Origin of the sequence: Paenibacillus rigui (assembly GCF_002234615.1) — a bacterium.
GTDB classification, from domain to species: Bacteria; Bacillota; Bacilli; order Paenibacillales; family NBRC-103111; genus Paenibacillus_S; species Paenibacillus_S rigui.
The window spans coordinates 1-115,343 of sequence record NZ_NMQW01000013.1 but is presented as its reverse complement, the minus strand read 5'-3'; the positions used below and the strand labels follow the sequence as shown (position 1 = coordinate 115,343).

Genomic DNA, 115,343 nt, shown 5'->3' with positions numbered 1-115,343 from the left:
ATCGATTGATCCCTGTCGCGAAGTCAAAGTCCGGAGCAGCAAACGAATAACGAACGTTGGGGATGAAGGTATATGCAGCAGAACAGAACGGTAAAGAAAAAGCCTTTTCAGTTCCGAAATATTAAGCGCTGGTTCAAATATAAATATCTGCTGCTGACTCGTGCTAAGGGAGGCCCTAGCATAGTTGCTATGGGATTCTCTATTGGTCTGGCTGTTGAGATGTTCACGCTTCCAACGGCTGGGTTGGCCTTCTTTCTTATTTTCCCGTTAATTTACCTTTTTCGTGCAAGCATGGCAGCCGCATTAATTGGATTCGTATTCGGTAAAATTATTTATCTTCCATTGACTATTGTTCATATGAGAGTGGGAGGTATGGTGCTTCCGCATGGAACGCGCAAATTTCTAGCTCATGCCAATCTGCCTGATTGGCTGGATGTGTTCCTTGGTTCCAATTTAAAGCTTCTGGTTGGCGGAATGGTCGTAGGTGTCGTGCTTGGCTTGCTTGTTTATTTCCCAATTAGGTGGGGGCTTGAGTTCTATGACGCCAAGCGCAAAGAAAAGCGAAAAAAAAGAAAAGCACAGCTTCTGATCCGTCCTGAGTCTACAACTTGATGTACAAAAATAGATTAAGTATTGACGAGAAGCTGCTTCTCGTTGTATATTTGCTTTAGTGATTAAAAGCTTAAAAGCGTATAAGCATTGAAGTGTGAAAGTGCTTGTGCTACATATTATAAAACTACATTCGGGAGCGTGGCCATTATGATCGTTATTATTTCCAACAAAGTTTCGGAAGAGCGTGTAAATGAAATTGTCCAGCATATTGAGAAGTATGAAGTACAGGCTCATGTATCCAAAGGTGTGGACCGGACAGTTATCGGTATTATTGGTAAAGCGGATCCGAAGCTGGCTGAGCAGCTTCGCCAGTTATCCGGGGTTGAGCAGGTTGTGAAAATTTCCAAGTCATACAAACTGGCAAGTCGTGACTTTCACCCGGCGGATACCGTAATTAAGATCAAGGACGTTGAAATCGGCGGAGAACAGCTTGTTATTATGGGCGGACCATGTGCAGTAGAGTCACCGGAGCAAATCGATGAGATTGCGCGTCTGGTGAAAGCATCGGGTGCTCAAGTGCTTCGCGGCGGTGCATTCAAACCGAGAACGGGCCCCTACAGCTTCCAGGGGGTTGGCGTTGAAGGTTTGGTCATGATGGCTGAAGCGGGTAAGAAGCACGGTTTGCTGACCATTACGGAAGTGATGACGCCTGAATACGTTGATGTATGTGCAGAGTATGCGGATATCCTGCAAGTTGGCACACGCAACATGCAAAATTTTGATTTGCTTCGCAAATTAGGCACCATTAAGACGCCTGTGCTGTTGAAGAGAGGATTTAGCTCCACATACGATGAATTCCTCAATGCAGCTGAGTATATCTTGGCTGGCGGAAATCCGAACGTTATGCTTTGTGAGCGCGGAATCCGAACATTTGAGCCATACACGAGAAATACGCTCGATTTGGCTGCCATACCTGCCCTTCAGACCCTCAGCCATTTGCCGGTTATTTCCGATCCGAGCCACGGTACAGGCCGCCGCGAGCTGGTAGAACCGATGTGTAAGGCGTCCGTTGCAGCCGGCGCTAACGGGCTCATTGTTGAAATGCATACCGATCCGGATAATTCCATGACAGGGGATGGCGTTCAGTCCTTATTCCCTGAGCAATTTGCTAAATTAATGGTTGATTTGGAGAAATTGGCACCATTGTGCGGCAAAAGTTTCGACACGCAAAAGTCTTTTGTGACAGCTTAAAGTTCATATTTTACCTGTCCTTTATAGACTTGGATATCCTCATTTTGGGGATCCAAGTCTATTTTTGTCGAAAGTGTGAACGGAACCTAATGAGTGTGTAAGCATACCTTACACTTCCGTAAAAAATACCTTACATAAGTATTGACGATACGGAATTAAAAGTTTTATAATATGACCATGATTAATAAAAAACTTGAACAATGTACGAACAAACAATGAAAAATGTTCGGAAATTAGGAGGTTAGCGATTCAATGTCAGTTCAAAACGTGTTAAATCTCATCAAAGAAAAAGGCATCGAGTGGGTTGATTTTCGTTTTGTAGATCTTTCCGGTAGAGCTCACCATATTTCCTTGCCAGCTGTAGAAGTAGACGAAGCAACTTTTGAAAATGGAGTAGCTTTCGACGGATCTTCCATCCCAGGTTTCAAAGGTATCGAAGAATCCGATATGGTTATGCTTCCAGATACAGAGTCTGTGTACGTTGATCCTTTCACTGCTCATCCTACACTGATCGTTATCTGTAACATCCATACGCCAGAAGGCGAACGTTATGATCGTGACCCACGCAGTATCGCTCACAAAGCAGAAGAGTACCTTCAATCTGCTGGTGTTGGTACAACAGCTTTCTTTGCTCCTGAATCCGAGTTTTTCATTTTTGACGAAGTTCGTTTCCAAAGCGGTCAAAACGAATCTTCCTATTTCGTTGATTCCGAAGAAGCTCACTGGAACTCCAACCGTAAAGAAGAAGGCGGTAACCTGGGCTTTAAAGTTGGACACAAAGGTGGTTATGTGCCTGTAGGTCCTACAGATACACAACAAGACATCCGTAGCGAAATGTGCCGTCTGCTTCAAGAAGCTGGCCTTCGCATCGAGCGTCATCACCATGAAGTGGCAACTGCGGGTCAAGGCGAAATCAACTTCCGTTTCGACACTTTGACTAAAACAGCTGACAACTTGATGAAATACAAATATATCGTTCAAAACACAGCTAGACAATACGGCAAAGTAGCAACTTTCATGCCTAAACCATTGTTTGGCGATAACGGTAGCGGTATGCACGTTCACCAATCCATCTTTGATGGCGACAAACCGTTGTTCTTCGAAAAAGGCGGCTACGCTAACCTGAGCGAGATGGCTTTGAACTACATCGGCGGTATCTTGTACCATGCGCCAGCTTTGATCGCTTTGACGAACCCATCCACGAACTCCTTTAAGCGTCTGGTTCCTGGTTATGAAGCACCGGTTAACCTGGTATTCTCCAAAGGTAACCGTTCTGCTGCAGTTCGTATCCCGGTTGCCGCTGTTACACCTAAAGGCTGCCGTATCGAGTTCCGTACTCCGGACTCCACAGCTAACCCTTACTTGGCATTCGCAGCTATGCTGATGGCTGGATTGGACGGCATCAAAAAGAAAATCGATCCTCGCGCTCTTGGCTACGGTCCGTTGGATAAAAACATCTACGACCTGTCCGATGCTGAAAAAGGCGAAATCCGCAGCGTACCTGGTACGTTGGATGAAGCTCTTAACGCTTTGGAAGCTGATTATGAGTTCTTGACTGAAGGCGGCGTATTTACTAAAGACTTCATCGACAACTACATCGGCTTGAAACGCAGCGAAGCAAAAGCAGTTTCGATCCGTATTCACCCGCACGAGTACTCCTTGTACTTCGATCTGTAAGATTTTCGGTCTTACCGAACTTATATATGCATGATTCCAAAGAACCTCGACTTTGTCGGGGTTCTTTCTTTGTGGTTGGGTATTTCTGACACCGAATTGTAACAAAGTCCATTTATACTGAAGCCAAAGGAAATAGGTATAGAACGCTGTGAGGGTGGTGCGGCAATTGGGAGTGGAGTGGACGGAAAGGGAAGCGGTGCATTTACTGAATCGGACGGGCTTTGGTGCAAGTGCAGGTGAGGTTGCCGCTTGTTTGGCTCTGGGAAGAGAAGAGAGCGTGCGACGCTTGATAGCAGGCGAGTCGTTGACGGACGAAACGAGTCAAATAAAGCCGCTCGAGGAGCTGAAGGCGGACGGCAAGGATCTGAAGTCAGATTCAATTGTCGATCAGCAAACCTACTGGCTGTACCGAATGACGCTAACGACATCGCCACTGATTGAAAAGATGACTTTATTTTGGCATGGTCACTTTGCGACCTCTTATCAGAAGGTGAGGGAAATTCCGCTTTTGCTTCGCCAAAATGAGCTGTTCCGTAAATATGCACTCGGTAATTTTCACGAGCTGGTGCTGGAGGTAGGCAAAGACCCGGCAATGATGCTCTATCTGGACTCGAACAATAACCGGAAAGGCAAACCGAACGAGAACTATGCACGTGAAGTGATGGAGCTTTTCACCTTGGGCATCGGTCATTATACGGAGCAGGATATTAAAGAGGCGGCCCGGGCATTTACAGGCTGGAATTATGATAAAAAGCAGGATGGATTGAAATTCAACCCGAAGCAGCATGATGCGGGGAGCAAGACGATTCTTGGTGAAACCGGTAACTTTGATGCGACCTCTGTTATCGATGTGTTATTTAAGCAGGACGCGCTGCCGCGCTTTATGGCGCAAAAGCTGCTCCGTTTTTTTGCGGTCAATGAACCATCGGAGGCATGGGTGGGGCAGGTGGCGTCTGATTTTGCCCAGTCGGCCTCTGTTGGCGAGGTGTTAGCGAAGCTGTTTAACTCTGATGCTTTCTATGCCCCGGAGGTGCAGGGCAGCTTGATTAAGACCCCGGTGGAATATGTGGCAGGGATGCTCAAGGCATTCCAGATTCCGCTTTCCAAAGGCTTTGCGCAAGCCTCCAGGAAAATGGGTCAGGAGCTGTATCTTCCTCCGGATGTAGCAGGCTGGAGAGGGGGAACGACCTGGCTTATGACGGCTAGCCTGTTGGCGAGGTATCAATTTGCAGAGTCGGTGGCTAAACGGATTAATATCAGTCTGCTGAGCAGCAAGGAATACTCGTTAGACAGTTCGGCCTCCTCCTCCGATTGGGTTGATTTATTCGCAAAGCACGCCGGCGTGTGGTACTTGGGAGACCAGTCAAAGCAGGTGCTGGCTAAATATGCGGAGGACACATTCGTTTATGTGAAGACGAAGACGACGGGGATGAAAGGGCTCCTGCACTTAATCATGGTCAGCCCGGAAGCACAGATGAAATGAGGAGGGGAGACGTTTCATGAGCAAACTGACAAGAAGGGAATTTATTATTAAAGGGACGGCTTTATTGGCCACGCTGGGCTTGGGCGGACCACTGTTATTTAGTGAGCATGGCTCTTTCTTAAGGAATGCTTCTGCAGCAAATGAAGAGGAGGTCGACGCCCCCGTACTCGTTGTCATCCAGCTTTCGGGGGGCAATGACGGGATGAACACGTTAATTCCGTATGGCATGGGGGGGTACTTTGACGCCAGACCTACACTCGGCATCCATCAAAGTGAGGTGCTGGCCATTAACAATGAAGTCGGCTTACATCCGAGCTTGACTCAGTTTAATGAGCTGTACCAGGCCGGTAAGCTTGCTATTGTGCAGGGGGTAGGCTATCCCAAGCCGGATCACTCGCACTTCCGCTCCATGGAAATATGGCAGACAGCGGAGCCGGAGAAATATATCCGGTCGGGTTGGCTGGCCCGGTACGTGGAATCGTCTCTGGCTCAGAGCAGCAATCCATTAAAGGCACTGCAGGTTGGGAATAATGCCAACAAATCCTTTGCTTCGGAAACCTTGAACGTGCCCGTCATCCAGTCTGTCGAGACGTATAATGTGTTCGATCCTAAGACGCCGAAGGCGGATCAGAACCGGCTGGCACAGGCCTTTTTGGATATGTATGATCCGGGGCGTCAAGGAACGCAGGTGAAAGTAACATGCGAGCATGGGCAGGATGCTTATAAAAGCGTTGAAGCCATTCATAGCCTGACAAATGCTTATGCCAATAAAGTGGAGTACCCGAAATCAGGCATCGCCCGCGATTTGCAGCTCGTATCCAAGATGCTGGCCGGTAAATCGGGAACAAGAGTTTTCTATGTGGAGCTGGGCGGGTTTGACGACCATGTTCAGGAGAAGGAACAGCATGCCAAGCTGTTAAAGCAGCTGGATGAAGCTGTAGGCACGTTCTATAAGGATTTGGAAGCCCAGGGGCTGCAGGATCGCGTAGTGACCTTAACCTTCTCGGAATTCGGCCGGAGGGTGAGGGAGAACGGCAATGGCGGAACGGATCACGGGACAGCGGCACCTGTCTTTGTTCTCGGAGGCAAGGTGAAGGGCGGGATGTACGGCGTTATGCCCAGCTTGACGAATCTGGACAACGGGGATTTGAAATACGAGGTTGATTTCCGTTCTGTTTATTATACGTTGGTTGATAATTGGTTAAAGGGCGACGCCCAAACCGTGCTTCAGAAAAGCTACGAGAAGCTGGCCTTTATTTAAAAGGAAAGGCGGCGACCGGCTCGTAGGATGGTTTCCGGCCAAGATGGGTACGATATAGTACCATGGAGCTTGCACTCCAGGAAGCTTCGGCAGCGGAGGCTAGTACATCGAGCGGCTCCAAGTCACCGGTGGTAAAGCTGGAACTTCCTTGATAGCGTCTGGCTAATGTAATATGCGGGTTATACCCTCTTTCCTCCGGTTTAAAGCCTAGAGGTTCAAGAGCGGATTCAACTGATTTCTGCAGTGCTTCCAGCGAAGGGAGTGCCCCCTGAACTCCAGCCCATAAAATGCTTGGGACAGCTGGCTTTCCGAACGTACCGAGTAAAGTCAGGTTAAACGCACACTGGGTTGAAGAGACACGCTCCAGGATAGCTGGAATTTGCTCCATCACTTGCTTAGGGGTTTCTCCTAGAAATTTCAAGGTGATATGCAGGTCCTGAGGATGCGTCCATTTTTGAAACGGAATGGATTTCTGAATCATTTGCTGCTGCCGCTCAAGCAGCTCGCGCTGTTTTTCCCCTAATGGGATCGCTACAAAAAGCCGTTCCATCACCATAGGAACACCTCACTCCTTCATGATCCATGAATTCTTATCGTTATGTTGTCTATTCCGCGCGGAAATATGTATCAATGCTGTGAAGAATGCGCATAACTACTTGATGGATAGGGACAATCTTTGCTATCATAGCCATATCATAACAAAGGTGAAGGTGTGAAAACATGACTAAACGAGCGTACAATTTTAACCCAGGTCCTGCAGCGCTTCCGTTGGAAGTACTTCAGCAAGCACAAGAGCAATTCGTAGAATATAACGGCATCGGCATGTCCTTGATGGAAATTTCCCACCGCAGCAAAGAATACGAAGCCATCAATGCGCAAACGCAAGAGTTGCTGCTTGAGCTGCTCGGTTTGAAGTCCGGATATAAAGTGTTGTTTATGGGCGGCGGAGCAAGCACGCAGTTTGCCACGATTCCTTTGAACTTCTTGAAGCCGGGTAAGGTCGGAAGCTATATTATTACCGGCAGCTTTTCCGAGAAGGCATATGAGGAAGGTAAAGTGGTTGGCGAAGCGGTTATCGCTGCATCGAACAAAGAAGGCAAGTGGAGAAGCCTGCCGAAAGCCGAAGATATTCAGATCGATCCGAACTCGGCTTATGTCCACATGACGACGAACAACACAATTGAGGGCTCCCAGTTCTCCTACATTCCGGAGACCGGCGATATTCCTTTGATCGGCGATATGACAAGCGGGATTTTGAGCCGTCCGCTTGATGCCAGCAAATATGCAATGATCTATGCGGGCGCTCAAAAAAATCTCGGGCCTGCAGGTGTGACCGTTGCGGTGATCCGTGATGATCTGTTGGCTGAAGAGCCGAAGCATCTTCCTGTGATGCTGCGTTACTCAACACACGCGAAAAACAGCTCGCTGTACAATACGCCTCCAGTGCACTCGATCTACATGGTGAATTTGATGCTGAATTGGGTGAAAAACAACGGCGGCGTAGCGGAGATGGAGAAGCGTAACGTTGAGAAGAGCAAGCTGGTGTACGATGTGATCGACGCAAGCGGCGGCTTCTACAACGGTAACATCGATCCGGACAGCCGTTCTATTATGAATATCACCTTCCGGCTGCCAAGTGAAGAGCTGGAGAAGAAATTCGTTAAGGAATCCGAGCAAAACAACTTTGTAGGCTTGGCCGGTCATCGCAGCGTTGGCGGGATCCGCGCTTCGGCGTACAACCCTGTACCTTATGAGGCTTGTAAAGCATTGGCTGAATTCATGGTCGATTTCCAGAAGCGTAACGGTTAATAATAGACATAAAAAGCAGCCCTAACGAAGTATAGGCGGGGCTGCTTTTTTATGATTACGTTACTCCTGCGTAAGAAAAAGACGAATACCGGCTTTGGTCAGCGGCACTCGTCTTTTATCGGATAGGCGGAATTTGCACTGTACTAAGCAAGGGATTCCTTCATGACAGGCTCTGTTAATTTGTAGCCTACATTGCGGATCGTTACGATGTATTCCGGGTTTCGGGCATTGCTCTCGATCTTATCGCGCAAATGGCTGATATGCACATCTACGATGCGGGTATCGCCAAGAAAGTGGTAGTCCCACACGCCATGGAGCAGCTGCTGACGGCTTAACACTTTGCCCCGGTGCTTGCACAGGAACAGCAGCAGATCGAATTCTTTGGGGGTCAGCTCAATAGACTGATCTCTTAGCTTGACTTCACGCTGATCCGGCTGGATGGTAATGGCGCCGACGATCATGGGAGGATTGTCGGTTGTGGAGGGCAGCGTCTGAATACGGCGCAGGATGGCTTGAATCCGGGAGATCAGCTCCTGCGGACTGAACGGCTTGGTCATGTAATCATCTGCACCATTATCCAAGCCGGCAATTTTATCGGATAAATCCTGCATGGCGGTCAGCATAATAATGGGGACCAAATTGTTCTGGGCACGCAGCTTACTGCACACCTGAATCCCATCCATTTTGGGCAGCATCAAATCAAGCACAATCAGATCAGGGCGAAAGTGCTGGATGGCTTGAAACACGGCTTCGCCGTCATAAACACATTGAACCTCGAAGCCTACGAGCTTCAGGTTGAACTCTATTAGCATCGAAATGGAAGGCTCGTCGTCAACGACAAGAATTTTCTTCTTCATCTTCGAATCTCCTTTGTAGTTACAGCTTAATAATCTTATTATCGCAGCTCACTATCATCCGCATATTAAGAAAAGGTAAAACGAATGTTAAAATTATGAGGTGACTATACGAATGGCTTTTCATATTGTGTTGGTTGAACCTGAAATTCCGGCAAATACGGGGAACATTGCAAGAACCTGTGCAGCGACCGGAACCTGGCTGCATCTGGTGCGACCGCTCGGTTTTCATACGGACGACCGGACGTTGAAGCGTGCGGGGCTGGATTATTGGCATGCGGTGAATATCGAATATCACGATTCGTTTCAGGAAGTGAAGGACAAGTATCCCGAGGGACGCTTCTTTCTGGCTACGACCAAGGCGTCCAAAGTTTACACTGATTTTACATTTCAGGATGGCGACTTTTTTGTATTCGGGAAGGAAACGAAGGGGCTGGCTCCGGAAATTTTGGCCGAGCATCCGGATACTTTGCTCAAAATGCCGATGACGGACGCCGTACGTTCATTGAACTTATCCAACTCGGCTGCCATCATGCTGTACGAAGGGCTTCGTCAAACCGGGTTTCAAGGCCTGAAATAGCAATCCGTTCACACAAAAACATCGAGGTATGGCAGGAATTTTCACCTAAGCCACGAATAGTATAGAGACAAGCTGAATGGATCGCGGATCCGGACGCAGTTTGCTCATACTGTTCTTTTTTTTGGAATGAAAGTGAGGTGAATTAATGATGAAACCTGCAGGTGTAGTAAGGAAAGTGGACCAGTTAGGGCGTATTGTTTTACCCAAATCCCTGCGCAAGCGTTATCAGATGAATGAAGGGGATCCTGTTGAAATATTGGTAAGCGGAGATCACATTATACTGGAGAGATATCGTCCACGGTGCGTATTTTGCAGCTCCATGGAGCAAGTCAGCGAATTTAAAGAACGGCATATATGCGCGGAATGCTTGAAGGAAATGAACGGATTAAAGCAGCGGGGCTAGATACGAAAAACTAAGAAAGCATCACGAACCTTTTCCAATCGGAAAGGAACGTGATGCTTTTTATCTTTGTCTGCTGCGAAGGGATGGTTACCTCTCTCGAAGACACCTTAAAGACCCTTAGTTTTGTCATCATTGTAAGCTGCAGTAAGCATAGCTACGATAAACATTAAGAACACCAAGTTCACGATCCAAAAAGTTGCTGACATTCGGCTGCACCCCCTGCCCTATATTATAACCAACCGTTTCCGAAAAGAAAACTTATAAAAATGTGAACATTTATTTAAAAAATAAGAAATTCGTGGGTAAAGATCTTAATTTGCCGTCTGACGGCCGGTTGATGATCTGCCCATCGAAAATCAGGCTCGACGAGCCGCCGCCATCGAGGTTGTATGCATCCTTGACGCCAAGGGCAACAAGCTTGTCCTGAAGCTCCGCCAAGGTGGCTCCGGAATTGCCTCGCTCATCATAGCCGTCGGTGACGAGAAAGAGCAGCTGGTCGTTCTTGAAGCTGCCAATGACTGTACGCGGCGCCCGTGCCGGCGACGTTTGCCATTGCGACGGAATGGCTTGCTTCTTGCCATTTTGCAGCAGCACAGGGACGAACGTAGCCCCGAAGCTAGGCTTCAGCTTGTCAAGATCCTCTTGCCTTGAAAATTTGCCGCCAATCAGCTTCCTGTCGCTGCTGAGGCCGATAAAGGCCAAGTCCTCGAAGGTCGGCTCAAAGCCGTACACATACTTACCGTTCAGCATGGTGGTGCTGAGCGGGTATCTTTTACCCGAACGGTCATCGTCGGCAAAGCCGCCTGCATTGACCCCAGCCACGGCCCCGTAACGACGTACCGCATCCAATGTCGTTTCGCTGCCACCAACCTTATCCTTGCCCAGCACCATCTTCATGGCGCTGTCCGACTTCATGTTCACCTTGAGTGCATAGCCCTTGTAATTGGATTCGGCCAAATAATACAGCTTCAGGTCGATATTGGCGCTGTTGGTCTGACGGGAAGCCTTGGCCCCGAGCTTAGTGCTGATGCGATTGTCAAAAATCGTTGTCGGCTTATCGGATGCCGCATCGGCGGTTTGTACCATTGTGACAACATCTTTGGCGCTTTGCTCATACAGCTGATAAAAGCGCTCAATCGTGGCGCGGGTCTGGGCTGCATCGGTCTTGGCCTTGTCCAGCTGATCGGCAGCATGCTGCAATTCTTTCTGGATCGTGAATTGGGTGGCGGCCAACCGGTGGAAATCCGGCAGCTGGACGGTTAGATGAGAACAGAGTAAGAACAAGATCATTCCGATAAATGGGGCGGACGCTAACAGTAAAGTTCGGTTAATGAATTGAACAGGATTCATAGATGATCACTTCCCTTATTGCAGCACATCAAGGTTTTTCTTCAAATCATCGAGCTTCTTCTTCACTTCGGCCAGCTGGGTGTACAGCTGATTGCTGTTATCCGTCTTGCTGTTGGCACTATCCTTCGTAAAAGCGAGCAGCTCATTCAGTGAATCGATTTTCCCCTGCATTTTGGTCAGGTCTCCGCTGACACTGTCCTTCAGCTGTGCAATCTGCTTCTGGTAATCCTCTTGGACGGTCTGCAGCTGCTGCTCCGTCTGGGCTGCAATCTCTGCGGCAATTTGCTTCTTTAGATGATCGGTGTACAGCTTGGCTCCAAGCACACCGCCCGCGATCAGAAGCGTCCAGGCCATTAGCAAAAACAAATAGGTTCTCCGTCTTCCCTTGTTCACCGGTTTGCCTGTCCGCACCATGGGCTGCGCTTGAGTAGCAGCAGGTTCTATGGGCGTATTCATGGTTGATTCACCTTCCTGTATTCATTGGGAGAGAAGCCAACAATCTTTTTGAACACTTTACTGAAATATTTTTCATCGTCGTAGCCGACCATTTCGGCCACCTGCGCAATGCGTAAATGTGGATTTAACAAGAGCAGCTTCGCTTTTTCTGCACGTATGCTGCTGAGATAGTCTGACAAATTGACTTTAAACTCTTGCTTGAATTTACGGGAAATATATTCACGGCTCAAATAGAAATGATTGGCAATCTCTTGCAGCGTAATATCCTGATGATAATGGTTTTGAATGTACTTTGCAATCTCGAATATGACATTGTTATCCTGGTGCTGATGCTTCAGCATCAGCTGTGAAAGCCCGGTTAAATCCGCATCCATTTGCTGCTGCCAGAGCGGGATGGACAAGGTGCCTGACTCCTCGAACGGGATCATGAAGGAAGACGGTTCGGTCATCGCATTCAACTCGTTCGCTTGGTCGCCGAACCATTCCAGCAGCCAGCGGCTTCGCTGCAAACGGTATTCGTTCCACCAAAGCTCGAGCTGCTCCTGAGTAATGCTTTCAAGCTTGTTCACAGCCTCGAACCAGAGCAGGACGGAACGATGGATTTGCTCGGGGCTGCCGCTGCGAACGGCAAGCCGGATCGGCTCCGCGTAGTCGCTAAAGGACAGCAGGAGCGGATTCGCAGGCGGCTTCTCCTGATAGATATGGACCTCCTTGCCCGCGGTCAGCAGATTGCGGCGCCGCAAAGCGGTACGCGCTTGTCCGTAGGCTTCCGGTAAGCCTGCAGGAAACGGGAGGATACTGCTGATACCGATATCCATACGGCTGCGCAGGGTCGCTTCAATGCCCTCCTGGATGGAAGCGACGAGCTTATAACCGGGAAGGGCGGGGCCAAAGAGCAGCAAAATAATCTCATTGTCGCTGTTCCAATAACGGTAAGCGACGCCCTGCCTTGGTTCACGCAGAAATTCGTTGCATATATTAGTAATGGAAAAGAAGAGCAAGTCTTGATCCGTACGGAACTTTTCCTTCAGCTTGCCGCTCAAAGTATGCATGTTCACGATAGCCAACTGGCATTCCTGGATATGGGGACCGATACCGAATTCCTTGGCCAGTGCCGAGGCTGCAGCTTCATAGCCGGTCGGTTCGTTGATTAAATTGGATAGCAGCTTGTCCCAATATACAGGGCGGATTTGGTTCATTTCAATATTGCGCTGGGTTTGTCCTTGGCGCTCGGTTTCTTCCCGGTTCCAGCAATCCACGGCTTTGGTCACGGCCGCATGAAGCTGCTCCGCATCGATCGGCTTTAATATGTAATCTACGCCTCCGTGCTGTACGGTATGGCGTACCAATTGAAAATCATCAAAGCCGCTGATGACGATGGTTTTGCCGGAAGGATAATTGGTTTGCAGCCATTCGAGCAGCTCCATACCGCCTACTAAAGGCATCATCATGTCGGTAAAAATAATTTGCGGGCGCTCCTCGAGAATGGTTTCGATCGCCTCCTGTCCGTCCTGCGCTTCCAATATTTCCTCTATATGAAACTCGTCCCACGGCACAAGCAGTTTAATGGCTTCGCGGACATGCTTCTCATCATCCACGATAATGGCTTTCATCATTTGGTTCCTCCCCCGGATGTGTAAGCGGAATCCAGAAGGTAATCCGGATCCCGTGAGGCGCAAGAGCGTCCAATTGCATTTTTGCGTCCCCATTATAATAAAGCCGCAGCCGGCTGCTGACGTTATATAAACCGATGTTCATACTGCGATTTTCCTCGGTCACCTCGAATGAGGAGGGCTCTTTGTTCAGCTGCTCACGCAGGTCAGAGAGCTGCTCTTCCGACAGGCCTTTGCCGTTATCCTCAACGACCAGACAAGCATACGTTCCCTCTGCATTCAAAAAGCTTCGGAATGACAGCAGATTATGGGGCTGCCGGGGGTCAAACGCATGTTTGAAATAATTTTCCGCCAGCGGCTGAAGGATCATTTTGGGTATGACAAGAGACAACGTTTTTTCATCTATATCATACTCCACCTCCAGCTCATTCTCAAAACGCTGCAGCTGAAGCTGCATATAAGCTTTGACGTGGTCGAGCTCCTGTTTCAAGGTCACTTCCGTTTCATTCGTATTCATGCTGTACCGCATCATTTTGGCGAGCGCGGACAGCAGCTGATATATTTTCGGAGCCCCGTGCTGGAGAGCCAGCGTTCCGATCGATTGAAGCGAATTATATAAGAAATGAGGATGAATCTGGGCTTGCAGCGCCTTGAGCTGATTTGTTTTGTTGGCCAGGTTCAGCTTGTACTCCTGCTTGATGAGATCGTTGATCGTCTGCATCATGATGCGGAAGCGTCTAGCCAGAATGCCAATCTCATCGTCGGTTTTCACTTGGATATCGACGTCCAGACGACCGGTTTGAATCTGATTGATATAACCGAGCAATTGTTTGATCGGGCGGGTAAAGCGTACCGTAATAAGCAAGGTCAGCAAAGTAACGACAAGCAGCAGGATACCGAGGATCACCATATGAATTTGCGTCAAATCCCGTGCACCTTGATACAAATGCTCGTAAGGGATTTGTTTGACCAGATACCAATCGAGATAAGGGGTAGTCAGCTTTTCATAAAGCTCAATGCTTTTATCTGCTTCCAGGCTGCCCCGTTCCTCCTTGCTTGCCAGCACCGTTTGGGTCCATGGCTTATTCAAGGCTACGCCCGGAACCGCTTCTTTATCGGTAGAGAGAAGCAAGGTTCCTTTGTCGTCCAATAAATACAGGTCTTCCCCTTTGTTGCCGAGCTGCGCAAGGAGCTGATTCAGCGTATCCAGCTTCAAATCGATCGAAAGGATCCCAAGCGCTTCTTTAGAGGGAATGCGGTAAATTACCCTATGCATAGTCATGACTGTTCGCTGGGCATAGTATGGAAACTGGGTCAGACCGTAATCGTCGCTCATGTGCGTAGGCTCCATCACCGCTTCATAGGAGTCGTTGGGCATGGGGATGACGTAATCTTGAGCCTGGGTATTCGTTTGAATTCCGCGTTTGAGAAATTCCTGAATCATCAAGAAAGAATTCAGGCTGTCCGTTGGGCGGTCGTTGATATGCATGTAGACTTGAAATACATCCTTTTGTCTGGAAATGGTTTGAAGGATACGAAAAATTTCCGCCTCGGTCTGGTAGCTGCTGAAGCCTGAGGTAATTAATCCGATAAAGGAAAGATCTTTATACATAGTTAGGGAAGTTTCATTCAACGAGTTCATGTAGTTGATCACATTTTGTTTACCTTGAAACAGCAAATTCGTATTTTCCCTTAACGCATTTTGCCTCACATTCTGCTTCGTATACGCATTGGTGACGAGGATAGAGGCAGTGATAGGGGCTATGGTGGCGATAAGCATCAGAACGATCAGTTTGAAGCGAAGGCTACTACGGGGCATGCTATGAAACCTCCCTTAGGGCGAAAAACTACCGGTTTTGGTCAATATTTTACACCAAAGGGTTCATGATCCTCGGTGTTGAGAGCGATAAAAACATTTTATACTCAGTACTATAGTTGAAAAATCGGCTGAAAGAAAGGTTTGGAGGAGGAATCTTGATGAAACGTAGAAATTCCGCAGAATGGGTCGAACAGCTTGTGTTCGTCGGTCCTGCCTTTGTGTGCTTTGCTGTAATTATGATCATTCCGTTCATTCTCGGTATGTACTATTCCTTTACAAGCTGGAATGGCGTCTCCGACCAAGTGACCTTTAACGGGCTTGATAATTTTAAGCAAATATTGTTCCATGACCAGGATTTTATGAAGGCTTTTTGGTTTACGATCCGGTTCTCGGTGTGTGCCGTTATTTTCTCGAACCTGGTCGCCTTTGCGATCGCATTTATTTTGACAAGACCGTTGAAGCTGAGAAATCCGCTGCGGACCGTGTTCTTTTTGCCGAACGTTATCGGTGGGTTGCTGTTGGGTTTCATTTGGCAGTTTATTTTTGTAAAAGGCTTCCCTGCCATTGGACAGCTGACGCATATCCCGCTGTTCAATCTTCCTTGGCTAGGGGATGAAACCACGTCCTTCTGGGCGTTGGTCATCGTGTTTACTTGGCAATCCGCCGGTTATTTCATGGTCATTTATATTGCGGCACTGATGAATGTACCGAAGGATGTGCTCGAAGCAGCCAAAATTGACGGTGCCAATGCATGGCAGCTGCTAAAAACCGTTACGGCACCGCTCATTATGCCGGCTGTGACCGTGTGCTTGTTCCTGGCTATTTCCAACTCGTTTAAAATGTTCGACCTGAACTTGTCCTTAACCAAAGGCGGACCGTTCAAATCGACGGAGTCCGTGGCTCTTAATATTTATACGGAGGCTTTTCAAAATAACCGCTTCGGTCTGGGAACGGCCAAGGCGCTGATCTTCTTCATCGTCGTTGCCGTCATCACAAGCCTTCAAGTGAAATTGACGAAAAGCAAGGAGGTTGAAGCCTAATGGATACGCAGCAGGGGTACTCCGGCAAAACCTTTGGTCTCGAAGTTATTGCCATACTGCTAGGTTTTTTGTTTCTTGTCCCGTTTTACTTTGTTATTGTGAATTCGCTAAAGACGTTTGCCGAGCTGCTTACGGATCCGACAAGCCTGCCGACCGTGCTGCAGTGGAACAATTTCAGCCGAGCGTGGAACATCATGAAATTCCCAACGGTACTGAAAAATTCTATCCTGGTTACGGTGATAAGTAACTTGGGCATCGCTTTGATTAGCGCTATGGCCGCTTACCGCATTGTGCGCAAACCGACGAGGCTGAACAATTTGCTGTTTGCCTTGTTTGTAGCGGCGATGGTTATTCCGTTCCAATCGATTATGATTCCGCTCGTAAAGGTAGCCAAATCGTTGGGCTTGTTCAACAGCATTTGGGGCTTGGTCGTTTGTTACCTTGGCTTCGGCGGTCCGATGTCCATTTTCCTGTTTCACGGTTTTATCAAATCCATTCCCATGGAAATTGAAGAGTCTGCGAGGGTGGACGGGACTTCAGCGTATGGGACGTTTTTCCGAATTGTGCTGCCCTTGCTGCAGCCGATTGCAGTCACCGTTATTTTGCTGAACTGCCTATGGATCTGGAATGATTTCCTGCTTCCGTTCCTGGTACTGCAAAGTCCGGAGCTGAAAACGATCCCGTTGGCCACAAACTCCTTCTTCGGGCAATATACGAAGCAGTGGGATTTAGCGCTGGCTGCACTGCTGCTTGGCGTGACGCCAATCATTATCTTCTTCTTGATCATGCAGCGCCATATTATTGAGGGGATAACTGCCGGATCGGTGAAGGGGTAAAATGAGAGCTTTATACTCTGGACTTCAAACAGCCTCAGTGTCTCATCTCGAACACTATCAAAAGCATTAAGAACCAAGGGAGCCTAAGCTTAAGGCTCCCTTTAGTCTTTCGATCCCTTAAAGATGAACAACGTGGAAGGCAGGCACCTCAGAGGCTGGCGGAGGAAAAGGGAGTGTGGCGCAGGAGCGAAGCGTCCGCCTTTGTCCTCGGGAAAACACCATCGTGGTCCAATAAAATTTCCCGAGGACAACAGCGGCCGGAGCCATACTCCCTTTTCCACAGCCCTCATCCGAAAGCAGCTCCATACTCTGGACTTCCACTTTCATTCTTCCTCCCTAGTCAATTTGTTCCACCCATTTGTTCAATATCCTCAGTGTCTACGGATTTTTATTGAATTTATAATAGGGGATAGAGACACAATAACTAAAGCACATATGAATAGGGAGGTTCGTTTCATGAAAAAAGGAATCAACAAAATCGTAGCCCTTTCTTTAAGCGCTGTCTTATTGGCGGGCGTAGCGACAGGCTGTGCCAAAAAAGATACAAGCAATCAAGGTGCTGGAGGTACAACAGCAGGAACCGGACAACCGGTAACGCTCAAAATATTTCAATTCAAAGTGGAAATTAACGAAGCCTTAACCCGTTTAAAGGATGAATACGAAAAGACCCATCCAAACGTAAAGCTGCAAATTGAAACGGTTGGGGGCGGTGCGGATTACGGTGCTGCACTTAAAACCAAATTTGCTTCCGGCGATCAGCCAGATATTTTCAACAACGGCGGATTTAACGAAATGAATACGTGGATGGAGCATCTGGAGGATATGTCCGATCAGCCTTGGGTGAAGGATGTACTCCCTGTTGCCAAAACGCCAATCACGAAGGACGGCAAAGTGTACGGCCAACCGATGAGCATCGAAGGCTACGGCTTCTTGTACAACAAAGATTTGTTTGATAAAGCCGGCATTAAAGAGCTGCCAAAAACATTGACTCAGCTGGAGGATGCTGCGAAAAAGCTGCAAGCGGCAGGAATCACGCCTTTCTCAAACGGCTATCAAGAGTGGTGGATTCTCGGGATTCACAATCTGAACGTAGGGGTTGCGCGTCAACCGGATCCGGATAAATTCATCTCGGGCTTGAATGCAGGCACGGAGAAATTCAAAGGCAATGCCACTATGAACGACTGGTCCAATCTACTGGATGTGACTTTGAAATACAGCCAGCCGAACCCGCTGACAACGGATTACAATACGCAAGTCACGAATTTCGCGACAGGCAAAGCGGCTATGATGCAGCAAGGGAACTGGACGGAAGTTCAAATTATGAAAACGAACCCGAACATTAAAGTGGGCGTAATGCCAATGCCGATTAATGAAGATGCAGCGGCAAACGATAAAATTTTTGTTGGCGTACCGAACTATTGGGTTGTGAACAAAGATTCCAAGGTTAAAGCGGAAGCAAAAGAGTTCTTGAACTGGCTTGTCACTTCGGATACAGGAAAAACGTACATGACCAAAGAATTCAAGTTTATCCCGGCTTTCTCCAATATTACGGCGAACGCAGCAGATTTGGGACAAACTGGGGCTGAGGTTCAAAAGTACAGCACAGAAGGCAAGGTGTTGAGCTGGAACTGGCCTAAATATCCGGAAGGTGCTACACAGGAGTTCGGCGCAACTATCCAAGCTTATGTAGCAGGGAAAAAGACAAAGGATCAAATGTTCGATGATTTCCAAAAAACATGGGATAATCTTAAAGCGAAGAAATAACGACTATGCTTTAGCATAACGGTACAACCTGGGGCCTCAGCTACTATGCTGGGGCTTTTTCTTGCTTAACAGGAAACGTCTTCCTTGCTACAATAGGAAAAGTCTTGTATTTCGACGATACGAAGTCAGGAAAAAGGGGAGCAGGTATGCAGTTACAGCATTGGCGGGACAAATGGTCGGATTGGCAGGAGGCAAGGAGGCTCGCGGTACCGGCTGACAGGAGGCTTTCCAAGGATGCGATCGTTTCCCAATTCATCCACTTTTGCTTTCAGTTTGGGGCTTCGATGTCGGGTGTCTTTTTATCCTTGTACTTGTGGCGGCTGACGCACAGCTTATGGATCAACGGGATGTTTAATATATTGAACTATGGGATTGCCCCTTTTGCTTATGCCCTCGGAGGGCTGATCATTAAACGCAAGGACCGGATGGTAACTTATCGTCTCGGGATCGCATTCATTGCCTTATATTATTTGGTTGTCGTCTTTGCGCAGGAGCGGGTCGTCGATTACTATGTCCTGTTCGGTCTTTTTGCCGGGATTACAGGCTCCTTTTACTGGGCGGGCTACCTGACGTTAATGTACGATGTATCGACCGAGAGCAACCGGATCCGTTACTTGGCGATCAACATGATCGTGTTTACTTTGGCGGGGCTGATCGGACCTGCATTGGCAGGCTATATCATCTCGCAGCAAGATGGCTTAAAAGGGTATACCATTGTTTTCGCCATTGCCTTCTTCATGTTTCTGCTTGCCACCTTGGGCAGCTTTAAGATAAAAACGAAGGAATCGCACCACAAAGCCTATTACTTGAAGTTCATGGGCTTGCTGATGAACAAAAATAAACGGTGGGTCAAATCCCTATTCGGCTTCAGTGCAATGGGGCTGCTGCAGGGGATTATGCTGTTTTTGCCGAGCATTTTGCTGTTTCAGATTGTCGGAAGGGAGGATTTGGTCGGTTATTTGGGGGTGCTGTATGCGAGCTTAAGCATCCTGACCGGTCTGTTCATTTCCCGATACGGCCGGGAGGAGCGCGCTCAGCTGTTTCTTGTGATTTCAACGATCGGGTATATTGCGGGGACCCTGTTTCTCGTTTGGAAAATGTCACTGGCAACAGTTGTTGGCTTTATGATTATTTACTCGATTTGCGCGCCGCTGCAGGGAAATACGGTGACTTCCTTTTATTTCAGGCTGATTGGCACCTTGCCGTTGAAAGGGCAGCTGCGGGTAGAATCCGTAGTCATGCGGGAGACCTTCCTGAATTGGGGGCGGGTTCTCTCGATCCTGCTTCTGATCCTGACTTACCAATATATTGGGAGCGAATCACTGCCATGGGTGTTGCTCAGTGCGTCGGTGTTCCAGTTTATTCTCGCCTGGCTGCTGGGTAGAAGTCCTGAGGAAAAAGAAACCAAACGTGCAGAGGAAGCCGTTTAATTCAATCCCAATCAATGGTTTCAGATCCTGAAGCATACTCGCATCAGGCAGCACTGCCACGGAGGCATGCGCCGCCAGGAAGGTGCTGCGAGGCGGCGATTTGTTTCATTCATTCTGATGCCAAAGAAAGGCCTTGTGGTGCACTTTACGCACGCCACAAGGCCTTTTTGGATTTTTTTATGAAGCCAATAGAAAACGTGTACCACGCTGGATGCATGGAAGACGCAGCCAGTGGGATATGATAAAAAAAGCCGCAAAAGGAGGGAATGCGTTTGTCAGCCAGCTTATACGATTGCATTATTATCGGCGGGGGGATTGCCGGGCTTCAGGGGGCCATTCAATTAGGAAGGTACAAGCATCGGACGCTTGTCATCGATAAAGGCAGAGGGCGGTCGACCTTATGCCGGAGCTATCACAACGTGCTGGGCTGGCCGGATGGCATATCCGGTCCGGAGCTGCGACGCCTTGGTACGAAGCAGGCAGAAAGGCTGGGCGTGGAGTTCATGGTGGGAGAAGTCACGGCAGCCGCTCGTACAAGCGATGGATTTTCTTTGCAGCTGGCATCCGGCGAATCCGGACTGCAGGCCAAGACGCTGCTGCTGGCTACAGGCATTATGGACCGATTCCCGCCGCTGCCCGGGCTGGAAGACTGCCTTGGCGAATCGGTATATGTATGTCCGGACTGCGATGGCTATGAGATTAGCGGCCGCAGTACACTCGTGCTTGGGGCTGGAGACGTCGGTGCATCAATGGCGCTCACCTTGAGATACTGGACGCCCAAGCTAACTTACATTAACCATGAGGCCGAAGCTTCTCCAGCAAGTGAGAGTGTGGTGGAGAAGTTACAGGGAGCGGGGATTTTCTATATTCCACAAAGTATTGTTGAAGTGTTGTCAGATAGGAAGAGCGGCGAGCTTCACGGTGTCCGGCTGTCGGACGGACGAACGATTGCGGGCGAACGGGGGTTTATCGCTTTCGGCGGCAACAAGGTAGGCTCCAAGCTGGCGGTGCAGCTGGGGATCGAACGGCTGGAGAACAAGCATATCGTCGCGGATGCCCGCAGTAAAATGACCAATGTGCCGGGCGTATGGGCTGCAGGGGATGTCGGGGTTCATGCGGAACAGGTAACGATTGCAATGGGGGAAGGCTCCCAGGCTGCGATCTGGATTCACAAGGAGCTGATGAAACGGCAGGCGGGTGAACCTTCCCCCGGTCATAAAATCTCTGCAGAACAAGGAGCTACATGATGAGGATAAAATAGATGGCGATGGGCGTCCAACGCTTTTTGGCCAGCAGCGCCGGGGACTGCGATTGGATTACCATTTTTCTAATTTGGATATCCATTGCTCCAAGGACTCCTCTCCATTCACAAACACCCGTTTGAGCTTTAACGCATCCTGATCCGGAGTCGTCCATCCTTGCTCTATTGTGAACGCATATCGAAACTGATGCTCGCGAAGCACCCGCAGGGTGGCGGCATTCCACTCCCCATAAGGGTAGCAGTAAATGTCGGCAGCGGTTCCCAACTGCTCCTCAATCTGTTTTCTCGCTTCAACGATCTGGTAAGCTTGGTCCGCGGCTTTCAGCCGGGGCAAATGGGGATGCGTCATGCCATGGGGTTGAATATCCCAGCCGGCTTGATGCATCTCTTTGATTTGTTCCCAGTTCAAAAAGTATCCGTCCTCTACCGTATCCGGCGAGATGAACAGCACGGCATGAAAGTCCAGCTCTTTGAAAAGAGGAAGCGCATGCTCGTAGTTATCTGCATACCCGTCATCAAACGTTAACAGTACGGGCTTGGCGGGGGTCGGCTGTTTGCCCTCAAGCACGTCGGTAAACTGCTGCAGGCTTAATGTCGTATAGCCATGCTCCTTTAAATAATGCATTTGCTCGGCAAACTTCTCCGGCGTAATGGTAGCGGGATTCCCCGGGTCTGTGGTGATACTGTGATAGTTCAACACAGGAATGCGTATTGGACCCGCAGGCGCTTGCTCAGCTGCAGCACTCGGAGCGGCTTGAGGACTCTGACCCGGCTCCGCGGCAGACTGGAGTCCGGCGATATGACCGGAATCAGGTACCGTACCGGATAAAATCGGCGCTTGGGACGAAGCTTCGGCGGCGGCAGGCATGGGGCTTGTTTCGGGTAAAGGAACTTGGCTGTGTGCATCAGGGTCAAGCCCGACCCCGGTCCTTACGGGATGGGAAGGCGGCGCAGCATCCGTATCGGGGTCAGCCTGGGTTTCCAGACCCTGAATCCAGGGGGCAGGAGGAGGATTCGAGTTCATAGCTTGCGCAAGAAGCAGCGGGCTTGCCCAGCCGAGCAGAAGAAGCAGTCCGCAGAGAAGTGAAAAGGGCTTCAGGAGAGTCAGGGCAGAGCTGCCCCCGGGCTGACGCAAGGAAAGCGGGAATGGGTACATAGGAAAGACTCCTTTGCTTGGAAATCTATTACTCTATGCATATCCCGCGCTAGATAAGATTATGACAAGGGAGGGGAATTCGGATGGGGAGCGGGAGGCAGCTCTTCAACCACACGGGCAAAAGCCAGCAGCGCCTCTTCTCCGAGTGGAGTAATGGCATAAATGCCCCGTTCCATTCGTTGAAACCAACGGTAATAGTTTTTTTGCAGCAGACTGGCGGCTTTGGCGTTTCCTGTGACGGCACGCAGCTGCCGGGGGCTCATCGGTCCATGGAGCTGGAGCAAATAAGCCAGATGCAGCGCTTTCTCCCGGTAGGAGGTGACCAGCTTGCTGCGGGTGCTTCCTCCTACGTTGTAATCGGCTCGCCTCTCCTTGAATTCGCGGACGATTCGCTCGGCTGCCCGTTTGTTATGACGGGGAAGCTGGCTTGGGATCGGCTGAACCTGCTCTGCTGACGCCGCAGAAGTCAAAGCCTCCACGAGCTCGATCGGAGCGGATGGCGCTGAACCGAGACCCGTGGGATGACATTCAATCAAGACCGCAGGCTTCTTGCGTTTAAAAAATTGAACGGTCATCAGCCCAAGACCGAGCATTTGGCAAAGCTTGCGCAGCTCGGGCCAGCTCGCCCCATGAGGAGCGCGTCCCTTGTTGGGCAGCTCGAAGGCGACATACACCTGACGGGTCAAGCGCAGACGGTCGATGCCTTGCAGGAGCAGAGGAATGGAGAACGATTTCTTCAGCTCGACGATGACCGGAGGCTCCTCGCCGCGGATAGCCACCAGGTCGCAGTGATTCACTTCGCCGCGGACGTGATAGCCCAGCTGCTCGAAGTAGCTTTTGACCGGAGCGTACAGCTCGGTCTCGGTTTTGATCGCCACAACGACGGGTCTCCTTTGAAAATGAGTGTAAATAATGTAATTATATCATAGTTTTGATAGTATGAAGGGATAAGACATTGTATTCAAGGGAGGAAGAACAGGATGAAGCATCTTACCGGGGAAATCAATCCGTGGCTGGGCACAAGCTTTACTTGCGATTGTGGTGCCGAGCACCACGTGCCGATCCGTAAGGTCGTTATTGATAACGGTGCGCTCGAGGCGCTACCGACATATGCGCAGGAGAGGGGCTATAGCGGGCTCCTGCTGGTCACCGACCGCCGCACACGGGAGGCTGCCGGAAACGGGCTGCTGCAGCTCTGCCATGAGGCCGGGCTGCCGGCAAGCTTGTGCGAGCTCACCGAGGACGAGCACGGGGAGCTCGCTGCCGATGAGCGGATCATCGTGCAGCTCATGCTGCAGGTGACGCCGTCGATCCAAGCCATCGTGGCCGTAGGCTCAGGGACGATCCACGACGCGGTCCGTTTTGTGGCGCACAAAATGAACCGCGTGTTCCTGTCCGTCCCGACCGCGCCTTCCGTAGACGGCTTCTCGTCCGTCGGCGCGCCGCTCATTATCGGCGGCTTCAAGCAGACGATTCCGGCCTGTGCGCCGGAGGCGATTTTCGCTGACTTGGCGCTGCTCTCCAAGTCACCTCGTTCCATGATCGCCGCCGGCTTCGGCGATATGCTGGGCAAGTACACCTCGCTGGCCGATTGGCAGCTCGGCCAGGAGCTGTTCGGCGAGTCCTATTGCGAGCTCGCCGCCGATATGACCCTACAGGGTCTCGCTTTGTGCATCGACCATGTGGATGACATCGCCCTCGGCACGGAGCTCGGGATGCAGAAGCTGATGGAGGGCCTGACACTGTCCGGCATCTCCATGCTGCTTGTGGGCCACTCCCGTCCGGCCTCCGGCGCCGAGCACCACCTCTCCCATTATTGGGAGATGCGGTTCCTGCAGCAGAAGCGCCGGGCGCTTCTGCATGGCGCCAAAGTCGGCGTCGCGGCCGTGCAGATGGCCGCGCGGTACGCCCAGGCGGCGGCGCTGTCCGCCGCTGAAGCGGCTGCGGCCATCGCAGGCTGCCAGGCCCGCGGCGAGACGCCGACGCCTGCGCGCGCGCGTGCGGCCATCGAGGCCGGCTACGGCGTCATCGCCGATCAGGTGCTGGCCGAGAACGGCCTTGCAGCGGGTGCGCCGGACCCGTCAGCGGCGGAGCTGGACGCGCTGGCCGAGCGAATTGCCGAGCGCTGGGAAGCGATTCGCAGCGTCTGCATCTGCGTCCCGGCGCCGGACGTGCTCGCGGGGCTGCTGCAGCGCGTCGGCGGACCTGCGACGGTAGCGGAGCTTGGCGTCGAGCCGGAGCTGCTCGAGGACAGTCTGCAATACGCGATGTATGTGCGCAATCGGTATACGATATTGCGGCTTGGGCAATGGCTGTAAGGCCCGCCGGATTCATCCGCTGAAGCAGCGGCAGAAAGGCACAGAGGAATAAGCTGAACCGCCCGGTTCAGCCGCAGGGTATGATCTTGTGAACGTTGTCCGTCAGATACTTTGATGGATAAATTTTACAACTTGTACCTTGCGATTTTTCCATGTGCCGTTCGGCCGCTGTTTTTTGTTTTTGCTTAAAATTTCGGGCAACTTATCCTCATCGCGTGCATAGGTATTAATACACTTCGTTTATGAGGTTGTTTAAAAAGCTCCGCTTACGATAACGAAGCGAACAAACGGGAAACGCGGCTCGGCTTACGAGTCCTGAACCTGTTTACTACATAGCTTTCCCGCGGATAGCGCGAGGGCCCCGGCATCACAGAGGCAGGTTTGGGAACGTCTGATGGCTTAAGGCAATGGATAAAGAAGCCTTCCTTTATCCGGGAGGCAGACAGCTCTGAACGGCGTTTCCCGTGCAGCGTGAACGAGAAGCTTGGCCTCTTTTTCAGCCGGCCTCTTATTCGGACCCAGGACCTTTTTTAAACACCGCTTTACTTTTGTTGCTACCGCAAAAGCACCGTCGGAGGAGGTTGACTCATGGACATATTCAAGAAAATTTCGCATTACCGCACAGAAACCGAGCGACTCGCTTGGAACGGAACCTTTGCCGAGTATATCAGCTTGGTTGCCAAAAAACCGCACCTGGCCATGACCGCGCATTCAAGGGTTTACCAGATGATTGCATCACACGGCATTGGCGAGGACAACGGAAAGCGCAGGTATCACTTCTTCGAACAGGAAATTTTCGGCCTCGATTCAGCGATTGAGAAGCTCGTCGAAGAATATTTTCATTCGGCCGCAAGGCGACTCGATGTGCGCAAGCGGATTCTCTTACTGATGGGACCCGTCAGCGGCGGTAAGTCCACGATTGTTACGCTGTTGAAAAGAGGACTGGAGCAGTTTTCACGGACGGAGGAGGGGGCGGTTTATGCCATCAAGGGCTGCCCGATGCATGAAGAACCGCTGCATTTGATCCCGCAGGAGCTTCGGGCTGAAGTGGAGCAGGATTTGGGCGTCAAAATTGAAGGGAACCTGTGCCCTTCCTGCCAGATGAGGCTGCGCACCGAGTACAACGGCCGCATTGAGGATGTGCTCGTCGAGCGGGTGCTTCTCTCCGAAGATAATCGCACGGGGATCGGGACGTTCAGCCCCTCCGACCCCAAGTCGCAGGATATTGCGGATCTGACGGGCAGCATCGATTTCTCGACCATTACCGAGTTCGGATCGGAATCCGATCCTCGCGCTTACCGGTTCGACGGCGAGCTGAACAAGGCCAACCGCGGTCTGATGGAGTTCCAGGAAATGCTGAAGTGCGACGAAAAATTCCTTTGGAATTTGCTGTCGCTGACGCAGGAGGGCAACTTCAAGGCCGGCCGCTTTGCGCTCATTTCGGCGGATGAGCTTATCATCGCGCATACGAATGAATCGGAGTACAAATCATTCATTGCGAACAAGAAGAACGAGGCGCTTCAATCACGGATGATCGTTATGCCGATCCCTTACAACCTGAAGGTGTCGGAGGAAGAGAAAATTTATACGAAGCTGATCAAGCAAAGCGATATGTCGCATGTGCACATCGCACCGCATTCGCTGCGGGCAGCAGCCATTTTCTCGATCCTTACCAGACTCAAGGAGTCCAAGAAGCAGGGGATGGACCTGGTCAAAAAAATGCGCATGTACGACGGGGAAGAAGTCGAGGGCTATAAGGAAGCGGATTTGAAGGAAATGCAAAACGAGTATTTGGATGAAGGGATGTCAGGTATCGATCCGCGATATGTTATCAACCGCATTTCCAGTGCGCTGATACGTCAGGGTCTGGAGTTTATCAATGCGCTTGATGTGCTCCGCGCCCTCAAGGACGGCTTAGATCAGCATCCATCCATTACGAAGGAAGAGCGGGAGCGGTATTTGAACTTTATTTCTGTAGCCCGTAAGGAATATGATGAGCTGGCCAAGAAGGAAGTGCAGAAGGCATTCGTTTATTCCTTTGAGGAATCGGCCAAAACACTATTCAATAACTATCTGGACAACATTGAGGCGTACTGCAACTGGGGCAAAATTAAAGACCCGCTGACAGGCGAAGAGATGGATCCGGATGAGCGGCTGATGCGTTCGATTGAGGAGCAGATCGGAATATCGGAGAACGCGAAGAAGGCATTCCGCGAGGAGATTCTAATCCGGATGTCCTCGTACTCCCGCAAAGGCCACCGGTTCAATTACAGCAGCCATGAACGGCTCCGTGAGGCGATCGAGAAGAAGCTGTTCGCCGATCTAAAAGATATCGTCAAAATTACGACCTCCACCAAAACACCGGATGAAATGCAGCTCAAACGGATTAACGAGGTCATTAAACGTCTCGTCGAGGAGCACGGCTATACTCCTTCCTCTGCGAATGAACTGTTGAGGTATGTAGGCAGTTTGCTGAACAGATAGTTATCGGAAGGTAAGGAAAGGTTCCTCATGCCAACCAGATGATACAGGGTGAAACGGCACATATGCAGCTCCTTGAGGGGCCATCGGCAGATGGCTCTTATCGTTTTGCCTGAAAAGTCCGCTGCCCGGACCGGTGGAGGAAAGGCAGGCTTCTGCTCCGGGCCAACTGCCCAATTTCCGTATAGGCAATCACCGCTTAGGCGAATGCAGCTCTGGATTCCACCTTCTGTGTGGCAGTCCAGAGCTTCTTTTGTATTATTTCCCAATATAATGAATAGAAGGGAATCGATCCCTGATAGGACTTTGTTCTTATTTGAAAATTTTGATTAGATCGTATTCGAGGGTAAAAAAATCTGCTACAATCAACATAGAAGAGTGCTTTGTAAGCGCTTTACAGAGCTTTCGGCAGCAGCATGGAGGGAGCATGACGGATACGATGATCAGCATGATTCGAAAAAAATGGTTCCGATATACGATTATCGGGCTCATGATTTGTTTAACATTTACAGCCTATCGCATTATTACGGTAGAGGGGGAAGGCAGTTCTCCGAGGTTCGTGTTAATGCGGCTTGAAGATATCGGTCCCGGCGGCCAGTACGGCTCCATCGAGCAGCTCGGGAAGCTGAGGGCGGTACTGGAATATTTGCGGGAACGGCATGTAAAGTATCATTTGGCGGTCATCCCCAGGTGGATCGATTATCCTGCAGACGGCTCACGGTACGATGTGTCGTTGGATCAGACGGACAATCCATATGTGGCCGCATATCAGAAGGTGCTGAAGCAGGCCGTCCAGGATGGCGCGGTGCTGGGCATGCACGGCTACACACATCAGGTAGGCAATGTGCGCTTGGATAACGGGCATCAGGAATCGGGGATCGGCAATGAATTTGATGAGCCCGGGGATAACCGGACGGTTTCGGCGGCATTCGCGGAACCCCGGGTCCAACAGGGATTGGAGATTTTCAAGAAGGCCGGACTGAAACCGCAGTTTTGGGAATCTCCACATTACCGTTCCACACCGGAGCAGGATGCGATCTTCCGCTCGTTTTTCGGATTAAATTATCAGGCGGACATACAGACCAATCGGAATACCCCTGTAGCACAATTCCGAAGCGACCGTAATACGGGCTACGGAGAGCCGAGCTTGGGTGCGGCCTACGTACCGACACCTTTTGATTACATTCCTTATAACAAAGATGAGAAAGTGATTGTTGACCGGGTCGGCAAATCGGAGAATATCCCGTCCTTTTATTATCATCCTTTTTTAGAGTTTAAATATTTGCTGCCTGTAACCGATGATCAGGGAAACGCAGTATACCGGGACGGCCTGCCCGAATATCATTATCCTTCCCAGGCGAAAAGCATGCTGCAAAAGCTGATTAACGGCTTGGAGCAAAAAAGGTATGTCTTTTACTCCATTCAAGACTATGTTCCGTTCACCCCGGCTCATAGCATCAAGCTGAACACCTCGGGGCATCAGGAGAAATTGCTGCTCGGGGATGTCACCGGAGACGGTCAGACAGATATGGTGACATGGGACCTGAAGGCAGGCTTGATATCCGTCTCCGCAGGCTCGTTCACCGGCTTGCGTAATGAGCCTCAGGGTGCGCCCGCTGTGTGGGCTCAGGCTTCTTATACTAGCGGTGCGGCGGCAGCGCTGGGACAGAGCGGGGCGGTCAAGGGAACGATGTGGCTCGCTCATCCGACGGGAAGGCTCGAGAAGTTCGTCTCCGACGGGCACAGATTCACATTGCAAAGCAGCTGGAAGATCGAAGCACGCAGCTGGTCGAATCTGCAGGTGATCCCTCAACCTGGAGGCGATGTGCTTGTGGCCGGATTGTCCGCGGACCGTCTGCAGCTGTTCGGGTTGTATATCAGCAAGAGCGGGATTAAACCGATGAAGCCTTATAAATTCAAAAACGAATGGAAATCCGATCTGCATCAGCGCACTCATGAGGATGGCAGTACGGGGCTGTTCTTCACGAGACCCGATGCCGTAAGCGGGCTGGAGCTCAGCGTAGATAAAGCGAGCCTGCAGTGGAGGACTGTGAAGGTGGAGCTGAATTTGCCTTCACAGGACGGTGAGCTTCGATTAGCGGATTTCAATGGAGACGGCAGGGAAGACGCGCTCCGTTGGAATACGGAGACGGGCACCGGAACGGTCTTTTTGGGGGAAGAAAATCATCAGTACCGCATGCTATCCACATTCGGCCCTTGGGGTAAAAAAGGCTCCAAGCCGTTGGTTGCAGACCTGGACGGAAACGGGAAAAGCGATCTTATCCTTGTAGACCGGCAGGACGGGTACATGGACACAGCCCTTTCTTTTGAAAGCCGGTAATCTCCTTGAAGCGCAAGCGGTGCGGGAGTAAGACCCGTACCGTTTTTTTTGTGTTAAGCTCAGAAGGGCGGAACGGCACCGGCAGGCGTATACCGTCTGGGAAAGAAAGGTCGGCGGCTAAAATCCTTTCGTGCCGTGAAGCGCTAAAAAGAAGTTTCAAGCAAAGCAGGATTTAGGATAAGGATGGCGAATAATTCCAAGATCGAAAGGACGCGGTTTGTCAGGAAATATGTCGAACATGCAGTCCGTGCACGCAGCTTCCCTGCGACAGAGCGCACACATTTCTTACCTACATATAAAGGAGGTTGACGATGCCTCTCTACACCGCAGGCAGTTCTACCCGACAAAAGGCATCAACGCCATGACATTAAGAACTAAAATAATTGCTATGTTTACCTTCGTCGTAGCCCTGCTTTTGTCTTTAAATAACGTGCTGCTGTACTCCTTTACGCCGACTTCTTCCGGGGCAGGGGTCCCGTATGGATGGACCCTGCTGCTCCTAATTCCTACGCTGCTGCTAGGTTATTGGTTTGTGGAATATTTGCTTCGTCCCGTTCGTTCCCTGTTGAATCAATACGACGAAGAAATTAATCATAAGAACAAGCAAATCGATTATTACGCGAATCACGATTTCTTGACAGGCTTGCCCAACCGGATCCTATTCAAAGAGCAGTGCAGGGATGCCTTGCAGCGGGCGAAGCCGTCGAATCAACCTGCAGCTATTTTATTCCTGGATTTGGACCGGTTCAAAATTGTCAACGACATGTTCGGCCACTCGACGGGTGACGATCTGCTGAGGGCTGTTTCCAAACGGCTGCAGCAGCATACACGCTTCGGAGACACCGTATCAAGAATCGAAGGCGACGAGTTCGCTCTATTGCTTGACAATGCAGATGGGGACGAAGCGGCTAGAGTGGCGCAGCTGCTGCTTGATGAGCTGTCCAAGCCGTTTGTGCTGGAGGGAAATGAGTTCTACGTGACGCCAAGCATTGGCATCAGTTTGTTTCCGAACGATGCGCTGGACGAGGAGACGTTAGTGAAGCATGCGGATACGGCGATGTACCAGGCCAAGGAGCTTGGACGCAACCATTTCCGCTTTTATACGAAGGATATGAATGAGCAGATGGCCAAACGGGCCCGCCTGGAAAAGGGGCTGCGCAAGGCATTGGATCGGGACGAGCTTACCGTGCATTACCAGCCTCAAATCGATTTGAGTACGGGAGAAATTACAGGGATGGAGGCGCTGCTTCGTTGGCACCACCCCGAGCTTGGGGTTGTATCCCCTGCCGATTTCGTTCCTCTTGCCGAGGAGAACGGGATGATTATTCCGATCGGGGAATGGGTGCTGCGGCGGGCATGCGTTCAAAATAAAGCCTGGCTGGATGCAGGGCTTCCGCCCATGCGGATGGCCGTCAACCTGTCGGCACGGCAATTTCAACAAAACAATCTGGTAGAGGTCGTCAAGCAGGTGTTGAAAGACACGGATCTTCCGCCTTCCTATCTGGATTTGGAAATTACGGAAAGCGTAGCGATGTTCAATGAAAGCTATGTTATCGCCAAGCTGCACGATCTCAAAAACCTGGGGATCAAAATTTCAATCGATGATTTCGGAACGGGTTATTCTTCCTTGAGCTATCTGAAAAAGTTCCCGATTGACGCGTTGAAAATCGACAGATCTTTTGTAGCTGAGGTTATGAATGATACGGACGATGCCGAGATTATTGCGACAATCATATCCATGGCGCGTAATCTGAAGGTGAGCGTCATTGCCGAAGGCGTTGAGAACGAGGATCAGCTGACCTACTTGCGCAACCAGAAATGCACGGAGGCGCAGGGGTATTTATTCAGCAAGCCGATGGATGCGCTGGAGCTGCAAAGCCTGCTGGTTCGGATCTAACCTGTTGCTTATACATAATGTTATACATAACGAAAAGCAGAAAGCCACCGAGCCGGCCCTGAAGCGGCAGCGGTGGCTTTTTCAACTGTTACAAACAACCATTTCAGCCGGGATTGTAAGCTTCGCAGAACAAGACGTTTTTATTGCGGAGAATAGTCGAAAAAACACGAATTTCGATATGGACAAAGAAATCGAAATCTCCTATTGTGAAGATAAGCAAATGATGAATACGAATTCATGATGTAAGATTAAACGTTCTGGTGGTGTGATGATTCATGACAAAGCAAACGATTTTGGTAATTGAGGATGATCCCGAAATTAGAGACGTCATCCTGATGTATCTGTCCAAGCATTCATTTGAGGTCGCGGTAGCGGACAGAGGAGATCTGGCGGCGGCAAAGGTACTCGAGGTTCAGCCCGATTTGATCATATTGGATGTTGTGCTTCCGGGGAAGGATGGTTTTGAGGTATGCAAGGAAATTCGGCAGCTGACAGCCGCCCCGATTTTATTTTTAAGCTGTAAAAAAGAGGAGCAGGATAAAGTCACCGGATTGGGACTCGGCGGCGATGATTATATGACCAAGCCCTTTAGTCCTAGCGAGCTGGTGGCCCGGGTAAAGGCGAATTTGCGGCGTCCTTATTTGTCGGGAACAGCAGGGGAGCAGCCGTCCAGACTGCGTTTCGGAGCGCTTCAGATTGATTTGTTAAGCAGGACGGTAAAGCTGAATCAGAACGAGGTCATTCTCTCGAAGAAAGAGTTTGATTTATTAAAGTTTCTCGTCAGCCGCCCGGGCCAAATATTCAGTCACGAGGAGCTGTTTCGAGAAATTTGGGGGCAGGAAAGTTTTAATGATACGCGCACGATTATTGTTCATATAAGTAATTTAAGAAAGAAAATTGAGCTTGATCCATCCAACCCCCAGCACATTATTAATGTCCATGGGGTAGGTTATAAATTCGTACTAATTTGATTGCAATGAATGGAGTTAACCCTTGTTCAATTCATGGTGGACAGTCAAACAGAATGTCAGTATAATAAATGAATGTCACATTGAAGTTATATAACATAACATCAATAGGCGTAAAAGAAATGGTGGTGCTAAACTAATTTAGATTATGCATACATAATTTTACCTGCTATGTTGACATCATAAGATAATGGTGTTTGATGGAAGGACAATATGGAAGAAGGGGATGTTGATTATGAAAAAATGGTTTCATGTTTCGGCAAGTGTAGTCCTGGCGGCTTCTATCGCATTGACCGGCTGTGGCAGCAAGCCTCAGCCAAGCGCAAACCCGCCTGCATCGGGAACAGGGGCAGGAGCGGAGACAGGCGCTTCCAAGAAAGGCGAGAAATTCAATATCGGAATGGTTACCGATATCGGTGGTGTTAACGATAAATCGTTTAACCAGAGCGCATGGGAAGGTCTTCAAGAGATTAATAAGACAACCGGTGCGAAGGTCAAATACTTACAAAGTAAAGGGGATGCGGACTTCATCCCGAATTTGAACCAATTCGTGAAAGACAACTATAACCTGACCTGGGGCATCGGCTTCCTCATGGGAGATGCCGTCAAAACCGTTGCGAGTCAAAATCCGAAGGCCCAGCTGGCGCTGATCGATAATGTCGTTGAGGCACCGAATGTAGAATCCGTCACCTTTGCCGAGAATGAAGGCTCCTTTCTGGTAGGCGTTGTTGCCGGTCTGACGACCAAAACCAACAAAATCGGTTTCGTTGGGGGGCTGGAAATTCCGGTCATTAAACGGTTCGAGGCCGGTTTCAAAGCGGGTGTTGCCGCGGTGAACCCGAATGCCAAAGTAACCGTGAACTACACTGGGGCTTTCGATAAACCGGATCTGGGCAAAGCAGCTGCAGCCACCATCTTTAACGATGGCGCAGATATTATTTTCCCATCGGCCGGGGCTACGGGCAACGGCGTGTTTAACGAAGCGAAGGACCGCCTGAAAGCGGGTAAGAAAGTATGGGTTATCGGCGTGGATAAAGACCAATCGCTCGAGTTCGGCGACGATGTGACATTGACCTCGATGATGAAGCGTGTTGACCAAGCGGTCATTCGGGTTTCGAACGATGTTATCGAAGGTAAATTCCAGGGGGGCAAGAACGTAACCCTTGGCCTGAAGGAAGATGCGGTCGGCTTGCCGGAAACCTCGAAGAAGAACGTTTCCGCCGACATTTTGAAGAAGGTCGACGAATATAAAGCCAAAATCATCAGCGGCGAAATCAAGGTTCCGGACAAATAAGCCGGTCCGCATACTCATAGCAGGTTGACAAACAAGGCTAGTGTCTCGATGCTGGCCTTGTTCTTTCATTTGCGGATAAAACGCTTCCCGTCTCATAAGGACGGTGAATCCGATCATCGTTAGTAATTGTGCATGTCATTTGTAAGGGGAGGTTCCCATGAGCTCTAAGCCGACAGTTGTTGAACTGGACCGCATTACGAAACGATTCCCGGGCATTGTGGCTAACGATGCGATCAGCCTCGAGCTGAAGCAGGGTGAAATCCATGCGCTGCTTGGTGAGAACGGCGCCGGAAAATCGACCTTGATGAATATTTTATTCGGCTTGTACCAGCCTGACGAGGGGGAAATCCGGGTGAACGGGCAGAAGGTTGCGATCGATAACCCGAACAAGGCGATTGACCTCGGCATCGGGATGGTTCATCAGCATTTCAAGCTGGTGCAGCCATTTACGGTAGTCGAAAATATCATTCTGGGCATCGAGCCTGCCAAAGGGCTGCAAATAGATTACAAAACGGCTTTGCACAAGGTTCGGTCGCTTTCAGAGCAGTATGGTCTCAAGGTCGATCCGAACGCCAAAGTACAAGATATTTCCGTAGGGATGCAGCAGCGGGTCGAAATATTGAAGACCTTGTACCGCGGCGCCGATATTCTTATCTTCGACGAGCCAACGGCGGTTCTGACACCGCAAGAAATTCAAGAGCTCATGGACATCATGAAAAGCCTGGTCCGACAAGGCAAGTCTATTATTTTAATTACTCATAAGCTCAAAGAAATTATGAGCATTGCCGATACGGTGACCATTATCCGACGCGGCAAAGTGATCGATTCGGTCAAGGTCGCTGAAACGAACCCCAAAGTATTGGCGGAGAAAATGGTCGGACGCGACGTCTCATTCAAGGTAGACAAGAAGAAGGCGGCTCCCGGAGAGCCGGTGCTTGAGGTGAAAGAGGTCACTTTGACCGGGAAGCAAGGAGTGCAAGTCCTGAACCATATCAGCTTTCAGGTTCGTGCAGGTGAAATTCTGGGTATCGCAGGTGTTGACGGTAATGGTCAAAGTGAGCTGATTGAAGCATTGACGGGCCTTGAGAAGATCGAGAGCGGACACATATTGTTCAACGGCAAGAATTTGGCCAATGAAAGCCCGAGGGCGATATCGGAGGCCGGTCTTGCCCATATTCCGGAGGACCGGCATAAGCACGGCTTGGTTCTCGATTTTACGATGAGCGAGAATATGGTGCTGAAATCGTATTTTTATCCGGAATTCAATCAGAACGGATTCTTGAATATTGGCGCTATGGATCAGCATGCTGAGAAGCTCATTAAGGAGTTCGACGTCCGCACACCGAGCATTTACAGCAAAGCCCGTTCGCTGTCCGGGGGAAACCAGCAAAAAGCGATCATTGCCAGGGAAATACATAACAATCCGGATTTGCTTATTGCAGCGCAGCCAACCCGCGGACTGGATGTAGGCGCCATAGAGTTCGTCCATCGAAAGCTGATTGAACAGCGTGACAAAGGCAAAGCCGTGCTGCTCATCTCCTTCGAGCTGGATGAAATCATGAACGTTTCCGACCGGATTGCCGTCATTTACGAAGGGCAAATTGTCGGGGAGGTGCTCCCGGAAGAGACGGATGATCAGGAGCTTGGACTCATGATGGCGGGCAGCAAGGGACACGCCCATGAAACGGAGGGGATGTGAGCGGAATGGATAAAGTGAACAAAATATTCGTGAAGGATTCTGCACTGGTTCCCTTGGTGGCGATCGTGCTCGGTCTGCTCCTTGGAGCGGTTGTGATGCTGCTTGGCGGGTACAATCCGATTACGGCTTACATATCGCTAGTCAGTAAAGTGTTCGGCAGCCCGTACAACATGGGAGAAACGATCCGGGAGATCACCCCGCTCATTTTCACAGGGCTTTCCGTCGCCTTTGCATTTCGCACCGGACTCTTCAACATTGGTGCAGAGGGGCAGTTTATGATCGGGGCGACAGGTGCCGCCTTCATCGGGATTAAGCTGGATTTGCCCTGGTTTATCCATGCCCCTCTTGCTGTGATCGTCGGAGCCGTTCTCGGCGGATTGTGGGGCGGGATTGCCGGCTACTTGAAGGCCAAGCGCGGTGTGAACGAAGTGATCACGACAATCATGCTGAACTGGATTGCGTTATTTTTGTCCAATTATATGGTGAACACCTTCCTGCTGCAGCCGGGGCAGCAGCGTTCGTATATGATCCATGACTCCGCCTCCTTGTCGGTAGGATGGTTGTCGGAGCTATTCGGAAATGCGCGGATGCATTGGGGTACGCTCATTGCGCTGCTGGGCGCAGTCGTATTTTATATCGTGCTTTGGAAAATGAAGCAGGGCTATGAGCTGCGGTCGGTCGGTTACAATCCGAATGCGGCTCAATATGCGGGGATGAACGTGAAGCGCAATATCGTGAAGGCGATGGTCATCGGCGGCGTATTTGCGGGCTTGGCGGGGGTCGTGGAGACGCTCGGCGTGTTCCACTATCAGGTGATCGCGGCGGCATCTCCGGGCTACGGCTTCGACGGTGTGGCGGTTGCGCTGCTCGGCGGGAATCATCCAGTGGGGGTTGTGCTGGCAGCGGTGCTGTTCGGCATGCTGACCTACGGTTCGGCGGGGATGAGCTTCGGCGCGGATGTGCCTCCGGAGATCATTCGTGTTGTCATTGCCTCGGTTATTTTCTTCGTCGCTTCCCATGGCATTGTGCGCTGGGTTTTGAAGCCTTTTCTGGCCAGACGCAAAAAAGAGGAGGTGGCGTAGATGGAAGTGCTCAAAATATTGGGTGAGCTCGTGAATACGACGCTCGTTTTTTCCACCGCGCTTATTTTTGCGGCCATGGGGGGCATATTCTCGGAGCGCTCGGGCGTCATTAACCTCGGACTGGAAGGCTTGATGGTCTCCGGCGCCTTCGCTGCAGCCGTAGTCACCCACTCGATGGAAGAGTCCGGCATGGGAGCGGTCTCTCCGTGGATAGGTCTTGCTGCGGCCATGGTGCTTGGCGTGCTCTTTGCTCTGGTGCATGCGCTCGCTTCTGTCACCTTTAAGGCGGATCAGGTCGTGAGCGGGGTCGTCATAAATTTTTTGGCCGCGGGACTGACGGTGTACTTGGTCAAAATCATTTACAGCGGCTCCGGACAAACGGAGACGATCAATGAGGTATTCTCAAAGGTCGCCATCCCCGGACTCTCGTCGATTCCGTTCTTAGGGGATGCGCTGTTCAATGCATACCCCACCACTTACCTGGCTCTGATCCTGGTGGCAGTTACGTACTACGTGCTGTTCAAAACCCCGTTCGGTCTCCGGCTCCGTTCCGTTGGAGAGCATCCGGGAGCGGCGGACACGGTGGGGATTAAAGTCAAGCGGATCCGGTATATCGGCGTGTTGATCAGCGGCGCGTTGGCGGGGCTTGGCGGAGCGACGATTACGCTGACGACGACAAGCAACTTCTCGCATAATACGATATCGGGGCAAGGATTTATTGCGTTGGCCGCGATGATTTTCGGCAAATGGCATCCCGTGGGCGCTTTGGGTGCAGCGATATTTTTCGGCTTTACCCAGGCGGTACGCAATTTCGTGCAGCTGTTTGATTTTGCCAAAAGCATTCCGGTCGAGTTCTTGTACATGCTCCCGTATGTGCTGACGATTCTGGTGCTGGCAGGGGCCGTCGGAAGATCGAATGCGCCGTCTGCACTGGGCGAGCCCTATGACCCCGGCAAGCGTTAGCGCCATAGGGCGGCAAAGCCTTTCCTTCGCGGGAGGCCACTGAAAAAGTAGCGAAGTGGACAGAATCGTTCTGCAGAAGCGGACGCGTTCGCCTTTGTCCCTGGATTTTACCTGCTAAAAGCGGGGTGAAATTCAAGAAAATCCAGGGACAACAGCGATCGGAAGAACGATCTGTACATGCAGCAGTGATTTTTTCAGTGGCCCCCTTCGCGGGGAAGGCTTTTTTTCTTCGAGGACCCGCATAAAATTTTTGAAATGGGTAGTGCAAAAATAATTATTTTGCAGTAAGCTGTTAGTAGAATGGCGCTTCATCGACAGCACGAGTTCAAAATCCAGGTCGTGTGTACAGATCGAGTTTGCTCCAAAAGAAGGGGAAGGTCCGCTAGATAAAGCGCTTAACCTAAAGTGTGTAAACGATTTCTTTGCTGTCATGAGGATGAAGCAGTCTACGAATGATTTTCTTGGCGAAAGGGAGAGACATGACATGATGACGAACAAAGGGGACTATTCTTTTTCCACCTGCTGGAACATTAAAAAGCATCCGGGGGATGGACGAGGCATGATTGAGGAAATCAAGTCTCTTGGCTTTCAAAGAGTTGAATTGAATTACAATGTGACCCGAGAAATGATGGAGTCCATCGAACCGATGATTGAACGCGGCGAGATCGGGATTTCCAGTGTGCATAATACGTTCCCGCATGACCCGGACCCGGATTACGGTACGGATTCTGTGCTGCTCGGCTTCGATGACGAGGTGAAACGAAAACGGGCGATCGACCTTCTCGTCCAATCGGCGGAATATGCGCACCGGTACGGCGGCAAAGCCGTTGTCGTCCACCCGGGCGAGGTGCCGTTCGACTACAATATCGATTCCGAGCTCAAAAAGCTGTGGCGCGAAGGCGAAGGCGGAGGGCGCTCCGAGGCGTACCGTAAGCTGTGGAATGAAATGCTGGAGCGGCGGACGGAGCTGAGCGACACGTATTTGCGTAAAATCCAGCACAGCCTGGAGGAAGTATGCGACCGCATCGCGCAAAAGGGCTACGATGTCGCCATCGGCATCGAAACTCGTTCCCGCTGCTATCAGATGCCTACGCTGCAGGAAGCGAAGACGGTGATCGACCGGATGAAGGGGGCACCCGTTTACTTATGGTATGACATCGGCCACGGCATGATGATGGAGCGCATGGGTCTATACGATAACGAGAATGAAGCGAAAGCCATGAAGGATTATGTCATTGGGGTGCATATCCACGAGACGATCGAGCTGAGCGACCACTGGTGCCCTTACGTACACAGCAAGGATATGAATTACTTCGATCATTTCGTCGAAATTATCGAGAAGGCCCCGATCAAGGTGTACGAGCTGAAAGCATTATGCCAGCCTGAGGAGATTGAGGAGAGCCATGCCATTCTGCTAAGCAAAATAGCTGCGTTGAAAGGGTGATGGCGGTGAACAGGAGCTCGAATGTCAACACGGACAGCATGTATGCCACAATCGTTCAACTGAATGACAGATGGACGGAAGAAACGCTCCCCAGACAGCTGAACGATGCCGGGAGCAAATATGACGGCGGCGTTATCGATCCGGCCTGCGGCATCCCGCTGCCGAATCACAATGCGACACCAAGTGTCATGGCGGTGTGGGCCGCTTCGCTCGTTAATCCGGATTCGCGATATTACCGCGACGCCGGATTGCTGGAGAGCCTGGACCGGGCATCGGCCTACATGCTGAAGCAGCAGCATGCCGACGGGACGATCTCCCCCGGCTGGACGAACTATCATTCCCCGCCGGATACCGGCTTTATTGTTGCCGGGATGGCGCAATTTTACCGGCTGCTTGCGGCGGAAGCGGAGGCATGGGAGCCCTTGCAGCCGACGGCGGCGAAGGTCCGGCTGTTTCTGGAGCGGACGGTTCCCGCGATGCTGACGGGCGGCTGCCATACGCCGAACCACCGTTGGGTGATGACGGCTGCGCTTGCTTCGCTTCATGAGCTGTTTCCGAACGCTGCGCTGCTAGACCGGTCGGAGGCATGGCTCGCCGAAGGCATGGACATTACGGAAGACGGCGAGTGGACCGAACGGAGCAACGGGATTTACAACGCGGTCAGCGACATTATGCTGTACCATACCGCAAGGCTGCTGAAGCGGCCCGAGCTGTTGGAGCCGGTACGCAGCAACCTGCGCATGATGCTGTATTTGGTCCATCCGAGCGGTGAGATAGTAACGGACTACTCGGGACGCCAAGATTTCGGGAAGATCCACCATCTGTCGAATTATTTCTTGATTTACCGGCTGATGGCTTCACATGACAACGACCCGCAGTTTGCTTCCATGGCGGACTATGCAGCCAGAACGCTGGAGCAGCCCGGGGGCGTTTACAACAATGAAGCCGTGGCTTACCGGCTGTTCCCGGAGCTGCGTCAAGATGAGATTGAGCGGGCGCCGCTGCCTGAGCAGTACGAATTTATACTGAATGCGACTTACCCTGCCGAGCAGCTGCTCGCTCAAGCGCAGCAGGCAGGTCACCAATTCCGCATTCAGCACAGCAGAATGCATACGGAGTTCGGTGCGCCGGTTGTTCGTTACAGAGACGGGGAGACCAGTATCACGATGATGAGCGAGACGTCGTCCTTCTTCTCGCTTCGGCACGGGAAGGCAAGGCTGTTGGGCGTTCAGCTGTCCTCCTCCTTTTCTCCAGGCATTGTGCCGATGCAGCGGCTCATCCGAACGGAGCAGGGAACGAGCAGCTACAGGTTGTACGCTGAGGTGGATAAAGGCTATAACGGGACGATTCCCGCCGAGCTGCTTCCGGAATCGTCCCGTTCGGAGATGAGTCCGTGGTATTTGCTGCCCCACCAGCATCGCCCGATGACCCACTCGCAGACGCACCGGGTGCAGGTGGATGTCCAAGGGGTCGATCACTTGACCTGGCAAGTGCGCGTGAGCTCCGATTCGCCTGAGGATGTTTTTACGCAGATTGCGTTTATTTTCGGGGAGGAAGGACAGTTCGTCGTCGAAGCTGGAGACAAAGAATCGGTTTTGCAGCAGGCGGCTCCACATGCTCAATTTTGGAAACAGGGCTGCGTGCGGTACCAGGTCGGCGAAGACCGGATCGAGCTTGAAGCAGGCGCCCACGAGCACACGCTGACCGGCGTGCGGGATATCCAGCATCCGTCAGGCGCAAGCTCGCTGCTCGTCAATTTGATTACTCCATTCGAGCATACGTTTACGCTGCGTCTATCCTAGACACATGAATTCAGATAAAGAAGGGTGGAATCCATCGGCATGACCCAATACATCGAAGAACGGGACAGCATCCGCTATGGAGTAGGGGACAATGATTTCAGTATAGTACAGGTATTGGCTAACCGTTACATTGGTGCGAATCCGGAAATTCCTTATACATTGCGCGCTTTTCAAACAACGGGTGTTTTGCAAACGGAGGAAGGCTTGTATGCCATCGATATGAACAGCTATCTTCCCGAAGCGCGGAACGGCCAGTTCGCATATGCCTGCGGCTTGGTATGGAGCGATAACGAGCGCTCTCTGGATCTCGGGATCGAGTGCCTCAGTCCGGTAAAGCTGTACTTCAACGGCAAGCTGCATTACCGCTCCAACGTTATTGATGAAATCAAGCCTGACGGCCGAGCCCGTGTCGGCATTGTTTTTCGCCAAGGCTGGAATACCCTGCTGCTTCAGATGCAAAAGACGGCGGTCGGCTTCGGCTGCCGCATCGGGGCGGAGGAGGCGAAGGTACGGATTCTTCAAGTACTGGCGCCGTTCTCCGAGCGCTCTGGTCAAGCGGGCTGGATTGTATCCGCTTCCGCGACGGACGAACCGTTGTACACGGAAGGCAGCGTGCCGGATTTTCAGGGCGGCGAGCAGGCAAGCGGCCTGACTTGGCTGCCTCAGCTGCACTGGAACGGCGCGGAGGAGGGCAAACTGCCCTTCGAGCGGTTGTACGGGGCGAAGCCCGGTCAAGCGGCTTACGCATGGACGAAGCTGCTGACGGGGGCAGGTGCCGGCTTGGGCGGCGCTGCCGTCATCCATGGCTATGCGGCGGGTCCGACGACGGTATGGCTGAACGGGCAGCAGGTGCTGCATACAGCGGCCGCAGGCGAGTTCACCCGGGAGCTGCCGCACCTTGTAGGAAGCAAGCACGACCTCCTCGTCCGTTCCGAGTACGGTGAAGGGAGCTGGGGGTTCCGGCTGTCGGTTAGCGGAACGGATGGCGGCGCTTATCAGCTTCAACCGCCTGCCGAGGTACAAGGGGCGCGCGATGCGGGGCCATGGTTTTATTTGGGGCCGTTCGCCGCACCCATTCAGCTCGAGCCTGCACAGGTGCAGTCATTGCACCGGCTGTGGGATTCCGGTGTACCTGGGGAAGAGCGGCAAGTGTATTGGCGGCTCGATGCGCCGGACACGTGGATCCGGCCGTATTACGAGAATGCGATGCTCAGCAATAAATGGACCGTAGGCGGAGCGACCAACTACGCCCGCTGGGATTATCCTCTTGGGGTTACGATGTACGGCCTGCTGCAAGCGGGGCGCCTGCTCGAACGGAACGATATCATCGACTATGCGTTGAATCACATCCGGATTTGTACCGAATGGTATGAATATTCCTTGTGGGATCGGCGGACGTACGGCTTCCCTGCCATCAACCAGCAGCTTGTTCTTATGAAAATGCTCGACAACTGCGGCTCCTTCGGGTCAGCCATGCTGGAAGCGTACCGAACGTCCAAGGACGAGAGCTTTCTCGCCGTGGCGCGGGTGATTGCCGATTTCATCGCCAACCGGCTGGAACGCCGGGAGGACGGGGCTTTTTACCGCACCTGCGAAGGAGAATATTCGGCGGATACGATGTGGGCGGACGATCTGTATATGAGCACGCCTTTCATGATTCGCTATGCCGCCATCACCGGCGATACGGGTTTTCTGGACGATGCGGCACGACAATTTTTGAGGTTTAGGAGCTATTTGTTCATGCCGGAGCAAAAGATCATGTCCCATGTGTTCGACTTCAAATACGGCCGGGCGACGCTGATCCCTTGGGGACGCGGCAACGGCTGGAGCCTGTTTTCTTTGTCGGAGCTGCTGGAAGCGCTGCCGCAGGACCATCCGGACCGGGCGGAGCTGCTCGCCTTTTTCAACGAGTTTTGCGAAGGCATTGCCGCTTTGCAAAGCGGATCCGGTCTGTGGCATCAGGTGCTGAACCATCCCGATGCGTATGAGGAAGCGTCCTGCACGGCGATGTTCGCGTATGCTTTTGCCCGGGGCGTCCGCTTTGGGTGGCTGGATCGGCCGGAGCGTTACGCGGAAGCCGCAAGCAAAGCCTGGCAGGGGCTGACAAGCAAAGCGATCGACAGGCACGGCAACGTGTACGGCGTATGCAGCGGCTCCAGGTATGCATTTTCCGCAGATTACTACAAATATGACCTGCTCACCGTGCTGAACGACAATCATGGTATCGGCATTATGATGCTGGCCGGCGTTGAGCTCGCGAAGCTCAAGCAGGGGGCTGGGGCGTAAAAGGCCTTTCAGTACTTCAGGTACGATAAGGTTTCACACCCGGTTTACTTCACGTTAACATGGGGATAACAATGAACTGCATATAATGGAGTACAGCGGGGGACAGGCAAGACTCGGGGACATTGGATTTTCTAAAGATAGGGGGACAGGGCATGCGCTTGTGGCTTCGGATCGTCGTTGGCATCAACAGCAGCTTTCAGGTCAAGCTGATGATAAACGTGTCCCTTATTATTCTGCTAGCCTTCGGCGCAACGGGATATTTCACATATCAGTACAACCTGAAGCTGTTTGAGGAGGAAATCAGCAAGCAGTTTTCCAAGACGAACGAAGAAGCGCTGGCCAAGCTGGAAATGAAAGTACAGGAGGTCAGCAGAATCTCGCAAACGGTTGTCTTCAATCCCCAGATTGAACGGATGATTATCCGTATTAATGAGAATGAGCAAGCCCCCGGCGCCAATGACCCGTATAATTTGTATTATGATAAAAAACAGATTGAAGAGCAGGTATTCCAGCTCAAATCCGACGCACCCTATTTTACCGGGATGTACTTATACGACTTGAACGGAAATCCTTCGTATTTCAGCTACACGACTTCGTCGATCAATAAGCTCGATGAATACGTTTTTCGAGTCATTCGCTCCAAAATTAGCGAAAGCTACGGCGATCTGATATGGATGAGCATGCCGCTGCCAAGCTCCGTTGAGCCGAGCGGGTACCGCAGCACGATCGTTGTTGCCCGCTGGATGAAAAATAATTTTCTCAATACGTACGGGATGATGGTGATGGCCATGGACGAGTCGTTCTTCTCCAGCTCGCTAAAGGAGCTGACGAAGGACGGGAACGGCCAAGTGTACTTGTTCAATCAACAGCAGGAGCTGCTGTACACGAACAGCGAGACCTATTCCCATGCGGAGCTTCAGCGGATGGCGGAGCTGGGGCAGACGCAGGTGATCGACAATCATTTGTTCGTCCGAAGCGACGCCAAGTCGATCTCCTTCAAGCTTGTCAGCGGCACCTCGCTTACAGAGGTCCGGAAAAAAAACCAGGATTTAACGAAGCGCATCCTGTACTCCGGCTTGGCAAGCGTAGTGGTTGCGAGCCTGCTCATCGGGCTGTCCACCGGCAAGCTGCTGCGTCCGCTCAAGGAGCTGCTGCAAGGCTTGCGCAAGGTTCGATCGGGCGCTTTCGAAACCCGAATCGAGGTTCGAACGAAGGATGAGCTGGCCTATATCGGGGACAGCTTCAACGCCATGACCGAGCAGGTGGGGCGCCTGATCAAAGAGGTCTACTTGACGCAGCTGAGCGAACGGGAGGCGGAGCTGAGAGCGCTGCAGGCGCAGCTGAACCCTCATTTCCTTCATAATTTGTTCAATGAAATTTACTGGAAGCTGTACTTGAAGGATGAGCATGAGACGGCCTCTTTGATCGCCGCCGCCTCGGAGATGCTGAAATATTCGATCATGCCGGTCAGAACGATGACGACGGTGGGGGAAGAGATTCAGCAGATCCGCAACTATGTCAAAATTCAGACCGAGCTGTTCGAAGCCAATCTCCAAACCGTCATTCACGCGGAGGAGCAAGTATTGCATTGGGAAATGCTGCGTTCTCTGCTGCAGCCGCTCGTTGAAAACGTGTTTATGCATGCATTCCGCAACAAGCTGTCGCACAAGGTGCTGATCATTCGGGCCAGTCATCAGAACGGCTGTCTCGAGATCGATGTGACGGACAACGGCTGCGGTATGACGGATGCCGTCATTGCCCAACTGCTTGGCGCAGACGGCGCTGCGCTGGCTCACCGGCCGGACGGGCGCGAAAGCCTCGGCGTCCGCAGTGTTGTTAGGCGGATCGAGCTGCTGTACGGACCGCCGTACCGGTTGGACATTACCAGCAGATTGGAGCATGGAACGACGATGCGGCTCATTCTGCCGGCTCCCCAAAACCAGACCATCGAAACGGAGGCATCGAAAGCATGCTGAACGGAAATGTTTTGATCGTAGAGGACCAACCGAATTTTCGCCGTGGCTTGATGAAGATGATGGAGGGGGGCAGGCTCGGCTGGAACGTTGCAGGAGAGGCGGCCAACGGGCACGATGCGCTAACGATGCTCGATCAAGTCAGGCCTGATCTGGTGCTGACGGATATCCGGATGCCGGTGATGGATGGGCTTGAATTCGTCGGTCATCTAAGGCAAAAATATCCGGAGCTGCTGGTGGTCATCATTACGGCGTATAAAAATTTTGAATATGCCCAGGCCGCCGTCCGGCATGGCGTACTGGACCTGCTCGTTAAGCCCTGCAAGGAAGAGGATGTCCGTCAAGTACTCAGCAAGGCGGCGGACCGCTTTATCCAACGCAGAAAGCAGTTGTTGCCCGGTCATCATGAAGGGCCGCAGCCGGGCTCCGTTGTGGTTCTGAATCAGAGCAGGGCTAAAGAGCTCGAGGCGCAGCTGATGTCGGCGATTTTGACAGGGCAGGCCGAGGTGCTGGAGCAGCTGCTGCACCAGCGGATTGCGGAGCTTTCCGGCATACCGGAGGCTGAGCTGAAGCTTCAGGCGTTATCGTTAACCTTGGCGCTGCAGGCTACGATACAGAAGCAGTTTCAGACGGATCGGTTCCCCTCCGCAGACTCCGGCGTCTCCGACCGTATGCCTCAGCCGCATTGGAAGGCGGAGGAGGTCCTTGTCTGGGTCAAGGAGCAGGTGCTGTCCTTTATGAGGCTGTTTATGCAATGGCAGGCCTCTTCCAAGCAGGACAATGTCATTGAGCGGGCTATGCAGTACGTGGAGGAGCATTACCACGAGGAATGCCGTCTTACCGACCTGGCGGATTATGTTCATATGAATCCCAGTTATTTTAGCGTCTTGTTCAAGAAAACGACCGGAGACAGCTTTACGAGCTACGTCACCCGGCTGCGCATGGATAAAGCCGCTCTGCTGCTGCGCAATACCGATATGCGCATTTTTGAAATTGCCTGTGCGGTCGGCTTTGACGAGCCGAATTATTTTACGAACGTATTCAAGCAGCAATTCCGCATGTCGCCGAAGGAATACCGGAAAATACCTGTGGAGGAAGCTGTATCGCCTCTCTCCACTTGAAGATTGGACCCTGTCAAACCTGCTGCAAAGGATCTGTAAAAGAGACCCAATGAATTTATAGATTTCTCTATAAATTTTTAAGGGTTCTTTTTTTTGAATTCTTATAATGAAGGTATAGAGCACATCATTATAGGGGGTTATCAATATGTCCAACAAACTGAAGGTAGCGATTATTGGCTGTGGAGGGATTGCTACCGGCAAGCATTTGCCAAGCCTGAGCAAGCTGGAGCAGGTTGAAATTGTCGCTTTTTATGATATCGAATCAGGCCGCGCCCGGGCGGTGGCTCAGCAGTACGGAACGGCGGAGGCCGTCGTATACGAGAGCTATCAGGAGCTGCTTGGCGATCCGGCGATTGATGTGGTGCACGTCTGTACACCCAATGATTCGCATGCCGAAATATCGATTGCCGCTCTGGAGGCAGGAAAGCACGTCATGTGCGAAAAGCCGATGGCCATCAGAGCCGCCGATGCGCGCCGGATGGTGGAGGTTGCCAAACGGAGCGGGAAAAAGCTGACGATCGGCTACAACAACCGGTTTCGCGCCGACAGCCAGTATTTAAAGCAAATTTGCGAGGATGGCGACCTTGGAGACATTTATTTTGCCAAAGCGCATGCCATTCGCCGACGCGGCGTACCGACCTGGGGGGTATTTCTGGACGAAGAGAAGCAGGGCGGCGGTCCGTTAATTGATATCGGAACGCATGCGCTGGATCTGACCCTGTGGCTCATGAACAATTATGAACCCAAAGTCGTTCTTGGCACCGCTTACCATAAACTGTCGCGCAAGGAAAAGGCGGCGAACGCATGGGGACCGTGGGATCCTGAGAAATTCAAGGTCGAGGATTCGGCCTTCGGGATGATTGTGATGAAAAATGGCGCCACGATCCTGCTGGAATCGAGCTGGGCGTTGAACACGCTGGATGTGAAGGAAGCGAGATGCACACTGTGCGGCACCGAGGGCGGAGCCGACATGCAGGACGGGCTAAGGATTAACGGTGAAAATCACGGGCGTCTGTACGTTAACCAGCTGCAGTTCGAAGCGAAGGGTGCCGATTTCTATGAAGGTAAAAAAGAAAGCATGCAGGATAAGGAGATTCGCCTGTGGATCGATGCGATTCTGAACGACAGGGAGCCGATTGTTACACCGGAGCAAGCTTGCGTGGTGTCTGAAATTTTGGAAGCGATCTACGAATCGAACCGTACGGGCAAGGCGGTTTACTTCGATTCATTGTAAAGGAGCCGACACATCATGATGAAAGTAGCCTTATTAAGCTTTTGGCATGTGCATGCCAAAGATTATGCACGTCAGGCGTCGGACCACCCTGAGACGGTCATTACGGCGGTGTGGGATGAAGTGGCGGAGCGGGGCCGGCAGCAAGCCGAGGCGCTGGGGGTTCCGTTCTATGAGCAGCTGCACGAGCTGCTGGCGGTGCCTGAGCTGGAAGGCGTCATCGTGGATGCGCCGACCTCGCTCCATCCGGAGGTTATCCTGGCTGCGGCCCGGGCGGGCAAGCATATTTTTACCGAAAAGGTGATTGCCCTGACATCGGAGGCATGCGATGAAATTTTGGTTGCCGTTGAGAAGGCAGGGGTGAAGCTGACCGTTTCGCTGCCCCGTTTGAATATGCCTTTTACCCAGGTGATTCAGCAAATGCTTCGAGACGGCCTGCTTGGCGATGTGACGCTGATCCGGACCCGGTTATCCCATAACGGGGCGCTTCCGACAGAAAAGGAGCCGAATGGCTGGCTGCCCGCTCATTTCTTTGAGCTGGAGCCGACCGGCGGCGGGGCGATGACCGACCTGGGCTGTCATCCGATGGTGCTGGCCCGGCTGTTTATGGGGGAACTGCCGGACAGCGTCAGCGCAAGCTACGGCTACGTAACCGGCCGGGAGGTGGAGGATAACGCGGTGGCGGTGCTGCGCTGGACGAACGGCGCACTGGCTGTCGTCGAGGCGGGCTTTGCCACCGGCACGTCCCACTTTTTTATTGAAATTCACGGGACCGCCGGCAGCGTGACGTATTCCAAGCACGACGATAGGCTGCAGCTGCGCAGCGCCAAGCTAGAGGGGGAGGCGGCCAACCGCTGGCATGACGTAACGGAAATGCCCGCACCGCTCCCATCGGCGTTCGAGCAATGGGTAGATCATGTCCGTAGCGGTACGACAGCAGTGGAGAACATTCGGCTGGCAAGCGATTTGACGAGACTAATCGAGGCCTCCAATACATCGGCCCGTTCGGGTTCGGCTGTAAGGCTGTAAGGCAGGGGGCTGGGCTGGTGCTTCCCAGGCGTAAGAGTGATCAGTTCCATCTAGTGAGAGGCTGAGAGGTGGACTGGGGTACGGCATGTCTTTGCCCTTTACGAAACGTTTACAGCCGTCAAACGATTTTATAGATTCATCCAACTATATTTAAGGGTTGCATCGGAGGCGCAGATTATAATGAACCTATACCGAGGAACAAGGAGTGAGCCGTCATGAGCCGATTGGAAGAAGCTCCTGTCGCGGGTGTCCCTTCAGAACAGCACACGCCCCGGTCTACGCAGCTGCAGCTGCGGCGCAAAAGGAAACTGAAGCAGAATGTCCCCTTGTATCTTATGCTTCTTCCTGTGTTTGCCTTTTATTTGATCTTCAAGTACATCCCTATGGGCGGACTTATTATCGCTTTTAAAAGCTACAATTTTGCAGACGGGATCCTGCACAGCCCCTGGGTAGGGCTCAAGCATTTCCGGCTGCTGTTCTCTTCGGCCAACACTGTGCAAATCCTGTGGAATACGTTCTGGCTTAGCTTTCTGAATTTGGCGGTTGGCTTCCCGGTACCGATCATTCTTGCGATATTGCTGAACGAGGTCCGCAAGGCGTGGTTTAAAAAATGGGTGCAAACGATTATTTATTTGCCGCATTTTTTCTCCTGGGTTATCGTATCGGGCATTGTGCTTACGTTGTTCGCAACGGATTACGGCTCGGTCAACAAGCTGCTCAAGCTGCTTTCGATTGAACCGAAAACGTTTCTGTATGAGTCCTTCTCCTGGATCACCATCTTCGTAGGCTCCGGTGTGTGGAAGGAAATGGGGTTCAGCACCATCATCTATTTGGCGGCGCTGACGACGATCGATCCGGCCTTATATGAATCGGCGGGGATGGATGGCGCCTCCAAGTGGAAGCAGATCTGGCATATTACGCTGCCGGGCATCCGCCACACCATTGTGCTGCTGTTGATTCTTGCCATGGGACGGGTGATGGAGGTTGGCTTCGATCAAGTATACAACCTGCAAAACTCGGCGGTTGCCGATGTGTCGGAGGTTATCAGCACGTATATTTACAAGATTGGCCTTCAGCAGGCGCAGTTCAGCCTGACGACGGCGATGGGCTTGTTCGAGTCGGTCGTCAGCTTCACCCTGGTGCTGGTGGCGAACTGGATTGCTCGTAAGTTTGATCAGGCGTTGTGGTAGAGGGGGGACAAAAAGGGAGCTTGGTTGGAGTGGTTGCGGGGAAGATGTGTAGCACAAAAAATGGAGCGTGGCTGCGGGGAAGGTGTGTAGCGCAAATAGGAGCATGCTGCAGGGAAGGTGTGTACCTCCGGTCGCTGTTGTCCTTGGGAAATTGGGATTAGAGTCCGCTGTCGGCGGAAATTTCCCAAGGACAAAGGCGAACGCTTCGCTCCTGCAGTACACACCTTCCCCTCCGCCGGTCGCCGGTCTTTTTGTCCCCCCTCTCCGTGGGGGAGGGTAGAGGGCATGTTTTGCCGGCTTGCAGGCAAAACAACCGTTCAAAAGCGAATACCTGCAACAAACCTGCAGAGCTAAACCTACAACAAATCTACAGCAAACCTGAAGCAAACCTGAAGCAAATCTACAGTAAGAAAGATACAAACTAATAAACAGTCTGAAATCAACCAAGATAACAACCAAGATAACAACCAAGATAACAACCAAGATAACAATCAAGATAACAACCAAGACAACACTTTTTGCATGACTTGGCTTTCCGCAGAGAATACACTGCGGAAAGCAAGCCATAAGGAGCTATGTTTTGTATAACAACAAAACATGAACTACTCTTAAAAAACGGGCTTTCATGGAGAGGAAGTCCCGGTGAAATAGAGGCGGAGCGGGCGGAATCGTTCTGTAGAAGCGTTAGCGCTCGCCTGAGCGCTTTCTGAAAGAAAGCGACTTCGAAAGCATATGCTTTAGGAGATTTCTACCGCTGCTGCGGTATTATTCAAGAAATCTCCTAACAACAGCGATCGGAAGAATGATTCCAGCCTGCGCAGCCACCATTTCACCAAGGCAAGCCAAGTCAAGCCACGACATGGCAAGCCAACCTCCCCTCCATGAAAGCCACAACAGGGGTGATTAACCTTGAAACCGACAACAGGAGAAAAGATTTTTTATCTCATCAACTATATCATCCTGGCCGGGTTCGCCTTAACCTGTCTGCTGCCGTTCGTGCATATCGCTGCGGTCTCGTTAAGCGAACGGGGGGCGGTAGAGTCCGGGCACGTCTCGTTGTGGCCGATCGGGCTGCAAGTATCGGCGTACAAATTCTTTTTTGTGGCGACACCGGCACTGAAGGCGTTGAAGAACAGCCTGCTTATCACCGTCGCCGGGGTTGCGATAAGTATGCTGGGAACGATTTTAGCGGCTTATCCGCTGTCCCGATCCTATCTGGCGGGAAAACGCTATCTCGTCCTTGCGATGGTGTTCACCATGCTGTTTTCGGGAGGGGTCATTCCTACCTATCTCGTGGTCAAAAGCTTATCCTTAATCGATTCCTACTGGTCGATATGGCTTACAGGCTTTATCAGCACTTACAATATGCTGCTTATGCGCAGCTATTTTGAGAATATCCCCCACGAGGTGGAGGAAGCCGCACGGATCGACGGCTGCGGCGATACGATGCTGCTATGGCGCATCATCCTTCCGCTGTCGCTGCCGATGCTGGCGACACTGGCGCTATTTTACGGCGTACATTACTGGAATGCCTTCATGAGCGTGCTGATGTACATCAACAAAACCGATCTGCAAAATTTGACGGTCATCGTGCAGGCTGTACTGCAAAAAAGCGATGTCGTCTCCACAGCAACCACCGATCCGATGGAGCAGCAGCTGGTCATGAATGAAATGATCAAGGCCGTTGGCGTTGTGGTGATGGTCGTACCTATGCTTCTTGTGTATCCGTTCCTTCAAAAATATTTTGTCAAAGGCGTCATGCTCGGTTCCGTCAAAGGTTAAAGGCAGAAGTCAGAGGGCATGTGGCGCAAGCATCGATTCAATTTCGGTTTCATTGTAAGCATCTTATTACGATAAAAAGGGTGGGACAAGGAAATGAAAAAATCGACCAAATGGATGGGAATTACGTTCACGGCTGCAGTAGCCATGGGGGCGGTTCTCGCAGGATGCTCAGACACAAGCAAGCAGCAGCCGGCGGAAGGAGAGACGAAACCGGCAGAGGAAAAGCCCGCAAAGCGCGGAGACATTACCGTTTCGATGTATGACCGTGGAGCTGTTCCGGCATCCGAGGGCTCATATGAAGAAAACCGCTGGACCAAATGGATCAACCAGAACGGTCCGTCTAACGTCAAATTCGTTCCGATTCTCCGCAGCGATTCGACCAAGAAAATGAACGTGCTGTTCGCCTCCGGCTCCGCACCGGATATTATTAACGAATACAATACACCGTTCCGCAACGGCATTTATGAGCAGAAGCAGCTGCTGCCTCTGGACGATTACCTGAAATTTATGCCGGAATACCAAAAGCTGCTCACCCAGTTTCCGCAGCTGAAAAAAGCGGGAACGAAGTCCGACGGCAAGCTGTATGAAATCGGCAAAATGAAGGAGGCCGTTCCGCTTCATGCCTTTTTTATCCGGACCGATTGGCTGAAGAAGCTGAACCTGGAGGTGCCCAAAACAGCGGAGGAGCTGATGAAGGTCGCTAAGGCTTTTGCAGACCAGGATCCGGACGGCAACGGCAAGAAGGACACGTACGGCTTGAATATCAGCACATATTCGGAGACGGCGTTGAACGAAATGTTCGGCGGCTCGATGTCCAAAAGCCAGCTTTCCTGGGGCATTAAGGACGGCAAGGTAGGCTTGCTGTGGGACAATGATCTGGCAGCGCTGACGTTCAAGAAAAAGCTGTACGATGACGGCATCATCGACAAGGACTACATCAATGATAAAGATGGCATGAAGGCGAAGCAGGATTTCCTGAACGGCAAAATCGGGATTTATATTAACTCCAGCGTGAGCTGGTTCGAATTTTCCACGGCCGACCTCGGTACGTTGAAGAAAAATGTCCCTGGAGCCGAAATTGCCGTCCTGCCTTATCCGAAATCCCAGTTCGGCGAATTTACCGGAGCTATCGACAATCCGATCCAGATGAGTACGGTGCTGAATGCGAAGGCAAAGGATCCGGAAGCGGCGGTAAAATACATCGACTTCTTGATGAAGCCGGAAAACGGGAACAAAATCGTGCTGGGCGAGGAAGGCGTGCATTGGAAAAAAGGGCCGAACGGCTGTCCGCAAATTATCGACCCTGCCAAATCCAAGAACGAAGTCAACTATGCAGGGGACTATGTCATGTTCCTTACTCGTGCAACGGACAAATGCAGCTTTGTCGTCAATCAGTTTAACCCTGAGGTAGCCGATCAAAAGGCAGGCTTGGACATGTACAAGGAAGCACAAAAGTCTTACCTGGATCCGAACCGTCAATATCCGGGCATTACGGTGGGCGAGCATATGCCTACGTTCTCGAATGACCTGAATGTGATTCATACCAGCGTATTGAAGGAAATTACCGATATTTACGTCAAAGCCATCATTAGCGGTGCGAAATACAGTCCGGAGCAAGCAATCAAGGACGCTCAAGCCTCTTGGGATAAAGCCGGCGGTAAGCAGCTTGAGGATTTCATGAACAAATGGTACACCGAGAACAAAGACAGAGCCTTCCTGGCCAAGGATGTCTGGGATATCGTGAAGCAGCAGAAGGAGCAAATGAAATAATAAGTTGAATTGGAATAAACGGAGGCCGCGGCCCTTGGGAAGACAACCAGAATAGCAGCAGAGGAGCTTATAACTTAACCCTATAGGCTCCTCTTTTTTATGCGGTCGTGTCGCAGGCTTGAAGGAGGTGGTACGGGGGCTCTAAGCCTAAAGATGGGGACAGAGAAAGGATGGCAGCAGGAGCAGGCAGACGGAATGCCGGCTAAATGCGGCACACCAACGGGAGGGTAAGACAAAGCAGGACCGGTTTTTGCGGTAAGGAATAACGAAACCGACGAAAAAGGAGAATGAGTTCATGAATCGTTTTAAAAAACTAAGCTGTTCTCTCGCCTTGCTTCTTTCTATCGGATCTCTATTTGGAAGCGTTTCCATTGCGGAGACAACTACGCCCAAAAGCTTCTCCGTACTCACCATTAACGTAGCGGGACTGCCTGAGCTTCTGTCCAGCGGGGATCCGGCCACGAACTCGCAAAAAATAAGTCCGCTGCTGAACGACTATGATATCGTCAACGTACAGGAGGATTTCAATTATCACAGCGACATCATTAAGTATGTCACGCTGCCATACTTGACGACAACGAGCGGCGTAGCGGGAGTTGGAAGCGGCCTGAATCGGATGTCCCGATTCCCGTTCACCGATTTTATCCGGATCAAATGGAACAAATCGTACGGCGTCTTCGACAGCGGCAGCGACCAGCTGACTCCAAAAGGGTTCGATGTCGGCCGGTTCCAGCTGGAGCCGGGGGTGAATGTCGACGTATACAACCTGCATGCCGATGCCGATACGGATAGCGGCTCGATGGAAGCCCGGCGCGACAATATCCGCCAGCTCAAAAGCTATATCCAAACGTATTCCGACGGCAACGCGGTCATCGTGATGGGCGATACGAACTGCCGGTATACCCGCAGCGGAGACGTGATGGAAGAGCTGCTGGCCGAGGACAATTTGAAGGATGCGTGGGTGGAGCTCGTTCGGGGCGGGAGTATCCCTGCGGATGGGGACGCGCTGATGGATACGAGCAATCGGAATGGACCGAATTTTGAGGTCGTGGATAAAATTTTGTACCGGAGCAATGAAATCGTGCAGCTGCAAGCGACCGCTTACAAGCTGGAGGATACCAAATTCACGGATAGCAGTGGCAACCAGCTCTCCGACCATTATCCGGTGTCTGCGAAATTCCAATACACCGTTTCTTCCAGCGTGTCCGTCAGCAGTCCGTTCGGCGGCTCCGGCGGCCTTGCGTTCAACCAGCTTGCCCATCTGCCGTTGCAGTCGAAGATAACGAAGGTAGAACTTAGCTCGGGAAGCCGCGTCGACGGGTTCCGCTTAACGTTCGGGGACGGCACCGTCCTAACGGTGGGCGGGGTAAGCACGAACGGCTACAGCGCACTGCAGCTGGCAGGCGATGAATACATCAGTCAGGTTACTGCGCATAAGGGAGCGAAGAACGGCGATGACCGCATTTTCTACCTCCAGTTCAAGACGAATAAAGGTAACATCTTATCCGGGGGGACACAAACCTCCAGCACCGCAACATTTACCGCTCCTGTGGGGTCGTATATTGCCGGCTTTTTCGGCAAAGCCGAAACCGAGCTGGACCGGATCGGAGCGATTTATAAGAAGCTGGCTTCATAAGCTTGGCTTATTAGGGACCTTGAAGCAACAACGGCCTGTCTTCCTTCATGGAGACGGGCCGTTTTATATGGTCTCATGCGTTCTCTAGAACATGCTCCAATCGAATGCCGTGGAGATGGTTTCTAATAAATGCACGCCTGCGGTGCTGTTGCCTTTGGGGTTAAGCGCGGGTCCAACGACGCCGATGCCGTATTTTCCCGGAACAAGTGCAAGGATGCCTCCGGAAACACCGCTCTTGGCAGGCAGGCCCACCCGGATGGCAAAGGCACCGGATTCGTTATACATGCCGCAGGTGATCATGAACGTTTTGGCGATTTGCACGTAACGGCGCGGGACGAGCTGGCGTCCGCTCTGCGGATCTTTGCCGTCATAAGCCAGCACCAGAGCCATGCGGGCCAAGTGCATACAGCTGACCTCGATGGAGCAATGCTTGAAGTACACCTCAAGAACCTCCTCGATATCATCGTGCTCCAGAACGCCGTTGGCCTTAAGAAAATAGGCGAGGGAGCGGTTGCGGTGCGCTGTTTTGGTTTCGGACTGATAGACGGCCTCATTCACCTGAAGAGAGGAGTCTCCGGCCAGCTCGCGGAAAAAGGCGGCGATACGTTCCGTTTTCTCCGCCGGCGTCGCTCCTTTGATTAAGGAAGAGACGGCAATAGCCCCCGCATTGATGAGAGGGTTGAACGGAATACCGGGCTCGACCAGCTCCAGCTTCAGCATGGAATTAAAATTGTCCCCCGTCGGCTCCATTCCGACTTTGGCAAAGACACCCTCCTCCCCATGGTCCATTAACGCGAGCAGCAGGGTAAATACTTTGGATATACTTTGCAATGTGAAGTGCAGTCCGCAATCCCCCACAGTCAGCACGCCGTTGTGTCCATCGCACAGGGTAATTCCAAGCGCCTCACCAGGCGCGTTCGCCAGCTCGGGGATATAGGAGGCTACCTTACCGGAAGCGGTTCGTTTTCTGCTTTCCTCCAGCCATGCGGGGAGCCTTCCCTCCAATTCCTTCCATTCGCCGTTCATGCCAAATTCCTCCTTTATTTCTTACGATCCGTTCATTATAGTAGAGAGAGTAGATTTTATCATCTTTTTCGACAAATACAGATGTTATACCTGCTTTATTGACGTTTGCGATCGTTATTTACTGCATAAACGCGTTACCCTATTGCAACTTTTGTTGTTACCCTTTATAATCATATAAATTTTTACATATAAAAAATGTCGTATCCATTGGCGGGCATACCCGGTTTTGCAGGAAATATCCGGTTGCTATATATTAGGCTTTCCATAAAAAGGGAGGAAAAGAAATTGAAGAAAGTGTTTGTATTTATGACAGCGCTTGTTCTGCTGTTCGGGGTCATTGGCTGCGGCAAAAGCCAGGCACCGGGAGGCGCGGCGGATGCAGGGAAGAAAGAGAAGTCGATCTCGATTCTGACGCCTTTTCTCTCGTCGGTTACAACCAATGAAATGGTGGAGTCCCTAAAAAAAATGGCGGCTGACCGCGGCTGGAAGGCGAATGTAGTAGATACGAAGGGCGATGTGGGCCAGCTGGCCAGCCGGATGGAGGACGTTATTGCTTCTAAGACCGATGCGATCGTCATCGTAAGTACGGATCCGAATCAGGTCAAAACGCAAATTGCGAAGGCCAAATCCAAAAATATTCCGGTTTTCGGCTGTGACTCGGGCTATATTGACGGTATGGCCATGAACGCAACAAGCGACAATGCAGAAATGTCCAAAATGATTTCCGACTATTTGCTCAAAACGATCGGCAGCAAAGGAAACATCGTTGTACTGACGTACCGCGCGCATCCGGGGGTGCTGAAGCGTACGGAAACTTTGGACACGCTGCTTAAGCAGAATACCGGCGTGAAGGTGATTACCGAGCAGCAGGTTCAAGTTCCGGGACCTATCGAAAGCGCACGTAAACAAACGGAAAGCATCCTGCTTGCGAACAAAGACGACAATGCCATTACAGCAGTTTGGGCCGGCTGGGATGAGCCCGCGATTGGAGCGGCACAGGCTATTGAAGCGGCCGGTCGCAAAAATATTATCGTCACGGGAATCGACGGAAACAGCCAGGCTGTGGAGATGATCAAGAAAGGCTCGCCACTCGTTGCGACAGTGAAGCAAAACTTCGGCGGTATGGCCGAAATCGTAACGAAGCAGATGGAGAGAGTGTTCAGCGGGCAACAAGTGGAAAAGACGGAAATGTACGCTCCGGCCTCGCTGATCACCAAAGAAAACGCAGGAAAGTAACAAGAAAAAATGGGACAGAATGAAGGCTATGGGAGCTCCCATGCCTTTTTTCTGCCGCAGCAGGAGGAGGAAGCACAGCATGACGCTTCTGAGCATACAGGGCATGACGAAGCGGTTCGGGACGCAGGATGCGCTTGCAGGCATACATATGGAGATTCAGCCTGGTGAGGTGCATGCGTTGGTTGGGGAGAACGGTGCAGGCAAATCCACCCTGATCAAAATCATCACAGGCGTCTACGGTGCAACCGGGGGACGGATGGTGTGGGAAGGCAAGGAAGCCGCCTTTGCATCTCCCAAGGATTCCAAGCAGGCGGGCATCAATGTGGTACATCAGGACCGTCAGCTGATTCCATCGTTCAGCGGATACGAAAACCTGTTTCTGGGAGAAGCCTATCCTTCCATTTTGCGGGGCTTGCGCGTGAAGTGGAGCGAGATGGTGCGCCGGGGGGAGCAGCTGAAGCAGGAGCTTGGCATGGATCTGGATCTTCGCAAGACCGCATCGGCGATGACGCCTCCGGAGCGGACGATGCTGGAAATGATGCGGGCGATGATGCACAATTGCAAGCTGCTCATTCTGGACGAGCCTACCGCATCGCTCACGGATAGGGAAACGGCGCTGCTGTTCTCCTGGATCGGGAAGCTGCGCAGCGAGGGCCGGTCTGTGCTCTATGTTTCGCATCGCATGGAAGAGATTTTTCAATTAAGCGATCGAATTACCGTATTCCGCAATGGGATGAAGGTCGGAACGGTCATGACGAGCGATACAAGCCGGGAAGCGTTAATACGGATGATGAGCGATCACAAGGAGCGCCAAGCCGGAGTCCATGCGGAACGTTCTGCAGGAGCGGACCCTGCCAGCCGCAAGATGCTTCTCCGTGCGGAAGCGATAAGGACGACGGACGGCATCGTCAAGCATGCCGACCTTACCGTACACAGCGGCGAGATTGTCGGGGTGTTCGGGCTGGCTGGAGCGGGCCGCACAGAGCTGCTTGAGGCGATCTACGGTACGCGCGAGTGCACTCAGGGGAACGTGACGATCGAGGACCGTCGGATCCGGCTGCCCAAGCCCGCTCTTTCGATACAAAACGGCGTCGTCCTCATCCCGGAGGATCGCCGGGCCCACGGCCTCATCGGAAGCATGACGATTCGGGAAAATATGACGCTGCCCGTGCTGTCCCGGTTTGCTAACGGATGGCACATCCGGCATCAGGCGGAGAAATCCGAAGTAACCGATCGCATGGAACGTTTGCAGGTGAAGGCAACGGGAAGTGAGCAGCCGGTGCTGCAGCTGAGCGGAGGCAATCAGCAGAAGGTCGTATTTGCCAAGGCGCTTCTCTCTGCTCCGAGCGTGCTGCTATGCGACGAGCCTACGCAAGCGGTCGATGTCATGACGAGGGAGGAGATCCACCGATTGCTGCGGCATCAAGCCGCACAGGGCTGCGGTGTGGTATTCGTCTCCTCGGATTTGCAGGAAGTGCTGGATATTGCCGACCGCATTGTCGTGATGCGTGAAGGCCGGACGGCAGCCGAGCTCCCAAACACGGGGGTCACAGCGGAACAGGTACTGGGCTTATGCTATGAATCAGGAGTTTAGCGGGAACTAGGGGGAAGCGGATTTCAAATGAACACAAGTGCACTGACTATACTTAGGACGAATGGAACGCTGATTGCCGCGGTGATGATCGTCATCGGTTTTTGCGTGATGAGTCCTGATTCGTTCGCGTCGTTGGATAATTTCATTAATATTACAAGACAAATTTCTTTTTTGGTCATGATTGCAATCGGCGCCACCATCGTCATGTCGGTCGGCGAATTCGATCTGTCCATCGGGGCCTTGGCAAGTCTCGGCGGGGTGATGGCTGCCAAAATGGCGGTTGCGGGCTATCCCTATGCATTGGTGCTTGCAGCGCCGCTGCTGCTGTCCGCCGTGATCGGCTTCGTGAACGGCTGGATCGTTACCCGGTTCCGGGTGCTTTCCTTTATTACAACGATGGCGATGGGGACCGTTCTCGGAGGTATCACCTTCTGGATGACCGGAGGGGCTACTGTATTTGAGAACATTCCCGACTCGTTTCGTTATTTGGGCCAGACGGAATGGGCGGGCATTCCGCTGCTTTCCGTCATTATGCTGCTCGTCACGCTGCTGTTCTGGTATGTGATGACGAATACGGCGTTCGGCAGAAGGCTGTACGCGATCGGCGGCAACGAACAGGCTTCCCGGGTAGCCGGGGTTCAAGTCTCTGTCAATAAAAATGCGGCCTTCGCTATCGCGGCACTGCTGGCGGCTTTAACCGGCATTCTGATGTCTTCCCGTCTCGGGTCGGCCCATCCTACCGGTGGGAACGGGTTGTTTTTACCGGCGTATGCGGCCGCGTTTCTCGGCATGACCGCATTCAAGGAAGGCATTCCGAACATTTGGGGGACCTTTGTCGGTGCGGCTATTATCGGTATCCTTGCCAACGGGCTGACCATATTGGAGGTGCCCTCGTTTTTACAGGATGTCATTACCGGAGTTATCGTAATCGCAGCGGTCATTATTCAACGTATGGGCAAGGGAGCCCGTTGAACCTTTGACTATCTCTGCAGAAAGGAGGGTGCTGCACAGTGGCTTATGTGGCATCCATTGACATCGGGACGACAGCGGCCAAGGGCGTGCTGGTCGACCGCGAGGCGAATATTCATCATGAGGTGACCATTGCCCTGAGAACGCAGCAGGACAATGGATTTATGGAACAAAATCCGTCCGATTGGTGGGAGGCTGTTCTGCAAATTGCCGCACATTGGAGACGGGAAGGCATCAGCGGCAGCCAAATCGCTTGCATCTCCATGAGCGGTCAAATGCAGGATCTCATTGCCATCGATGAGCAAGGGGAAGCGCTGCGTCCCGCTATTTTGTACTCGGATGCCCGGGCCGGAGCGGAGGCGGAGCGCATTACGGAGACGGTAGGCCTTGAAAGGATCCGGGAAGTGACGGGCAATCATTTTGACGGGACGTTTCCGCTGGCCAAGCTGCTTTGGCTCAAAGAGCACGAGCCGCAGGTGTATGAGCAGACCGCGAAGGTGCTGTTCGGCTCGAAGGATTTTATCGTTCACCGGCTGACGGGCCGGGCGGTGACCGACCCGACGACCGCTTCCACAAGCGGCGTGCTTCACGCGAGCAAGCGTGTCTGGGCGAGCGAGTGGATGCGCCCGTCAGGGCTGGCCGAGCGGATGCTGCCCGAGATCGTAGCATCGCATGAGCGGGCAGGGACCGTAACCGCGGAGGCCGCCCGACTGACCGGCTGGAGTGAGGGGACACCTGTGGTGGCCGGAGTCGGCGATGCGGGAGCCACCACACTCGGCGCGGGTGTGACGAACGAGGCGGACGTGTACTCGTACCTGGGGACGACCGGCTGGCTCGCTGTCTCCACGCCGGCTTATACTTACCGGGAAGGGGGAGTCTTTCACCTCGCGCATCCGGCGGATGGGCTGTATATTGCCATTGCCCCGCTGCTGAACGTCGGCAACGTTCACCAATGGGCCGTCCAGACGTTTGCCCCCGATGGCGGGACGGAAGCGGACCGCTACGCCGCATTCGAGCGGCTGGCGTCCTCCGCAGACCGGGGACGGAGTCCGGTCGTGTTCCTGCCTTACCTGAACGGTGAGCGGTGCCCGGTTCAGGATCCCGACGCCTCCGGCGCCTTCATCGGCATGCGCGCCGATACGACGAAGGCGGAGCTGTCCGCTGCCGTACTTGAGGGCGTCGCCTTCGCACTGCGGCACGTCAAGGACTACCTGCTGCCCGGTCGGCAGCTGACGGAAGCGGCCTTGATCGGAGGGGGCAGCCAGAGCAGGCTCTGGCGCCAGATCATCTCCGATGTGCTTGCATGCCCTCTGCGCGTGCCCGAATCGGCGCAGTATTTGCCCGCACTGGGCGCTGCCGCATGCGCGTTCATTCATTTGGGCTGGATTGAATCGTACGATGATTTCAAGCAGCGTTATTTGCTCCGAAGCAGCACATCGGGCTGCTTGCCCGAACTGGAGCGCAGCACGGCGTACGAGCGTAAATTTGCGCAGTACGTCCGGTTATACCCGCTGCTGAAGCAGCTGTAGCGGCTTCACGACACCGCTTGCAGCTTCTCATATGGCTTAGCCTGGCACGCAAAGCATACAGGAGAGTTTACCGCCATAAAAACGTGCCCATACTGGTAAATATCCGGCGCAAGCCGAGTTTATCGCACAGGTGGTGCTTTAAGATATGGGTTCGTTCGGTGAGCAGCTGCGCCAGATTCGACAGCAGAAAGGCGCTGCTCTTCATGAATTTGCGAAGGAGCTGGGCGTATCTCCGGTTTACTTAAGCAATCTGGAAACCGGCAAAACGCAGACGATCCAGCTCGAGGTGCTGAGCAGATTGCAAAATGAGCTGCACATGGTGATCGAAGAGGAAGACGGAGTCGATCCGTGGGCAGCAGCACGCGTAGAGCGAATCGGCGCGATGCTGATGGAGCTGTACAGGGCAGACAAGCAGGCCGCCGAATATTTGATGGGCATGCTCGAGCAGGGCATTGAAATGTTCGTCATGAAATCGCTAGCACAGAAGTAAACCGCAGCGCCGGAACGGGTGCCGCGGTATTTTTTTGTAGCCAGAACGTATAAGTTTCACAACCTGCGTCTACCTTGACAAACGCATGCCATCTGAAGGATGGCGAAGCCGTTTACCCTTGTGCAAAAGCGCGATATGCTACATTTGTGTGAATTAACTTTACATATAAGCCGCCCGCAATATAGAATAGACCCAAAACTAACAACATGAAGGTGAGCGCATGAAAATTGGTTTTCGTACGATCAAGACAGCCGTCGGAGTCTGCATCTCGATTTTCCTAGCAGAAACACTCCAGCTGACCAACTTCGCCGCGGCGGGTATTCTTACGCTGCTCTGCATCCAAAAGTCGCGAAAACAGTCTTTCCATGCGGTTCTAAGCCGGTTCATCGCTTGCCTGTTGAGCATTGGGGTTTCCAGCGTGTTGTTTTCCCTAATCGGCTATACGCCGCTATCGTTTCTTGTGCTGCTGCTTCTGTTCATCCCGCTTTGCGTCCGGCTTCGCATTCATGAAGGGATTGCCAGCAGCTCGGTCATTGTCATGCATGTGTATATGCACCGCAAGATGGACCTTGCTTTTTTCCTGAACGAGCTGCAGGTCATTGTCATCGGGCTGGGGGTAGCCCTGCTGATCAACTGGTACATGCCGAGCATCGATAAGGAGCTGACCCGGTACCAGGAGGAGGCGAACCGGCTGCTCTGCACCATTTTGCATGAGATGGCCGCTTATTTGAGGGAAGGCTACACGCTATGGGACGGCAAAGAGCTGCTGCTGCTGACGGAGGTGCTGAAGAAGGCCAAGCCTTTGGTAATGATGGATATGGAAAATCAGTGGCTGAGCAAAGGAAGCTCCTATTATCATAAGCTGGAGATCAAACAGCAGCAGCTGGACATTATGGAGCGCATGCTGCCTTATGTTTCAAGAATCTCGGTAAAGATGGAGCAGGGCATACGGATCGGCGATTTTATGCAGGCGCTCAGCAGCCATCTCAGCGACGGAACGGAATCCAAGCAGCAAATGGTCGATAATCTGCGGACGATTCGGGAATACCACAAGCTGCTGCCGCTGCCGGAGACGCGTCATGAATTCGAGAACCGGGCCAGTCTGTATGCGGTAGCGAATGAACTGGAAATTTTTATAAATACGCTGAATAAGGGTTAGCTAAAATATACTAATTTTACAAATATAACATGTAATTCTTCATTTCAATTAATACTTGTGCTTTACCATCATAAGTGATTGTAGCCTGTCTAATGGATCATGAAAGGGTGAGAGCTTATGAAGCTTGTATTAATGGGAGATTTACATTATCACGCGATTGATGACACGATTCCGGGTTGGCTTTCGGCACGTAATGATTTCTATCAAACCTTTATCGATCGATTTATGGAGCAGGAAGCGGATGCGTATATTTCACTGGGGGATTTGACCAATTATGGACATGCCTCAGAGATGCAGGAGGTTTATGCGATGCTTCGGCGGCATGGGAAGCCATTTTATCATGCGCTGGGCAACCATGACCTCTACGCCCAAACCCGGAGGGAAGTGCTCGAACAAACCGGGCAAGCCCGCTACCATGCGGTAACAACCGAGCAGGCGGTGCTTGTTTTTCTGGACACGGCCAAAGAGATGGATTTTGAGGATTGGGGCGGTATGGTGGACGAGGAGCAGCTGCGATGGTTTGAAGCTGTTGTGAAGGCATCCGGGAGCAAGCCTATGCTCGTATTCGCCCACCATCCTGTACACATGACGACAGCCCGTTCAGATAAGGAGAAAGGGTCCATTCATCCCGATGTGGACATGTGGCGTATTTTGAGCCAAAAAGAAGGGGTAGGCCTCTATTTTAACGGGCATACCCATATCGACTCTATTGTGAAGCAGCACAACTGGACGTTTGTTCAATTGTCGGCCTGCCTGGATGAGCAGGGGCTGCGTACCGTAGAGATCGGACCGGACGACATCCGAATTAACGCCATAGATTTAACCGATGACATCTTTGCAGCAACCCGAGAGACGCTGTATACCCATATGAACCACTTCCGCCCGAACCCGGATGCACGGGGCATCGACTCGGATCGGGAGTGTGTGGTCAGCTTGCGCCTGACTGCCGAACAAAGGTAGGCTGGGCCATGGGCACAAATCCGGCGTTACAGGAGGTGCGGGATGAAACGGGGAAGGAATGATCAGGACAGGGTGTTTTTCGACAGGCTGAATACGCACAGGATGGTCGCCTCCATTAAGGAGCCGAAGCAAATGGAGGTAGCATTGTCACTCCGAAACCAATTAAGCGGCGTATTTCTGCTAACCGGACACATCGGGGTCATCAAGGGCTATGTCGATTTGTTCAAAAGTCATCAGGTGCCCGTGTTTCTGCATTTGGAGAAAATTGGCGGGTTAAGCACCGATGCTTACGGTCTGGATTATTTGGCCAAGGTGATCAAACCGACAGGGATCATTACCACGAAAACGAATGTGGTCAAGCTGGCGATCAAAATGGGGCTGTTCACCATACAGCGTTTTTTTCTCGTCGATACGGAAGGGCTGGATAACTTGGCCAAAAGCGTCTCGCAAATCGAGCCTGACATTATTGAGGTCATGCCCGCGCGGATTCCGGAGATGATTGGGCAGATCAAGAAATTGACCAGCTTGCCGATCATTACCGGCGGCCTATTGTTTGAACGAGGTCACACGATCGAGTGCCTCCGGCACGGGGCGACTGCAGTATCCTCTTCAAGCCCGCAATTGTGGCGGGAATCGATTTCCGCTGAGGAGCAGAAGCGGTTGTTTGCATAAACTTAATAACCGGATAACACTGGTTTAATACTTCACCTTTATGATGTACCTAGACAAGTAAATAGCATTTGGTTGGAGTTTGGGAGAAGCCTGATTAGCTGCTGACGTCAAGTCGGCGGTCGATTCAGGCTTCTTTTTTTGCGATCCTTATTCGAAACCAGGAGGAATGTATCATGTTGAACAAACGTAAGGCTTCCATTCTCGCGCTTGGCACGGTATTCTTGCTCACTGCCTGCGGATCCAGCGCCACGAGCGGCACGGGCAGCCAGAACAGTGCCTCCGCTTCGGCCGGCGGCAAAATTGTCATTAAATATTGGACGGCCAACGGCGGCAAAATTGAAGAAGCGAAACAAAACCTGGTGAAAAAATTTAACGAATCGCAGAACCGGATCGAGGTGCAGCAGGCGAACCAGGGGACGTATGACGATCTCCATGCGAAAGTCCAGGCGGCCTTTGCTGCCGGGAACGCGCCTGCCGTATTTGATCTTGAAATTGCCTCCACCGGCATCTTCTCCCGTTCGGGCATGCTGGTAGATCTGACGCCTCTGGCCCAAAGAGATGACGCACAGATCGATTTGAAGGATTTCAACCCCGGGCTCATGGGAAATGCTTATGTGGACGGCAAGCTTTACGGGATCCCCTTTATGCGCAGCACCCCGATCTTTTACAAAAATATTACGATGTTAAAAGAAGCCGGTCTCGACCCTGCCGGTCCGAAATCCTGGACGGAATTAGAGCAGTACGGCCAAGTACTGAAATCGAAGGGCAAGACGCCTTTGACAATGGCGGTCGGTGTGTGGGAGTACGAGGCGCTGGTCGCCCAAAGCGGCGGGAAAGTACTGAGTGAGGACGGGAAGAAAGCGCTGTTTAACACGCCTGAAGGGGTGGCACCGGTTCAGTTCTGGAAAAAAATGTCCGATGAAGGCATCATCAAATTTGTCGTAGGCAAGACGGCCGGCGCGGATGCGGAGAAGGATTGGTCGAACCAAATTTCGGCCTTCAAGATCGGGTCAACGGCCGGTGTGTCAGCAAGTCTGGAAGTGGCCAAAGGGAACAATTTTGAAATGATGACCGACTTTATGCCGGCTAATAAAACCTACGGTGTTCCGACAGGGGGCTGTCACCTGGCCATCACTTCCAAGCTTAGCGAGCAGGAGAAGGAAGCGACATGGGAATTCGTCAAATTCATGACATCCAAGGAAAATACGATCTACCAGCATAAGTATGTCGGCTACCTGCCCAACCGTATTTCGGCTCTGCAAAGCGATGAATTGCAAAATTACTACAAGGAATTCCCGCAGTATAAAGTAGCATCGGATCAATTAAAGTATGCCGTCCTGCGCCCGAACGCCAATGCGTACCCGGAAATTACGAAGACGATGATCGATGCCATGACCAATGCGATTTTGGAGAAAAATGTGAAGCCGCAAGATGCGATGAATGAGGCGGCGGAAAAAGCAAATAAGCTGTTAAGCAGGTAACCGGTGAAGGAGGGGCTCGTATGGCGAAGATCGTATTAAAGCATATTTCCAAAACCTATAAAGACGACACGATCATAAGCGATTTGAATCTGACCATCAAAGACGGCTCGTTCACGGTGCTCGTAGGTCCGTCGGGCTGCGGCAAATCGACAACCTTACGCATGATTGCAGGGCTGGAGAGGGAGAGCAGCGGCGAAATCTGGATTGGGGATCAATGCGTAAACCATACCCAGCCCGGCCTTCGGGACGTGGCGATGGTTTTCCAGAACTATGCCTTATATCCGACCATGACAGTTCGCGGCAATATTGAGTTCGGACTCAAAAACAGAAAGGTTCCGAAGCCGGAACGGGAGACGCTGATCCGCGACATTTGCGAAATCGTCGGCCTGACCCCCCATCTGGATAAGAAGCCGCAGCACCTGTCGGGAGGACAACGCCAGAGGGTTGCGCTGGCCCGGGCGATGGTCAAAAAGCCGAAGGTGTTCATTCTAGATGAGCCGCTCTCCAATTTGGACGCCAAGCTGCGCAATCAGATGCGAACGGAATTGATTCAGCTTCATCGGAAGCTCGGTACAACCTTTGTTTATGTTACCCATGACCAGGTGGAGGCCATGTCCATGGGCGATGAAATTGTGGTTATGAATAAAGGAGTCATCCAACAAGCGGATTCCCCTATGAAGCTGTATCACGATCCGGACAATCTGTTTACAGCCCAATTTATAGGCACCCCGGCTATGAACATCTTTCCGTACAGCGCCTTTCCAGGCTTCCAGGCAGCGTCTGCGGGGAACGTCGGTTATGTCGGTTTCCGGGCGGAGCATGTGCTTATGGGCTCGTTGAATCCTAGAGAAGGCTTGATGCTGGAAGGCGAAGTCATTACCCGCGAAAGCTTGGGTGCGGAAAATATTTACCAGCTCCGCTCGGCTTCCGGCGTCTTCTTCATAAAAACCTTCCTTGCACCGTTGGAAATGTCGGATCGGATCCGGGTGATCGTTCCATACGCCCATCTTTACTATTTCGATTCGGACGGCAACCGGATTCGTGATATCGCTGTACCGGACAGCAAAGCGGAGCATGCGTTGGAACCTGCGCCAGGCAAAACTCTTGTGAGTATCGGCGGTGTATAACATGAGCATGTGGCAAAAGCTCCGTCCGTACGCGATGGTCGCTCCGGCAATCACCGTATTTTCGTTGTTTTTTATATACCCTATCCTGTATATGATCTACCTGAGTATGTATGATTGGAATTTTATCAGTCCTACGAAAGCATTCGTCGGCTTGCAAAATTTCACCGACCTGCTCCAGGAAAAAGAATTTATACAAGTCATCGTGAATTCCACTGTGTACACCCTGTTGACCGTCGCATTCATCATCGGGCTTTCTTTAGTACTAGCGCTCTGGCTGAATCGGGCCGGCGTATTCCATAGCTTTGTGCAAGGAGCGATCTTTAGCCCGCATATCGTCTCCTGGGTGTCCATTTCGATGATTTGGGCGTGGGTGATGGATCCCCAGTACGGCTTGTTGAACTGGTTTATCGGCTTGTTCGGGTTCGGCAAGCTGGCGTGGCTGTCTTCCCAAAGCACCTCTCTAATCTCGTTAGTCATTGTCGCCGTATGGAAGGGACTCGGCTACAACACGCTAGTGTTTATTGCAGGACTGCAAAGCATTCCCAAGGACATCTATGAGGCCGCAGCCCTCGACCAGTCCAAGCCATGGATTACCTTTGCCAGGCTGATTCTCCCGATGCTGTCGCCAACGATCTTCTTCCTGGTCATTATCAACATGATCGGTTCGTTTCAGGTGTTTGAGACGATAGCGATTATGACCCAGGGAGGGCCGGTGAACTCGACCAACACGCTCGTTTATTACATTTATGAGTATGGCTTCCGGTTTTTCAAAATCGGCTATGCCTCCGCTGCAGGGGTCATCCTGCTGTTCATCGTAGGGCTATTAACCATTCTTTACTTCAAGATGCTGTCCAAACGCGTTCATTACCAATAAAGGAAGAGGTGAGTCCACTGAAGGCCGAACACACGCTGGATCGGGAACGTCCCCTGCTTCAGGTCAAAAGCAAAGAGGAAATCGCATCGAAGCTGACGCACTACACCATCCGGACGGTCAGCGCGGCAGGCATGCTCATCTTGGTTCTGATCTTTGCCATGCCGTTCGTATGGATGCTGTCCACTTCGTTAAAGACGCTGCCGGAGACGATGATTTTTCCGCCGAACTGGATTCCCAAGCATTTCGTCTGGAGCAACTATGCGCGAGCCTGGGGCTCGGGGCCGTTCCTGCACTATATCACGAACAGTATCATTGTATCGGTAGGGATCCTTGCGATGCAGATGCTGACGATTATTCCAGCGGCCTATGCCTTTGCCCGTTATCAATTTAAAGGGTCGGGGTTCTTATTCGGCATGGTGATGATTACGCTGATGATTCCGTCGCAATTGATATTCCTGCCCGTTTATTTGCAGCTGAGCGCCTGGAAGCTGTTGAATACGCATCTTGCGCTCATTCTCCCTTTTGCCTCCAGCGCCTTCGGCATTTTCCTCTTGCGGCAATCGTTCAAGCAGATTCAGGAGGAGCTGCTCGAGGCGGCGCGGCTGGATCATGCCAAGGAGTGGCAAATCATTATGAATTTAATGATCCCTATGGCTAAGCCGGTATTGGCGACCTTTGCCTTGTTCAGCTTCATTGCTCATTGGAACGATTATTTCTGGCCGCTCGTGATGACAACCGATGAAACGGCGAGAACACTCCCGTTAGGCATCGCGAAGATCCGGGAGGAAGAGGGCGTGGCGAACTGGAATGTGCTGATGGCCGGAAATATGATTCTGGTCACACCGATTCTGATCGTATTTTTCTTTGCGCAGCGGCACATTATCCGCGCCTTCGTCTATACAGGTGTGAAATAAACCGGAGCTTGCGGAGCATGAAGCTCGTTGGGCTCATGAATCCACTTGCCTGAAGTCTGCGGACTTCAGGCTTTTTGCTTTTAATTCGCCAAGGGGATTTTCCTATTCGAGCGGGAAGATGGTAAAATAGGACCAAAAGACCGGTGAATCTTTAGCGAAGCAGAAGGCTTCGTTCCGGGGAAGCCGCACCGGTCTTCTGGAGAGCTGAAAGGTGGAATGGAGCCAATGTCATACCCGTTCGTTATCGAGCCTGAAACGTACAGTGCCTTTGAAGACGAGGATCATCAAATAGAAAAGTGTAAAGAGTGGGGACTGCTGTCGGAGAAAGCGAGCAGGATCAAGTCGTTCGTTTATAAAAGAAACCGTCTTCAGCTCGCTTGCAGCATCGTCGGCTTCGTCGATCAAACGACGGCCGTCATCGAATTCGATAACAAGCAAAAGCACTGCATTCATCCTGCTTATTTGAAGGAAATGCAGGCGGCTCAATTCAGCCAGCGGCTGGGTCCGGCCGCGGAAGAGGAATCCGTGAAACCGGAGGTTACGGTATCTGCAGCAGCGGTGCAGGAAGAAGCTCCGGCAGTCGCGGAAGCTGAAGCGAACGCAGCAGCGCTGAACACGGACGAGCCTGGGGAGGCAGCGACTTCGTCCGAGGCTCTGCCTAAGGAAAAGGCCAAGAAAGCAAAAACGCAAAAAATCCAGCTTCCCGAAGAAAAGGTGAAAATGAGCGCTACCGTAGCGGAGTTCACAACTGTGCCGAATCATTTCTCCGACACGGAGGATGAGGTTGTCATCTACGAGGCCGTTACGATCGAAGACCCCTTCACCGAGCTTGGAGCGGCATGGTCCAGCCGCAGCGCCACACTGAAGAAGCTGGAGCTGGAGATCGGCGATACGATTACGTTCGAGGCCAAGATTGTGGCGAAGAAGCTGACCCGGCATCCCGTGCCTTACAAAATCAATAATCCGGCGAAAATTCAAAAGAAGGAAGCCGGAACGGAATAAGCATACGCTTGATTTTCGTTGATAATAAGTCGCTCCACGGCAACGGGGCGGCTTTTTCAATAGATAAGTTGACAAACCCATGCCAAACTGGAAGGATGGCGAAGCCGTTTATCCTTGATTGACGGATCGGCCGCTTTCGACTAGTATAATTTCTGTCTTGCCGAGTGCAATGCACTTTCTATTCCATAAAAAAGGGAGCGCTTACATGTGGCTGAAAAAAAGCTTATTCGCTAAGCTGCTGGTCGGCATGCTGATCTCTGCCGTGATCCCGCTGTCCTTATCCATTGTCATCTCGTACAAAACCACTTCGCGCTCGGTAGAGCATCAATTGATTGAGCTGAACCAGAATACGATGGATGGCGGAATGGATAACATCAAGCGATATTTAAACGATTTGAACCACCTGTCGGTTTCCTTTTATCATGACCAGACGCTGATGCGTTATTTAAAGTCCGCGGACGTTGTACCGGTACAAACCTTATTCATCTCGGATCAAGTCGCCGGCATCTATAACAATCGGCCGGAATTCCGTTCCGTCCGGTATATCAGCTCGCTTACGGGCCAAACGTTTACGAAATCGGACCTGACCCAGGTCGGGGTCACGATTCCTCTTCCTGCCGTTACGATTCCGAGGAATGAAGAGGAGGGCTGGGAGAAGGACAAAGGCTATGAGGTCGCGACCATAGGCAAGGAGCGGGTGCTTGCATTTCACCGGCCGCTTGTCGATTATCCGAGCACCTTGGTGCTGGGGATGCTGTCCTTTTATGTCGGCCTCGATGAGCTGAAGCGGCTGATGCGCCCGCTCTCCGTATCCGAGCCGTCCGAAGGGGAGTCGGTGATGCTGTACATCCGGCAGGATTTACAGCTGCTGTATGCTTCCGGCTCCGAGGAGGAAACGGCTCAAGTACCGGAGGCCAGCAGTGTAGGGCTGCGGATGGAGGAAAATCGGGGCTCGATCAATGGCAATATGAACGGAAGAAACGGTGTGTTTATTTATGTGCGCGATAAGTATCAGGATCTGCCTTTAACGATGGTAAAATTCATCCCGGCGTCGGCCGTGAACGAATCGGCGAACCGCACCTTGAACCGGTCCCTCGTCATTCAATTTATTGCCGTAGCCTTCGTGCTTGTGCTTGCTTCGATTTTATCGTATGTCACCATATCGCCTGTCAAAAGGCTGCTCCGCAGCATCGCCCGCGTGGAAACGGGGAATTTTGACGTAGGTCCTGTTACAGGGCGTAAGGATGAGCTCGGTGTGCTGGAGCACCGCTTCCATACGATGATCGGCAGCTTGGACGACCTGATGAACAGGGAATACCGGAACCGATTGGAGCTGTCCACCGCCCGGTTGAAAATGCTGCAGGCGCAGATCAATCCGCACTTTTTGTACAATACCTTGCAATCCATCGGCACGCTGGCGCTTCGCCACGGGTCCGACGAAATCAGCGATAAAATCGCCGAGCTGGGAGCCATCCTGCGCTACAGCATGGACTTCGAGACGGAAACCGTTCCGCTGCACAAAGAAATACAGCACATCGAGCATTATATGTCGCTGCAAACCGGCAGATTTAAAAATAAATTGTCCTACACGCTGTCTTGTCCTGTTGAAGCACGGCACGTTCAGGTGCCCAAAATGATTTTGCAGCCGTTGGTGGAGAACAGCATTGTTCACGGCATGGAGAAGGGAACCGGAACGGGAACCCTGCATATCGCGATTGAGCTTATTCCTGCGCAGCTGTGCATTCGTGTGATGGACAACGGCAAAGGGATGGATGCGGCGGTCATCGATCGCATCCGTCTGGAATATGCGGCCCGTCAGCTGCATACGGGACAAGAGCGCGGGATCGGCCTCATTAACGTGCTGCAGCGGCTGCGGCTTCAGTACGATCCCGGCTTTACGTGGGACATCCAAAGCGTTCCCTATGAAGCGACGGTCATTACGCTTCGTATTCCGCTGGAGTCTATACCAATGAACTACTAAGGAGGCAGCCCACGATGAAGGTATTGATCGCAGACGATGAAGAGCACGTGCGGGAGGGGATAGAGCTGTCCCTGGATCGGGAGCAATTCGGCATTTCCGAGATTCTGATGGCGGAGGACGGCCGTCAGGCGATGGAGCTGGTTCGCAAGCATAACCCCGCTGTTTTATTTTGCGATATGAGCATGCCGGGGATGGATGGTACCGAGCTGCTGCGCGTCCTCCGGGAGGAGGGCTGGGATACGCAGGTCATTGTCGTGAGCGGCTACGACAGCTTTCCTTATACCCGGGCTGCCATCCAGGCCGGAGGCGTCGATTATTTGCTCAAGCCGTTCCGAAGGAGCGACCTGGAGCAGGCGCTGACCCGGGCGGTGACCGTTTGGCGGGAGCGGGAAAGCAGCCAGCGCGTCGAGCGGGACAACGGGCACCGGCTGCGCCAGGCGGATGCGCTGCTGGATGAGCAGAAGCTGGCGGTCTATTTCAAAGGGGAGACCGCCTTTCATGAAGGGATCCGAGGGTTGTTTTATAAAGTGGGGCTGCCGGCGGACGCCATCGGTGCAGCTCTGGTGCTGCCGCGCAACCGGATGGGGCTGGTGGAGCAGCGTTTTTATGGCGACGGCGAGCTGCTCGTCTTCGCGGTCAATAATATAGCGCACGAAGCTTTGAAGCCGTATGGTGCGCATTACCTTTGCCGGCTGGACGATTATCAATGGCTGCTGTTAACCTCCACAACCGGCGCTTACGCGGCTGGGGAGCATCGCAGGTACATGGATAAGCTAACGCAAGCCTGGAGAGGGACGCTGGGTCTTCACGTGCTGATCGGCTTGTCCGGAGCGGCAGCGGCAGCGCAGTCCCTTCCCCAGGCGATCGGGGCCGCGCGTGCGGCGCTGTGGAAATGCGATGTGCTCGGGACAGGTGCGAGCCCGGCAGCAATATCATCCCAGGGCAAGGAGCCCCCGAGATTGACGGACCAGCAAATTCTGCTGCAGACCGCATTGAAGCAGGATGACCGGGCATACGCCGCGGAGATCATCCGTTCTTTTACCCGGGGGCTGCGCGAGAAGGGAAGCTTGACCATGAAGGAGCTTCAAGCGTGCACCGTCGAGGCGAACCTGCTGCTGGAGCAGGCGAGCCGGCTGAAGAGTCCGGGCCATGCAGCCCCGGATCTCTATCTGCCTCTGTGGATCAGCGATTTGGAGGAATGGGAGAAGCTGTTCATCCAGCATTGGTGGAGGCTCATGGAGGAAGCGGGAAGCGAAGGCATCCATACCCGGGGCATTCAGGCGATTCGCGATTACATGCACCTGCATTTTCAAGAGGATCTCTCATTGTCGGTCTTGTCCGAGCGGTTTCACTTCAGTCCCCAGTATATCGCCAAGAAATTCAAGGAGCTGTACAATACGACCGTGATGACCTGCTTGACGGAGCTGCGGATGGAGAAAGCCAAGTCACTGCTGGTCCATACCGAGATGAGCGTGCTGGAAATGGCCGAAGTGCTGGGCTATGCGGATGAGAACTATTTCGGCAAAGTGTTCAAGAAGCAGACCGGCCTCTCTCCGCTTCAGTACCGCAAGCAGCAGCGACATTCATAGATTCCTTTTTTGGGCGAAAATATTATCTGCCCTTCCATCCCGCATCTTAGTACACTAAGGACGAAACAATATAGAACTTCTTTGAAGGGGGAACTGGGGATCATGAAAAAATGGCTTTCGATGTTTACCGTTACCGCGCTGCTTATGAGTGGAGTTGTCGGCTGTGCCGGAGGGGAAGAGGCAAAGCCGGGCAGCACGCCGGCAGGCAAACCCGCTGGCGGGGAGAAGACGACGATCAAGCTGATGCAGTTTAAAGTGGAAATTACGGATAAAGTGAAGGCAATGGCTGCGGATTATATGGCACAGAACCCGAACGTTGTCATCGAGGCACAGGTCACGAGCGATTACGATACGCTGTTGAAAACCCGGTTTGCGTCGGGAGATGCGCCGGACGTGTTCATGACCAAGGCGTTCACGGATATTACCGACTGGTCGGACAAATTGGCCGATTTATCCAACGAGCCCTGGATGTCGAAGGTATCCCCCTCTGCGGTACAGGGAATGACGGTCAACGGCAAGAAGCTGGGCTTCCCGGTCGCCTTTGAAGGCTACGGATTTATTTATAACAAGGATTTGTTCGCCAAGGCGGGCATTGATAAAGTTCCGACGACGCTGACGGAGCTGAAGCAGGTCAATGAGAAGCTGAAGGCGGCTAATATCCCGTCCTACTCCGAAGCGTACAAGGAATGGTGGGTGCTTGGACAGCATTTATTCAACCTCCCTTACGCCTACGAGAAGGATCCGGTAGCTATGATTACCAAGATCAATAAAGGCGAGGCCAAAGTTAATGATGTCGCCAATATGAACGGATTTTTCGATGTCCTGGATATGACCGTGAAATACGGCAAGGGAGCAGAGTCCGTTGGGGTCAGCTACGACAACCAGGTATCCGATTTCTCCTCCGGCAAGACGGCCATGATGCAGCAAGGCGTATGGACGATCGATTCGATCATGAAAATTAACCCGAACATCAAGATGGGCATGTTCGCGATTCCTTTGAACGATACGGCAGCCGACACGAAGATGCCTGTTGGGGTTCCCGGCTATTACGTCATCAACAAAAATGCTAAAAATTTGGAAGAAAGTAAAAAGTTCCTGAACTGGATTCACGATAACGGTCAAAAATATTTGGTCGATTCCTTTAAGCTCATCCCGGCCTTTACCGATTTGAAAACGACGCCGGAGCTTGGTCCCCTGGCAGCGGACCTGAGCTCGTACGTGGAGAAAAATCAAACGATCCCATGGGCGCATACGCTGTGGCCTTCCGGCTCCAACCAAGAGTTTGCCAAGCCGCTCCAGGCCTATGTCGGCGGACAAATGAACAAGGAGCAGACGCTCGCAGAGGTTCAAAAAATTTGGAAAGACCGTGTAAAAAAATAACCGGTCCGCAAGTCGGTTGACGAGGTGCATGGTTTCCGCTGCGGAACCATGCACTGTTATTTTACGGGTCCTATCGGACAGGAGGGATGAGTGTGACAACAACGTCGAGAATGCGGCACCTGCTTACCTACGCAGCGTTTGTTGCGCCGGCCGTGCTTTTTTTCACGATGGTGATTCTGGTCCCGTTCATGCGGGCGATTCTGTTCTCGTTTCAGGATTGGAACGGAATCAGCAGCGACATTCGCTGGGCCGGGTGGAGCAACTATACGAAAATGATGAGTGACACCGGATTTTTGAAATCGTTTTCTTTTACAATTAAATATGTATTGGCAACAACGATTTTACTCAATGTCGTCGGGCTGCTGCTTGCCTTGGTATTGAATTTGGCGCTCAAAACCCGCGACTTTCTCCGTACGGCATTTTTTCTTCCCTATGTCATCGGACCGGTGATCATAGGCTTTATTTGGCAGTTTATCATTACCCGTCTGTTCAGTGAGGTGGGCAAAGCGACCGGATGGGTGCTGTTTCAAAAAAACTGGCTCAGCCTGCCGGACTATGCCTTCTGGTCGCTGATTATCGTCACGATCTGGCATTCCGCCGGTTATTTCATGGTTATCTATCTTGCCGCGCTGCAGGGCGTCCCCAAGGATATGCTGGAGGCAGCGGAGATGGATGGGGCGGGACGGTTGAAGCGGTTCTGGCATGTGGTGCTGCCGCTCATTCGCCCGGCGATGACGATTAATTTGTTCCTGGCCATCTCCAGCGGCTTTAAGGGCTTTGATTTGAACTTCGCCTTAACGAAGGGCGGGCCCTTCGGAACGACGGAATCGCTGGCATACCACATTTATTTGGATGCGTTCACCAAAAACCTGTTTACGTACGCATCGGCCAAAGCGGTCTTGTTTTTCCTGGTGCTGGCTTCCATTACGCTCGTACAGGTTGCCGTGATGAAGCGCAGGGAGGTGGAGATGTGATCAAGGACCGTTATACTTCCGGGAAGCTGCTGCTTGAGCTGCTGATGATTGTGCTGGCGCTTCTCGTCTTTTTCCCCTTGTACATGACCTTCGTCAACGGGTTCAAAACGTACAACGAGGTTGTGACGTCGACGGTCGCACTGCCGCATGTCTTTCAATTCAAAAACTTCGCCGTCGTTTGGAAGCAAATCAATTTCTTCGGCGTATTCCTGAATTCGTTGATCGTCACGGTCGTATCCGTAGCGGGCATCCTGCTGATCAGCTCTGCTGCCGCCTATCAGCTCGTACGCAGACCGGGGCCGGTCAGCCAAATTATTTTCCTTGCGATTCTGTCGTCGCTGGTCATCCCGTTTCAGACGATGATGATTCCGCTGGTGAAGGTAGCCAAGGAGCTGCAATTAATCAACACACTGTATGGGATCATCATTATGTATTGGGGCTTCGGAATTCCGCTTGCGCTGTTCCTGTATCACGGATTTATCAAATCGATTCCCCGCGAGCTGGAGGAGGCGGCTTACATCGACGGCAGCGGGCCGTTCGGGGTGTACTTCCGGATCCTGCTTCCTCTGCTGAAGCCCATCACAACAACCATTGCGATTCTGCACTCGCTCTGGATATGGAACGACTTCCTGCTGCCGCTCATTATGCTGAGCTCCAAGAAAAATCAGACGATTCCACTGGCCTCGTCCGTCTATTTCGGGCAGTACACGAATGAATGGCATCTGGCGATGGCCGCGCTGACGATGGCGGTCGTACCGATTATCCTGTTCTTCCTGTTCATGCAGCGCTATATTATCCAAGGGATTACCGCCGGCGCGGTGAAGGGGTAGAGGCAGGGGGGACCGCATCAACTAAAAAAACGAAAGCCGCAGGCTCCTTCCTCCGAAGGCTCCGCGGCTTTGTGCCGTTTTCATAGAAATTTCCGGGTTTGCTTCTTGCCGTCGTACGTAAACAAGACGGGCTTGGACTCGACGATGGTTTCAAGGTGGACGGTTCTTCCCCACAGCTGATGAATGTAGGGGATGGTGCGCTCCACATATTTCAGGTCCAGCTCAACGCCTTCATAGGCGTGCTTCAAATACAGCTCGCCGTTTTTCTCATAGTTGCCGTTTTCCACGACAATGTAAGGGAATCCTCCGTTCACACGGGAGTAGACCAGCTGGTCGCGGATATTCATCCACGTTTTATCCGTAATTTTCCACTCCGGACCTTTCTTCTCGAAAATATACAAATCCAGCTCGTCGCACAGCTTTTTTGTCATATAGTTGCGGATAAAGGACAGGTCGGAGTCGTACTCGCGTACGTCGAATATTTTGCGCCGCCCTTCGCCGCCCTTGCGCCCGTACTTCTCCCGTTCCTCTGCCGTCGGGTTATCCCACCGCTTCTCAATATCCTCGAATATTTTCAAGCCGAGGTAGTAAGGATTCAGGCTGTGGCGCGACGGTACGACGACGGAGGAATTCAGCTTGGCGTATTCGACGGTCTCGGTTTCCGTCAAGTCCAGCTCGCGCAATATGCGCTGATGCCAGTACGAAGCCCAGCCCTCGTTCATGATCTTGGTTTCCAGCTGCGGCCAGAAGTACAGCATTTCATCCCTCAGCATCGTCATGATATCCCGCTGCCATTCCTGCATGTAAGGCGCATGCTCTTCAATGAACAGCACCAAATCCTTCTCCGGCTTCGGCGGAAACTTGGCCTGCTCCTGCTTTTGCGGACCGTGCTCCTGGGATGGCGTATCCAGATCCCATAAATCCTCGTACCCGAGCTTGCGTTCCTTGGTCTCGGTGCGGGAGGCAGGCTCCTTGTCCTTGCGGAAGCGTCCGCCCTCATACGGCTTCGTTATCGTCGGATCGACATGCTCCTGAATTGCGAGCACCGCATCGATGAATTTCTCGACCTCCTCGGTTCCGTACTGGATTTCATACTGACGAACGCGTTCCGCCGTGGCTGACATGCTCTCCACCATGTTGCGGTTCGTTTTGGAAAACCGGATGTTATTTTTGAAAAAATCGCAGTGAGCAAGCACATGCGCCACGATCAGCTTGTTTTGAATAAGTGAGTTTCCGTCCAGCAGAAAGGCGTAGCACGGGTCCGAGTTGATGACAAGCTCGTAAATTTTACTCAATCCAAAGTCGTACTGCATTTTCATTTTGTGGAATGTTTTGCCGAAGCTCCAGTGGCTGAAGCGGGTTGGCATCCCGTAAGCTCCGAACGTATAAATAATGTCCGCAGGACATATTTCGTAGCGCATCGGGAAATAGTCCAGGCCGAAGCCGTTGGCCACTTCGGTAATTTCGGCTATCGCATATTCCAAGTCTTTGATTTCATCCGCTCTCATCGTGGTACCCCCTGTCGAAATATGGTGGGAGACGCGAAACAACTGCCGGGTCGTGAGAACAACAAACCGGCGAGGCTGCGCTCGACCGGTTATTTTTTTCAGCGTGCCACTTTGCTTTCCAGCGATTTAGGGAAAAAGGTGCGCAGCGCCTTATATACCTCGCCTTTCTCGCGGATGACGTAGTGCAGAAATTTGGGATCGTGCAGGTTGCGGTAGGCGGACATGAGCGTACTGCTGCGGTTGTATTGATTGACCTCACCATAGCCGAACAGATTCGAGCGTTTCATGAGCTCGTGAATCAGCTTGACGCACCGTTCGTTATCGGACGTCAGATTATCCCCATCGGAGAAGTGGAACGGGTAAATGTTATAGCGCGACGGAGAATATTTTCGATCGATGAGCTCAACGGCCAGCTGGTAAGCGGAAGAGCAGATCGTGCCGCCGCTTTCGCCCTTTGTGAAAAATTCCTCCTCCGTCACTTGCTTGGCTTCGGTATGGTGCGCGATAAACACAATCTCGACATGCTCATACTTGGTGCGGAGAAAGCGGGTCATCCAGAAGAAAAAGCTGCGCGCAATATATTTTTCAAACGAACCCATAGAGCCGGATGTGTCCATCATTGCAATGATCAGAGCGTTGGATTGAGGGGTTATGATTTCCTCCCACGTTTTGAACCGAAGGTCATCCGGATTGATGCCGTGAATCCCGGGAATGCCCTGCGTGGCGTTACGTCGAAGGTTTTCGAGAATCGTCCGCTTCTTGTCGATGTTGGACATAATTCCTTTTTTGCGGATATCGTTAAAAATCGTGTCTTTGGTCGTAATGTTCTCTTTTTCCTTCTGCTGCAGGTTTGGCAGCTCCAGCTCCTCGAAGAGCATGGATTGCAGCTCCTCCATTTGCACTTCCGCGTCATAATAGTCGTCCCCGGGCTGATCGCCGGCTCCTTCACCTTTCCCCGCGCCGGAGGAAGGAGTAGGATCGACGCCCAGCACATCCCCGACCTGACTATCTCCGTCCCCTTGGCCTACGTGCTTGCTCTTGTTGTAGTTGTAGCGGAGACGGTATTCGTCCAAGCTGCGAATCGGCACCTTGATGATTTGCTTGCCATCGGACATGATAATGCTCTCATCCGTCACCAAATCAGGCAGGTTTTGCTTGATCGCTTCGCGAACTTTTTCCTGGTGGCGGGTCTGGTCTTGATAGCCTTTGCGATGCAAGGACCAATCTTCTCTGGATACGGTAAATAAGGGTTCAGTCATCGGTGACACCTCCTGAAGTTTTTGCTTGGGTGATCGTTTGGAAATAGCTCCGTGACTGCATCGTAAGCGTCGTCCGGTTGGGTTGCTTGAACGGTGCAGATCGTTACCGAAAGGGAAGGGAAATAGGACAACAAGCAGGTTCTATTCGCTGCGGCCAAGCCCTATGGAAAGACAGGGAGAGCCGGCTGTGATAGAAAAAAAGTGCTTGTTACTAAATATATTCAAGCGGCGGGGGGATATGTGAGTAGGACAAGGGGCTATTTTTTAAAAAGGGACTGGACGTCGGGTCGAATCATCCCCGTCCAAGCTGGGCATTTATGGTATGATAGATTCAAAAAGCTGCGAAGGGAGACGCATATGTATCATCCTGTTCCAACCGGCAAGCAGGCAGGGAAAAGCGAAGCCGCACACCATTCTACGCCCTCAAGGGAACAATCGCCGGAGTCTTCCCAATCTCTTGCTATACCCCTTGCACCTCTGGCTGCCGATGTTCCGCTGACCGGCCGGGCGGCGCTGGCTCTTCAACGGACCGTAGGCAATCAAGCGGTAATTCAAATGATGAGAGGCTTCGCCCGTATGCCTGCTCAAAGAGCGGCTGCATCGATTCAACGAAAGCCTGTAGAGGATGATAAACATAACGGTTTCTTTAAAGATGACCAGGAAGGTAAAGCCAAATTTAAGTTTAAACTGGTAAACAAAAACGAAGACGGCAGCAAAAAACAATTTCAAATTCGAAATCAGCTGAAGGTCGTCTATTGGAAGCAAGAGACACCGGATACGTATTATGAGGACTCCGGGTATGCAAGCGAGTTTAATATCGAGGAGCATTTGAAGTCGAAGCAGTTCGGCTCCTGGATGGAGACGGAGAGGGAAGCGCGTAAGGAGCATGCAGCCATCGACAGCAGAGTGGGCATTAGCACCGATGAAAAGCAGCGGCTGAAGGACGCCATCTCCATGTATTTGCTGCAGCGGTTCATCTCGAATGCGTTATTCCGGGCAGAGGAAATTGAACGGATGGATTATCAGGCGTCACCGCTGAACTACCAGAAGGACAGCCAGTATATGCGCTCCTTTGCGACAAGCTTTGTAACGGCACTGGAGGAGACGCTTCCGGATAAATATCCTTCGAGCCGGCTTGTTCTGACGAGAACGGAGAAGATGGAAGGCGTGCTGGAGCAATTTTTCCAGGTGATGAAAGTAAATGTGAAAACCGATGCTTCACTGGATGGAATAAAGAGCCAGCTAACCAAAACGGTTCAGCAGTCGGCCGACTATTTGCTGACGAACGACGCAGATTTGACCAAGTACTGGGAGGTACCGGGCAACCCGCAGGCTTTTGTCGACATTACCCCTTTAATGGTGGGTACGGTAGAGGAGAATATCGAGCTATCCAATACACTGGGTAATCAAATTAAGAAGCTGTTTGCCCAAGCCGTTGCGGAGAAGATGGCCGAAACGGAAGTGAATAAAGCTAGCAGCGGCATCGAAGAGAGCCATAAAGAGGCGGCAAGAAATGAAGTGAGTACCCATCTTGCTAAACACATAGACGGTATCGAACGAACGAATAAGCTTACACAAATGGAATCCAAGGTGAACAACAAGGTCATGAAAGCGGATGATCTTATAAAGGATCCAGGTATTTTAGAAGAAATGGATGGTTTTCACACGTGGCTTAACGATGCAGAGGAAGGAAAAAAGTTTACCGGTAAATTATTGAATAAATTCAAAGCCGCTTATAGGCAAGCACCGAGTGAAACCGTAAGTGCTGAAACCATTACCGCTAATAAGAAAGAAGCATTTAAACCTTTAATTAAAGATCCATCATTTAAAGCATTTTTGACTGGTAAGAAGGAAAGCATTAAGAATGAAATTAAGCAGGCGGGCTTCACGGAGCCAGGCGCTTGGGCCCTATTCGAAAGGTTAAAGAAAAAAGCGGGAGATGCGTTCTCTACCTCCAACATGGTTGTCACCACAGGCGGTATCGTGAAGATCAAGGAGAAGGATGAAAAATACGCACAGCCGGCGATTTTTACAGATGATAAAGCGATGGGGATGGCAGTCAAAACAGCTGTGAACAAATCGGGTAATGTGCCGAGCCCGACGGAAGCCAGCAGGAAGCTGTTTATGCATGAGCAATTGAAGGATATAGAGAAGGGGATTATGGAAGCACAGTCTGCCAAAGCCCCATCGGCGGACCGGGAGCGTCTGGGCAAGCTCAAAGAGGAAATTTTAAGCTTCGATCCTGCTTCCTATACGAGCCTCGCACAGGCAGCCGATCAATTAGATAAAACCAAGCTGGCGCTGGAGAAGTTCAAGGAAGGCTACAGCCGGGAAGTGGACTACATCAGCATTGAGGCGAGGGCCGCAATTGCGCTGCTGGAGAACAGCGGTGCGCTGAAAGAGGATAGTCCGCTGCCAAAGTTTATTTTGGCACAGCTGCAGCAGCATCTGGAGGACGCCCTGTTATCTCAAAGCAAAATCGAGGATTTTGTCCGCAATATTCAAGCCATGCATGAAACGGCGATTTTTGCCATGGAATGGAGAGGCGCCAAGCCCGATGAGGACTACGAGTTTGGGGCTCCCCAGTTTAAAGCGACGGAGTCGGAAACCGAGGACCGCTTTTTCCAAGGCGCCCATATAACGGATTACGGGCTTAAAGCCTTTGCGCAGGCGTATGATGCGGTAGCGGCACAGGTGAAGGCCAACGGCAGCGACGGCTTGAATATCGAGGCGTTCTATAACATATATTTCGAGCTCAGCGACAAGCTTAGAGCCACGCAAAATACGAGCAAGGGCGGCAAGGTTAAGCTGGAGACACCGAGCTCCATTGAACAATATCTGGATACGGAGCGCTTTAAAAATATTAACGTCGATTCACCCTCTCCCGATATGGTGCTTATTGATATCCATCCGAATGATGCCACCAAACAAAGTATCGCGGCCAATGAAGTCACGGAGCTCATTATCCAGCTGTTCGAGACAAAGAAATCGGACGACAGCTTCAGGTGCTCCGTCATCGTCGATATCACTTTGAACCATACGACCGAGGAGGAAGTGGCTAAGATCCGGAAGGCTGCCCACCCGTACATTCAATCAGGCCAATTGAACCTGGTGTTTGTCCAAAGCTTGACTAAATTCGCTCAACTTGGAATGGATAAACAGAGCGGGGGACTGATTTTCTCTTATAATGATCCGGACAAATGGCAGCAGTTTAACGAAACGTTAACAAAGTCGAAGGATGAGAATCAGGTGGACCCCAGCATCGTAAATTATTTTCAAGCCTTGTTCAAGTATACAAGCAAGGAACAGGTGGAGTACTTGGAGGCAGTTCGCGAGAATACCACAGAAATGCATACCAAGCTAAATACAGCGTTCGATAGTCTGCAGCTTGGCGGAGCCATCCAGATTACTCCGAATTCGGATGAGGGCACATGCTACGTTTCCTTGCGTTATGACGAATTTTTGGCCAAAATCTTCGGACATGATTTAAATTATGATAAAGCTCATGAGTTTAATGTCGATGTGCTGGAAAAAGGCATTGTTAAGCTGATGCAGCAAACGGGTCTTCCCGTTGCCATGCGCTTCAGCTTTGGCTTCCCCGTCTCCAACCTTGGAGAGACCGGGCAAGAGATCCGGTTTACAATCGGATTGGAGGGGGCGGAACAGCTGCAAAAGTATGCCGATATTATTGCATACCTTAACGGCAGCCTGGCGGCGATGGGGAACGAAGCCAGCACTGCGCTGAAGCTGAAGGAACCGAAGGAACGCGAGAAATTATTGGGAACCATAACGGCAGGGATTGACTCGATGGAAAAGCTGAGAGTGAAGCTTGAGCCTCTTCTGAAGCGTGATTAATCAAGAGATGAACGGATAATGAAGAATGAAAGAAAGGATGAGGACAATGGATATTTATACGACGAACGGAAATATCATCCGGCAGTTTCCCCGGGAGGACGGCACAACGGAAGTCGAATTGGAATTTTTGTTTAACGATTTAACATGGTCTCGCTTGTTTTCGATGTGTATCTATTATGTGGCCTTCCATAAAAACCTCCATATCGATTACGTGATCACAAGCTACACGCACAAGAAAGTGGCCGTGCAGCAAAAAGATTTCGACAAGCCGGCACAGCAGGTGCTGATCGAAACGATGCTCCGGATAAAGGACAACGCGAACCTGCTGAACGGCTTAGCCCAAAAGTATTTAATCGGCAAGACCAATGGCGTGGTTGTAACGAACAAGCTGGAACAGCTTGAACCTTATAAGGTAGCCGAGCTGGAGGGACAGGAGTTTTTGGAAAAGCTAACCGAGGCGCTGGACGAAGCGACTTAAGGTACGTCGTATAGTAACGGCGTCGGCTCCGGCGGTCACCTGCACCATGCTCTCCTTCATGCACCATGCCCAGCTTCATGCATCAAGCCCGCCTGAAATGTCTTGCCTTCGAGAGCAGCACCGGGTCGGGATGGATCAGCGGATGCGTGAGAGCGGCCACGCGAGCGTGCGACAGCAGCACTGTCAAAACAATGGCGCTTCCTAACAGCACCGGAATTCCCGCAGGGAAGCCCGCCATGCTGTACAAGCCCGCCGCCGCCAGCAGCTTAAGACCGGCTCCATGCAGCAGGAAAACGTAAACGGTCCGCTCGCCCCATTCGGTCAGCCGCCCCTTCCGTTCCGTTTGCAGCAGGAGGAACGCGGCAGATACGAGGACAGCCGCTGCATAATAACCCATTCTGTATAAGCCTGCATACCAATGCATCAGGTGAAGCTCCCCATACGTGCGGCTGCCGAGCAGCCAGTCGATGCCTGCTGGAAGCCTGCCGCTGTAAAATCCCGCGATGACCAGCAGCAGCACGAGACTGCCGGCTAATTTCGCGAGCGGCTGACGGGCCGCCTTCTGGAGCCATTCGCCCCGGTAATAATATCCGGCCAAGAAAAACGGGAAGAAGACGAACGTCCTGCTCACGCTGAGCCATAGGCCGTCGAAGGGCAGATAACCAACGGCGATGCCGATCAAAACAGCTGCTGCCAGAGGCTGCTTAATTTTTATAAAGAGCAAAAGCAGGAGCTTCCAGCACAAATGGCTGAACAGGAACCAGAGCATCCAATACGGCGCCCAGAACGAATAAATCGTGCCGCCAGTATGGAAGAACAGGAAATCGAGAGCCGAATAAAGGCTTTGAAAAATAACATACTGCAGTACAATAGTCATCAGAATCCGCATGGCATGCGGATCCTTCGGAAAGCTCTTCGAGAAATGCCCGGTCACAAACACGAAGACAGGCATATGGAAGGTGAAAATGGTCAGTACAATCGCCTGAGCCTCCGCATCGCGGGGGAGGAGCGGCATGAGCAGATTGCCTATGACAACCAGAACAATAAGAACAAACCGTGTATTTAAAAAATAGGTGTCGTAGGCACTGCCTTTTCCTTGATTAAGCATGAGGATCCCGGCTTTCTAAACAAAGTGTGTAAAGGAGATGTGAGCTTGCTTTAAGTATAGGATTCGCCGGCATTTTAGTAAGTGATTTATTTCACATATACAAAAAAATAGCTGACAACAGGCAGCTCGCCCTGTGATCAGCCGTTCTTTTATGAAGGATAGCGTATCTTTACACGTTCATTGTCAGTTAAATGTGATATTTGTAATATCGGCATACGAATATCCGGCGGAATACGCGTCAGAGCTTGCATCAGCAATAAAGTGCACATTCCCGGTGTATCCGTTCGGCAGGTTGATTGTATACGAGCCTGAATCCGATCGCTCCGAATCCCAATACACCTCGAAAGCGTCCGAAACCCCCTCGGCATAGACCCAAATATGAGCATAATGGGAATCGGAGGTTACATTGTACGACCAATCAAAAGAAATTTGAGTCGTTCCCTCTACGTAGGATACGCCGTTCGCCTCGACATGACAGCTCATGATCGTATTCGGTCCATATTGAAGAACTTGGGCGCTGTTGGCGGTCAACGTGTATTCTCTGAAGTTTGAGGTGCAATAACCGTTTCCATAGTCTGTGTTGATTGTCCAATTGATCGGGGAGGCGCTTGCAAATGCAGACTGGCTAAACGTTAGCAGGGCCAGGATGGCAAGAAACAGGGCAAACGATTTACATTTGTTCATAAAATCCCTCCGCATAAAATATTGGATAGCCATTTGGGCTACATCCCCATCTTAGCAATTTATACCAAGTCGAAATATAGGGGGTTCATACCGCTTTTTTATACACAGGCAGCAAAAAAACGAAAAGGAATGCAGCATTATAGGGGGAAATTCGTGCACGATCTCATGGCTGGTAAACTCCACCACACGAAGGATTCGGGGGAATGCAGCGCGAATACATGATATAAGGCAGTACGGTTTGTCGGAAAGGAAGGAATCAGGAATGAAGTTTATACATACGGCCGATTGGCATTTGGGCAAGCTGGTGCAGGGGGTATACATGACGGAGGATCAGCGGTACGTTCTGCAGCAGCTGGTAGAAACCGTACAGCAGGAGCGGCCGGATGCGGTCGTGATTGCCGGCGATTTGTACGATCGTGCGGTGCCGCCGACGGAAGCGGTGGAGCTGCTGGATGAGCTGCTGGAGAAATTGGTCATTGACCTCAATACACCGGTGCTGGCGGTTTCGGGTAACCATGACAGTCCGGACCGCTTGAATTTTGCTTCAAAAATTATGGAGGCGCGGGGCTTGCACCTTGTCGGACAGCTAAGGTCCGAGCTAAAGCCCGTGGTGCTGAAGGACGCCCACGGGGAGGTGCATTTTCACCTGGTGCCTTATGCAGATCCGGCACAGGTCCGTTATACGTTCGAAGAAGAGGAAATCCGGTCGCATGACGATGCGATGAAGGCGATTGTAGCCCGAATCCGGCCAACCCTGGATCCTCAAGCGCGTCATGTGTTTGTAGGTCATGCATTTGTTACACCAATGGGCGAGCCGCAGGATAACACGAGCGATTCCGAACGCCCGCTGGCGATTGGGGGAGCGGAATATGTACGGGCGGACCACTTTGAGCCGTTTCATTATACGGCGCTCGGCCACCTGCATCAGGCGCATTTCGTCAAGCAGGAAACGATCCGTTATGCAGGCTCGCCTTTGAAATATTCGGTATCGGAGGAAAGTCACAATAAAGGCTTTTTTATCGTGGAAATCGATGAATCCGGCCGGGTACAGGTGGACAAGCGCCCGCTGAAGCCGCTCAGAGATATGCGCAGGGTCATCGCTTCGCTCGAGGAGCTTGAGAAGCAGCCGATCAGCGAGGATTACGTATTCGTGACGCTGCTGAGCGACAATCCGGTGCTGTTCCCGATGGAAAAAGTGAGGGCTTATTACCCGAACGCGCTGCATGTCGAGCGGAGAAGCCAGAGTGACTCCGGCTCCAGGGATGGAGGAGCGGAGCTTGCGGAGGAGCAAGCTGTGGCAAGACGCAGGGAGGCCGATCCGGTTTCATTGTTTGAAGCTTTTTATAAGGAAGTGAAGGGCTTGCCGCTGAATGAGGAGAAGAAGCGGCTGTTTGCCGATACATATGCCGAGCTGCTGCGGGAGGAGGGAGGTGCCGTATGAGGCCGATTCTTTTGACGATGACCGCCTTCGGACCTTATCGGGATACGGAGACCGTTGATTTCAGCCGGCTGGAGGACCGGAGGCTGTTCGTGATCTCAGGGAACACCGGGGCAGGGAAAACCTCGATTTTCGACGCGATTTGCTTTGCCCTCTACGGCTTCGCAAGCGGTGAGGACCGCGCGGAGCCGAGAGTGCTGCGCAGTCATTTTGCCAAGGAGGAGGTTCATACCTCGGTGGAGTTTTGCTTTGCCGTCGGGAAGCGGACGTACCGTGTATTTCGCCAAATGCCTCACCGAAAGGGCGCCAACAAGAGCGAAACCGGGGGAAAGGCCGAGCTGTACGAAACAACCTCCGGCCAGGATGTGCCCTGCGTGGACCGGTTCATGGTGTCGGATGTGAACAGCAAGCTGGAATCGATTCTCGGCCTGACGAAGGAGCAGTTCAGCCAAATTGTAATGCTTCCGCAAGGCGAGTTTCGCAAGCTGCTGACCTCTGATACAGAGAATAAGGAAGAGATTTTGCGGCGTATATTCCGTACGAACCTGTACTATAAGCTGGAAGAGCGATTCCAGCAAAAAAACCGGGAAGGCAAGGATGCGCTGAAGGATGCCCAGCTGACCCAGGAGCTGTACCGGAAGCAGGTTTACGATATTTTACCGATCCGAGAAGGCAGTCTTCTTGCCGCATCCCGGCAGCAGGAGCATGTCAGTGCACAGCAAATGCTGGACGGCTTGGCAGAAGAGCTTGCGCATTACACGCAGCTGAAGGCGGAGGCGGAGGGTGAGAAAGCCGTCTTGGCCCGCCGGCTGGAGCAGGAGGAGCTCGCGCTGCGCGAAGCGTCCGCGCTGAATGGACGCTTCGACGAGCTCGCCGGGAAGCGGATCCGGCGCGATGAGCTGGAGGCGCAGCGGCCCACCGCCGAGGAGCAGGCGCGAAGGCTTGCTCTCGCGGAACGGGCGGCGCGCATCGAGCCGTACGAGGAGCATGCTGCGCGCAGCGAGCGCGACGTGCAAGCGAAGCGTGCGCAGCACGAAGCGAAGCGCCGCGACGTCCAAGCGGCGGAGCAGGCGAGCGCCCGGGCGGACGAGCGGTACCGCGCCGAGGAGGCGCGGGAGCCGGAGCGCCGCGAGGCGGAGCGGGAGCTGCAGCGGCTGGCGGAGCTGGCGCCTGCCGTGCGGTCGCTCGAGGCCCAGCGGCTCGAGGTGAAGCGGCTGCTCGCCGAGGAGCAGATCGCAGCCTCCAGGCTCAGCGGCTTGGAGGCGAAGCTGGCCGAGGCCCGGCTGGCGAAGCAGCGGGGCGCAGAGCGGATCAAGGCGATGGAAGCCGCCGGTGCGGCGCTGCCGGACAAGCTGCTGCAGCGCGATCGGCTGCGCAGCAAGTACAAGCTGCTGAAGGAGCTGACGCTGCTTGAGAAGCAGCTGGCCGACATGCAGCGCTTGGAAGCAGAGCGGGAACGGATGGCGCTCGGAGCGCAGGAGGAGCATGACCGGCTCGAAGCGCTGTGGATTGAAGGGCAAGCGAGCCTGCTGGCAGCGCATCTGCATGACGGCAAGCCTTGCCCTGTCTGCGGCAGCGAGGCGCACCCGCACAAGGCGTCTGCGGATCAGGCCGTGCCGTCGCGCGAAGCGCTGCAGCAGGCGAAGGATACGCTGCGCCACATTCAGCACGAGCTGAGCACGGCGAAGGCGCAAGCGGCCGCTGCGCGCTCGGGCTGGGATGGCAGCGCGGAAGCCGTCGCCGAGCACGGGATCGTGCCGGAGGGCTTGAGCGAGCAGCTTGCCGCCGCCGAGCGGGAAGGGAAGCTGCTGGCGGCGGACATTGCCCAGCTGACGGACCAAGCCGGCGTCCTCCAGCAGCTGAAGCAGGAGGCCGAGCAGCTGGAGGGGCAGCTCGACCGGCTGCAGCTGGACAAGGAGCAGCTGACCGGCCAGCTGCAGCAGCTTACGGTGGATCGCAGCACGAAGCAATCGCTCCTCGACCATGAGCTGGAGCGCATTCCTGAGCCGCTGCGTACGCCGAGCCTGCTGGAGCAGCGGACGAAGGAGCAGCAGGCGCTCGTGCAGCGGTTGGATGCAGCCTGGAAAGCGGCCCAGGAGGAGCGGCAGCTTCGGCAGACGCGGTGGGCCGAGGAGAAGGCGAGCGAGGCCCAATTGGCCTTGCAGCTGCAGGAGGCTGAAGCGTCGAGGCAGGAAGCGGCCGGCCGCTTCCAGGAGGAGCTGGCCAAATCAGGCTTCGCTTCAATGGACGAGCTCGGGGCTTGCAAGCTGCCTGAGGCGGCCAGAAATAGCCTGAAGGATCAGCTCGAAGCGTTCCAAACCGCGTTCGCCGCATTGTCCCAGCAGCTGGCGGCGCTGGAGCTGGAGCTGGCCGGCAGGGAGCGCCCTCAGCTGGAGGTACTGCACACCGGCATGACGCGTACGAAGCAGGAGCTGGAGCAGGCCGCTTCCAGGCTGCAGCACACGGACAATTGTCGCAGGGAGGCGGAGCGGCTGCACACAGCGATAGGCTCTGCATATGAGAAGGTGCGGGAGCAGGAGGCACGCTTGGAGCAGGTGATGGATATTTACCAGATGCTCAAAGGGGATAATTCTATGAAAATTTCCTTTGAACGTTATATTTTGATAGAATTTTTAGAGCAGATCCTACAGGCAGCCAATGCGCGCTTACGGGAGTTGTCCAATGGGCAGTTCCTGCTGGAGCGGAGCGACCGGTTGGAGTCGCGGGGCAAGCAAAGCGGTCTGGGGCTGGATGTGTATGATGCCTACACAGGACAAAACCGGGATGTAAAGACGCTCTCAGGCGGTGAAAAGTTTAATGCCTCCCTATGCCTTGCCCTAGGGATGACCGATGTCATCCAGGCGCATCAAGGCGGCGTTTCCATCGAGATGATGTTCATCGACGAAGGCTTCGGTTCATTGGACGAAGACTCCCTGAACAAAGCGATTACGACCTTGATTGATCTGCAGCGGGCAGGGCGGATGATCGGCGTCATTTCACACGTACAAGAGCTTAAGCAGGCATTCCCGGCCGTTCTGGAGGTTCGTAAGACGAAGGAAGGCTGCAGCCGTACCGAATTTGTATTGAAATAAGGAACCTATCAGATCAAGGAGGCAGAACCAAGGATGAATATTGCATTTATCGGATTAGGCACGATGGGCAAGCCGATGGCGACAAATCTTCATAAAGCGGGCTATTCCCTTGTTGTGTATAACCGGAACCGTGAGAAAGCCCGGGAGCTTGAAGCTCTCGGTTCCGTTCGTGTCGCTTCCTCGCCGGCGGAAGCTGCGGGGCAAGCGGATATTGTGTTCACCATGCTCACGGACGATGCCGCCGTGGAGGAAGTCTATCTTGGCGCACAGGGAATTGCTGCGGCATGTCAAACGGCGGAAGCAAATAAACCCCGTATCGTAGTGGATTGCAGCACGATCTATCCGGTGACAAGCCAGAAGCTTGCGGAACAGCTGTCTTCCCTTGGCGTGGATATGCTGGATGCCCCGGTGACCGGCAGCGAGCCTCAAGCGATCGAAGGTGTGCTGACCTTTATCGTTGGCGGGAAGCGGGAAGCCTATGAGGCTTGTGTGCCGTTGTTCGACGCGATGGGGAAGAAGGCCGTGTACATGGGAGCAAGCGGTGCCGGGGCGAATGCGAAGCTGGCCAATAACATGCTCGTTGCGGCGAATTTGACGGCGCTTGCGGAGAGCTTGGCCATGATCCAGAAATCCGGCGGCGATCCGGCGCTGTTCCTGGAAGTGCTGGGAGGGGGCGGAGGCCGCAGCGGCATGGCGGAAATGAAAGGACCGAAGATCTTGAGCCGGGATTTTTCGGCCCAATTCATGACCCGATTGATGCTCAAGGATTTGAAGCTGGCCGGACGCCTCGCCGAGTCGCTGGAGGTGCCTGTGCCGATGCGTGCTTCGGTACAGCAAATTTTCCAGATCGCCTGCAACAGCGGCTGGGGAGCGGAAGACATGAGTGCGATAGCCAAGTGTTATGAAGCCTGGACCGATACGATCATTGGTACGGAAAAAAACGAGACTCCGTAAGGAGGCTGCCGTTGTGATTAAATGAACTTTTAAATAGGACTAGAACCCATCCGATGTGATAGCGTCGGATGGGTTTTTGTTTTTCAGTAGATAGGAGCGTGCCAACTTAGAAAGATGGCCGGTTATCACGGTTATCCTTGGCGGAGCAGGGGTGGGGAAACTGCGTTCACCAATCCGTCACAAAATAAAGCTAAAGAAATGAGAGGCGGATGCCGACAAATGTTAAATCAATAAAAAAACCAAATAATAACCATTTTTGTTAAAAAATACACATTTTAATGTTGTAATATGGGATTGACAAAAGAAAGGTTATTACAAGGTACACCAAACAGCCCGTAATGTATATAAGTAAAAAGTCACGTAAATCTGAAAGGAATTGTACGTACCCTTCTATGCAGCAGGCGCAAAACAATGGAGGACATGAAGATGAAAAAAAGATTGTTAGGGTTAACACTGGCTCTCAGCTTATCCTGGAGCGGAAGCGCAATGGCAGCGCAAAATACGTACAACTGGATCGACGGCGGGAAAAAGGTGGAGATGAAAAACATCGTATCGATTGATCTCGACCCGTCCCTGGTGATGCTAAATGCCGAGGATACGATCAAGTTGAGCAAAGAGGCTCATGACATACCGTCAGGACGAGAGATCGGCAGTGTGTATCCAAAGGATGACACTCAAAACTGGGAAGTGATCTTTGAATATAATGAAACCGGCCATATCAAAGATGATGAGAAAAAGAAAATCGATGCGAATGCGATTCTGAAAAGCTATAAGAAGGGTACTGAAGAAGCGAATAAGGATAAACAGCCAGGCGACCGGATTTATGTAACGGGATGGGATGTCGAGCCCTTTTACGATGAGAAAACACATAATCTGTCGTGGTCTCTGAAGCTGGAGGATGAGAAGAAGCAGCCGTTTCTGAACTACAACGTCCGTTTACTGACGCGTCAGGGCACAGTGTCTGTCATTCTGGTCTCGGACCCGGAGCATTTGGAGGCCGACCGAAAAGTGCTGAATGAGAAAATTCTTCCGAAGCTTGAGGTTAAAGCCGGACAGAAATATGAGGAGTTCGATGCCTCTAAGGATAAAACAGCGGAGTATGGACTGTCCGCCCTTATTTTGGGAGGGGCCGGGCTCGTTGCAGCCAAGAAGGTCGGACTGTTGGCAACGATAGCGCTTTTCGGCAAAAAGTTTTTCGTGCTCATTCTGGCCGCCCTGGGCGGTATTGGAGCCTTGGTGAAAAGGCTGTTCCGCCGAAAACAACAGGAGTCTGAGACGCAGCAGCCGTCCGCCGTGCAGCCTCCATCGGATCAACAAGGAGAAACACCGGCTCAGTAAAATAAAAGGTTCATTTCGGGTCCTGTCGTGACCTGGAATGGACCTTTTTTTGGTGCCTATCCGTGCCAAACGATGCAATGGGAGGGGAACGGCTTTGATTGATAAAATAATTTTATATGGTATATATAAAACGATAAATTTACAATATATATCTGATGCGTTATGCTAAATGTATTAGCAGAAGCGGTTCAATTATTGTATGAGGAGTGTTAACGATGGCAAAGGTAACGGGATTGGAAGGCGTCATTGCTGCGGAAACGGACATTAGCCTGGTGGATGGTGAAAATGGATATTTGGTGTACAGGGGTCACTGGGCCAAAGATCTGGCTATTTCCAAGAGCTTCGAGGAAGTTTGTCATTTGCTGTGGTACGGAAGACTGCCGAATGGGGAGGAGCTGGCCGCTCTGCAGAGCAAGCTGGTCGAACAGCGGGAGCTGCCGGCGCAGATGAGGCAGCTGATGGATGTGCTGCCGCTGTCGCTTCCGATGATGTCTGTGCTGCAGACGATCATCGCTTCCATCGACTACGCGTGGCCGCCTACAATCGAGCAGGCCATCTCCCTGACAGCGAAGCTGCCGGTACTCATCGCTTACCGGTACCGGCAGCAAACGGGCCGTGCCTTTGTCGAGCCCGATGCCGCTCTGGCGCACGCGGCGAATTATTTGTACATGTTAACCGGTCAGCGGCCGGAGGAAGCGCACAGCAAGGCGTTGACGGCTTATCTCATTCTCGGTATGGAGCATGGCATGAATGCTTCGACCTTCGCGGGCCGCGTCGTGCTGTCCACCCAGTCGGATATGGCATCGGCTGTATCCGGTGCTATCGGTGCGATGAAAGGGCCTCTGCATGGCGGCGCTCCATCGGAAGTCACGGCGATGCTCGAGGATATCGGCACCAAAGCGAATGCGGAGCCATGGCTGCGGGCCAAGCTGGAACAAGGTGAGCGGCTGATGGGCTTTGGCCACCGGGTTTACAAGACACGCGATCCGAGAGCGGAAGCGCTGCGTCTTGTCACCTCCGGCATGACCGGTCAGGATCCTTGGTTCGATCTCGCGATTCATGTAGAGGAAACGGCCATACGCCTGCTTGAGGAATATAAGCCGGGCCGTCGTTTATACACGAACGTAGAGTTTTTTGCCGCATCCATTATGCGGGCGATCCAGCTGCCGTCCGATCTGTTCACGCCGACCTTCACTGCTGCAAGGGTGGTCGGATGGACGGCTCACCTGCTGGAGCAAGCGAGTATCAACCGCATTTTCCGCCCGCAATCTCTGTACACGGGAGCGCAGCCTGAGTCGCAATAATGGCTGCCGATTCAAAGAGGCTGTCCCATAGGTCATAAAATGACCGGGGACAGCCTCTTTCTCTTGTAAATTTACTGAAGCCGCTCGCTGCTGCTTATCTAATTTATACAGCTGGTCAGGGTACGAAAGCCGCCGCTCCTCTTACCCTTTAACCGACCCTGCCGCGATTCCTTCAACGATTCTATTGCTGAGCAGCACGAACGCGATCAAAATCGGTAAAATGCTGATCATCAGCGTAGCACCGATCGCCCCCCAGTCTGTTGTGTACTGACCGATGAAATTTTGCACCCCGACCGTCAGCGTCTTGAATTGATCCGAGCTGATAAACGTATTGACGAAGATGAATTCGTTCCAGTTGTAGATCATGTTAATGATAACGGCCGTCGACAGCACCGACGCGGTCATGGGCAGGGTAATGCTGAAGAAAAGCCTGTTCACGGAACATCCGTCCATGACGGCGGCTTCTTCGACTTCCCGCGGCAGTGTGGCATAGAACCCAAGCATGATCATGATCGTGATCGGCAAATTAAAGGCGATGTACGATAAAATGACGGATAGCGGATGATTGGTCAAGCCTGTCTTTGTAAAAAAGCTGAACAGCGGAATGAGCGTCGAATGCACGGGGATCATGAACCCGACCATGAAGATGCCGAGCACGAACGATTGCAGCTTCCACTTCATCCTCGTGACAGCGAACGTGACGAGACTGGCCGCGAGCACCGTAACTACAATCGCTGCGACGGTAATCCAGACACTATTGAAGAAGTACGTGTTGATGTGGCCTTGCGACCATACCTTAGCATAGTTTTCCCAGCGCAGCCTCTCCGGTAGCGCGAACGGAGCCAGGTTGAAGATTTCCTCATTATTTTTAAGTGAAAATAAGAGCAGCCACAGAAGAGGAAGCATCTGAATCAGAGCCACTACTGTCAAAACGACGTAAAGCGCTCCGTATCCGATTCGTCCGAGCAGCCGATTTTGCCTGGAATGATGTATGGTTGAAAGCTTTGCCGTACCGGTGATCATCGGAATCCTCTCCTTTACGAATATTGAATGTCGTCTTTGGCGGCCGTCGCTTTGCGGATCAGCCACGTCATGACCAGGCAAATGATGAGCAGGAAGAAGCCGATGGCGCTGGCATAGCCGAAATCGTATTCTTTGAACGCTTTCCGGTACATGTAGGAAGCCATGACCTCGCTGGCCCCATTCGGCCCGCCTCCCGTCATGACGTAAATCAAGTCGAAATATTTGAGCGAGCCGACAATCGCAAGGACGATCGTCACCTTGATGACTTCCATAATTAAAGGAACCCGGATGGAGAACGCGATGCGCCACGGACCGGCTCCGTCGATGCTGGCTGCTTCGATTAAGGAGGCAGGTACGTTCTTCAGTGCGGCGTAATAAATCAGAATATAAAACCCCGCGTACTGCCACAAAATCGGGATAAAGATGGCGTACAAAACGATGGACGGATTCGAAAGCCATTCAGGCGTTGGATCAATCCCGAGCGAAGACAGCAAATGATTCAGAACGCCATTCGTCGGATGGAATATTTTTAGCCATAATTGGGCGATGGCTACGGATGACAGCAGCATCGGGATCAAATAAATTTTGCGAAAAAGGTTCGCTCCTCGTAAACGCGCGGACAACACAAGGGATACCAGCAAGTAAACTAGCAAGCTGAGGGTCGAAAACACCCCGAGGAGGAACGAATGCTTGACGCTGTTCCAGAACAATCCGTCTTGCACCAGCTCCTTATAATTGCTAAGGCCAATGTACTCCATCGTCCCGACGCCGTCCCATTTCATCAAGCCGTAATAACCTGTCAAGACGATTGGCATATAGATAAGGGCCAAGATCAGGAGCAGCGCTGGCAGAATATACATGGCAATGATTTTCTTGTTGGACATGACTTTATCCATCTTCGTTTCTCCTCCTTCACCTGTAAAAAAGAAAAAGGACATATCGCATAAGGAGGAAAATGTCCTATTTCTCTACCACAATAGATTGTATAAGCCTCCGAGGCATCGGATGTGAGAATGCACTCTCTCTGAAAGTAAATTACTTGCTTTCTTTAGCCAATGCTTCCTCATGCTTTTTGGCGAACTCTTCCGGAGATACCGCCTTGCCATACAGAGCTTGAATCATGTTCAGATGGACTTCCGCGGACGCTGGCTTCATCTGGACATCGGCGAATAGTGTAATATTGCTTGCTTTATTTAACTCATTCAGCAGATCGATGTACAATTGCGGCAGCTTCACCTTGGACGTATCAACCTTCGTTGCCGGAATGACACCTGCCTCGGAGATCGCCTTTTCGCCCCACTTCTGGACGAAGAAGCTGACGAATTTCTTGGCTTCATCCTTCACCTTCGAGTTGTTGCCGACGAACAAGCCTACGCCTGGACCGCCGACCCAACTGTCCATATTACCTTTACCGCCATCGACGGTCGGGAATTTGAAGAACCCGATCTGGTCCTTGAAGGTTTGCGGAACGTCTTTGTTGGTCGTATAGTTCGGAAGCTCCCAGGTGCCCATCATGTACATAGCGGCCTTGCTGTTCATGAATTCCGCTTTGCCTTCGTCGTTGGACAGCCCGTTGAAACCTTTGTTGAACGCATTCGCGTCGACAAGCGAAGTAATCTCCTGCGCAGCACGCACCAGGCCCGGATCGTTGAAGGACCCCGTACGGTCGATCGCTTTCTTCAGTGTCTCCGGCCCGCCGATACGGTCCGCCAAGTACATGTACCATAGCGAGCCCGTCCAACGGTCCTTGTTGCCTAGGGCGATCGGTGCGACGCCGTTCGAGGCCAGCGTTTTCACAATGCTTTTGAACTCGTCGTACGTCTTCGGTACCTGCAGGTTATACTTCGCGAAGATCGCTTTGTTATAGTAAACCGGTACGATATTCAGCTCGACCGGAAGCGCATACGTTTTACCGCTGAAAGCATAAGCTTCCGTCGTTCCTTTGACGAATTTATCCTTTAAGTCGCCTTGGACCAAATCGTCGAGCGGAGCAAACTTGTCGCCCTTCACATACGGCTCCATGTAGCCTGCCGCCCAGGTAAAGCCTACGTCAGGCAGGTTGTTGGAAGTTGAAAGCACTTTCATTTTGTTTTTGTACTGCTCGTTCTCAAGTATTTCCTGTTCGACGGTCACATTCGGATTGGCCGCTTGGTACTCTTTGATGATATCGTTTACAATTTTATTCTGCGTCGCTGAGCTGCCCGCCGGCCACAAATGCATCATTTTGATTGTCGTTTTCGCAGCCTGACTGCTTCCTGAACCGTTGCCATTGTCATTCTTCACCTGACCACCGCCGGAGCCGGAGCATCCCGCCAAAACAAGTGCCATACCGGTCGTTAGAGTCAAAAACCGTGTGAGCGTTTTCTTTGCCATATTTTCTTCCCCCTAAACCATTGTTAGTTGACGATTTGATTATAGCGCTTACATTAGGGGAGCAATAGGTAACTGCGATTAGGAGAAATTCCACATTTTTTAGGTTTCTTCTTTCCCGCTTTCTTCATCCCGAAGCTCCTTTCGATAATGGCTCGGGCTTTTTCCTTCGTATTCCTTGAACAGCTTGATAAAATATTTGGGCGTCTGATACCCGACCTGCTCTGAAATATCGGCAATCGGCAGCTTCGTCCGCAGCAGCAGCTCCTTCGCTTTTTGCAGCCGGCTCCGCGTCACGTATTCGCTGAACGTAAGACCTGTCTGTTCCTTAAACAAGGCACTGAAATAGCTCGGATTCAAATGAATGTGGGCCGCGACCTCCCGCATCCCGAGCAGCTCATGCAGGCGTTCTTCCACATATTTCACAGCTTGCTGGACCGGCAAGCTGTAATGGCTCGCTTCGGCTTTAGCGCTCATCAGCTGGGGATCGACCATCTTCTCAAGCGTTTCCACTCGTTCGCGTTCCCCCTCGATGTGCAGGGCTTGCTCGACGGCTTCCAGCAGCTTTCGCTTTTGAATCGGCTTGAGCAAATAATTGACGACGCCAAGCTGAATGGCGGTTTGGGCATATTGAAAGTCCGGGTGCCCGGAAATGATAATGACAACGGGTTTGCCACCGCTATCGCGGATTGCCTCGACCATCTGCAGCCCGGTCATCTGCGGCATCCGAATATCGGTGATCACCAGATGCACCGGATGACGCTGCAGCATGTCAATCGCTTCCGCGGCGTTGCCTGCGCACAATATCCTGTGACGTCCGGCCGACCAAGCCTCTAGCGTTTTACTGATGCCTTCCCTCGTTAGCGGCTCGTCGTCAACGACCAGAATCGTTTTTGCATGAATCATGTTATCCCTCCTCAAGGATCGGGAGCTCCAGGTGCACACAGGTACCCTGTCCGATCTTACTGTTAATCGTCAAGCCGCAGCTGCTTTCTGCCGAGTAATAAAGCTGAATGCGGCGCTTGACATTCGAAATGCCCATACCGGTCCTTTTGCCGGACGAGGCTCTGCCTGGTTGGTTAGACTCCAGGATCGCTTGCAGCGTGCTGTCGTCTATGCCAGGGCCGTCGTCGCATACGGACACTCTTAGAGCAGGTGCTTCAGCAGACGACAGCTCCACTTGCACCGTAACGAGACCTTGACCGATCTTCCCTTCCAGTCCGTGCAAAATCGCATTTTCCACCAATGGCTGAATGAGCAGCTTCGGCATCCGAATGCTGCGGTAACCGTCCTCCGCTTCAATGCGCCAGGCGAGCCGGTCCCCGAATCGGATACCCATAATTCGCAAATAGTGTTCGATGTGCTCGAGCTCTTCGCCCACGGTCACCCATTCGTCCTTGCTGGGACTGCTGATCACGTACCGGAACAAGTCGGACATGGCCACGACGAGATCCGCCAATTCCTCCTCATCCTTGCCCTGCAGGGACCAATAAAGCGCCTCGAGCGTGTTATACAGAAAATGCGGATTGATCTGCGCCTGGAGTGCCTGCAATTCCGTGCGGCTCTGAAGAATTTCCTTCTCATATACAAGCTTGATGAGGTGGTTCATGCTGTCCACCATCTGGTTGTAAGTCGTGTTCAGATCGTTTAATTCCGTGGTATAGGCTATTGAGGGGTTCGGCGTCAGCACGCCTTGCCGGGTGTTGCGCATGGCCTTCATCAGCCTCAGGATGGGACGCGTGATCATGGTTGACAGCAGGAACGACATGATGACGAACAGCACGAAGCCGATCGCACCGGCTGCAACGACAGCAAGACGCAGCGTGGAAATGCCTTCTGTAATGTCACTCTCCGGATATAAAATAAGCAGTGTCCATCCCGTTTCTTCGGAGGTTTGCTTCACAAGAATATATCGCTGTTGTCCGAACTCAACCGATTGTGAACCCGTCTGCTGCAGCCCGCTCAAGTCGGTAATGCCCGCTCCGTCCGCAACAATCGGCCTTGCCGCGCTGTCGGCAAGCAGCATTCGTTCCTGCCCGTTCGTCTGCGGGTCCTTGAACTCGAAGTAGGTACGATTCATGCGAATCAGCAAATAACCGCCGTTCGAGAACCACCGGTCTACCAGGTTGATGCGGCGAATCGCCAGGACGGATTCCGTGTCCTTCGGATCGATGCCGATCCAGACGAGCTTACCCATCTCCTGATCCGCTCGTTCAATCCATGCCATATTCAGCTTGTCGCTTAAACTTTGCTCGTCAAGCGGAAACAGCCGGCTGTACATGCGGGAGTATACTTCGACGCTGGTCACACCACTCGTATAGGATTGGATTTGATTGGCCGTTTGCAGGAGCGACTGACGCTCGCTAAAGCTGATTCCCTCCCCGCTGGCGCTCGCCAGCATCAGCCTCTGCAGGTTCGAATCGTTCACTGCCTGGAGCGTCAGCGTATCGATCTGATGAATGAGTGCCTCCAGCCTGCCGTTCGCCTGATTGACGGTTTGCTTCATCTGTCCTTCCGCTTTGTTTTTGAGGAGCGTGGAGACCGAGTTGAACGTAATGATGCCCGCGCAGACGAGGACGATTACCATGACCGAGACGAATCCGGCCAGCATTTGATTCCGCAATGTGTTCCAATGTGCCACTTTTTGCCACAAACCGGTTTCCCCCACGTATCATTAGTATACTAGTCATATGAATATTCAAATCTATTATAGTTCGTCGGATACAAAGTGACTAGGGCATAAAAAACTCGTGCCGGGGTAATTGCGGGTGAGGGACCGCTTTTAGCGGCTGATGCTAAAAAAACACAACAGGCAGTAAGTTAGGCTCTTGAACAACATCGCTGTACAGCGTACGATGAACCGGAAACGCTTTTCACTCATAATCGGCTACGAGGAAAGAGAGGAAACGATCGATGTTGAATCGGGAAAAGTTCATAGAACGAATTATGGAGCTGGACGTGCTGGATACACACACGCATTTAGTCGGCGATCGGCTTGCGGCCCGGAGCTTTTGGGACATTGCGCATTATTTTTGGCTGAATCGGGAGATGCAAGCAGCCGGTTATCCTGCAGACGCCGTGGAGCTGGCTGAGGAGGAGAGAATCGAGGCTTTTTTGGCTGCGTACCGTGCGACCCGCAACACGCTGATGAATTGGGTCATGACGCAAATATTTCGGAACTTGTACAACATCGAAATAACCGATGCCGGTTCTGTTCGTGCAGCGGATGCGGCAGTCCGGGCCTCGGCGGCGCGGAAGGACTGGGCTCAGCAGGTTGCAAACCAGCTGCGCATCCGGAGATTTGTCGTTAACATTGTGGAGCATGCTGATTTTGAGGGGATGGAGTGCGACGCTGTCCTGATTCCGAGAATTGACGGAAAGCTGCATGAATGGGTCAGTCTGATCCATCAGGCACAATATCCGGAGCATGCACTGGCTGCGGCTCAAGAATCCATCGACCAGCTGCTGGACAGTTATAAGGAGCGGGGATGCCCGGGGATTATGACGACACTTCCGGGTTATGCCGCGCAAGCAAATCAAACGTATACTATAAATCAAGGCTCAACCAAGGATGAAATCATGATGACGCTGCTGCATTCGATCTGCAGGACGGCGGAGCGCAGCAGATTGTTCGTTCAGCTGTTTCTTGGCGTCGAGCGTTCCTGGTGCGGTACGGCTGTACCGGTAAATGATCCGCTGCGGATCGTGAAGCTGACCGGATTATTCGAACAATACCGGAATACCTTCGAACTGGTTGTCGCTTCCGAGTTGAATAATCTGGACGTCGTACAGGCGGCCTGGAATTTCCCGAATGTGCAGGCCGGCGGGCTATGGTGGTTTAATTTCCGTTCGAGCACCTACCGCGACAGTATGCAATACCGGCTGGAAGCTTTGCCTGCAAGCCAATGCTCTCTCATCGCTTCCGATGCCAGATGCATCGAGTGGAGCTATGGAAAAATTTTGCTGGTCAAGCGGCTGCTTGCCGAATTTTTATTTGAACAAATCGAGAAGGGCTGGCTCGATCAGGCTACTGCACTCCAGGTAGCCGGCGAATGGCTGTATGAAAGCGCAGCCCGCCGATATGGCGTATCCTGATCCACGATCAGCTTTAATGCATGAGCGGTGTTCTCCTTCCCTGGGAGAGTGTCGCTCTTGTTGGTCCTTGAACGGAGCTGATGATTTGACACTTACTATAAGTTAGTATATAGTTTAGTGATGATAGTAATGTTACTAAAGTATTTTTTGTGAAATCATTTTGTTTTCTGTGTACAACAGCCTAAATATGGGAACGTTACTATCGGCTCCTTGTTTTGATGGTTCAGTGGCTCGAACCGTTCTCTCGCGAAGCAGTATGTATTACGATTCAACCTAATACTTCATCCAGGAGGTTCCGTATGAACTCATTTACATTTCAAAACCCGACGAAGCTTATTTTTGGCAAAGGCCAGCTGGAGCAATTGGCTGCAGAGGTCCGGCAATATGGTACGAAGGTGCTGCTTGTATACGGCGGCGGCAGCATTAAACGCAACGGCTTGTATGACAAGGTCATTGGAATTTTGAACGAAATGGGCGCTCAAATTACCGAGTTAAGCGGCGTAGAGCCGAATCCGCGGCTGAGCACTGTGCATAAAGGCGTGGAGCTGTGCCGCAGCGAGAACATTGATTTGGTGCTTGCTGTCGGCGGCGGCAGCGTCATCGACTGCTCCAAGGCAATTGCGGTAGGAGCCAAGTATGAGGGCGACGTATGGGATATCATTACGCGCAAAGCAGCAGCGTCGGGCGCGCTTCCGCTGGGTACCGTACTGACCATTGCCGCGACGGGCTCCGAAATGAACGCAGGCTCGGTCATCACCAACTGGGAAACGAAAGAAAAGCTCGGCTGGGGAAGCCCTTATTCGTTCCCTAAATTTTCGATTCTCGATCCGGAACATACGCTTTCTCTGCCGCGGGACCAGACAGTATACGGGATGGTCGATATCATGTCCCATGTGCTGGAATCCTACTTCCATCATGTGCCGAATACACCGGTACAGGACGGCTTTTGTGAAACGATTCTCAAAACCGTGATCGACACCGCACCGAAATTGCTGCAGGATTTGCAAAGCTTTGAGCATCGGTCCACGATCCTGTACTCCGGCACGATGGCGTTGAACGGCGTGCTGAGTATGGGGGTCCGCGGTGACTGGGCTACCCACAATCTGGAGCATGCTGTCTCTGCGGTGCACGATATTCCTCATGGCGGCGGCTTGGCTATCCTGTTCCCGAACTGGATGAAATATAATCTCGATGCCGGCGTCGAGCGGTTTAAGCAATTTGCGGTCAACGTATTTGGCGTAAGCACTGATGGCAAAACTGATCGGCAGGCAGCTGAGGAAGGCATCGAGGCGCTTCGTGCGTTCTGGACGTCGATCGGAGCTCCAAGCCGTTTGAAGGACTACGATATTGACGATTCTACGATCGAACTCATGGCGGATAAGGCGATGATCTACGGAGATTATGGATATTTCAAAAAGCTGAACCGCGATGATACCGTCGCTATTTACCGGATGTCCTTATAATCGAAGCCACAGTTGAGGATCAGGGCCCGCGCATGCAGACACAGCTGCTCATCAACAGCGCCTTGATGAAAGGATTTATCGTGAGCGATTACGCGTCCCGGTTCCCGGAAGGTGTTAAGCAGCTGGCTGAATGGCTGACCGCCGGGAAGCTGAAATATTCGGAGAATATAATCGAGGGCTTCGAACAGGTGCCTCAAGCATTTCTCAGTTTGTTTACCGGCGACAATTTGGGCAAGCAGCTTGTGAAAGTGTCCGATTAATTTCATTCACCATGAAGGAAAAGCCTTGGGAGTCGGGCTTTTCTTTTTTTTAGTAGATAAGAAAGGATAAGTTTCCCAACCTTCGGCTACCTTGACAAACGTATGCCATCTGGAAAGATGGCGAAGCCGTTTATCCTTGCCACGATACATGTGTTTGTCGATAAAACCAGCCATAAAACGCGGTCGCACGTCTTCGAAAGACCTCGATGGAGATTTATCTCACTCCCCAGGGTTAAATTCTGCGCATGCTTCAGGTTAAATAAAGTACATCCCCACACTGCAAATTCACCTGATGCTCCTCTAATAAGTTAAAACAGACCCATAGCCTACAACGGTTCCATGAACGATAATAGGATAGCAAAGCCATTTTACAAAGGGCATAGATCCTAAGGGAGAGAAACCATCTGCTATGAATACGACCGTTTATAATGTATTGGATTACGGAGCCGTCGGTGACGGAGTGACGATGAATACGGAGGCCATCCGCCGTACGCTCGAGGCCTGCGCGAGTGCTGGAGGGGGGACGGTCTGGTTTCCCGCCGGTACCTATTTGACGGGTGCGATCCATTTGAAAAGCGATATGACGCTGCACATCGATTCCGGAGCGAAGCTGCTGTTCTCCACCAATCCGGACGATTACCCTACCGTTCTGACACGGTGGTCAGGCTATCAGGTGCATGGCTACTCGCCGCTAATTTATGGGATCGATTTGCATCATGTGACCATACAGGGAGGCGGCATCATTGACGGACAAGGTCCTGCATGGTGGTTAGCCTATCATGAATGCAAGGCCGGACGCCGTCCTTCCACCGAGCGGGAGCTCGAGTTCATGAAGCTGAACCGTCATTTGATGGAGATCAAGAGCAATATTGTGGAGTGGAAAACACAGTTTCTGCGTCCGGCGCTGTTCCAGCTGTTCCGGTGCAGCCATGTCCGAATTGAAGGTGTCACCCTGCAAAATTCCCCGTTCTGGAACACGCATCTGGTCTACTGCGACGATGTGACGATTCACAGCGTGCTGTTCCAGAATCCGTCCGATACGCCGAACGGCGATGGGCTGGATATCGATTCCTGCCGCTATGTACGCATTTCGGACTGCCAGTTCGATGTAGGCGATGATTGCCTCTGCTTGAAATCCGGCATCGACGAGGACGGCCGCCGTATCGGCATTCCTACGGAGAATGTAACGGTGACCAACTGCACGATGCGCAGCGGTCACGGCGGGGTTGTGCTTGGCAGCGAAACCGCAGGCGGCATACGTCATGTGGTCATTTCGAACTGTGTGTTTATCGGGACGGACCGCGGTATTCGTTTCAAATCGAACCGGGCCCGGGGCGGGACGATTGAAGAGGTGCGCATCAGCAATATTTTCATGAAAAGCGTGCTGTGCCCGTTCGCGATCAATGCTTTTTACCGCTATGGGGTGGACCCGAGCAATCCTTCGATCTCGAGCCCGGAGCCGCAGCCGGTAACGGAATCGACGCCGGTGTTCCGCAGTATTCACCTGAGTCATATTACAGCGACCGACGTGCTTGGTGCGGCGGGCTTCTTGTATGGCTTGCCGGAGAGCCCGATCGAGAATGTCGTGCTGGATCATGTGCATATCGAGATGACCTCAGACCCGGGCGAGCAGGGAGGGGAGCCCGATATGGTTCGTGAGGAGCTGGTCATGGCAGGCAAAGGGATGTATTGCAACTATGTGTCCGGCCTGCAACTGAACCACGTGCGCATCGAGACGAGAGAAGGGGCGGCTCTTATGGTTCATAACTCCGATAATCTGGAAATCAACGGCTTCCGGATGCAGCGCCCTCATGCCGATACACCGGTCATGGTGTTGAACGACACACAGGACGTAACAGTCATGGCTGGGAAAGCCGTATCGGGAACGTCCACCTATGCTTTAGTTCGCGGTTCAAAAACCTCGGATGTCGTATTTGCCGGGAATTTGCTTGATCAAGCCATTCAGGATGTAAGCTTGGACGGTACGGCCGCAGGTGCAGTTGTGATAAAATAGGAATAAAAAGGTTGTGATCTCTAATGAAGGTTCTCGTTCTCGGAGGCACCGGCGTCATCAGCCGCGCCATTGTTCAAAAGGCTTTGGCCGCACAGCATGAAGTGGCTGTGTTCAACAGAGGCAGTAAAAATCATCTGTTCTCAAGCGAGGTGGAATGTATCGTCGGGGATAAAACAAACCGCGAGCAATTCCGGGCCTTGATGGCGGGGCGAAAGTTCGATGCCGTCATCGATATGATCTCCTTCGATGCATCCGACGCGCAGTTTACCGTCGATACGTTTCAGGATCATGCAGGGCAGCTTGTGTTTTGCTCCAGCTCGGCGGCATACAAGCGTCCTTTCCGCACAACGCCTATTGTCGAGGATGCGGAAGAGCTGTATGACAGCGAGAATTTCCCCTATGCCTATCATAAGGCGAATATGGAGAGGTATTTGCGGCAGGTCATCGTGCAAGGGGAGATTCCGGTAACGATCATCCGTCCGTCGTTAACCTACGGTATTGGCTGTGCGAATCTGGGCGTGCTGCGGCAAAATTACAACATTGTGCAGCGCATCCGCAGCCGCAAGCCGCTGGTGATGTTTGGGGACGGCACGCTGCCTTGGAGCTTTTCCTTCGCGCCAGACGTGGCCAAAGCTTTTGTCGGGGCTGTGGGCAATGAACGGATGTTCGGCCAAAGCTATCATGCGACAAGTGAAGAATTGCATGTATGGCAGGACTTGTACCTGGAATTCGGCAAGCTGCTCGGGATCGAGCCGCAGCTGGTGCATTTCAGCTCTGCCATGCTGAAGGAAGCGAACCCGGCCTTATTCGGACATTTATTTTACGAGAAAAGCTATGCAGGTCTATTCGATAATTCCAAGCTAAAGCGGGATCTTCCCGGTTATCAGGCGGAAATCTCCTTAGCCTCCGGGCTTGCCATGCTGCTGGATTGGTATGAGCGGGAGGGGCATGCCGTAGACGAAGCGAAGGATCGCTTGGAGGATGAGCTCGTGTTTGCTTACGGGCGGTTTGTCGGTCAGTTGAAAGAGATTAGCTGGGGATAGAGGACATACCCAGAATAGCAGGCCGAGGCTTGTCGCCGGTCCCTGTGCGGGCAGGTTACCTTTTCTATAGTAACGCAACTTTTTTTGCGTTATGTTGCGGCTGGCTTTTCGCGGCTATAATGAAAGAGGTAATTGAAGAACGCAAGACACAAGGAGGAACGTGTTCATGCAATATCGTCAGCTAGGATCATCGGAGCTTCAAGTCAGTGAAGTCAGCTTCGGAACGTGGGCCATCGGAGGCTCCTGGGGAACGGTAAACGACGAGGAATCCCTGCGTGCTTTATCCCGTGCGATGGAAGCGGGAGTCAATTTTTTTGACACGGCCGACGTCTACGGCAGCGGACACAGCGAGGAGCTGCTCGCCAAGGCAACCAAGGGTAAGGAAGATTCCGTTCATATAGCGACCAAATTTTGCCGTGCCGGAGACATCCATGATGCAGCGACCTACTCGGAAGCCTCGGTACGTGCTTACTGTGAGCAAAGCCTGAAAAAACTTAGCCGGGAACGTATCGATTTGTATCAAATCCACTGCCCTCCGATCGAAATTTTGAGGGATGGCTCGGTATTCGGTGTGCTGGACAAGCTGAAGCAGGAGGGCAAAATCCGCGAGTACGGCGTCAGTGTCGAAACCGTGGAGGAAGGGCTTCTTTGCCTGGACTATCCGGGCGTCCGCGCGCTGCAGGTTATTTATAACATATTCCGGCAAAAGCCCGGGCTCGAGCTGTTCCCTCAAGCGCATCAAAAGGGTGTCGGCATCCTCATCCGCTTACCGCTCGCGAGCGGTCTGTTGACAGGAAAGTTCACGGAGCAGGCGGTGTTTGAACCGGGCGATCACCGGCATTACAACCGTAACGGGGAGAGCTTCAATGTGGGCGAAACGTTTGCGGGGCTTCCTTTTGAAAAAGGCGTTGCCTTGAGCCGCGAGCTGGCCTGGATCGGAGAAGAACGCGGCAATATGACGCGAGCGGCGCTTCGCTGGATTTTGGACAGCCCGCATATTACTTGCGTCATTCCAGGGTTCAAGAACGTGGCGCAGGTGGAGGATAACCTTGGCGTAGTGTCTGTGCCATCTTTTACCTCGGAGGAGCTTGCCCGGTTGCAGTCCTTTTATGAGGAGAAGGTGCATGCGCATATCCGCGGCGCTTACTAATCCAGTTTCATTTGTACACAAAAAGTGCTTTTCGGCCTATGAACGGCTGGAAAGCACTTTTTGTGCTGCCCGCATGGACTGTAGAGCTACCGGCAGGGCAGCAGCTTTTAAGAATGGATGCCTGTCCTGGAAGGACGGCGAACCATGAAAGCATAGCAGGCGACCGCTCCGAGCTCCGCTGCCGCGATGACGATCGCCATCGGGACGGCTGTACCGCTTCCGCCGAGCCCCACGAGGGGCGCGACCACGCCGCCGAAGATGAAGGACAGGACACCGAGCAGCGCGGAGGCGCTGCCGGCCGCTTCGGCCTGGTCCTGCATGGCGAGGGAGAAGGTGGTCGTCCCGACGATACCTACGCTCGCAACCACGAAGAAGAGCGGAACGAGAACCGCGGCAAGCTTGGCTCCGGAAACAATCGCGGCCAGAAGCAGCAAGCCGCTCGCTGCTGCAATCAACAAGCCGGCAGTGAGCAGCCGGGCTTCGCCAAAGCGTCCGGCCAGCCGTCCGGTCATTTGGCTGGCCACAATGATCCCAAGCCCGTTCATGGCGAAGATGAGGCTGAACATTTGAGGCGAGGCGCCGAAGATGTCCTGAATGACGAACGGCGAGCCTGAAATATAAGCGAACATGGCTGAGGTAACCAAGCCCTGGGATAGAGCATAACCGACAAAGCTGCGGTTCTGGACCAGCCGGCGGAAGGTGGCCAGCGTTTGGCGCAAACCGCCGCGGGAACGTCTTGCTTCAGGCAATGTTTCGGGCAGGCCGAACAATACGGCTGCGAGCATCATCACTCCGATAACACTAAGGACCACGAAGACGCCTCGCCAGGACGTCAGCTCCATCAGCTGCCCTCCTGCGATAGGGGCCAGGATAGGGGCAATCCCGTTGACCAGCATGAGCAAGGAGAAAAACTTCGTGAGCTCCGTACCTGCATACATATCGCGGACGACGGCTCGGGAGATGACGATGCCTGCCGATCCCGCCAATCCTTGGATAAAGCGCAGCATAACGAAGATGGAGATCGAAGGCCCGAAGGCGCATAAAATGGATGCAATGGCATAAATCATAAGTCCAATGAGCAGGGGTGTGCGTCGCCCCCGGACATCGCTGAGCGGACCTGCAAATAATTGACCCAGCGATAAGCCAAGCAGGCAGGCGGTCAGACTTAGCTGAGCCAAGGACGTGCTGGTATTCAAGTCGTGTGTCAGTTCGGGCAGAGCAGGTAAATACATGTCGATGGATAAGGGGCCGAAGGCGGCAAGCGAGCCGAGAACCACAGCCATCCAAACTCTGCGGGACGGAGCCGTAGACTCCGCCGCATCATTTAACTCGTTCATTGGATTACCCTTCATGTGGAATTCAAGCCTTTCCTTGTGCAGTCTCGAATTATTCAGATTCGGATACGACGGTAAACCTTTCATTCAAGTGCTGCGGATTTTCGATTTCATCCACAACCGCTGCAGCGTAGTCCTCGTAGCTGACATAGCTTTGGCCGCTGGAGTTAACGAGCAGGTTATCTTTTCCAGTTTGGTATTTCCCTGTTCTTTTGCCCAAGGCGAACATGGCTGAAGGGCTCACAAAGGTCCAGGAGATGCCTTCAGTGGACTGCAGAATCTCTAAATTTTTCGCTTGATTCGAAGCGGTAGGCTTAACGAAATCAGGGAAGTTCGGCGTATCGATCACACGGATTGTTTTCGCTTCGTCAACGAACAAGCTGCCTGCCCCGCCGACAACGATCAAGCGAGTGCCGGGAGCGCCCTTCAGGGCGTCAATCAATACGTTCCCTGCATCGACGTGCAGATGCTCCTGGCCCAATGGCGCCGCGAAAGCGTTGACGACGACGTCAAATCCTTGTAGATTTTCCGATGTTAGCTGGAAAACGTCCTTTTCCAATACGGACGCAGCGGAAGACTCCAATTTGGAGGCGTCTCTCACGACAGCTGTCACTTCGTGGCCTCGATCCAGGGCTTCCTTGACAATACGGCTTCCTGCTTTACCTGTTGCTCCAATAACGGCGATTTTCATAAGTAGAACCTCCAATGAATTTTATTATGTTGACAAGAGGGAGAAGGTCTGTTGTACCCAATATGGTTACAACAATTATTAAAAAAATTAGCTCTCGGAAGAGCTGATTTTTTCATTCAAATCATGAACGAGCTGTTTCAGAGGTACATCGGCCAATACCTGCTCCATGGCGTTCTGGGCTTGAAGCAGTGTGGAACGAAATACCGATTCGATATTGGCGCCCACAGGGCAGTCCGGGTTCGGATTGTCATGAAAGTTGAACAAATCATGCTCCTCAACGACTTCCACAGCGCGATATACATCCAGTAGAGAAATATCCTCGATATTTTTAAGCAGATAGGCTCCGCCGGTGCCGGCGCGAACGTTCAGAAAACCTGCTTTTTTCAACATTCCCATGATTTTGCGGACAACGACAGGGTTGGTATTAATGCTTCCCGCCATTCTTTCGGAGGTCAGTGTGGCACCGTCTCCTGTAGCCAGCAAAGACAAAATATGGACCGCCATCGAAAAGCGGCTGCTTATTTTTTTCAAAGCCATCACCCTCTTGTTGTATTCAGTATAGTTACATCTGTGAAGAATGTCAACCGGCTTTAAAAAGGTGTTAAGACCCGTACAATCTTAGGATTCTACAAACATGGATGAGCTTTCTGCATGTTGTTTCGGCTTGGCTTCCACTACAATGAAAAATGGATAAGGAAACGGAGTCATGTAACAGGAAGGGGCCGCAATTATAATGAACAGCGAGACAAAAGAGTCTGTAACGGCAGAACATAAGAATAACCGCAACCGGTGCTTATGGTACCGGCAGCCTGCAAGCCAATGGCAGGAAGCGCTCCCGATCGGTAATGGCCGCTTGGGCGGCATGATCTTCGGCAACCTCGCGCAGGAAAAAGTGCAATTGAACGAGGACTCCGTATGGTATGGTGGACCGAAAAAAGCGAATAATCCGGATGCACGGCAGTATGTGCCGGAAATTCGCAAGCTGTTATCCGAAGGAAAGCAGCAGGAGGCGGAGCATTTGGCCCGTATGGGGCTGATGTCCGCCCCTAAATATTTGCATCCCTATCAGCCTTTGGGTGATCTGTTGTTTTATTTTCTGGAGCACAATAAGCAGGCTGAGGGGTATCACCGGGAGCTGGATTTGGACACGGCCGTAGCCACCGTTCAATACAAGCTTGATGGATTTCAATATCAGCGCGAATATTTCAGCAGTGCGGTTGATGGCGTGATGGCAATCCGATTGACGACGGGCAAACCGGGAGGTCTCACCTTCGGCGTCCATTTGATGAGGCGCCCGTTCGATGGCGGAACACGGAGCATCGGTTCGGATATGATCCTGCTTCAGGGCGAATGCGGCAAGGAGGGCGTCGAATTTCGGGCAGGCCTTCATGCTGCTGCCAAAGGCGGAACCCTTCGAACGATCGGCGATTTTATTTCCGTGGAGCAGGCCGATGAAGTGACGCTGCTGCTCGCAGCCGATACGACGTTTCGAAGCGAAGTTCCGGAGGAGACGGTCCTGAGACAGCTTGATCAGGCCGCACGGAAAGGCTTCGATCAGCTGAAGCGGGACCACATTGCCGATTATTCGGACAAGTTCAACCGGGTAACGCTGGAGCTGAATGTGGAGAGTTCCGCAGACAGGACGGAGGATCGCGGCGGCGGGGGCATAGACCCGGCAGCGCTGCCGACGGATAGCCGTCTGAAGCGTATGCAGGAGGGACAGGACGATGCCGGACTTGCGGCTCTCTACTTTGATTACGGCCGTTATTTGCTGCTGTCCTGCTCCCGTCCGGGAAGCTTGGCTGCTAACCTGCAAGGCATATGGAACGACAGCTATACACCGTCCTGGGAGTCGAAATATACGATCAACATTAATACTGAAATGAACTATTGGCCAGCGGAGCTGTGCAATTTGGCCGAATGTCATGAGCCGCTGTTTGATTTAATTGAGCGGATGCTGCCCAATGGACGTGTAACCGCACGTGAAGTGTACGGCTGCCGGGGATTTGTGGCGCATCACAACACGAATCTATGGGGGGATACCCATGTGGAAGGAATCCCGGTTTCGGCTTCGATTTGGCCGATGGGGGCCGCCTGGCTATCCCTCCATCTATGGGAGCATTACCGCTTCGGCCTGGACGCAAGCTTTCTTGAGCAGCGGGCTTATCCGATCATGAAGGAAGCGGCGCAGTTCCTGCTGGATTATATGGTTGAGGATAAGCAGGGGCGGCTGGTGACAGGCCCCTCCATCTCACCGGAAAATAAATTTATGTTGCCTGACGGTACGGCCGGGAACTTGTGCATGGGGCCAGCCATGGATATGCAAATCGTGTTTACGCTGTTTACCGCTTGTATACAGGCGTCGGAAATATTGGCGCAAGATGCGGAATTCCGCTCCCAGCTTGCGGAGGCATTGCCCCGCATTCCGCAGCCGGCCATTGGCCGGCACGGCCAAGTGATGGAGTGGCTTGAGGATTATGAAGAGTTCGAGCCGGGCCACAGGCACATTTCGCAGCTGTTCGCACTGCATCCCGGAGAATTGATTCATGCAAGACATACGCCGGAGCTGGCACAGGCCGCGAAGCAGACGCTTGAAAGGCGCTTGTCGCACGGAGGCGGCCACACGGGCTGGAGCCGGGCATGGATCATTAACTTCTGGGCGCGGCTAGGGTATGGAGATACCGCTTATGAGCACGTGAAGCAGCTCCTGATGAAGTCCACCTATCCGAATTTATTGGATGCACACCCGCCGTTCCAGATCGACGGCAATTTTGGCGGCACCGCCGGCATCGTTGAAATGCTTTTGCAATCCCACGGCGGTGAAATAGCTTTGCTTCCCGCGCTTCCGGCAGCATGGACCGAGGGGCGGGTCACCGGGCTTCGTGCACGCGGCGGGTTTGAGGTGGATCTGGAGTGGAAGCGGGGGGGATTGACGAGAGCTGTTTTGAAACCGGGGCGTTCCTCGCTATGCAAGGTGTATGCGGGTGCCGGCGGGGCGGCACTGAACGTACGCTGCGGGGATACCGTCTGTGAAACCAAGCGGGAGGGTAATCTTCTCGTGTTCACAGCGGAGGCGGGAAAGTGCTATGTATTGAGTCCGTCTTGAATAGAGGTATGCGTCTTATAGGCATATAGTCCATAGCTTATCGATTACGATACTCCCAATTTACAAAGTAAGCAGGAATTTTGACGGATGCCGTCGAATGAAGCTGGAATACACATGTAAATCTTGAGGAGGAATTGTAATGAAGTATACCATCGTACAGTCTGTTAAAATTGTGGATATGAGTGATGAGATTATGTCCGAGGTCCTATTCGATCATGGCGCACATGAATTGCCGACCCTGGCGGTAGGTTCATCCGTTATAACGTATCAATTGGGACTTCAGCAATTTGATGTTGTGTACGACAAGAGGGAAGGAAAGCAGCAGCGGATTCGGATCGTGGATATCGAAACGGATTTGATGGTTTCCCCGCCGGTTACCCGTGTTTTCCTGGAGCCGGTGACCTTAATCATCGGACAGCATGACGTTGGACAAATTTTGTAATCAAGATTGACCGGGACCGGCTGGCGCAAGGGGCGTCAAGCCGGTTTTTATATGCATTGAGGCTGGATTGGCGTTAAGCGGCTAAATCTATTATGATGAGATAGTAGACAACCGGCTTCGGGAATAAAGAAGAGATGGAGGAAACATCATGAATTCGCGTTTTATAGGGATTGGAGCCATTTGCGCTTTTTTGTCGGTTGCGCTTGGCGCTTTCGGGGCCCATTTGCTAAAAGGGAAGATAGCGGCGGATATGCTGGCTAACTATCAAACCGGCGTTCAGTACCAGATGATGCATGCTTTGGGGCTGATCGCAGTGGGGATTGCAGCGGCCTATTGGCCGGCAAGCCGTCATCTTGTAAGAGCAGGCTGGTCGATGTTCATCGGCATCATCCTCTTCTCGGGGAGCTTGTACGTATTAAGCCTGACAGGGATTAAAATGCTGGGAGCGATTACCCCTTTGGGAGGCGTCGCATTTTTGTTCGGCTGGTATTCATTGGCGGCAGCAGCGTTTACATCCAAAAAATCCTGAATTGTCACATCCGGCTCATAAAAAAGCCGGGTTTTTTTGTCAAAAAAAAGGGAGACTTCGGCTTTTTTCCCCCTTCTTGCAGGAAAATCCACCCTCTGTGTAGAATTTGGTAATAAATTTGTTTTACTATTACCGCAAAGAGGGAGGCAATGATGAGAAAAACGACCGGTTTCCGACCCATGCTTCAAAGCAAAACCTGGTACTGCTTCGTAAGTGGATATTTATTCCTATTTATCGGCTTATGTTGGTGGCTTCACAATGGCTGGGCCTGGGCGTTCTTCTCATTCACGGTCTTCCTTATTGCTATTTATACGTACAAGAGATCCCAGTTTCAAGGGAAGTTCGACAAATACCGGATCGATTCGGACCAAGCGGCGGGATCCCTGCATGAGAATGAGAAGGTGTTCGAATCGCTTTTCGAGCATAATCCGAATGTAGTATGCCTGTTGGATGCGCAAGGCCGGATTGTCAAGGTAAACGGGAATACCGAGCGCATTCTCGGGTTTCCGAGGCAGGGGATGGAACAGAAGCCCTTCACTTCATTTATTACCGACGAGACGAGAGGCAAGGCAGAGCAGGTGTTTGATCAGGTTCGTGCAGGCTTGCCCCAAACGATGAAAATAGCACTGCAGCATAAGGACGGTTATCGCGTCGACCTGGAAACGACGGCCGCTCCGGTCAAGAAAGACCAAGAGCTGAGCGGCGTGATTGTCATCGGCCACGATATTACGGAAGCCAAACGGACGGAAGAGCAAATACGCCATATGGCCTTCTATGATGATATGACCGGTCTCCCTAACCGGCGTCTCTTTATGCTGCAGCTGGAGGAAGCTATTGCCTCGGCAAGGCAGCATCGGCATCAGCTTGCCGTGTTTTATTTGGACATCGACCGGTTCAAGGTCGTGAACGATTGCTTCGGCCACGATTATGGAGATATGCTTCTGCTGCAGCTGGCCGAACGGTTTACCCGCTGCATTGCGGAAAGTGATTTTGTAGCCAGAACCGAAGGGGATGAGTTTGCGCTGCTGTTCAATGGTCTTCACGATGCAGAGCAGGTTCATGCATTGGCTGAAGGGATTTCCCAGGCGCTGGACGAGCCGTTTATCCTTGAACAGTACCAGATTCACGTGACGGCGAGCATAGGGATAGCCTTGAGTCAGGAAGACGGTTTGGAGGATGCCGAGAGCTTGACCAAGCATGCGGACATCGCTCTTTCCCGTGCGAAGGAAAAAGGGAAAAACGGTTATCAGGTTTTTAACTCCGAGATGAAAGCCGTCTCCATCCGCAGGTTAATGCTTGAAAGTGAGCTTAGAACAGCGCTGCATCAGAAGGAGCTGACGCTGCACTACCAGCCGCAAATGGACATCGAGACCGGTGCGATCGTCGGGTTCGAGGCTTTGATCCGATGGCAGCACCCGAAACGGGGGATGATCTCCCCACTGGAATTCATTCCTTTTTCCGAGGAAAGCGGACTGATCGTCCCGATAGGCGAATGGGTGCTGCAGGAGGCATGCCGTCAAAATAAGCTGTGGCAGGATCAAGGGCTGGTCCATGTGCCTGTGTCTGTAAATTTATCTACCCGGCAGTTTCTGCAGCACAATTTGCGGGATAAAGTAGCTGAAGTGTTAAGGGAGACGGGGCTTCATCCGACGTACCTGGAGCTGGAGATCACAGAAAGCAGCACAATGGATGTGGAGCATGCGATTCTATTGCTGCTTGAGTTGAAATCCCTTGGGATCAAAATCAGCATCGATGATTTCGGAACGGGCTACAGCTCCTTGTCTTACCTGAAAAAGTTTCCTATCGATAAGTTGAAAATCGATCAGTCGTTCGTTCGTGATATCATGACCGACCCGAATGATGCGGCTATTGTGGCTTCGATTATATCCATGACAAGGCATATGAATCTCAAGGTGATCGCCGAAGGCGTCGAAACCGAGGAGCAGCTTGGATTTTTACACAGCAATCATTGCAACGAAATTCAAGGCTATTGGTTTAGTCCCCCACTATCCGCAAGACAAGCGGAGGAGCTCCTGCTTCGTCAGCAGCAGGCGGCAGCGACCTTGCAGTCGCCGCCTCTCATTCCATAAACAAGAACAACACCGGTAACATGGAC

90 protein-coding genes and 1 pseudogene (1 of these 91 running past the window's edge) are annotated in these 115,343 nt (G+C 52.3%); 69 read left to right on the top strand and 22 right to left on the bottom strand.

All coding sequences use genetic code 11. From position 1 onward, the window contains the following. From CF651_RS09235 to CF651_RS09210, 6 genes are all read left to right on the top strand, one after another. On the top strand, window positions 1–50 hold the 3' portion of the coding sequence (locus CF651_RS09235) for a 4-hydroxy-3-methylbut-2-enyl diphosphate reductase (protein WP_094014571.1). The gene continues 910 nt to the left of window position 1, outside the view; only the last 50 of its 960 coding nucleotides appear in the window; its start codon lies beyond the left edge, outside the window; the stop codon is at window positions 48–50. A 22-nt stretch (window positions 51–72) separates the two neighbouring features. Beyond that, a complete protein-coding gene (locus CF651_RS09230) occupies window positions 73–612 on the top strand; it encodes a DUF2062 domain-containing protein (protein ID WP_094014570.1) in 540 nt (179 codons plus the stop codon). Window positions 613–759: 147 nt separating this feature from the next. Beyond that, a complete protein-coding gene (aroF, locus tag CF651_RS09225; protein WP_094014569.1) occupies window positions 760–1,803 on the top strand; it encodes a 3-deoxy-7-phosphoheptulonate synthase in 1,044 nt (347 codons plus the stop codon). Window positions 1,804–2,055: 252 nt separating this feature from the next. Continuing rightward, entirely contained in the window at window positions 2,056–3,480 is a 1,425-nt protein-coding gene (gene glnA / locus CF651_RS09220; protein WP_094014568.1) for a type I glutamate--ammonia ligase, read from the top strand. A gap of 172 nt (window positions 3,481–3,652) precedes the next feature. Next, the gene (locus CF651_RS09215; protein ID WP_094014653.1) at window positions 3,653–4,963 is read left to right on the top strand and encodes a DUF1800 domain-containing protein; all 1,311 of its coding nucleotides are present in this window, start codon (window positions 3,653–3,655) and stop codon (window positions 4,961–4,963) included. A 16-nt stretch (window positions 4,964–4,979) separates the two neighbouring features. After that, entirely contained in the window at window positions 4,980–6,224 is a 1,245-nt protein-coding gene (locus CF651_RS09210; RefSeq protein ID WP_094014567.1) for a DUF1501 domain-containing protein, read from the top strand. Here CF651_RS09210 and thpR read toward each other — a convergent pair. Next, window positions 6,217–6,780, bottom strand: coding sequence for an RNA 2',3'-cyclic phosphodiesterase (thpR, locus tag CF651_RS09205; RefSeq protein ID WP_094014566.1), 564 nt, complete (start codon window positions 6,778–6,780; stop codon window positions 6,217–6,219). The two genes, CF651_RS09210 and thpR, sit on opposite strands and share 8 nt — an antisense overlap. 164 nt (window positions 6,781–6,944) lie before the next feature. Here thpR and serC point away from each other — a divergent pair, with 164 nt between their 5' ends. After that, complete coding sequence (serC, locus tag CF651_RS09200) at window positions 6,945–8,033, top strand: 3-phosphoserine/phosphohydroxythreonine transaminase (protein WP_094014565.1); 1,089 nt, start codon at window positions 6,945–6,947, stop codon at window positions 8,031–8,033. A 143-nt stretch (window positions 8,034–8,176) separates the two neighbouring features. Here the strand turns inward: serC and CF651_RS09195 are convergent, their stop codons facing one another. Beyond that, window positions 8,177–8,890 (bottom strand): response regulator transcription factor, encoded by a 714-nt coding sequence (locus tag CF651_RS09195; RefSeq protein ID WP_094014564.1) that lies wholly within the window; start codon window positions 8,888–8,890, stop codon window positions 8,177–8,179. Window positions 8,891–9,002: 112 nt separating this feature from the next. Between CF651_RS09195 and trmL the strand changes: the two genes are divergently transcribed. Both trmL and CF651_RS09185 read left to right on the top strand, forming a co-directional pair. After that, a complete protein-coding gene (gene trmL, locus CF651_RS09190; protein ID WP_094014563.1) occupies window positions 9,003–9,467 on the top strand; it encodes a tRNA (uridine(34)/cytosine(34)/5-carboxymethylaminomethyluridine(34)-2'-O)-methyltransferase TrmL in 465 nt (154 codons plus the stop codon). A gap of 148 nt (window positions 9,468–9,615) precedes the next feature. Continuing rightward, window positions 9,616–9,870 (top strand): AbrB/MazE/SpoVT family DNA-binding domain-containing protein, encoded by a 255-nt coding sequence (locus tag CF651_RS09185; protein WP_179232746.1) that lies wholly within the window; start codon window positions 9,616–9,618, stop codon window positions 9,868–9,870. 276 nt (window positions 9,871–10,146) lie between these two features. Here the strand turns inward: CF651_RS09185 and CF651_RS09180 are convergent, their stop codons facing one another. Genes CF651_RS09180 through CF651_RS09165 form a run of 4 tightly spaced genes read right to left on the bottom strand, consistent with a single transcriptional unit; the run spans window position 10,147 to window position 15,108 of the window. After that, entirely contained in the window at window positions 10,147–11,220 is a 1,074-nt protein-coding gene (locus CF651_RS09180; RefSeq protein WP_094014561.1) for a phosphodiester glycosidase family protein, read from the bottom strand. Window positions 11,221–11,235: 15 nt separating this feature from the next. Then, window positions 11,236–11,676: a hypothetical protein gene (locus CF651_RS09175; RefSeq protein WP_094014560.1), complete on the bottom strand. Its 441-nt coding sequence runs from the start codon at window positions 11,674–11,676 to the stop codon at window positions 11,236–11,238. Beyond that, a complete protein-coding gene (locus CF651_RS09170) occupies window positions 11,673–13,292 on the bottom strand; it encodes a response regulator (protein WP_245855804.1) in 1,620 nt (539 codons plus the stop codon). The genes CF651_RS09175 and CF651_RS09170 overlap by 4 nt, the downstream gene beginning before the upstream one ends. Continuing rightward, window positions 13,267–15,108, bottom strand: coding sequence for a sensor histidine kinase (locus CF651_RS09165; protein WP_094014558.1), 1,842 nt, complete (start codon window positions 15,106–15,108; stop codon window positions 13,267–13,269). The genes CF651_RS09170 and CF651_RS09165 overlap by 26 nt, the downstream gene beginning before the upstream one ends. 158 nt (window positions 15,109–15,266) lie before the next feature. On the opposite strand from CF651_RS09165, the gene CF651_RS09160 reads away from it, so the two are divergent. From CF651_RS09160 to CF651_RS09135, 5 genes are all read left to right on the top strand, one after another. Beyond that, window positions 15,267–16,148, top strand: coding sequence for a carbohydrate ABC transporter permease (locus tag CF651_RS09160; protein WP_094014557.1), 882 nt, complete (start codon window positions 15,267–15,269; stop codon window positions 16,146–16,148). After that, window positions 16,148–16,984 (top strand): carbohydrate ABC transporter permease, encoded by an 837-nt coding sequence (locus CF651_RS09155; RefSeq protein WP_094014556.1) that lies wholly within the window; start codon window positions 16,148–16,150, stop codon window positions 16,982–16,984. The genes CF651_RS09160 and CF651_RS09155 overlap by 1 nt, the downstream gene beginning before the upstream one ends. Before the next feature lie 456 nt (window positions 16,985–17,440). Continuing rightward, the gene (locus tag CF651_RS09145; protein WP_094014554.1) at window positions 17,441–18,748 is read left to right on the top strand and encodes an ABC transporter substrate-binding protein; all 1,308 of its coding nucleotides are present in this window, start codon (window positions 17,441–17,443) and stop codon (window positions 18,746–18,748) included. A gap of 146 nt (window positions 18,749–18,894) precedes the next feature. Further along, the gene (locus CF651_RS09140) at window positions 18,895–20,178 is read left to right on the top strand and encodes an MFS transporter (RefSeq protein ID WP_094014553.1); all 1,284 of its coding nucleotides are present in this window, start codon (window positions 18,895–18,897) and stop codon (window positions 20,176–20,178) included. A 272-nt stretch (window positions 20,179–20,450) separates the two neighbouring features. Beyond that, window positions 20,451–21,425, top strand: a complete 975-nt coding sequence (locus tag CF651_RS09135) for an NAD(P)/FAD-dependent oxidoreductase (protein WP_245855802.1) — start codon at window positions 20,451–20,453, stop codon at window positions 21,423–21,425. A gap of 69 nt (window positions 21,426–21,494) precedes the next feature. Here the strand turns inward: CF651_RS09135 and CF651_RS09130 are convergent, their stop codons facing one another. Both CF651_RS09130 and CF651_RS09125 read right to left on the bottom strand, forming a co-directional pair. Beyond that, window positions 21,495–22,595, bottom strand: coding sequence for a polysaccharide deacetylase family protein (locus tag CF651_RS09130; protein WP_245855800.1), 1,101 nt, complete (start codon window positions 22,593–22,595; stop codon window positions 21,495–21,497). Between the two features lie 59 nt (window positions 22,596–22,654). Continuing rightward, window positions 22,655–23,473: a DUF2161 domain-containing phosphodiesterase gene (locus tag CF651_RS09125; protein ID WP_094014551.1), complete on the bottom strand. Its 819-nt coding sequence runs from the start codon at window positions 23,471–23,473 to the stop codon at window positions 22,655–22,657. Window positions 23,474–23,575: 102 nt separating this feature from the next. Between CF651_RS09125 and CF651_RS09120 the strand changes: the two genes are divergently transcribed. The 17 genes from CF651_RS09120 (at window position 23,576) to CF651_RS09035 (ending at window position 49,714) form a co-directional block, all read left to right on the top strand. Continuing rightward, entirely contained in the window at window positions 23,576–24,913 is a 1,338-nt protein-coding gene (locus CF651_RS09120; protein ID WP_094014550.1) for a sn-glycerol-1-phosphate dehydrogenase, read from the top strand. 588 nt (window positions 24,914–25,501) lie between these two features. Then, entirely contained in the window at window positions 25,502–27,397 is a 1,896-nt protein-coding gene (locus CF651_RS09115; RefSeq protein ID WP_094014549.1) for a PrkA family serine protein kinase, read from the top strand. Between the two features lie 424 nt (window positions 27,398–27,821). Beyond that, on the top strand, window positions 27,822–29,735 hold the full coding sequence (locus CF651_RS09110) for a DUF2334 domain-containing protein (protein ID WP_094014548.1): 1,914 nt from the start codon (window positions 27,822–27,824) through the stop codon (window positions 29,733–29,735). 361 nt (window positions 29,736–30,096) lie between these two features. After that, entirely contained in the window at window positions 30,097–31,632 is a 1,536-nt protein-coding gene (locus CF651_RS09105) for a putative bifunctional diguanylate cyclase/phosphodiesterase (RefSeq protein ID WP_179232742.1), read from the top strand. A gap of 275 nt (window positions 31,633–31,907) precedes the next feature. Beyond that, window positions 31,908–32,603 (top strand): response regulator transcription factor, encoded by a 696-nt coding sequence (locus tag CF651_RS09095; RefSeq protein WP_094014545.1) that lies wholly within the window; start codon window positions 31,908–31,910, stop codon window positions 32,601–32,603. 232 nt (window positions 32,604–32,835) lie between these two features. Continuing rightward, complete coding sequence (locus CF651_RS09090) at window positions 32,836–33,894, top strand: BMP family lipoprotein (RefSeq protein WP_094014544.1); 1,059 nt, start codon at window positions 32,836–32,838, stop codon at window positions 33,892–33,894. A 157-nt stretch (window positions 33,895–34,051) separates the two neighbouring features. Continuing rightward, window positions 34,052–35,593 carry an ABC transporter ATP-binding protein gene (locus tag CF651_RS09085; protein WP_094014543.1) on the top strand — a complete coding sequence of 514 codons (1,542 nt, stop codon included), beginning with the start codon at window positions 34,052–34,054 and terminating at the stop codon, window positions 35,591–35,593. A 5-nt stretch (window positions 35,594–35,598) separates the two neighbouring features. Further along, on the top strand, window positions 35,599–36,675 hold the full coding sequence (locus tag CF651_RS09080) for an ABC transporter permease (RefSeq protein WP_094014542.1): 1,077 nt from the start codon (window positions 35,599–35,601) through the stop codon (window positions 36,673–36,675). After that, window positions 36,676–37,638, top strand: a complete 963-nt coding sequence (locus CF651_RS09075; protein ID WP_094014541.1) for an ABC transporter permease — start codon at window positions 36,676–36,678, stop codon at window positions 37,636–37,638. It begins immediately after the preceding gene. Between the two features lie 484 nt (window positions 37,639–38,122). Continuing rightward, window positions 38,123–39,082, top strand: coding sequence for a sugar phosphate isomerase/epimerase family protein (locus CF651_RS09070; RefSeq protein WP_094014540.1), 960 nt, complete (start codon window positions 38,123–38,125; stop codon window positions 39,080–39,082). Between the two features lie 5 nt (window positions 39,083–39,087). Next, the gene (locus CF651_RS09065) at window positions 39,088–40,884 is read left to right on the top strand and encodes a hypothetical protein (RefSeq protein WP_342746563.1); all 1,797 of its coding nucleotides are present in this window, start codon (window positions 39,088–39,090) and stop codon (window positions 40,882–40,884) included. A gap of 39 nt (window positions 40,885–40,923) precedes the next feature. Next, complete coding sequence (locus CF651_RS09060) at window positions 40,924–43,170, top strand: glycoside hydrolase family 88/105 protein (RefSeq protein ID WP_094014538.1); 2,247 nt, start codon at window positions 40,924–40,926, stop codon at window positions 43,168–43,170. 152 nt (window positions 43,171–43,322) lie between these two features. After that, the gene (locus CF651_RS09055) at window positions 43,323–45,146 is read left to right on the top strand and encodes a cache domain-containing sensor histidine kinase (protein ID WP_094014537.1); all 1,824 of its coding nucleotides are present in this window, start codon (window positions 43,323–43,325) and stop codon (window positions 45,144–45,146) included. Next, on the top strand, window positions 45,140–46,264 hold the full coding sequence (locus tag CF651_RS09050; protein ID WP_094014536.1) for a response regulator transcription factor: 1,125 nt from the start codon (window positions 45,140–45,142) through the stop codon (window positions 46,262–46,264). The genes CF651_RS09055 and CF651_RS09050 overlap by 7 nt, the downstream gene beginning before the upstream one ends. Window positions 46,265–46,409: 145 nt before the next feature. Beyond that, complete coding sequence (locus CF651_RS09045) at window positions 46,410–47,498, top strand: Gfo/Idh/MocA family protein (protein ID WP_094014535.1); 1,089 nt, start codon at window positions 46,410–46,412, stop codon at window positions 47,496–47,498. A gap of 15 nt (window positions 47,499–47,513) precedes the next feature. Beyond that, entirely contained in the window at window positions 47,514–48,524 is a 1,011-nt protein-coding gene (locus CF651_RS09040; RefSeq protein ID WP_094014534.1) for a Gfo/Idh/MocA family protein, read from the top strand. 215 nt (window positions 48,525–48,739) lie between these two features. After that, the gene (locus CF651_RS09035; RefSeq protein WP_094014533.1) at window positions 48,740–49,714 is read left to right on the top strand and encodes an ABC transporter permease; all 975 of its coding nucleotides are present in this window, start codon (window positions 48,740–48,742) and stop codon (window positions 49,712–49,714) included. A 737-nt stretch (window positions 49,715–50,451) separates the two neighbouring features. On the opposite strand, the gene CF651_RS33125 is transcribed toward CF651_RS09035, so the two are convergent. Beyond that, a complete protein-coding gene (locus CF651_RS33125; protein ID WP_281254459.1) occupies window positions 50,452–50,580 on the bottom strand; it encodes a hypothetical protein in 129 nt (42 codons plus the stop codon). A gap of 43 nt (window positions 50,581–50,623) precedes the next feature. On the opposite strand from CF651_RS33125, the gene CF651_RS09030 reads away from it, so the two are divergent. The 3 genes from CF651_RS09030 (at window position 50,624) to CF651_RS09020 (ending at window position 54,902) form a co-directional block, all read left to right on the top strand. Further along, window positions 50,624–51,496 carry a carbohydrate ABC transporter permease gene (locus tag CF651_RS09030; protein ID WP_094014532.1) on the top strand — a complete coding sequence of 291 codons (873 nt, stop codon included), beginning with the start codon at window positions 50,624–50,626 and terminating at the stop codon, window positions 51,494–51,496. A gap of 93 nt (window positions 51,497–51,589) precedes the next feature. Further along, window positions 51,590–53,266 carry an extracellular solute-binding protein gene (locus CF651_RS09025; protein WP_094014531.1) on the top strand — a complete coding sequence of 559 codons (1,677 nt, stop codon included), beginning with the start codon at window positions 51,590–51,592 and terminating at the stop codon, window positions 53,264–53,266. A gap of 295 nt (window positions 53,267–53,561) precedes the next feature. Beyond that, the gene (locus tag CF651_RS09020) at window positions 53,562–54,902 is read left to right on the top strand and encodes a jacalin-like lectin (protein ID WP_094014530.1); all 1,341 of its coding nucleotides are present in this window, start codon (window positions 53,562–53,564) and stop codon (window positions 54,900–54,902) included. Window positions 54,903–54,986: 84 nt separating this feature from the next. Here CF651_RS09020 and glsA read toward each other — a convergent pair whose 3' ends face one another. Continuing rightward, on the bottom strand, window positions 54,987–55,928 hold the full coding sequence (gene glsA / locus CF651_RS09015) for a glutaminase A (protein ID WP_094014529.1): 942 nt from the start codon (window positions 55,926–55,928) through the stop codon (window positions 54,987–54,989). Window positions 55,929–56,222: 294 nt separating this feature from the next. On the opposite strand from glsA, the gene CF651_RS09010 reads away from it, so the two are divergent. The 18 genes from CF651_RS09010 (at window position 56,223) to CF651_RS08925 (ending at window position 76,689) form a co-directional block, all read left to right on the top strand. Further along, window positions 56,223–57,164: a sugar ABC transporter substrate-binding protein gene (locus CF651_RS09010; protein WP_245855815.1), complete on the top strand. Its 942-nt coding sequence runs from the start codon at window positions 56,223–56,225 to the stop codon at window positions 57,162–57,164. Between the two features lie 79 nt (window positions 57,165–57,243). Further along, complete coding sequence (locus tag CF651_RS09005) at window positions 57,244–58,758, top strand: sugar ABC transporter ATP-binding protein (protein ID WP_094014528.1); 1,515 nt, start codon at window positions 57,244–57,246, stop codon at window positions 58,756–58,758. A gap of 27 nt (window positions 58,759–58,785) precedes the next feature. Then, window positions 58,786–59,730 carry an ABC transporter permease gene (locus CF651_RS09000; RefSeq protein WP_094014527.1) on the top strand — a complete coding sequence of 315 codons (945 nt, stop codon included), beginning with the start codon at window positions 58,786–58,788 and terminating at the stop codon, window positions 59,728–59,730. A gap of 38 nt (window positions 59,731–59,768) precedes the next feature. Then, window positions 59,769–61,256: a xylulokinase gene (locus CF651_RS08995; protein ID WP_094014526.1), complete on the top strand. Its 1,488-nt coding sequence runs from the start codon at window positions 59,769–59,771 to the stop codon at window positions 61,254–61,256. A gap of 145 nt (window positions 61,257–61,401) precedes the next feature. Further along, on the top strand, window positions 61,402–61,746 hold the full coding sequence (locus tag CF651_RS08990; protein ID WP_094014525.1) for a helix-turn-helix domain-containing protein: 345 nt from the start codon (window positions 61,402–61,404) through the stop codon (window positions 61,744–61,746). Between the two features lie 220 nt (window positions 61,747–61,966). Next, a complete protein-coding gene (locus CF651_RS08985; protein ID WP_094014524.1) occupies window positions 61,967–62,905 on the top strand; it encodes an aromatic acid exporter family protein in 939 nt (312 codons plus the stop codon). A gap of 117 nt (window positions 62,906–63,022) precedes the next feature. Then, window positions 63,023–63,865, top strand: a complete 843-nt coding sequence (locus CF651_RS08980; RefSeq protein ID WP_094014523.1) for a metallophosphoesterase family protein — start codon at window positions 63,023–63,025, stop codon at window positions 63,863–63,865. A gap of 42 nt (window positions 63,866–63,907) precedes the next feature. Continuing rightward, a complete protein-coding gene (locus CF651_RS08975; RefSeq protein WP_094014522.1) occupies window positions 63,908–64,537 on the top strand; it encodes a glycerol-3-phosphate responsive antiterminator in 630 nt (209 codons plus the stop codon). Window positions 64,538–64,710: 173 nt separating this feature from the next. Then, window positions 64,711–66,018 carry an ABC transporter substrate-binding protein gene (locus CF651_RS08970; RefSeq protein WP_094014521.1) on the top strand — a complete coding sequence of 436 codons (1,308 nt, stop codon included), beginning with the start codon at window positions 64,711–64,713 and terminating at the stop codon, window positions 66,016–66,018. 20 nt (window positions 66,019–66,038) lie between these two features. Continuing rightward, on the top strand, window positions 66,039–67,145 hold the full coding sequence (locus CF651_RS08965; protein WP_094014520.1) for an ABC transporter ATP-binding protein: 1,107 nt from the start codon (window positions 66,039–66,041) through the stop codon (window positions 67,143–67,145). Window position 67,146: 1 nt separating this feature from the next. Further along, on the top strand, window positions 67,147–68,019 hold the full coding sequence (locus CF651_RS08960; RefSeq protein WP_245855799.1) for a carbohydrate ABC transporter permease: 873 nt from the start codon (window positions 67,147–67,149) through the stop codon (window positions 68,017–68,019). A gap of 131 nt (window positions 68,020–68,150) precedes the next feature. Further along, on the top strand, window positions 68,151–68,933 hold the full coding sequence (locus CF651_RS08955) for a carbohydrate ABC transporter permease (RefSeq protein WP_094014649.1): 783 nt from the start codon (window positions 68,151–68,153) through the stop codon (window positions 68,931–68,933). A gap of 225 nt (window positions 68,934–69,158) precedes the next feature. After that, window positions 69,159–69,935, top strand: a complete 777-nt coding sequence (locus CF651_RS08950; RefSeq protein ID WP_094014519.1) for a hypothetical protein — start codon at window positions 69,159–69,161, stop codon at window positions 69,933–69,935. A gap of 205 nt (window positions 69,936–70,140) precedes the next feature. After that, complete coding sequence (locus CF651_RS08945; protein WP_179232741.1) at window positions 70,141–71,916, top strand: sensor histidine kinase; 1,776 nt, start codon at window positions 70,141–70,143, stop codon at window positions 71,914–71,916. Between the two features lie 14 nt (window positions 71,917–71,930). Continuing rightward, on the top strand, window positions 71,931–73,505 hold the full coding sequence (locus CF651_RS08940) for a response regulator transcription factor (RefSeq protein WP_094014517.1): 1,575 nt from the start codon (window positions 71,931–71,933) through the stop codon (window positions 73,503–73,505). 102 nt (window positions 73,506–73,607) lie between these two features. Further along, window positions 73,608–74,885, top strand: a complete 1,278-nt coding sequence (locus CF651_RS08935; protein ID WP_094014516.1) for an ABC transporter substrate-binding protein — start codon at window positions 73,608–73,610, stop codon at window positions 74,883–74,885. Window positions 74,886–74,977: 92 nt separating this feature from the next. Then, window positions 74,978–75,859, top strand: coding sequence for a carbohydrate ABC transporter permease (locus tag CF651_RS08930; protein WP_425436236.1), 882 nt, complete (start codon window positions 74,978–74,980; stop codon window positions 75,857–75,859). Then, window positions 75,856–76,689, top strand: a complete 834-nt coding sequence (locus tag CF651_RS08925) for a carbohydrate ABC transporter permease (protein WP_425436235.1) — start codon at window positions 75,856–75,858, stop codon at window positions 76,687–76,689. The genes CF651_RS08930 and CF651_RS08925 overlap by 4 nt, the downstream gene beginning before the upstream one ends. An 80-nt stretch (window positions 76,690–76,769) precedes the next feature. Here CF651_RS08925 and CF651_RS08920 read toward each other — a convergent pair whose 3' ends face one another. After that, on the bottom strand, window positions 76,770–78,197 hold the full coding sequence (locus tag CF651_RS08920) for a SpoVR family protein (protein ID WP_094014514.1): 1,428 nt from the start codon (window positions 78,195–78,197) through the stop codon (window positions 76,770–76,772). A gap of 98 nt (window positions 78,198–78,295) precedes the next feature. After that, window positions 78,296–79,456, bottom strand: coding sequence for a sporulation protein YhbH (gene yhbH, locus CF651_RS08915; protein WP_094014513.1), 1,161 nt, complete (start codon window positions 79,454–79,456; stop codon window positions 78,296–78,298). 357 nt (window positions 79,457–79,813) lie between these two features. On the opposite strand from yhbH, the gene CF651_RS08910 reads away from it, so the two are divergent. Both CF651_RS08910 and CF651_RS08905 read left to right on the top strand, forming a co-directional pair. Further along, the gene (locus tag CF651_RS08910) at window positions 79,814–83,311 is read left to right on the top strand and encodes a hypothetical protein (protein WP_094014512.1); all 3,498 of its coding nucleotides are present in this window, start codon (window positions 79,814–79,816) and stop codon (window positions 83,309–83,311) included. A 46-nt stretch (window positions 83,312–83,357) separates the two neighbouring features. Then, on the top strand, window positions 83,358–83,789 hold the full coding sequence (locus tag CF651_RS08905) for a hypothetical protein (protein WP_094014511.1): 432 nt from the start codon (window positions 83,358–83,360) through the stop codon (window positions 83,787–83,789). Window positions 83,790–83,871: 82 nt separating this feature from the next. Here the strand turns inward: CF651_RS08905 and CF651_RS08900 are convergent, their stop codons facing one another. Together CF651_RS08900 and CF651_RS08895 are read right to left on the bottom strand one after the other, a co-directional pair. Beyond that, window positions 83,872–84,897, bottom strand: coding sequence for an acyltransferase family protein (locus CF651_RS08900; RefSeq protein ID WP_094014510.1), 1,026 nt, complete (start codon window positions 84,895–84,897; stop codon window positions 83,872–83,874). A 183-nt stretch (window positions 84,898–85,080) separates the two neighbouring features. Continuing rightward, the gene (locus CF651_RS08895) at window positions 85,081–85,581 is read right to left on the bottom strand and encodes a hypothetical protein (RefSeq protein ID WP_144029035.1); all 501 of its coding nucleotides are present in this window, start codon (window positions 85,579–85,581) and stop codon (window positions 85,081–85,083) included. A gap of 262 nt (window positions 85,582–85,843) precedes the next feature. Here CF651_RS08895 and CF651_RS08890 point away from each other — a divergent pair, with 262 nt between their 5' ends. The 5 genes from CF651_RS08890 (at window position 85,844) to CF651_RS08870 (ending at window position 93,707) form a co-directional block, all read left to right on the top strand. Then, window positions 85,844–87,022 carry an exonuclease SbcCD subunit D gene (locus CF651_RS08890; protein ID WP_094014508.1) on the top strand — a complete coding sequence of 393 codons (1,179 nt, stop codon included), beginning with the start codon at window positions 85,844–85,846 and terminating at the stop codon, window positions 87,020–87,022. Next, window positions 87,019–90,111, top strand: a complete 3,093-nt coding sequence (locus tag CF651_RS08885; protein WP_094014507.1) for an AAA family ATPase — start codon at window positions 87,019–87,021, stop codon at window positions 90,109–90,111. The genes CF651_RS08890 and CF651_RS08885 overlap by 4 nt, the downstream gene beginning before the upstream one ends. A 33-nt stretch (window positions 90,112–90,144) precedes the next feature. Beyond that, complete coding sequence (locus tag CF651_RS08880) at window positions 90,145–91,065, top strand: NAD(P)-dependent oxidoreductase (protein WP_094014506.1); 921 nt, start codon at window positions 90,145–90,147, stop codon at window positions 91,063–91,065. A gap of 426 nt (window positions 91,066–91,491) precedes the next feature. After that, window positions 91,492–92,403 (top strand): DUF2167 domain-containing protein, encoded by a 912-nt coding sequence (locus CF651_RS08875; protein ID WP_245855797.1) that lies wholly within the window; start codon window positions 91,492–91,494, stop codon window positions 92,401–92,403. 215 nt (window positions 92,404–92,618) lie between these two features. Continuing rightward, on the top strand, window positions 92,619–93,707 hold the full coding sequence (locus CF651_RS08870) for a citrate synthase/methylcitrate synthase (protein ID WP_094014505.1): 1,089 nt from the start codon (window positions 92,619–92,621) through the stop codon (window positions 93,705–93,707). 141 nt (window positions 93,708–93,848) lie between these two features. Here CF651_RS08870 and CF651_RS08865 read toward each other — a convergent pair whose 3' ends face one another. The 5 genes from CF651_RS08865 to CF651_RS08845 all read right to left on the bottom strand — a co-directional run bounded on the left by CF651_RS08865 (window position 93,849) and on the right by CF651_RS08845 (window position 99,753). Next, entirely contained in the window at window positions 93,849–94,730 is an 882-nt protein-coding gene (locus CF651_RS08865; protein ID WP_094014504.1) for a carbohydrate ABC transporter permease, read from the bottom strand. A 14-nt stretch (window positions 94,731–94,744) separates the two neighbouring features. Beyond that, window positions 94,745–95,626: a carbohydrate ABC transporter permease gene (locus CF651_RS08860; RefSeq protein ID WP_094014503.1), complete on the bottom strand. Its 882-nt coding sequence runs from the start codon at window positions 95,624–95,626 to the stop codon at window positions 94,745–94,747. A 139-nt stretch (window positions 95,627–95,765) separates the two neighbouring features. Further along, window positions 95,766–97,103, bottom strand: a complete 1,338-nt coding sequence (locus CF651_RS08855; RefSeq protein WP_094014502.1) for an extracellular solute-binding protein — start codon at window positions 97,101–97,103, stop codon at window positions 95,766–95,768. 99 nt (window positions 97,104–97,202) lie between these two features. Then, entirely contained in the window at window positions 97,203–98,006 is an 804-nt protein-coding gene (locus CF651_RS08850; protein ID WP_094014501.1) for a response regulator transcription factor, read from the bottom strand. Between the two features lies 1 nt (window position 98,007). Then, window positions 98,008–99,753 (bottom strand): sensor histidine kinase, encoded by a 1,746-nt coding sequence (locus CF651_RS08845; RefSeq protein WP_342746561.1) that lies wholly within the window; start codon window positions 99,751–99,753, stop codon window positions 98,008–98,010. Window positions 99,754–100,013: 260 nt separating this feature from the next. Between CF651_RS08845 and CF651_RS08840 the strand changes: the two genes are divergently transcribed. The 6 genes and pseudogenes from CF651_RS08840 (at window position 100,014) to CF651_RS08815 (ending at window position 107,125) form a co-directional block, all read left to right on the top strand. Further along, entirely contained in the window at window positions 100,014–101,195 is a 1,182-nt protein-coding gene (locus CF651_RS08840) for a hypothetical protein (protein WP_094014500.1), read from the top strand. Between the two features lie 299 nt (window positions 101,196–101,494). Then, window positions 101,495–102,658, top strand: a complete 1,164-nt coding sequence (locus CF651_RS08835) for an iron-containing alcohol dehydrogenase (RefSeq protein ID WP_094014499.1) — start codon at window positions 101,495–101,497, stop codon at window positions 102,656–102,658. 17 nt (window positions 102,659–102,675) lie between these two features. Continuing rightward, window positions 102,676–102,918 (top strand): annotated as a pseudogene (locus CF651_RS08830) (NADP-dependent oxidoreductase); the annotation flags it as partial. Between the two features lie 409 nt (window positions 102,919–103,327). Next, window positions 103,328–104,932, top strand: a complete 1,605-nt coding sequence (locus CF651_RS08825; protein WP_094014498.1) for a glycoside hydrolase family 28 protein — start codon at window positions 103,328–103,330, stop codon at window positions 104,930–104,932. Between the two features lie 23 nt (window positions 104,933–104,955). Next, the gene (locus CF651_RS08820) at window positions 104,956–105,975 is read left to right on the top strand and encodes an NAD-dependent epimerase/dehydratase family protein (RefSeq protein WP_094014497.1); all 1,020 of its coding nucleotides are present in this window, start codon (window positions 104,956–104,958) and stop codon (window positions 105,973–105,975) included. A 166-nt stretch (window positions 105,976–106,141) separates the two neighbouring features. Then, window positions 106,142–107,125, top strand: coding sequence for an aldo/keto reductase (locus CF651_RS08815; protein ID WP_094014496.1), 984 nt, complete (start codon window positions 106,142–106,144; stop codon window positions 107,123–107,125). 107 nt (window positions 107,126–107,232) lie between these two features. On the opposite strand, the gene CF651_RS08810 is transcribed toward CF651_RS08815, so the two are convergent. From CF651_RS08810 to CF651_RS08800, 3 genes are all read right to left on the bottom strand, one after another. After that, window positions 107,233–108,462 (bottom strand): multidrug effflux MFS transporter, encoded by a 1,230-nt coding sequence (locus CF651_RS08810; protein ID WP_094014495.1) that lies wholly within the window; start codon window positions 108,460–108,462, stop codon window positions 107,233–107,235. 49 nt (window positions 108,463–108,511) lie between these two features. Then, window positions 108,512–109,150, bottom strand: coding sequence for an NAD(P)-dependent oxidoreductase (locus CF651_RS08805; protein WP_094014494.1), 639 nt, complete (start codon window positions 109,148–109,150; stop codon window positions 108,512–108,514). Window positions 109,151–109,237: 87 nt separating this feature from the next. Then, window positions 109,238–109,687: an Rrf2 family transcriptional regulator gene (locus CF651_RS08800; RefSeq protein WP_094014493.1), complete on the bottom strand. Its 450-nt coding sequence runs from the start codon at window positions 109,685–109,687 to the stop codon at window positions 109,238–109,240. A gap of 196 nt (window positions 109,688–109,883) precedes the next feature. Here CF651_RS08800 and CF651_RS08795 point away from each other — a divergent pair, with 196 nt between their 5' ends. From CF651_RS08795 to CF651_RS08780, 4 genes are all read left to right on the top strand, one after another. Beyond that, window positions 109,884–112,256 carry a glycoside hydrolase family 95 protein gene (locus CF651_RS08795; RefSeq protein WP_094014492.1) on the top strand — a complete coding sequence of 791 codons (2,373 nt, stop codon included), beginning with the start codon at window positions 109,884–109,886 and terminating at the stop codon, window positions 112,254–112,256. Between the two features lie 139 nt (window positions 112,257–112,395). Next, on the top strand, window positions 112,396–112,698 hold the full coding sequence (locus CF651_RS08790) for a hypothetical protein (protein ID WP_094014491.1): 303 nt from the start codon (window positions 112,396–112,398) through the stop codon (window positions 112,696–112,698). A 148-nt stretch (window positions 112,699–112,846) separates the two neighbouring features. After that, a complete protein-coding gene (locus CF651_RS08785; protein ID WP_094014490.1) occupies window positions 112,847–113,227 on the top strand; it encodes a DUF423 domain-containing protein in 381 nt (126 codons plus the stop codon). Between the two features lie 149 nt (window positions 113,228–113,376). After that, a complete protein-coding gene (locus tag CF651_RS08780) occupies window positions 113,377–115,317 on the top strand; it encodes an EAL domain-containing protein (RefSeq protein WP_094014489.1) in 1,941 nt (646 codons plus the stop codon). Window positions 115,318–115,343 lie beyond the last annotated feature (26 nt).

Excerpts from the sequence above, each read along its gene's own strand:
- CF651_RS09230 (WP_094014570.1), top strand. The coding sequence starts at position 73 with ATGCAGCAGAACAGAACGGTAAAGAAAAAGCCTTTTCAGTTCCGAAAT.
- aroF (WP_094014569.1), top strand. The coding sequence starts at position 760 with ATGATCGTTATTATTTCCAACAAAGTTTCGGAAGAGCGTGTAAATGAA.
- glnA (WP_094014568.1), top strand. The coding sequence starts at position 2,056 with ATGTCAGTTCAAAACGTGTTAAATCTCATCAAAGAAAAAGGCATCGAG.
- CF651_RS09210 (WP_094014567.1), top strand. The coding sequence starts at position 4,980 with ATGAGCAAACTGACAAGAAGGGAATTTATTATTAAAGGGACGGCTTTA.
- thpR (WP_094014566.1), bottom strand. The coding sequence starts at position 6,780 with ATGGTGATGGAACGGCTTTTTGTAGCGATCCCATTAGGGGAAAAACAG.
- serC (WP_094014565.1), top strand. The coding sequence starts at position 6,945 with ATGACTAAACGAGCGTACAATTTTAACCCAGGTCCTGCAGCGCTTCCG.
- CF651_RS09195 (WP_094014564.1), bottom strand. The coding sequence starts at position 8,890 with ATGAAGAAGAAAATTCTTGTCGTTGACGACGAGCCTTCCATTTCGATG.
- trmL (WP_094014563.1), top strand. The coding sequence starts at position 9,003 with ATGGCTTTTCATATTGTGTTGGTTGAACCTGAAATTCCGGCAAATACG.
- CF651_RS09185 (WP_179232746.1), top strand. The coding sequence starts at position 9,616 with ATGAAACCTGCAGGTGTAGTAAGGAAAGTGGACCAGTTAGGGCGTATT.
- CF651_RS09180 (WP_094014561.1), bottom strand. The coding sequence starts at position 11,220 with ATGAATCCTGTTCAATTCATTAACCGAACTTTACTGTTAGCGTCCGCC.
- CF651_RS09175 (WP_094014560.1), bottom strand. The coding sequence starts at position 11,676 with ATGAATACGCCCATAGAACCTGCTGCTACTCAAGCGCAGCCCATGGTG.
- CF651_RS09170 (WP_245855804.1), bottom strand. The coding sequence starts at position 13,292 with ATGATGAAAGCCATTATCGTGGATGATGAGAAGCATGTCCGCGAAGCC.
- CF651_RS09165 (WP_094014558.1), bottom strand. The coding sequence starts at position 15,108 with ATGCCCCGTAGTAGCCTTCGCTTCAAACTGATCGTTCTGATGCTTATC.
- CF651_RS09160 (WP_094014557.1), top strand. The coding sequence starts at position 15,267 with ATGAAACGTAGAAATTCCGCAGAATGGGTCGAACAGCTTGTGTTCGTC.
- CF651_RS09155 (WP_094014556.1), top strand. The coding sequence starts at position 16,148 with ATGGATACGCAGCAGGGGTACTCCGGCAAAACCTTTGGTCTCGAAGTT.
- CF651_RS09145 (WP_094014554.1), top strand. The coding sequence starts at position 17,441 with ATGAAAAAAGGAATCAACAAAATCGTAGCCCTTTCTTTAAGCGCTGTC.
- CF651_RS09140 (WP_094014553.1), top strand. The coding sequence starts at position 18,895 with ATGCAGTTACAGCATTGGCGGGACAAATGGTCGGATTGGCAGGAGGCA.
- CF651_RS09130 (WP_245855800.1), bottom strand. The coding sequence starts at position 22,595 with ATGTACCCATTCCCGCTTTCCTTGCGTCAGCCCGGGGGCAGCTCTGCC.
- CF651_RS09120 (WP_094014550.1), top strand. The coding sequence starts at position 23,576 with ATGAAGCATCTTACCGGGGAAATCAATCCGTGGCTGGGCACAAGCTTT.
- CF651_RS09115 (WP_094014549.1), top strand. The coding sequence starts at position 25,502 with ATGGACATATTCAAGAAAATTTCGCATTACCGCACAGAAACCGAGCGA.
- CF651_RS09110 (WP_094014548.1), top strand. The coding sequence starts at position 27,822 with ATGACGGATACGATGATCAGCATGATTCGAAAAAAATGGTTCCGATAT.
- CF651_RS09105 (WP_179232742.1), top strand. The coding sequence starts at position 30,097 with ATGACATTAAGAACTAAAATAATTGCTATGTTTACCTTCGTCGTAGCC.
- CF651_RS09095 (WP_094014545.1), top strand. The coding sequence starts at position 31,908 with ATGACAAAGCAAACGATTTTGGTAATTGAGGATGATCCCGAAATTAGA.
- CF651_RS09090 (WP_094014544.1), top strand. The coding sequence starts at position 32,836 with ATGAAAAAATGGTTTCATGTTTCGGCAAGTGTAGTCCTGGCGGCTTCT.
- CF651_RS09085 (WP_094014543.1), top strand. The coding sequence starts at position 34,052 with ATGAGCTCTAAGCCGACAGTTGTTGAACTGGACCGCATTACGAAACGA.
- CF651_RS09080 (WP_094014542.1), top strand. The coding sequence starts at position 35,599 with ATGGATAAAGTGAACAAAATATTCGTGAAGGATTCTGCACTGGTTCCC.
- CF651_RS09075 (WP_094014541.1), top strand. The coding sequence starts at position 36,676 with ATGGAAGTGCTCAAAATATTGGGTGAGCTCGTGAATACGACGCTCGTT.
- CF651_RS09070 (WP_094014540.1), top strand. The coding sequence starts at position 38,123 with ATGATGACGAACAAAGGGGACTATTCTTTTTCCACCTGCTGGAACATT.
- CF651_RS09060 (WP_094014538.1), top strand. The coding sequence starts at position 40,924 with ATGACCCAATACATCGAAGAACGGGACAGCATCCGCTATGGAGTAGGG.
- CF651_RS09055 (WP_094014537.1), top strand. The coding sequence starts at position 43,323 with ATGCGCTTGTGGCTTCGGATCGTCGTTGGCATCAACAGCAGCTTTCAG.
- CF651_RS09050 (WP_094014536.1), top strand. The coding sequence starts at position 45,140 with ATGCTGAACGGAAATGTTTTGATCGTAGAGGACCAACCGAATTTTCGC.
- CF651_RS09045 (WP_094014535.1), top strand. The coding sequence starts at position 46,410 with ATGTCCAACAAACTGAAGGTAGCGATTATTGGCTGTGGAGGGATTGCT.
- CF651_RS09040 (WP_094014534.1), top strand. The coding sequence starts at position 47,514 with ATGATGAAAGTAGCCTTATTAAGCTTTTGGCATGTGCATGCCAAAGAT.
- CF651_RS09035 (WP_094014533.1), top strand. The coding sequence starts at position 48,740 with ATGAGCCGATTGGAAGAAGCTCCTGTCGCGGGTGTCCCTTCAGAACAG.
- CF651_RS09025 (WP_094014531.1), top strand. The coding sequence starts at position 51,590 with ATGAAAAAATCGACCAAATGGATGGGAATTACGTTCACGGCTGCAGTA.
- CF651_RS09020 (WP_094014530.1), top strand. The coding sequence starts at position 53,562 with ATGAATCGTTTTAAAAAACTAAGCTGTTCTCTCGCCTTGCTTCTTTCT.
- glsA (WP_094014529.1), bottom strand. The coding sequence starts at position 55,928 with ATGAACGGCGAATGGAAGGAATTGGAGGGAAGGCTCCCCGCATGGCTG.
- CF651_RS09005 (WP_094014528.1), top strand. The coding sequence starts at position 57,244 with ATGACGCTTCTGAGCATACAGGGCATGACGAAGCGGTTCGGGACGCAG.
- CF651_RS09000 (WP_094014527.1), top strand. The coding sequence starts at position 58,786 with ATGAACACAAGTGCACTGACTATACTTAGGACGAATGGAACGCTGATT.
- CF651_RS08990 (WP_094014525.1), top strand. The coding sequence starts at position 61,402 with ATGGGTTCGTTCGGTGAGCAGCTGCGCCAGATTCGACAGCAGAAAGGC.
- CF651_RS08985 (WP_094014524.1), top strand. The coding sequence starts at position 61,967 with ATGAAAATTGGTTTTCGTACGATCAAGACAGCCGTCGGAGTCTGCATC.
- CF651_RS08980 (WP_094014523.1), top strand. The coding sequence starts at position 63,023 with ATGAAGCTTGTATTAATGGGAGATTTACATTATCACGCGATTGATGAC.
- CF651_RS08975 (WP_094014522.1), top strand. The coding sequence starts at position 63,908 with ATGAAACGGGGAAGGAATGATCAGGACAGGGTGTTTTTCGACAGGCTG.
- CF651_RS08970 (WP_094014521.1), top strand. The coding sequence starts at position 64,711 with ATGTTGAACAAACGTAAGGCTTCCATTCTCGCGCTTGGCACGGTATTC.
- CF651_RS08965 (WP_094014520.1), top strand. The coding sequence starts at position 66,039 with ATGGCGAAGATCGTATTAAAGCATATTTCCAAAACCTATAAAGACGAC.
- CF651_RS08960 (WP_245855799.1), top strand. The coding sequence starts at position 67,147 with ATGAGCATGTGGCAAAAGCTCCGTCCGTACGCGATGGTCGCTCCGGCA.
- CF651_RS08955 (WP_094014649.1), top strand. The coding sequence starts at position 68,151 with ATGCTCATCTTGGTTCTGATCTTTGCCATGCCGTTCGTATGGATGCTG.
- CF651_RS08950 (WP_094014519.1), top strand. The coding sequence starts at position 69,159 with ATGTCATACCCGTTCGTTATCGAGCCTGAAACGTACAGTGCCTTTGAA.
- CF651_RS08945 (WP_179232741.1), top strand. The coding sequence starts at position 70,141 with ATGTGGCTGAAAAAAAGCTTATTCGCTAAGCTGCTGGTCGGCATGCTG.
- CF651_RS08940 (WP_094014517.1), top strand. The coding sequence starts at position 71,931 with ATGAAGGTATTGATCGCAGACGATGAAGAGCACGTGCGGGAGGGGATA.
- CF651_RS08935 (WP_094014516.1), top strand. The coding sequence starts at position 73,608 with ATGAAAAAATGGCTTTCGATGTTTACCGTTACCGCGCTGCTTATGAGT.
- CF651_RS08920 (WP_094014514.1), bottom strand. The coding sequence starts at position 78,197 with ATGAGAGCGGATGAAATCAAAGACTTGGAATATGCGATAGCCGAAATT.
- yhbH (WP_094014513.1), bottom strand. The coding sequence starts at position 79,456 with ATGACTGAACCCTTATTTACCGTATCCAGAGAAGATTGGTCCTTGCAT.
- CF651_RS08910 (WP_094014512.1), top strand. The coding sequence starts at position 79,814 with ATGTATCATCCTGTTCCAACCGGCAAGCAGGCAGGGAAAAGCGAAGCC.
- CF651_RS08905 (WP_094014511.1), top strand. The coding sequence starts at position 83,358 with ATGGATATTTATACGACGAACGGAAATATCATCCGGCAGTTTCCCCGG.
- CF651_RS08900 (WP_094014510.1), bottom strand. The coding sequence starts at position 84,897 with ATGCTTAATCAAGGAAAAGGCAGTGCCTACGACACCTATTTTTTAAAT.
- CF651_RS08895 (WP_144029035.1), bottom strand. The coding sequence starts at position 85,581 with ATGAACAAATGTAAATCGTTTGCCCTGTTTCTTGCCATCCTGGCCCTG.
- CF651_RS08890 (WP_094014508.1), top strand. The coding sequence starts at position 85,844 with ATGAAGTTTATACATACGGCCGATTGGCATTTGGGCAAGCTGGTGCAG.
- CF651_RS08885 (WP_094014507.1), top strand. The coding sequence starts at position 87,019 with ATGAGGCCGATTCTTTTGACGATGACCGCCTTCGGACCTTATCGGGAT.
- CF651_RS08880 (WP_094014506.1), top strand. The coding sequence starts at position 90,145 with ATGAATATTGCATTTATCGGATTAGGCACGATGGGCAAGCCGATGGCG.
- CF651_RS08875 (WP_245855797.1), top strand. The coding sequence starts at position 91,492 with ATGAAAAAAAGATTGTTAGGGTTAACACTGGCTCTCAGCTTATCCTGG.
- CF651_RS08870 (WP_094014505.1), top strand. The coding sequence starts at position 92,619 with ATGGCAAAGGTAACGGGATTGGAAGGCGTCATTGCTGCGGAAACGGAC.
- CF651_RS08865 (WP_094014504.1), bottom strand. The coding sequence starts at position 94,730 with ATGATCACCGGTACGGCAAAGCTTTCAACCATACATCATTCCAGGCAA.
- CF651_RS08860 (WP_094014503.1), bottom strand. The coding sequence starts at position 95,626 with ATGGATAAAGTCATGTCCAACAAGAAAATCATTGCCATGTATATTCTG.
- CF651_RS08855 (WP_094014502.1), bottom strand. The coding sequence starts at position 97,103 with ATGGCAAAGAAAACGCTCACACGGTTTTTGACTCTAACGACCGGTATG.
- CF651_RS08850 (WP_094014501.1), bottom strand. The coding sequence starts at position 98,006 with ATGATTCATGCAAAAACGATTCTGGTCGTTGACGACGAGCCGCTAACG.
- CF651_RS08840 (WP_094014500.1), top strand. The coding sequence starts at position 100,014 with ATGTTGAATCGGGAAAAGTTCATAGAACGAATTATGGAGCTGGACGTG.
- CF651_RS08835 (WP_094014499.1), top strand. The coding sequence starts at position 101,495 with ATGAACTCATTTACATTTCAAAACCCGACGAAGCTTATTTTTGGCAAA.
- CF651_RS08825 (WP_094014498.1), top strand. The coding sequence starts at position 103,328 with ATGAATACGACCGTTTATAATGTATTGGATTACGGAGCCGTCGGTGAC.
- CF651_RS08820 (WP_094014497.1), top strand. The coding sequence starts at position 104,956 with ATGAAGGTTCTCGTTCTCGGAGGCACCGGCGTCATCAGCCGCGCCATT.
- CF651_RS08815 (WP_094014496.1), top strand. The coding sequence starts at position 106,142 with ATGCAATATCGTCAGCTAGGATCATCGGAGCTTCAAGTCAGTGAAGTC.
- CF651_RS08810 (WP_094014495.1), bottom strand. The coding sequence starts at position 108,462 with ATGAACGAGTTAAATGATGCGGCGGAGTCTACGGCTCCGTCCCGCAGA.
- CF651_RS08805 (WP_094014494.1), bottom strand. The coding sequence starts at position 109,150 with ATGAAAATCGCCGTTATTGGAGCAACAGGTAAAGCAGGAAGCCGTATT.
- CF651_RS08800 (WP_094014493.1), bottom strand. The coding sequence starts at position 109,687 with ATGGCTTTGAAAAAAATAAGCAGCCGCTTTTCGATGGCGGTCCATATT.
- CF651_RS08795 (WP_094014492.1), top strand. The coding sequence starts at position 109,884 with ATGAACAGCGAGACAAAAGAGTCTGTAACGGCAGAACATAAGAATAAC.
- CF651_RS08790 (WP_094014491.1), top strand. The coding sequence starts at position 112,396 with ATGAAGTATACCATCGTACAGTCTGTTAAAATTGTGGATATGAGTGAT.
- CF651_RS08785 (WP_094014490.1), top strand. The coding sequence starts at position 112,847 with ATGAATTCGCGTTTTATAGGGATTGGAGCCATTTGCGCTTTTTTGTCG.
- CF651_RS08780 (WP_094014489.1), top strand. The coding sequence starts at position 113,377 with ATGATGAGAAAAACGACCGGTTTCCGACCCATGCTTCAAAGCAAAACC.